Source organism: Pseudomonas sp. SA233, from assembly GCF_054792385.1.
Genome location: NZ_CP096449.1, coordinates 5,606,858 through 5,719,436, shown reverse-complemented (window position 1 = coordinate 5,719,436; position 112,579 = coordinate 5,606,858). Strand labels below are relative to the sequence as shown.

Below are 112,579 nucleotides of genomic sequence, written 5' to 3'. Positions count from 1 at the left end.
CTGATGGCGGTGGCGTTGGTCTCATGGGTCACCCAGTACACCTTGATGCAGTTGTCGGTCTTGGCTTGGGAGTAGACGTGCTCGATCAGTTGGCGGCCGATGCCCAGGCCGCGCTGCCCGCTGTCCACGTACAGGTCCTGCAGGTAGCAGGCGTTGCCAATGCTCCAGTTGGAACGATGGTAGATGAAGTTGACCATGCCCACCGCCTTGCCATCGACCCAGGCCAAGGCTGAATGGGTCGGTTCGTTCGGGTCGAGCAGACGTTGCCAGGTGCTGAGGCTGACCTCTTCGGCCAATTCGGATTCATAGAAGTGCAAGTAGGCCTGCCACAGGGCAAGCCAGGCAGCATGGTCTTGGGTGGTGACAGGACGCAGGGTGACGCTGGACATGGGCTATTCCTTCAGAGTTGGCGCATATGCGCCGCGAGTTGGTTATCCAGGTAATCGGGGCTGGCGCTAAGGCCTTCACGCACGCCGGCAATGTCTTGCTCAGAGCGGTTCTGGCTTAGCTTGCGCGCGCCTTGCAGGCGGGTGATGGGCAAGCGAACACCGACGATGGCGCGGAGCATGGCATCGAGGTAATCACGCGGGGCGTCGGTGACTTTCCACGGTTCGCCGCGGCCTTGTTCGTGGCGCTCGGTCAGTCGGCTGACAATGGCCAGCAAGGGTTCGGCTTCGTGGATCACTTCGGCTGGGCCATAGGCGTGCACGGCCAAGTAGTTCCAGGTTGGCACCACCTTGGGGTTGTCGGCCTTGCTCGGGTAGTAACCGGGGCTGACATAGGCATCGGCGCCGGGGAACACCAGCAGGGCTTCGCCACCTTGCCTCAGGTCGTGCCATTGGGGGTTGGCCCGCGCCAGGTGGGCATAGACGGTGCCGAATTCGCCTTCGGCAATATCGACCAGCACTGGCAGGTGCGTGGCCAGCAGGCCTTGTTCGCCCTGGCTGACCAGGATGGCCAGACGGGTGTCGAGCATGTGCTGGTGCAGGCGCCCGAGGTCGTGTTCCTGATGGGGTTTGCTGTTGTACATGCTCGGTTTCCTTGTGCGATGGCTCCATCCTAGGCAGGCTATTGGTTCATAGTAAGAGCCATTAACAGCTGTTTTTATAGGTCCAATGCCATGAGCGAGCGCCCCCTCTTGTTGCCTTTCGACCCTGCCGGGATCGACCTTGATCGCCGCCGCGGGCTCAGCCAGCAGCTGTACCAGGCGCTACGTGCGCGGGTGCTGGACGGGCGCCTGAGCAGTGGCACACGGCTACCGGCCACTCGTGATCTGGCCGCCATGCTTGCGCTGTCACGCAACAGTGTGGTGCGGGCCTATGACCAGCTATATGCCGAGGGCTACATCGAAAGCCGGGTAGGCGACGGCACCTATGTGAGCCAGTTACCGAAGCTCTCAAGTGCAAAACTATCCACAAAAGTATCCACAGGGTTATCCCGTGTGTTATCAACAGACTTATCCACAAATCCCTCAGAAAATACTGAGGATTTATCCAGCAAGCGCCGTTCCAGCGAGCCTTTGCAGCGCCTGAAAAGTAACCATCTGCCGCCCCCAAAAAGCGGTGCACCGCGTGCTTTTCGCGTCGGTATTCCGGCGTTCGACCTGTTCCCCTTCGACGTCTGGGCCAAGCTGCAGGCGGGTTTCTGGCGCAACCCGGCTCCGGCGCAGTTGGGTTATGGTGACCCGGCAGGCGAGCCGCTGCTGCGCGAACTGATCGCGGCCTACCTGCGTCGCTCGCGTGGGCTGAGTTGTACCGCTGAACAAATTGTGATCACCAGTGGTGCGCAGCAGGCAATCAGCCTTTGTGCACAGTTGCTGTTGCAGCCGGGCGACGGTGTGGCTGTGGAAAACCCGGGTTACCGCGCAGCCGGGCATGCCTTTGCGCTGGCCGGTGGCAGGTTGTGTGGCGTGCCGGTGGACGAGGATGGCATGGACTGTCGCCGGCTCGGGCAACTGACGGATTGCCGGCTGGCCTATGTCACGCCAGCCCACCAGTACCCGACCGGGGTGACCATGACTCTGGCGCGACGCCTGGAACTGCTGGCATGGGCCGAGCGCAGCGAAGGCTGGATCATCGAAGACGACTACGACGGCGAGTACCGGTACAGCGGTGCGCCCTTGGCCCCGCTAGCGGCGCTCGACCGGCACGGGCGGGTGCTGTACGTCGGTACCTTCGGCAAGATCGCCTTTCCGGCGTTGCGCCTGGGCTATCTGGTACTGCCACCACAACTGGCGCAGCCGTTCAGCCAGGGCAGGGCGCTGGCGGTGCGGCATTCGGAGGTCAGTAGCCAGTGCGTGATGGCCGAGTTCATGGCCCGGGGGCACTTCCAGCGGCATATTCGGCGCATGCGCAAGGCGGCGTTGAGCCGGCGCAATGTGCTGAAGGCTGGCTGGCCCGTGGATATTCCGGGTTTGAGCGGCATGCCGGAAGTGGCGGCCGGGCTGCATGTGAAGGTGGATGTGGATAACTTTGCGCGGGAGCAGGAGTTGGTGGCCAAGGCTGAAGCGGTGGGGGTTGAGGTGACGCCGCTTAGCAATTTCTGGCTGGCTGACAGCGAGGTGCCTGTGGATAAAAGGGCAGGGCTGGTGCTGGGTTTTGCAGCGGTGCCGGAGGGGGAGATTGCCGATGCGTTGATGCGCTTGCGCAAGGCCTGGAGAAAGTGAATGGGGCCGCCTAGCGGCCCCGGCTCTAAATCAGGTACCAGACTTGATCCGTGTCCAGGCCCTGGTCCGAGCTCGCTCGGCATCCCGCGCCAAGGGCTTGAGGGTATACAGCTTGGCCATCGCCTCCGCTGTAGGATACAGGTTGGGGTTGTTGCGAATCGCCGGGTCGACCTTGTCGGTCGCATCCTTGTTCGGGTTCGGGTACCCGACAAAGTCGCTGATAGGCGCAATCACCTCAGGCCGCAGTAAGTAGTTGATGAACGCGTGGGCATCTTCCGGGTTGGTCGCATTCTTCGGAATCGCCAGCATGTCGAACCAGATCGGTGCACCTTCCTTGGGCAGGCGCATGTCCACCACCACGCCATTCTTCGCCTCGCGGGCGCGGTTGGCTGCCTGAGAGAAGCTACCGCTGTAGCCCACTGCCACGCAGATATCGCCGTTGGCGATGTCAGCCATGTACTTCGAGGAATGGAAGTAGGTGATGTGCGGGCGAATCTTCAGCATCAGCGCTTCGGCTTTCTTGTAATCAGCCGGTTTGTCGCTGTTCGGTGGCAGGCCCAGGTACTGCAGGGCCAGCGGCATGATCTCCGACGGCGAGTCGAGCAGGGCCACGCCGCATTGCTTGAGCTTGGAGATGTTCTCTTCCTTGAAGATCAGGTCCCAACTGTCCACCGGGGCGTTGTCGCCGAGCGCAGCCTTGACCTTGGCCGGGTTGAAGCCGATCAGCACGGTGCCGTACATGTAGGGTACGGCAAATTTGTTGCCGGGGTCGTTGGCTTCGATCAGCTTCATCAGCGCCGGGTCCAGGTGCTGCCAGTTCGGCAGCTTGCTGCGGTCCAGCGGCTGGAACACACCCGCTTCGATCTGCTTGGCGAGGAACACGTTGGATGGCACTACCACGTCATATCCGGAGTTGCCGGTCAGCAGTTTCGCTTCCAGCGCCTCGTTGGTGTCGAAGATGTCGTAGATCAGCTTCACTCCGCTGTCTTTCTGAAACTCGGTGAGAGTTTGCGGAGTGATGTAGTCGAACCAGTTGAACACCCTCAGGGTGCGCTGTTCGGCCTGGGCCTGCAGGGCACCGGTGAACAGGGTAGCGGCGATGAACGGGGCGAGCAGACGCTTGAGTCGAACCATTATCGGGCTCCTGGCTGGGCCTGCTGGAAGCCTTCCAGCACATTGACCGCGTTGATACCGATTTCTTCCACAGCGTAGCCGCCTTCCATCACGAAAAGGGTCGGCTTGCCGAGCTGGGCGATGCGCTTGCCCATTTCCAGGTAGTCCGGGCTGTCCAGCTTGAACTGCGAGATCGGGTCGTCTTTGAAGGTATCCACACCCAGCGAGATCACCAGCACTTCAGCGTCATAGGCGGCGATGCGCTGGCAGGCGTCCTCCAGGGCGGCGTTCCAGGCGGCCCAGTCGCTGCCAGCCGGCAGTGGGTAGTTGATGTTGCAGCCTTCGCCGGCACCCTCGCCGGTTTCATCGGCATAGCCGAGGAAGAACGGGAACTCGTCGCGCGGGTCGCCATGGATCGAGGCGAAGAACACATCGTTGCGGCTGTAGAAGATGTCCTGGGTGCCGTTGCCGTGGTGATAGTCGACATCGAGGATTGCGACCTTGCGCCGGCCCTGGTCAAGGAAGGCCTGGGCGGCGATGGCGGCGTTGTTCAGGTAGCAATAGCCGCCCATGACTTCGCCAGCCGCATGGTGCCCTGGCGGGCGGCACAGGGCGAAGGCGGAATGGGCGCCTTGCTGGATCGCCGCCTGGGCGGTGAGGGCGACCTGGGCGGCGCTGTAGGCAGCCTGCCAGGTCCCGGCGGTGATCGGTGCGCCGGCGTCGAAGCTGTAGTAGCCCAGCTCACCGTGCAGGCCGGTGGGTTTTATCTGGCGCAGGGAGCGTGCGGGCCAGGTGAATGGCAGCAGGTCGCCTTCCTGGCCCAGTGCGGCCCAGCGCGCCCAGGCACCTTCGAAGAAATCCAGGTAGTCGGCACTGTGGATGCGCAGCAACGGTGCACGGCCATAGTCGGTGGGGCCCTGGATGTCGCCAAGGTTGCGCTTTTTCACCTGGTCGAGCACATGGTCGGCGCGTGACGGCATTTCGAAACAGGGCATCAGCTTGCCGTCGATCAGCTCGCAGCGGCCGTGGTGCAGGCGGTGGTCATCGGAATAGATCGTCAGCATTGTTGTTCTCCGGTGGGTACTGGCGTGGGCCCATTTTCATGGGCGGGCCAGTGGGGGAGAACGACGCAAGTGGCCAAAAGGGGATCGATGTGGCCAAGCTCATTGGCAGAATTTGTTGGTGGCCTGTACTGGCCCTTTCGCGGGTGAACCCGCTCCCACAGGTACGGTGTTGCACCTGAGTGGGTGCAATCCCTGTGGGAGCGGGTTCACCCGCGAAAGGGCCGGTACAGTTCAACCGCGAAAATGGCTTGGCGCTACACCACTCCAACGCTGGAAGGCATGCCGAAAACTGGCGGTCTCGCTGAACCCCAGGGACTCGGCAATCCGGTAGATCGGCATCTGCGCATCAGCCAGCAACTGTTTGGCCCGCTCGAACCTCAGTTCATCCAGCAGCTGTTGATAACTGCTGCCCAACGCCTGCAAATGCCGGCGCAGGGTGCGCGAGGAGCAGTTCATCTGCCGTGCCAGCCCTTCCAGCCCGGGCGCTGCATCCAGTTGCTGCGCCAGCAGTTGGCGAATCCGCCCCAGCCAGGCCTGGCGGCCGGTGAATTCCAGGTTCAGGCGCCGGCAGCGTTCGCTCATTGCCTTGTGGGTAATCGGGTCGGCCAGCGGCAGTGGCGTGTCCAGCCAGCGCCGTTCGAAGGCAAAGGCATTGTCCTCGGCCTCGAAACCGACCGGGCACTGGAATGCCTCGGCATAGAGTGCGTGGTAACCGGGCCGTGGGTGTTCGAAACGGGCTGCCAGCAGGGGCAGCGGGCGGCCGAGCAGGTCGTCGCAGATGACCTTCAGCGACACCAGGCAGAACTCTGCATTGAAGGCGGTCAGCGCCGGGCTGTCGTGGTAATCGCTGGCGCTGAACCAGACACGCTGGCCGTCATCGAGCAAACGCAGCTTGAAGATTGTTCCCAGCAGTGCCGGATACTGCAGTGCCAAGCGCAAGGCGTCACCCAAAGTGGCACTGGAGAGTAGGGCGTAACCGAGCATGCCGTAGCACGACACATGCATGCGCTGGCCCAGCTCCAGGCCTATATCTTCGCGTCGGGCAACGGCGTTGGCGCACACCTGCAGTTCCTGCTGGGTGGTGATACGCGCATCGGCATGGCCCAGGTCTGCCGGGCCGATGCCGCTGCCGGCCAGCAGCGCCGACGCCTCGCAACCGTCTGCCTGGAAGACGTTGAGGATCAGCGAAACCGCGTTGAGGGTGGTCAGGTGGCTGTGCAGCATGCTGGGTAATCCCGTTGGCCTGGGACGCATTATGGAGCAAGTTGTGTGCCGATGTTCGGGGGGCCGCAAAGCAGCCCCAAAATCCTTCAGGCAAAAAAAAGGCCCGAAGCATAGGCTCGGGCCTTTGAAAGGTTGAGAGGTGTCTAGTCCCTCGACCTGGTGAGACTGTTTACAGCAGCCTGGTTACGCCTTCAGCGGAACCAGACGGGGAGCGATCATGTTTTCCGGACGCAGGATGTCGTCGAGCATCGCGTCGTCCAGCAGCTTCTCTTCGCGCACCAGTTCCAGTACGCCGCGGCCGGTTTCCAGGGCAACGCGGGCGATACGGGTGGCGTTTTCGTAGCCGATGTACGGGTTCAGGGCGGTGACCAGGCCGATCGAGTGCTCGACCAGTTCACGGCAGCGCTGTTCGTTGGCGGTGATGCCGACGATGCAGTGCTCGCGCAGCATGTCCATGGCACGTTGCAGCAGGCGGATCGAGTCGAAGATCTTGTAGGCGATCAGCGGCTCCATCACGTTCAGCTGCAGCTGGCCACCTTCGGCGGCGACGGTCAGGGCCAGGTCGTTGCCCATGATGGCGAAGGCCACTTGGTTGACGGCTTCCGGGATAACCGGGTTGACCTTGCCTGGCATGATCGAGCTGCCTGGCTGACGCGCTGGCAGGTTGATTTCGTTGATGCCGGTGCGTGGGCCGCTGGACAGCAGGCGCAGGTCGTTGCAAATCTTCGACAGCTTGACTGCAGTACGCTTGAGCATGCCGGAGAACAGTACGAAGGCGCCCATGTCGGAGGTGGCTTCGATCAGGTCGGCAGCCGGTACCAGCGGTTGGCCGCTGATGGCAGCCAGGCGCTGTACGGCCAGGGCCTGGTAGCCAGGGTCGGCGTTGATGCCGGTACCGATGGCGGTACCGCCCAGGTTGATTTCGGTCAGCAGTTCCGGGGCCAGCGAGCGCAGGCGCTGCAGGTCTTCGGTCATGGTGGTGGCGAAGGCACGGAATTCCTGGCCCAGGGTCATCGGTACGGCGTCCTGCAGCTGGGTACGGCCCATCTTCAGTACGTGGTCGAACTCTTTACCCTTGGCAGCGAAGGCCTGGATCAGGCTGTCGAGGCTGGCCAGCAGCGCGTCGTGGCCCAGCAGCAGGCCCAGGCGGATAGCCGTCGGGTAGGCGTCGTTGGTCGACTGCGCCATGTTCACGTCGTTGTTCGGGTGCAGGTACTGGTACTCACCCTTCTGGTGGCCCATGGCCTCCAGCGCAACGTTGGCGATTACTTCGTTGGCGTTCATGTTGGTAGAAGTACCAGCACCGCCCTGGATCATGTCCACTACGAACTGGTCGTGGTAATCGCCTTTGATCAGGCGGGCGCAGGCTGCGGTGATTGCAGCGTGCTTGGCATCGCTCAGGTGGCCCAGCTCACGGTTGGCGTCAGCAGCAGCCTGCTTGACCATGGCCAGGGCCACGACCAGCTTCGGGTAGTGCGACAGCGGAACACCGGAGAGGTGGAAGTTGTTGGCAGCGCGCAGGGTCTGGATGCCGTAGTAGGCATCTGCAGGAACTTCAAGGGTACCCAACAAATCTTTTTCGACGCGGAACGATGCAGCGGAGGACATGATGTATATCATCTCGATTTTGACCCGGCACATGCCGGAATGGCGCCAATCCTAGGCCTGAAGGTGATTTTGCGGCCAATGCTGTTGCACGCTAACCTATGCACAAACGGCATAGTGTTTCATGTGACGCCAATTGAGATTCGAGCGTGTTCCATTTTGGTGCACGCCAGGAGATGTGCTTCGTGAACCTTGAAAGCAAATGGCTGGAAGACTTCAGCGCGCTGGCTGCGACCCGCAGTTTTTCCCAGGCGGCAGAGCGGCGTTTCGTTACCCAACCTGCCTTCAGCCGGCGTATACGCAGTCTGGAAGCAGCTTTGGGCCTGCAATTGGTGAATCGTTCCCGCACGCCGATCGAACTGACCGAGGCCGGGCAGCTGTTTCTCGTCACCGCGCGTACTGTTGTCGACCAATTGAGCGAAATTCTCCGCCATTTGCATCACCTGGAGGGCGGGCAGGGTGAAGTGGTACAGGTGGCCGCTGCACACTCGCTGGCGTCGGGCTTTTTCCCGCGTTGGGTGGCCCAGTTGCGCAACGATGGTTTGAACATCGCCACCCGCCTGGTTGCGACCAACGTCGGAGATGCCGTGCATGCATTGCGTGAAGGTGGCTGCGACCTGATGCTGGCCTTCTATGACCCGGATGCCGCCTTGCAGATGGATGCCGAAATCTTCCCGTCGCTGCACATGGGCACCACTGAAATGTTGCCGGTGTGCGCCGTGGATGCCGACGGCAAGCCGTTGTTCGACCTGGAAGGCGAGGGCAGTGTGCCGCTGCTGGCGTATACCGCCGGCGCTTTCCTCGGTCGGTCGGTCAATTTGCTGCTGCGCCAGCGAAACCTGCGCTATACCACCGTCTACGAAACCGCCATGGCCGACAGCCTCAAGAGCATGGCGTTGGAGGGCATGGGCATAGCCTGGGTGCCGCGCCTGTCGATGCGTGGCGAACTGGAGCGGGGCGAACTGGCGATCTGCGGCGGCAGCCAGTGGCATGTGCCACTGGAAATTCGTCTGTACCGCTGCGCACTGGTGCGCAAGGCCAACGTCCGCTTGTTGTGGCGCAAGCTTGAGTCGTCAGGCGCACAAGGTGAGGCTTCAGTTTGAGTTGTATTTCAAGTAGTCCGCGATATTCGCGCGATTCTTGTCGCTGTAGCGGTAGCAATTGGATCGGGCCGGTACACGGGGGTGGGTGTACGTTTCACACACCCAGCCATTGAATTTCAGCTCGGCATCTTCGTGGGTGGCGCCTAGCAAATGACCGATTTCATGGGCTGGAGCACCGTATGCACCTGCCGACGCAATAGCCGTGTTTTGCTTCTGATAGGCAAGGCCTGCATTGTAGTTCAGGCCGCTGTGATCATAGCTGTTGCGCGTCAGCAGCAGCTGTTTATCCATAAAGGAAAAGGATGGATGGCGCTGTTGTTCATGCAGTTGCCGGGCGAAGGCCTCGAGTAGTTGAGCGGACGGCATTCCTGCATAAGCAATATCGGTAATGTGTTCTACCTCGCGTTGAAATATGACCTCGATGGACTGTTGGCTGAAACTGCGCATCTCGTCCAGCCAATGCTGAAAGAAGTCTTTGTTCAATTGCTCATTGCTCATGTCGGCAAGGTCGTCGTGAACATAGACGGTGACGGTAAGCGAGCGGGCAGCAGAAACAACTGGCAGTTGCAAGCTGAGTACCAGGCCACACGAAAGCGCGAAGAGGCGTGAAACACTCATATGTACGTACCTGAATTTTCGAGATCGGGGATACAAGGGTCTGGTATTCGTCCACCCAGAGGCGGCAGGAAAAAGTTGTCCTGCGAGACAGCTTGCCCTTTGATCCGACATGTGCTTGCGGGGGTGGGCGCAGGGCCTTGAAATACGCTACAATCCCGCGCCTTCGGCCGACCTGGTCGATTTAGAATCCGTATGACAAGCCACGCCGGCCCACCTGCGTGGCTTGTTGCTTTTAGCGCGCCAGAAGGCGCTTGCAGGAGAGGCTCGACGATGAGTGCACTGGTTGGCGTGATCATGGGCTCCAAGTCCGATTGGTCCACCCTTAGCCACACCGCCGATATGCTGGAAAAACTCGGCATTCCCTACGAGGTGAAGGTGGTTTCCGCCCACCGTACCCCGGATCTGCTGTTCCAGTATGCCGAGGAGGCTGAGGGTCGTGGCATCGAGGTGATCATCGCCGGTGCCGGTGGCGCTGCCCACCTGCCAGGCATGTGCGCCGCCAAGACCCACCTGCCGGTGCTGGGTGTGCCCGTGCAATCGTCGATGCTGTCGGGTGTCGATTCGCTGCTGTCGATCGTGCAGATGCCAGCCGGCGTGCCGGTTGCCACCCTGGCCATCGGTCGTGCCGGTGCGGTCAACGCGGCGCTGCTGTCGGCCAGCATCCTCGGCGCCAAGTACCCGCAGTACCACGCGGCGCTCAAGCAGTTCCGCACGGAGCAGACAGACACCGTGCTGGACAACCCAGACCCGCGCCAGGCTTGAGGCTCAACCCATGAAGATCGGTGTAATCGGTGGCGGCCAGCTGGGTCGCATGCTGGCCCTGGCGGGTACCCCGCTGGGCATGAACTTCGCTTTCCTCGACCCGGCGCCGGACGCCTGCGCCGCGCCGCTGGGCGAGCACCTGCGTGCCGACTACGGCGACCAGGACCACCTGCGTCAGCTGGCCGACGAAGTCGACCTGGTCACCTTCGAGTTCGAAAGCGTCCCGGCCGAGACCGTGGCCTTCCTCTCGCAGTTCGTGCCGGTGTACCCCAGCGCCGAAGCGCTGCGCATCGCCCGTGACCGCCTGTTCGAAAAGAGCATGTTCCGTGACCTGGGTATCCCTACCCCGGCCTTCGCCGACATCCTCTCGCAGGCCGACCTGGACGCCGCGGTGGCCAGCATCGGCCTGCCGGCCGTGCTGAAAACCCGCACCCTGGGTTACGACGGCAAGGGCCAGAAGGTGCTGCGCACGCCTGAGGACGTGGTCGGTACCTTTGCCGAGCTGGGCAGCGTACCTTGCCTGCTGGAAGGCTTTGTGCCGTTCACCGGCGAAGTGTCGCTGGTAGCCGTGCGTGCCCGTGATGGTGAAACCCGCTTCTACCCGCTGGTGCACAACACCCACGAAAGCGGCATCCTGCGCCTGTCGGTCGCCAGCCAGGCGCATCCGCTGCAGGCCCTGGCCGAAGACTACGTCGGCCGTGTGCTGCAAAAGCTGGATTACGTAGGCGTCATGGCCTTCGAGTTCTTCGAAGTGGACGGTGGCCTGAAGGCCAACGAAATTGCCCCGCGCGTGCACAACTCAGGGCACTGGACCATCGAAGGCGCCGAATGCAGCCAGTTCGAGAACCACCTGCGCGCCGTCGCCGGCCTGCCGCTGGGCTCGACCGCCAAGGTCGGCGAGAGCGCGATGCTCAACTTCATCGGTGAAGTGCCGGCGGTGGAAAAGGTAGTTGCCATCGGTGACTGCCACCTGCATCACTATGGCAAGGCGTTCAAGGCCGGTCGCAAGGTTGGCCACGCCACCCTGCGCTGCCACGACATGGCCACCCTCGAGCGCAAGATTGCCGAAGTAGAAGCCCTGATCGGCAACTGATCGAACTTCTACCAGCGGCTTGCCCTCTGAAATGGCAACGAGCCAAAGCGCTGTCTAGGCTTTGGCTTGTTCCATCTTCACTGCAGAGGGATTGCCATGGGTATCATTGGAACCATCTTCATCGGCCTCATCGTTGGCCTGCTGGCCCGCTTCATCAAGCCGGGGGACGACAGCATGGGCTGGATCATGACCATCCTGCTGGGGATTGCCGGCTCCCTGCTGGCCACCTACGGCGGCCAGGCACTGGGCATCTATCAGGCCGGGCAGGCTGCGGGATTCCTTGGCGCGCTGGTCGGTGCCGTGATCCTTCTGGTGATTTACGGATTCATCAAGAAGCGCTGATTAGTGGTTAGAATGCCCGGCAATTCATTGGAGTTGCCGAGCATTTTCATGCGTGCCTTTTTCCTCGCCCCACTGTTGCTGGCCAGCGCCCTGGCCCATGCCGAACTGCCTGAAACCGACTGGCTGGAGCTGATGCCCGAGTCGGACCAGCAGGCCCTCGAGCAAATGCCCGAGATCGATCACAACTCGCCGGAAGCCATGGGTACCTTTACCGACAAGGGCGGCCTGAAGCAGAGCAAGGGCCTGCCGGCGGTGATGTACTCGACCAAGACGGTGGCGGCCATGAATGGCAAGGATATTCGCCTTGGGGGCTACCCGGTGCCGCTGGAGAGCGATGCCAAGGGCAACAGCACGCTGTTCTTCCTGGTGCCGTACCCAGGCGCGTGCATCCATGTGCCGCCGCCACCGCCGAACCAGCTGGTGCTGGTGCGCTACCCGAAGGGTCTGAAGATCGATGATATCTACACACCGCTCTGGGTCAGCGGCAAGCTGAAGGTGGAGAAGGTCAGCAATGACCTGGCCGATGCGGCCTATGCGCTGGATGCCGGGAAGGTGAGGGTGGTGGAGGACGCAGACCTCTGACGCCTGCACTGGCCTCTTCGCGGGCAAGCCCGCGAAGAGGCCCGCATAGGCACTGCAAGACTCAGATCATTTCACAGCCAATCCTGACCCCCAGCGAGCTGCTGCCCCCAGGCTTCAATTCCACCAGGTCATCCCACACATTCGCCGTCTCGATGCACAGCATCCGCTGCCACCCATCGTCGGCCATGTCTGGCAGTTCCCTGGCCCGTTCAGTCCAAGGGTTCCAGATCACCGCCGAGCGCGACCCACTGCTGGTCAAGGTAATGCGCCGCTTCCAGTGCGGGTCGACGATGCTCAGGGTTTGCGGGGTCGCCAGGTAGATCCGGTCAGTCTCCCCGGCAAACGCCAGCGGCCCCTTCTGCTGGCACTGCTCCCAGTCAGCCAGGGTCTCGATATAGCTCAGCCCCTCCACCCCTTCGACCCGCGCCTGGCGAACGTCACTGACCGCGAAGTAGCTGTGCAGGGCCTGGCTGATGGTCACGGGGGTATTGCCCATGTTGCGGCTGGTCAGGTTCAGCCGCAGGTCCTCGCCCAGCTCCACTACCAGCTTCAGCTCGACGTCATGAGGCCAGCCAGGCAGGTCACCCTGCGCTTCCGGCAGTTCGAATTCGATGCGCAGGCCTTCGCCCGCCTCCTCGATACCCAGCAATTGCCAGTCGCGCGCGCGCGCCAGGCCGTGGGCGGGTGCCTGTTCGCCGTGGTACATGGCCTGCACGGCCTGGGGGTTGCGCTGCAGGTTGCCGAACCACGGCCAGCACACCGGCACACCGGCGCGTACCGACTTGCCCTTACGGAAGATGGCCTGGTCGCTCAGCCACAGCAGCGGTGGCTGGCCAACGCGCTGGTAGCTGAGGATCTGCGCGCCCTGCTGGGCGATCAGTAGTTCGGCGTGGTCACTGCTGATACGCCAGCAGTTGAGTTCGCCATGTTGCTCGGTTACGACCTGGAAGGTAGCCATTGCATTCATCTCATTGATTGCCAGTGGGCCTTGGACCCGGGCACATGCAATGAGTTTACCGCCGGCGTGGCTCAGCGACGAGGTACGGAGCGGGTGCGGCCACTGCCGTCGATGGCGACGAAGACGAAGACTGCTTCGGTGACCTTGCGCCATTCGCTGGACAGCGGGTCGTCGCTCCACACTTCGACCATCATCTGGATCGAGCTGCGGCCGATTTCCAGGGTCTGGGTATAGAACGATAGCTGCGCGCCGACGGCGACCGGGACCAGAAAGGCCATGCGATCGATGGCCACGGTGGCCACGCGGCCGCCGGCGACACGACTGGCCATGGCGGTGCCGGCCAGATCCATCTGGGCGACAAGCCAGCCGCCGAAGATGTCGCCAAACCCGTTGGTTTCGCGCGGGAGTGCGGTGATCTGCAAGGCCAGGTCGCCTTGCGGGATTGGATCTTCTTGTTCGAGCTCAATCATGCGATGGGGCCTCTGACCCGTGACGCTTTTCGTTGGTGTGGCGCAAAGGCCGGGTAAACGATTCAGCTTGAAACATACTACGCCGATTTCGTTTCACTGGGCGGCCGTAGGGAAACTCTGCGAAACCGCCTGACAGTAATGACCGGCGTTTTCGCACAACATCCCACGTTAGGAGCAACCTTTTCCTACGAAGTGCCAGTATATAGAGCATAACGGCCAGCGACGACCGCGCATTCATGAATATGTGTAGGGATTTTGTATCGCTTTCGGCGCAGCTCAGCAATTTGCTATCTTCGCCTGTCTCCCAATCCAGAAGCCGCATGCCAAGCGGCCTGCATGCCCACAAAGAGAACAATGAGCGATGACTTCCGTGCCGAGCAGTATCGAGCAGCCTTCGCGGCCGCTGACCCGCAGTGACTACAAGACCCTCTCACTGTCCGCCCTGGGCGGCGCGCTGGAGTTCTACGACTTCATCATTTTCGTGTTCTTCGCCACAGTGGTCGGCAAGCTGTTCTTCCCGGCTGACATGCCCGAATGGCTGCGCCTGATGCAAACCTTTGGCATTTTCGCCGCCGGCTACCTGGCGCGGCCGCTGGGCGGCATCATCATGGCCCACTTCGGTGACCTGCTCGGGCGCAAGAAGATGTTCACCCTGAGCATCTTCATGATGGCCCTGCCGACGCTGATCATGGGCCTGCTGCCCACTTATGCACAGATCGGCATGTGGGCGCCGATCCTGTTGCTGCTGATGCGCGTGATCCAGGGCGCGGCCATCGGCGGCGAGGTACCGGGCGCCTGGGTGTTCGTGTCCGAGCACGTGCCAGAGCGCAACACCGGCTACGCCTGCGGCACCCTCACCGCAGGCCTGACCGCGGGCATCCTGCTTGGTTCGCTGGTGGCGACCCTGATCAACAGCGTCTACAGCGCACAGGAAGTGGCCGATTACGCCTGGCGTATCCCATTCCTGCTCGGCGGTGTATTCGGCCTGTTCTCGGTGTACCTGCGCCGTTGGCTGCACGAAACCCCGGTGTTCGCCGAGATGCAGCAGCGCAAGGCGCTGGCCGAGGAGCTGCCGTTGCGCGCGGTGCTGCGCGACCATCGCGGCGCGATCATCCTGTCGATGCTGCTGACCTGGATGCTGTCAGCCGCCATCGTGGTGCTCATCCTGATGACTCCGGCGCTGCTGCAGAGCATCTACCACATCAGCCCCACCGACTCGCTCAAGGCCAACAGCCTGGCCATCGTGCTGCTCAGCTTCGGCTGCATCGGCGCTGGCAGCCTGGCCGATCGCTTCGGCGCGGGCCGGGTGTTCGTGATCGGCAGCCTGCTGCTGCTGGCGACCTCCTGGACCTTCTACCACAGCCTGCCGACCCTGCCCGAACTGCTGTTCCCACTGTATGCAGTGACCGGCCTGTGCGTGGGCGTGATTGGCGCGGTGCCTTATGTGATGGTCAAGGCGTTCCCGGCGGTGGTGCGCTTCAGCGGGCTGTCGTTCTCGTACAACGTGGCCTACGCGATCTTTGGCGGGCTGACGCCGATGGTGGTGACTGCGCTGTTGAAAGTGAGCCCGATGGCGCCGGCCTACTATGTGGCGGGGCTGTGTGCCGTTGGTCTGGTTGTTGGCCTGTACCTCCTGGCCAACAAGCGTTAAGGCTGCTGGCCTCTTCGCGGCTAAAGCCGCTCCTACAGAAATCGCACCGGCTTCAAGGCAATGCCGCACCTGTGGGAGCGGCTTTAGCCGCGAAGAGGCCAGACCTGCTTTTGATGATGGCCTTTCATCCAATTGTCATATTCAAGTCATATCGTATTCATGCGGCCTGCAGATACTTGGGCCCGTTCCATCCAACACCCCAATATTCCTGCTAGGAGCAAGGCATGAAACTGAAGCGTTTGATGGCGGCCCTCACCTTTGCCGCCGCTGGCGTTGCAACCGCCAACGCGGTAGCCGCTGTCGATCCTGCGATCCCGACCTACACCAAGACCACTGGTGTTTCGGGCAACCTCTCCAGCGTCGGTTCGGACACCCTCGCCAACCTGATGACTCTGTGGGCCGAGGCCTACAAGAAGGAATATCCGAACGTAAACATCCAGATCCAGGCTGCCGGCTCCTCCACCGCGCCACCCGCGCTGACCGAAGGCACCGCCAACCTCGGCCCGATGAGCCGCAAGATGAAGGACGTCGAGCTGCAGGCCTTCGAGCAGAAATACGGCTACAAACCGACCGCCATCCCGGTCGCCGTAGACGCCCTGGCTGTGTTCGTGCACAAGGACAACCCGATCAAAGGCCTGACCATGGCCCAGGTCGACGCCATCTTCTCTTCCACCCGCCTGTGCGGTGGCAAAGCCGACGTCAAGACCTGGGGTGACCTGGGCGTGACCGGCGACCTGGCCAACAAGCCAGTACAGCTGTTCGGCCGTAACTCGGTATCGGGCACCTACGGCTACTTCAAGGAAGAAGCCCTGTGCAAAGGCGACTTCAAGCCTAACGTCAACGAACAGCCTGGCTCGGCTTCGGTCGTGCAATCGATCAGCTCCTCGCTGAACGGCATCGGCTACTCGGGCATCGGCTACAAGACCGCCAGCGTCAAGACCGTGGCCCTGGCCAAGAAGGAAGGCGGTGAGTTCATTGAGGACAACGAAGCCAATGCCTTGAACGGCACCTACCCGCTGTCGCGCTTCCTGTACGTCTACGTCAACAAGGCGCCGAACAAACCTCTGGCTCCGCTGGAAGCCGAGTTCGTCAAGCTGGTGCTGTCGCAAGCCGGCCAGCAGGTCGTGGTGAAGGATGGCTACATTCCGCTGCCGGCCAAAGTCGTCGACAAGACCTTGGCTGACCTGGGCCTGTCCCACGCCGGTAACGTTGCAAAGAAGTAAGTAACTGAGGGGGAGGCCGGCGCTGATGCCCGGCCTCTTCCACGAAATTTCAGTCCGAAGCCAGGTTTCCTGTGCGGCGGGCTTTCGTGCGTCACCACTTTGTAATGTTTTTGTCACACGGGACCGCTAGGGTGTGCGCATGAATGATCTGGCCAATTCCAACATGACCCAAAACTCCCAGCCCGTGCGGATTGATTTCAATACGCCGGAGTTGCAACGCAAGCGCCGCATGCGCGCGCTAAAGGACCGCCTGACCCGCTGGTATGTACTGGTGGGCGGGCTTGCCGTATTGGCGGCTATCACCCTGATCTTCTTCTATCTGGCCTATGTGGTGCTGCCGCTGTTCCAGGGCGCCGAGCTGACCAGCAAGAAAGCCCTGGAGCCGACCTGGCTGCAACAGGATGCCGGCAAGCCGCTGATGATCGCGCTTGAAGAGCAGAACCTGGTGGGCATGCGTGTTTCGGACAAGGGCCAGGCACTGTTCTTCGATACCAAGACCGGTAACGAGCTCAAGCGTGTCGACCTGCCACTGCCGGCAGGCACCCAGGTCACTTCGATCAGTGCCGACCAGCCGGGTAGCCCGCTGGTGGTGCTGGGCTTGTCCAATGGCCAGGCGCTGGTGTTTCACCACACCTACAAGATCACCTACCCGGACAACAAGAAAACCATCGACCCCGGCATCGACTACCCGTACGGCGAGCAGCCGTTCGTGCTCGACGAGCAGGGGCGTGCGCTGGATCATGTCAGCGTAAACGTCAATGGCGACACCTTGCTGCTGGCCGGTTCCACCGGCGCGCACCTGCAGGTGGTCGAGTTGACCCGCACCGAAAACATGATGACCGAAGAGGTCACCACCGAGCAGAACCGCATCGAGCTGCCGCAGATGACCGAAACGGTGAAGAACATCTTCATCGACCCGCGTCAGCAGTGGCTGTACGTGATCAACGGCCGTGCCACCGCGGACGTGTTCAACCTGCGCGACAAGAGCCTCAACGGCCGCTACAAGCTGTCTGAAAGCGCCGACACCGAAATTACCGCCACCGCCCAGCTGGTCGGCGGCATCTCGCTGATCATCGGCGACTCCAAGGGCGGCCTGGCCCAGTGGTTCATGGCCCGTGACCCGGATGGCGAATCGCGCTTCAAGCTGATCCGCACCTTCCAGATGGGCAAGGCCGCGGTCGTGCAGATCGACGCCGAAGAGCGCCGCAAGGGCTTCGTCGCCCTCGACGCCGCAGGCGAGCTGGGCGTGTTCCACAGCACCGCGCACCGTACCCTGCTGGTCGAACCGGCCGCCGAAGGCCCTGGCATCCTGGCCCTGTCGCCACGTGCCAACCGCATCATCATCGAAGAAGGCGGCAAGCTGCTGCCGCTGAGCCTGCGCAACCCGCATCCGGAAATTTCCTTCAGCGCGCTGTGGGGCAAAGTTTGGTACGAGAACTACGACGAGCCGAAATACGTCTGGCAATCGACCGCTTCGAACACCGACTTCGAGCCCAAACTGAGCCTGTCGCCGCTGACCTTCGGTACCCTCAAGGCCGCGTTCTACGCCATGATCCTGGCGGCCCCGCTGGCGATTGCCGCGGCCATCTACACCGCCTACTTCATGGCCCCGGGCATGCGCCGCAAGGTCAAGCCGGTGATCGAACTGATGGAAGCGATGCCGACGGTGATCCTCGGCTTCTTCGCCGGCCTGTTCCTCGCCCCGTACCTGGAAGGCCACCTGCCGGGCGTGTTCAGCCTGTTCCTGCTGATGCCGCTCGGTATCCTGCTGGCCGGCTTCGCCTGGACTCGCCTGCCCGAGTCGATTCGCCTGCGTATCCCGGATGGCTGGGAAGCGGCGATCCTGATCCCGGTCATCCTGTTCACCGGCTGGTTCGCCCTGACCATGAGCCCGCACCTCGAGAACTGGTTCTTTGGCGGTGACATGCGCCTGTGGATCACCAACGACCTGGGGATAACCTACGACCAGCGCAATGCCCTGGTCGTGGGTATCGCCATGGGCTTCGCGGTCATCCCGAACATCTACTCCATCGCCGAAGACGCCGTGTTCAGTGTGCCGCGCAGCCTGACCCTGGGCTCCCTGGCCCTGGGGGCGACGCCCTGGCAGACCCTGACCCGCGTGGTCATCCTCACCGCCAGCCCAGGTATCTTCTCGGCGCTGATGATCGGCATGGGCCGCGCGGTGGGCGAGACCATGATCGTGTTGATGGCCACTGGCAACACCCCGGTGATGGAGCTGAACCTGTTCGAGGGCATGCGCACCCTGGCCGCCAACGTGGCGGTGGAAATGCCGGAATCGGAAGTCGGCGGCAGCCACTACCGCGTGCTGTTCCTGGCCGCGCTGGTGCTGCTGATGTTCACCTTCATCATGAACACCTTGGCCGAGCTGATTCGCCAGCGTCTGCGCAAGAAATACTCGTCGCTTTGATAGAAAGGTAGCGATCCGTGAAAAAGGATTCCCTCAAAGGCTGGTTCAAGAGCGGCGCCCCAGGCGTCTGGATGAGCGGCGGCGCGGTGGCCATGGCAGTGATCATGACCGTTGGCCTGCTGGCGGTGATTGCCGTGCGCGGCCTGGGCCACTTCTGGCCGGCCGATCTTGTCCAGGCTACCTACAAGGTGCCGGGTCAGGCCGACCATGTCGTCATTGGCGAAGTGGTGCAAAAGGAAGAAGTACCCCGTGCCCGTCTGAAGGGCGCCGGCCTGCCAGTGCCTGACCAAGGCCCGGAGTTCATGACCCGTGAGCTGATCAAGGTGGGCAACCGCGACCTCAACGGCAGCGACTTCACCTGGGTGGTCGGCGACTGGCTGGTCGACGAAAGGCACCCGACCGACCTGATCGCCCTGGAGCGTCGCGAGTGGGGCAACTTCTACGGCTACCTGGTCAGCGTCAAGGAAGAAGGCCGCGTGGTCGCCGAAGGCGCTGCGGCCTGGGCCGAGCTGCAGGCCCGCCTCAAGCGCGCCAACCAGCTCAACAGCGAACTGCAAAGCCTCGAAAAGAAAGACATCGGTGCCATCAACCATGGCCTCGAGCGCCTGCGTCTGCAAGCGCGCAAGCTGGAGCTGGACGGCAAGCTGGACGCCGCCGCCCAGGCCGACATGGACGCCGAGCGCGCTGAGCTGAACAGTCGCTACAAGGCCATCGAAGACCGCCTGACCGGTCTGCACCAGGCCTTCGCCCGCGACAGCCTGGTGGCCCGTGATGGCAACGGCCGTGAAGTGGAAATCAACCTCAGCAAGGTGGTGCACGCCATCCAGCCTAACGCCATGTCGGGGTTCACCAAGCTGGGCACCTACTTCACCAAGGTCTGGGAGTTCCTCAGCGACGACCCGCGCGAAGCCAACACCGAGGGCGGTATTTTCCCGGCCATCTTCGGTACCGTGATGATGACCCTGATCATGGCCGTGATCGTCACCCCGTTCGGTGTGCTGGCTGCCGTGTACCTGCGCGAATACGCCAGACAGGGCCCGGTGACCCGCTTGATCCGCATCGCGGTGAACAACCTGGCTGGTGTGCCCGCGATCGTCTACGGCGTGTTCGGCCTGGGCTTCTTCGTCTACGTGCTGGGCGGCTCGATCGACCGCCTGTTCTTCCCCGAAGCACTGCCGGCGCCAACCCTGGGTACCCCAGGCCTGTTGTGGGCATCGCTGACCCTGGCGCTGCTGGCCGTGCCGGTGGTGATCGTGGCCACCGAGGAAGGCCTGGCGCGTATCCCGCGCACCGTGCGCGAAGGCTCGCTGGCCCTGGGCGCTACCAAGGCCGAGACCCTGTGGAAGATCGTCCTGCCGATGGCAAGCCCGGCGATGATGACCGGCATGATCCTCGCCGTGGCCCGCGCCGCCGGTGAAGTGGCGCCGCTGATGCTGGTGGGTGTGGTAAAGCTGGCTCCATCACTGCCGGTGGACGGGAACTACCCGTACCTGCACCTGGACCAGAAGATCATGCACCTGGGCTTCCATATCTATGACGTCGGCTTCCAGAGCCCCAACGTGGAAGCCGCGCGGCCGCTGGTATACGCCACGGCGTTGCTGCTGGTGCTGGTGATCGCGGCCCTCAACCTCTCGGCCGTGTGGATCCGTAACCACCTGCGCGAGAAGTACAAGGCCCTCGACAGCTGATCCTGATTGCAAGCGTGCCGCCCGTGAGCCGGGCGGCCCTTTGAAACGAATTGTTAGCGTATGGAGTTGACCATGCAGCAAGAATCCCATACCCACGGCATCGACATGTCTGCCCTGGGCCGCGACAAGCAGAGCCTGCGCCTGGCCGAAGAAACCGTAGCCATCGAAGTGCCGGGCCTGAGCCTGTTCTACGGTGACAAACAAGCGCTGTTCGATGTGCAGATGAACATTCCCAAGCAGCGCGTGACCGCCTTTATCGGCCCGTCCGGCTGCGGCAAGTCGACCCTGCTGCGCACCTTCAACCGCATGAACGATCTGGTTGATGGTTGCCGCGTGGAAGGCGCCATCAACCTGTATGGCAATAACATCTACCGCAAGGGCGAAGACGTGGCCGAGCTGCGCCGTCGTGTGGGCATGGTGTTCCAGAAGCCCAACCCGTTCCCAAAGACCATCTACGAAAACGTGGTCTACGGCCTGCGGATCCAGGGCATCAACAAGAAGCGCGTGCTGGACGAAGCGGTCGAATGGGCGCTGAAGGGCGCGGCACTGTGGGACGAGGTCAAGGACCGCCTGCACGATTCGGCACTGGGCCTGTCCGGTGGCCAGCAGCAGCGTCTGGTCATCGCCCGCACCATCGCCGTGGAGCCGGAAGTGCTGCTGCTCGACGAACCGTGCTCGGCACTGGACCCGATCTCGACCCTGAGAGTCGAGGAACTGATCTACGAATTGAAATCCAAGTACACCATCGTCATCGTGACCCACAACATGCAGCAGGCGGCCCGTGTTTCGGACTACACCGCGTTCATGTACATGGGCAAACTGGTCGAATTCGGGGATACCGACACCCTGTTCACCAACCCGGCGAAGAAACAGACCGAAGACTACATCACCGGTCGCTACGGCTGATCGCCGCTCCGGATAGGTGCCTGGCCCCTGTGGGAGCGGGTTTACCCGCGAAGCAGGCGCCGCGGTGTCTGGCACCGGCTTCGCCGGTGTTCGCGGGTAAACCCGCTCCTACAGGCCAGGGAACGAGACGAACAAATTGAAGCTTGCAGCTTCTTCGCGGAGCGAACGATGATCAACAAAGAAAGCCTTACGCATCACATTTCCCAGCAGTTCAACGCCGAGCTCGAAGAGGTGCGTAGCCACCTGCTGGCCATGGGCGGCCTGGTCGAAAAACAGGTCAACGACGCAGTCACTGCGCTGATCGAAGCCGACTCGGGCCTGGCCCAGCAAGTGCGCGAAGTCGACGAGCAGATCAACCAGATGGAGCGCAACATCGACGAGGAGTGCCTGCGCATCCTCGCCCGTCGTCAGCCGGCGGCCTCCGACCTGCGTCTGATCATCAGCATCTCCAAGTCGGTGATCGACCTGGAGCGCATCGGTGACGAGTCGACCAAGATCGCCCGCCGCGCCATCCAGCTGTGCGAGGAAGGCGAGTCACCGCGCGGCTATGTCGAGGTGCGCCACATCGGCGATCAGGTACGCAACATGGTCCGTGACGCGCTGGACGCCTTTGCCCGCTTCGACGCCGACCTGGCGCTGTCGGTGGCCCAATACGACAAGACCATCGACCGCGAATACAAGACCGCCCTGCGTGAGCTGGTGACCTACATGATGGAAGACCCGCGCTCGATCTCGCGGGTACTGAGCGTGATCTGGGTCCTGCGTTCGCTGGAGCGTATCGGCGACCATGCGCGCAATATCTCCGAGCTGGTGATCTATCTGGTGCGCGGCACCGACGTGCGTCACATGGGCCTCAAGCGCATGACGGCAGAAGTGCAAGGCACTGCTGTTTCCGACGGCGAAAACGCTAATGTTCCGGCTGAACCTGACGATAAGTAAGGTTGCTCCCGAGCATCGACGCCCGGCCTTGGCCGGGCGTTTTCGTTTGCGGTCGAGGAGCCGGCAGGCACCCGCGAACGATGTGAAGAAGTCCCGGCGTGACCAGGTTGTAGCAAGTGGCCATTATTCGGCGGTAGGCTAGTCGGGATTCAGAAGGAGTATCGATGAGTAAAGTGAATGTGCTGGTCGTGGATGACGCCCCGTTTATCCGTGATCTGGTCCGCAAATGCCTGCGCAATGCCTTCCCGGGCATGACCATCGACGACGCCGTCAACGGTCGCAAGGCAATGGCCATGCTGGGCAAGGAAGCGTTCGACCTGGTTCTGTGCGACTGGGAAATGCCGGAAATGTCCGGCCTGGAACTGCTCACCTGGTGCCGCCAGCAGCCTGAGTTGAAGAACCTGCAATTCATCATGGTGACCAGCCGTGGCGACAAGGAAAACGTCATCCAGGCGATTCAGGCGGGCGTTTCCGATTTTGTCGGCAAGCCGTTCACCAACGAGCAGTTGCTGACCAAGGTGAAAAAGGCCCTGACCAAGATCGGCAAGCTCGACAGCCTGATGTCCAGCGGCCCGGCACGGGTCAACTCGGCGTTCGCCAATGACTCGCTGAATGCGCTGACAGCCGGCAAGCCTGAAGCGGTGAAGGTCGCGGCGCCAGCTCCGGCACCTGCAACCGCATCCGCCAGGCCAGTGGCCAATACCCCCCGGCCCGCCACTCCCGCGCCGACCGGTCGTGGCCAGGGCCAGTTGCGCCTGGCCGGCGGCATGCAGCCGTGCGTGATCAAGGCGCTGAGCCTGAAAGAGGCGCTGCTGGTGGTGCGCCGTGGCGAAGCGCTTCCCCAAGTACTGGAAGGCGCAGTGTTGGACCTGGAACAGGGCGAGAACGCCGAAGTTGCGCGCCTGAACGGCTACCTGCATGCCGTCGCGGCACTGGAACCCAAGCCCGACAGTGACTGGTTGCAACTGACCTTCAAGTTCGTCGACCAGGATGCCCAGAAGCTCGACTACCTGTCGCGGCTGATTGCCCGCGGGACGGCGCAGAAGCATTTCACCCCGGGCGCCTGACCGCAGCCTCACACCGCACTTTTTGTAGGAGCAGCCTTGTGCTGCGAATGGGCTGCAAAGCAGCCCCCAGGTATCAATGCCGCCGCAAGCATTGCCGGGGCTGCTCCGCAGCCCATTCGCAGCACAAGGCTGCTCCTACAAAACGCTGCGCAACCCCGGGCCATCCGACCAACTGTCATACCCGTCGCAAAACCCCCTGCTAGGCTTCGACAAACCATAACTGTCAAAAAGCCACTATCATGCCCGCCCGCCTGCTGCTGTTCTGTGCATTGCTCATGGCCTCGGCGCCGAGCCTGGGCATGACCATTTACGAGATCACCGATGATGGCCGTGTGACCTCCTATTCCGACCGGCCCGGCCCCGGTGCCAAAACCTTTGTGCGGCGCGTACCTATGGTCGAGGTGCCCGAAGCCCAGGTTCTGCTGAACGCGATAACCTTCAACGGCGGCGTGAGCTTTTCGGCCCGCAACCAGCTACACGTGCCAGTGGAGGTGGAGTTGCGCCTGGACAACCTGGTGAACGCACAAGGTGGCAATGCCCCGCGTACCGTGCGCCGCGTACTGCCGCCGCGCACCACGCAAATGCTCAGCGTGCTCAGGGGGCGCCCCGGGATGCTGCTGAACTACCGCTCGACCCTGCTACAGGCCATGGGCGACCCGGGCAAGCGGCCCCAGGGCTTCCGCTATGCATTCCCCTGGATTGGCGGGCCGTTCCGCGTGACCCAGGGCCCCAATGGCCGGGTCAGTCATTTTGGGCCCAAGGGGCGTTACGCCATGGACATCGCCATGCCCGAAGGCACCACCATCATCGCGGCGCGGGAAGGGGTGGTGGTGAAGACGGAGAACAGTCAGAGCGGGCGCGGCCCCAACCCCTCGGGCAATTTCGTCAGGATCCTGCACCCGGACGGCACCATGGGCGTCTACCTGCACCTGATGCGCGGTTCGGTGGTGGTGGCAGAGGGGCAACGGGTGCGGCAGGGGCAGATGCTGGCCAAGTCGGGCAATACCGGCAACAGCACCGGGCCGCACCTGCATTTCGTGGTACAGCGCAATGTGGGGTTGGCGCTGGAGTCGATACCTTATCGGTTCGACAGGCCGATTGGTGGGTTGCCTGACTTTACCGCGGGTAACCCCTGAGATTTTTGGGGCCGCTTTGCGGCCCTATCGCGACACAAGGCCGCTCCTACAGGGATACGCGAACCCCTGTAGGAGCGGCCTTGCGTCGCGATGGGCTGCAAAGCAGCCCCCTGGCCCTCAATCCAGCTTGAGCACCTTGGCCAGCACGATCTTCGGCCCTTTCATCTTCTTGATGATGATGCGCAGCCCTTCGACCTCCAGCACTTCCTCTTCTTCAGGCACGCGCTTGAGCGTCTCGTAGACCAGACCGGCGAGGGTTTCCGCCTCGATATGGTCAAGGTCGACGCCCAGCAGGCGCTCGACCTTGAACAGCGGCGTGTCGCCACGCACCAGCAGCTTGCCCGGCTGGTAGGCGAGGATGCCGCGCTCGGTCTTGCGGTGCTCGTCCTGGATATCGCCCACTAGCACTTCCAGCACGTCTTCCATGGTCAGGTAGCCAATCACCTTGCCATCGGCTTCCTCCACCAGCACGAAGTGCGCGCCGCCCTTGCGGAACTGCTCCAGCAACTGCGCCAGCGGCATGTGCCGCGACACACGCTCCAGCGGCCTGGCCAGGTCGTCGAGGTCGATGGTTTCGGGCAGGTGCTCGAGTTCGGCCAGTTCCAGCAGCAGGTCCTTGATATGCAGCAGGCCGGTGAACTCCTCACGCTCGGCGTCGTACACCGGGTAGCGGCTGAACTTGTGGCGGCGTACCAGCGCCAGTATCTGCTTCAACGGCGCATGGGCGTCGATGCTGACCATGTCCTCGCGCGAGTTGGCCCAGTCGACCACCTCCAGCTCGCCCATTTCCACGGCAGAGGCCAGCACGCGCATGCCCTGGTCGCTCGGGTCCTGGCCACGGCTGGAGTGCAGGATCAGCTTGAGTTCTTCACGGCTGTAGTGGTGCTCGTGATGCGGGCCGGGCTCGCCCTGGCCAGCAATGCGCAGGATGGTGTTGGCGCTGGCATTGAGCAGGTAGATGGCCGGGTACATCACCCAGTAGAACAGGTACAGCGGCACGGCGGTCCACAGCGACAGCAGCTCTGGCTTGCGGATGGCCCAGGACTTGGGCGCCAGCTCACCGACCACGATGTGCAGGTACGAAATGACGAAGAAGGCGACGAAGAACGAGATCGCTTTGATCAGCTCGGGCGTGTCCACGCCAAGGTATGCCAGCAGCGGCTCGAGCAGGTGGGCGAACGCCGGTTCACCGACCCAGCCCAGGCCCAGCGAGGCGAGGGTGATCCCCAGCTGGCAGGCCGACAGATAGGCGTCGAGCTGGTTGTGTACCTTGCGCAGGATGCTGCCACGCCAGCCATGCAACTCGGCGATGGACTCGACGCGGGTAGCGCGCAGCTTGACCATGGCGAACTCGGCGGCAACGAAGAAGCCGTTGAGCAGCACCAGGAGCAAGGCAAAGATGATCATGCCGAAATCGGCGAATAACGAGGTGAGGCTGATACCAGGGGAAGGGTCCATGATGGAGTTTTTACGGGGTCCGTCTTCGAGATAGAGAGAAAAAAAGTGCCAGCTCTTGCTGGCACAGGGGGTCCAATGTAGCGGCTGGGACCGTAAAAGCAAAGGGCGATGGATTCTTTGGGGGCGCTTTGCGCCCCATCGCGACACAAGGCCGCTCCGCGATCCCGTGTAGGAGCGGCCTTGTGTCGCGATGGGCTGCCAAGCAGCCCCCGAGGCCCTCAAGCCTTGCCGTTGGCCAATTGTGCCGGCGCGAAGTGACAGGTAAACGTACTGCCATGCCCCGGCACGCTGCTGATCTCCAGTTTGCCGCGGTGGCGCATCAGCACATGCTTGACGATCGCCAGCCCCAGCCCGGTGCCCCCGGTATTCGACGCACGGCTGGAGTCGACCCGGTAGAAGCGCTCGGTCAGACGTGGCAGGTGCTTGGCATCGATGCCCACCCCCGAGTCCTGCACCGACAGGTGTGCGCCCTGGGCATCGGCCCACCAGCGAATCCGGATGCTGCCTTCGTCCTGGGTGTACTTGACCGCGTTGAACACCAGGTTGGAAAAAGCACTGCGCAGCTCGGACTCGCTGCCCTTCAACTGCACACCGGGCGCGGCTTCAAGGGTGATGCGCTGTTTGCGGGGCCCGGACAGAGCCTGGGCGTCGTTCTTGATCGCGCAGAGCAAGGCATCGACCGCCACCGGGTGGTTGTCCGACGGATAGTCGGTGGCCTCAAGCTTGGCCAGCAGCAACAGGTCGTTGAGCAGTGTCTGCATGCGTGAGCCTTGCTGGCTCATCTGTTGCAGGGCTCGGCTCCAGCGCGGGTTCACGTCCTCGACGTTGTCCAGCAGGGTTTCCAGGTAGCCGGTGATGACCGTCAGCGGCGTGCGCAGCTCGTGGGACACGTTGGCAACGAAGTCCTTGCGCATCTGCTCCAGCTGGTGGATGCGGGTAACGTCGCGCACCAGCATCAGGTGCTCGTTGTTGCCGTAGCGGGTGATGTGCAACTGCACGCGCATGCGGTCGTTGATCGGCGAAGGGATTTCCAGCGGCTCGAGGTAGTTTCCTGCCTCGAAGTACTCCTTGAAGCGCGGGTGGCGCACCAGGTTGGTCACCTGCTGGCCGCCGTCCTGTGGGGTCTTGAAGCCCAGCAGAGTCTCGGCGGCGCGGTTCCACCATTCCAGGTTGCCATCGCTGTCGAGCATGATCACTGCGTCTCGCAGTGCGGCAGTAGACTCCTGCACCCTGTCGATCACCGCCTGCAGGCGGCCGCGTACACGCTGGTCGCGGCGTTGCAGGTGGTAGATGCTGTCGAACACCTCGCCCCACAGCCCGTAGCCATCGGGCGGTGCTTCGTCGGGTTGGTGGTTGCGCAGCCAGTCATGCAGGCGCAGCAGTTGCTTGAGGGTCCAGCCCAGGTAGAGCGCCAGGCCGATGGCCAGGCTCCAGCCATAGTAGCCACTGACCAGCCCACCGATCAGGCAGACGGTAATCAGCAGCAGCAGGTGGCGAATCAGGGTCGCGTGCCAGTTCTGGTTCAATTGACGGTCCTTGTACAACGACGTGCAGCTTGGCGCCTTTCAGCTCGATCAGCTCTTGGTCGAGAAGCGGTAGCCGGTGCCCCGGACGGTTTGTACCAGATTTTCGTAGGCTTCACCCAGCGCCTTGCGCAGGCGGCGGATGTGTACGTCGACGGTGCGTTCCTCGACATAGACGTTACCGCCCCATACCTGGTCCAGCAGTTGGCCACGGGTGTAGGCGCGCTCCTGGTGGGTCATGAAGAACTGCAGCAGACGGTATTCGGTAGGGCCCATCTCGGCTGGCTTGCCGTCGATGGTCACGCGGTGGCTGATCGGGTCGAGCAGCAGGCCACCGACTTCGATCGGTGCCTCGCTGTCGCTCGGGCCGGTGCGGCGCAGCACGGCTTTCAGGCGGGCGACCAGCTCGCGTGGTGAGAACGGCTTGGTGATGTAGTCGTCGGCACCCACTTCCAGGCCTTGGATCTTGTTGTCCTCTTCACCCTTGGCGGTGAGCATGATGATCGGGATGTCGCCGGTCAGCTCGTCGCGCTTGAGGCGGCGGGCCAACTCAATACCGGAGGTGCCTGGCAGCATCCAGTCGAGCAGGATCAGGTCCGGTTTGCGGTCGACGATGATCGCGTGGGCCTGTTGGGAGTTTTCCGCTTCCAGGCAGTCATAGCCGGCCATTTCCAGGGCAACGGCGATCATCTCGCGAATTGGTGCTTCGTCGTCGACGATCAGAATGTTCCTGCCAACCATGCTCAAAACCTCTCCTGGATACGGTGTCTTGGCCCGCATTAGATAACGGAATTATTGCAGCTGTGTGACAGGGTGTTGGCCGTTCTGGCGACATTCCGTGACTGAACTAGGCTTGAAAGGGCCGTGGTTGCGGCAACTTGAACCCAATCCCCCCGAAACAATGGTGAATCCAATGACACGACAAACGCTGAGCTGGATGGCCCTTTTCACTGCGCTGGCGCTCCCGGGGGTGGCCTTGGCCGACCATGCGATGGAGAAGGGCGGGATGTTGGTCGATCATGCCGGCATGACCCTGTACACCTTCGACAAGGATGCGGACGGCAAGTCGATGTGCAATGGCGAATGCGCCACCAACTGGCCACCGCTGATGGTCAAGGCTGGTGAAAAAGCTGAGGGCAAGTGGACGCAGGTCAAGCGCGACGACGGCTCGATGCAGTGGGCCTATGACGGCAAGCCGCTGTACACCTTCGTCAAGGACAAGAAAACCGGCGATATGACCGGTGACGGCATGAAGGACGTCTGGCACGTTGCCAAGCCTTGAGATCCCGGGGCCGCTTTGCGGCCCATCGCGACACAAGGTCGCTCCTACAGGAATGCGCGATCCCCTGTAGGAGCGACCTTGTGTCGCGATGGGCTGCAAGGCAGCCCCAGAATTTTCAGCGCAATGCGTAATCCAGCACCACCCCGACGAACACCAGCATCCCCGCCCAGTGATTGTGCAGAAACGCCTTGAAGCACGACTCCCGGTCCAGCTTGCGCGTCGACCAGTACTCCCAGGCAAAGCACGCCGCCGCGCCCAGCAGCCCCAGGTGGAACCAGCCACCCAGCTCGAAGCGGCTGCCGGCCAGCAACAGGCAGCCCAGCGACAGCAGCTGCAAGGTCAGGATGATGGTGCGGTCGGCATCGCCGAACAGGATGGCGGTCGACTTCACGCCAATCTTCAGGTCGTCATCACGGTCGACCATGGCGTAGTAGGTGTCGTAGCCCACCGTCCACAGCAGGTTGGCGATGTACAGCAGCCAGGCGCTGGCCGGCAGCTCGCCACCCGCTGCGGTGAAGGCCATGGGAATGCCCCAGGAATACGCCGCCCCAAGCACCACCTGCGGGTAATAGGTGTAGCGCTTCATGAACGGGTAGCAGAACGCCAGAGCTACCGCACCGAACGACAGCCACACCGTGCGGCTGTTGGTGCACAGCACCAGCAGGAAGCTCACTCCGACCAGGATGGCGAACAGCGCCAGTGCTTCGCGCGGGCGGACCCGGCCGCTGGCCAGGGGGCGGTCGGCGGTGCGTTTGACGTGGCCGTCCACCTTGCGGTCGGCAAAGTCGTTGATGCAGCAACCTGCGGCGCGCATCAGCACCACACCGAGGCCAAAGATCAGCACGTTGGCCAGGGTTGGTGAACCGTTGCCAGCAATCCACACCGCCGACAAGGTCGGCCACAGCAGCAGGTAGATACCAATTGGCCGGTCCATGCGGCTGAGCTGGACAAAGTCCCAGGCACGCGGGTGCAGGCGGTTGAGCGACTTCAGCAGTTGCATGTACATCAGCGGTTTTCCTCCTTGGCCGCTTGCCACAATGCTGGCAGGAACACCTCTGCCACCAGCAGGTCCAGGCCGCCACGTTCGAAGCGCGACCGGCGGCCCCACAGCGCAGTATGGGCGGCTTCGCTCGGCAGCCAGGCCTGTGGATAACTGCACACCTCGATCGGGTGGCGGATGAATGCCTGATCGCAGAACAGCAACTCCCCCAGCGAACGGCTGCCCAAGGTTTCCAGGTCCAGCCCGCCGCGCTCCAGGGCGCTGCGGCTGGCGACGCTGCGAGCGAACACCCAGGGTTGGCCATGGCCGCGCAGGTACACCTCGCGCACCCAGCCTTCGGCACCGGCGGCGATGCCCAGTGCCTGGCATTCGTCATCGCGCAGCGGCTGCCAGCCCTCGAATAGCGGCGTGACGGAGAAGTGATCGTTGGACAGGCGGGTCAGGCGGCGGGTCAGCGAGCCCTCGTCGAACAGCCAGTCAAGGGTGGGCTGGTCGATGTCTGTCGCCAGCCGTGAATACGGCAGCCACGCGACAGCGGCTGCTTGCGGGGATTCGTACGACACGTCGGTCTGCTTGTTACAACCAGAGAGGCGGCGAGCTTAGCATGATTGCCCCAACTGCTTGCATACTGCCGACAGGGCCGCTACAAAGCCCCACGAATTGCGCGCAGGCTTCGTCGCGGGTAAACCCGGTCCCACAGGCTACGCGGTCGCTGTAGGAGCGGGTTCACCCGCGAAGAGGCCATCAGCAGCAACACAAAGCTCCAGCTTGAACCGAGGAAAAAGACCTGATGAAGAAGTGGCAATGTATTGTCTGTGGCCTGATCTACGACGAAGCCGAAGGCTGGCCCGACGACGGCATCGCCCCCGGCACACGCTGGGAAGACGTGCCTGAAGACTGGCTGTGCCCCGATTGCGGCGTGGGCAAGAGCGACTTTGAAATGATCTCCATCGGCTAATCGAGGAAAGCACGACATGACGTCTCCTGTGGTAATCATCGGTACCGGCCTTGCGGGCTACAACCTGGCCCGTGAATTTCGCAAGCTCGATGCGCAGACGCCGCTGCTGCTGATCACCGCCGATGACGGTCGTTCCTACTCCAAGCCCATGCTGTCCACCGGCTTTGCCAAGCAGAAGGACGCCGACGGCCTGAGCATGGCCGAGCCGGGCGCCATGGCCGAGCAACTGAATGCCGAGATTCGCACCCATACCCGCATCAGCGGCATCGACCCGGGTCACAAGCGTTTGTGGATAGGTGAAGAGGCGGTGGAATACCGCGATCTGGTGCTGGCCTGGGGCGCGCAGACGGTGCAGGTGCCGATCGAAGGTGATGGCGGCGATCGAGTGTTCCCGATCAACGACCTGGAAGACTACGCGCGCTTCCGTGCAGCCGCCGTCGGCAAACAGCGTGTGTTGATCCTCGGTGCCGGCCTGATCGGCTGCGAATTCGCCAACGACATGAGCCTGGGCGGCTTCCAGGTCGATGTGGTGGCGCCGTGCGAGCAAGTCATGCCGACCCTGCTGCACCCGGCCGCTGCCACTGCCGTGCAGGCCGGGCTGGAAGGCCTGGGCGTACGCTTTCACCTCGGCCCGGTACTGACCCGCCTGCAGCAGGTGGCGCAGGGCCTGGAGGCGCACTTGTCCGACGGCAGCGTGATCGCCTGCGATCTGGTGGTTTCGGCCATCGGCCTGCGCCCGCGCACCGACCTGGCTGCCGCTGCTGGCCTGCAGACCAACCGCGGCGTTTGCGTGGACCGCCAGTTGCGCACGTCCCACGCCAATATCTTTGCCCTTGGCGACTGTGCCGAAGTCGATGGCATCAACCTGCTTTATGTGATGCCGCTGATGAGCTGTGCCCGGGCCCTGGCGCAAACCCTGGCCGGCAAGCCGACAACGGTCGCCTACGGGCCGATGCCGATCACCGTGAAAACCCCGGCCTGCCCGCTGGTGGTCTCGCCGCCGCCCCAGGGCCACGAAGGCACCTGGCAGGTAGAGGGGCAGGGCAGTGACCTCAAGGTGCTCTGCCTTGATGCAGAGGGCAAGCTGCTGGGCTACGCCCTCACCGGGGCGGCCGTGATGGAAAAGCTGGCCCTGAATCGCCAGCTGCCGGCCCTGATGGCGTAAATAGCTGGCGTTCTGTCGGATTTATCCTGTTGTTGCTTGCACAATGGCCGCCCAGATACTGGCGCGGCCCCTGTGCACGTGCCATCCTCACTTCCGTCTGCCGCAGATTAGAGCCTGCGGTGCCTTGAGCGCTGCTCCCAGGGCAGCACGGCATAACAACAAGAATTCCGTCAAAGAGGCTTCACTATGCGCAAACCAGAACTCGCCGCCGTCATCGCCGAAAAGGCCGATCTGACCAAGGAAAAGGCCAATCAGGTTTTGAACGCGATTCTCGACAGCATCACGGGTGCCCTGGACAAGGACACCGTGACCCTGGTCGGTTTCGGCACCTTCGAAAAACGTCATCGCGGTGCGCGTACCGGCAAGAACCCGCAAACCGGTGAACCGGTCAAGATCAAGGCCAGCAATACCGTGGCTTTCAAGCCAGGCAAGAATTTGCGCGACAGCGTCAACACCCCCGTCAAGTCGGCCAAGAAAGGCAAGTGATCGCTCCCTGACAACCCCAGTGTCAGCCAAGCGGGCGCCTCAGGGCGCCCGTTGTGCTTTCTGCAGGCAAAATGTTTCGAACTTGCATAAATAGTTCTGGAAAAGGATAGACTGCGCGCCTTAGTCACTTTTAATTCGAGGCGCGTTGATGAAGTTCCGCTTTCTTCTCTGGGCCATGGGGCTTTTGATGGCCAGGGCCAGCCGCAATAACCCGGCGTTCCAGCAGCAGCTCAAGGGCAAGGATCTGGTGTTCCAGATGCAGACCCTGGACGGCAAGGTCGCCCGGCACTTCATAGTCAACAACGAACGCGTCAGCAGCAAGGGCGGCGCGCACCCGCAGCCAGCGTTCGCCATCGCCTTCAAGGACGCTGCCTATGGTTTCACCACCATGCAGGCAGGTAACAAGCAATTGGCGTTCATGCAGGGGATTCAGGACAAGCACATCCAGATCAAGGGCAACCCGGCGCTGGTGATGTGGTTCCAGGGGTTGATGAAGTACCTGAAGCCGAAGAAGAAGGGCTGAAACTCAATAGGCCTGCTGACTCATACCCTGTGGGAGCGGGTTTACCCGCGAACACCGGCAACGCCGGTGCCATGCACCGCGTCGCGATCTTCGCGGGTAAACCCGCTCCCACAGGGGCCAATCATGTCAGTGAGGTGCGTGGAACTGCGAAGCCAGCTCACGCAGCAGGCTCTCTGCCTCGAGCACCTTGTTCACCACATCCTCGGCCTTGTCCCGGGTAATCCCCAGCCGCTCCAGCAATTCGTCTGGAATCTCCTGCTGTGGCCCCGAGCCAATCCCCCGCGAGCGCAGCAATCGTGTAGCCAGGCACACCAGGTTGGGGAACGCCGAAAACTCGCCGTCATAGGCCGGGTCGTGCTGGAAGCGCAGTGCGGCGGACAGTTCTTCCGGCATGTCCCACAGCTTCATCAACCAGGCACCGATCTGCTCGCGGCTGATGCCCAGCAGGTGTTGTTCCACATAGGTGTGGCACAGGTGCGGGTTGACCTCCAGGTGGCGGCAGATCAGTGAGAAGTGCGGCGGGAATACGTGCGCCAACAGCAAATAGCCAAAGTTGTGCAGCAGCCCGGCCAGGTAGGTCAGGCCGGCCTCGGGGCGCTCGGCCCGTGGCATGGCGCGGGTCAGGCCTTCGATGATCGCGGCGGTGTAGATCGACTGCTGCCAGTACGGCGTGGCCTGCTGGGGGTGGTCTTTCGGCAGGCTCAGGGTCTTGCCCAGCGCCAGGCCCAGGGCCAGGTTGATCACCAGGTCGAAGCCCAGCACACGCACGATGGCGTCTTCCACCGAGCGGATCTTGCCAGGTGAGGCGTAGTAGGGCGATGCCGCCCAGCTCACCACCTGTGCCGCCAGCGCCGGGTCGGTTTCGACCACGCCGGTGATATCGTCGATGCTGGCGTTGGGGTCTACCCGTAGCTTGATGATCTTTTGCGCGGTGTCGGCCAGCGGCGGGATTTCGATGGTTTCTTCCAGGCGCTTCTGGATGCGCCGGGCAGTGAAGGCCTGGACGGCGTTGGTGATTTCCCGGGTGTCATCATCGGGGCGGTCGAGGTTGGGGCTGATTGCCTCGACTTCCTGGCCGAAGCTGCTGGCGCTGGCCTTGACCAGCATGCGCTTGAAGTGCGCGCGTTCGATTTCCAGCAGCAGGCCGGCTTCGCCAGACTGGATAAACACGGTTTCAGCGTCGAGCAGGCTCTTTTCGTACTGGCACGGCGAGCTGGTCAGCGCCGGGATGCCCGGCAGGGCCTTGAGCTGGTGCTTGTCCAGCATCTGCTTCAGGCGAGGCACCGACACCGCAGTGAGCTTGCGCCCGGTCAGTTCGGCCAGGCGGTTGAGGTCCAGCAGCTGGCTCTGCGGGAACAGCACCATCAGGGCGCCGACCTCGTCGTCGAGCAGCACGGCCTGTACCCGCGACGCTGCCGGCAGGTGCGGATGTTCGACCACCTCGCGGTAGGCCACGCCGAGTTTGTCGAGCAGCAGCCGGATGACCGAGGGAGCGTGTGGGGTTGCGGTGTCCAGGGCAACTTCAGTCATGGTCCGTATCCACTGATTCCTTTAAACGCGAAGTATAACCAGCCTCTGGGCAAATCTGGATCCATTATGGGACCAGCGTCACACTTGGCCATATTGCTGGCCATGACGCAGCCAGCGATCGAGCAGCGGGCTGACGTGCTCCGGCCAGCGTGCGATCAGGGCCTGGGCGGCGTCGCGCACGGCCGGCAGCAGGTCGGCGTCACGCATCAGGTCGGCGACCTTGAACTGTAACAGGCCTGTCTGGCGGGTGCCGAGCATCTCGCCCGGGCCACGCAGCTCCAGGTCCTTTTCGGCGATGATGAAGCCGTCGTTGGTTTCCCGCATGATCCCTAGCCGCTCGCGGCCGATCTGCGACAGTGGCGGGTGGTACAGCAGCACGCAATGGCTGACGGCGCTGCCCCGGCCAACCCGGCCACGCAACTGGTGCAGCTGTGCCAGGCCTAGGCGCTCTGGGTTCTCGATGATCATCAGGCTGGCGTTGGGCACATCCACGCCCACCTCGATGACCGTGGTGGCGACCAGCAACTGCAGGTTGCCGGCCTTGAACTCAGCCATGATCTCAGCCTTTTCCGCCGGTTTCATGCGCCCGTGGATCAGCCCTACCCGCAGCTCGCCCAGGGCGCTGCCCAGCTCCTCGTAGGTGCTTTCGGCGGCCTGGCAGGTAAGCTCTTCGGATTCTTCGATCAGGGTGCACACCCAGTAGGCCTGGCGCCCTTCGGCGCAGGCGGCGCGCACCCGCTCGACCACTTCGAAGCGGCGGCTATCGGCCACCAGCACGGTGTTCACCGGGGTACGCCCGGGTGGCAGTTCGTCGAGCACCGAGGTGTCCAGGTCGGCGTAGGCGCTCATGGCCAAGGTGCGCGGAATGGGTGTGGCGGTCATGATCAGCTGGTGCGGGCACAATTCCCCGGCCACGCCCTTCTTGCGCAGGGCCAGGCGTTGCTGCACGCCAAAACGGTGCTGTTCATCGATGATCGCCAGGGCCAGGTGCTTGAACTTCACCTCTTCCTGGAACAGCGCATGGGTGCCGACCACCATTGGCGCGCCATTGGCGATCTGCTCCAGGGCGGCTGCCCGGGCTTTGCCCTTTAGCTTGCCGGCCAGCCACGCGACTTCGATGCCCAGCGGTTCGAGCCAGCGCTTGAAGGTGATGAAGTGCTGTTCGGCGAGGATCTCGGTGGGCGCCATCAGGGCCACCTGGTAGCCGGCTTCCAGGGCCTGCAGCGCGGCCAGGGCGGCGACCACGGTCTTGCCGGCACCCACATCGCCCTGCACCAGGCGCATCATTGGCTCATGCTGGCTGAGGTCGTAAGCAATTTCGTTGGCCACCCGCTGCTGCGCGCCGGTCGGCTGGAAACCCAGGTTGGCCAGGTACTGTGCCTGCAGGCGCTGGGCCTTGGGCAGCACTGGCGCGCGCAGGCTACGCAGGCTTTCACGCAGGCGTTGCTGCGACAACTGGTGGGTCAGCAGCTCTTCGAAGGCCAGGCGGTGCTGGGCCCAGTGCTGGCCTTCGGCAAGCTCGTCGAGGTCGGCGTCGGCCGGCGGGTTGTGCAGGTAGCGGATGGCATCGTCCAGCGGCGCCAGCTGGTAGTCCCGCGCCAGTTCGTCGGGCAGCCAGTCCGGCAGGCTGCGCGGGCCCAGTAGGCCCAGGCTCTGCTGACAAAGCAGCCGCAGGCGTTGCTGGGTAAGGCCTTCGGTGGACGGATAGATCGGCGTCAGGGTCTGCTCGACCGGTGGCGCCGGTTCGTCGCCGTTCAGCGCCCGGTATTCCGGGTGGTAGATTTCCAGGCCCGAAGCGCCGGGGCGTGCTTCGCCGTAGCAGCGCAGGTGGGTGCCACGCTTGAGGCCTTCCTTCTGCGCGTTGCTGAAGTGGTAGAAGCGCAGGCTCAGCACACCGCTGCCGTCACCCAGGCGCACCACCAGGCTGCGGCGCTTGCCCATGGTCACGTCGGCGCCGCTGACCACGCCCTCGATCACCGCGTCCTGGCCAGGGCGCAGTTGACCGATCGGCACCACGCGGGTGCGGTCCTGGTAGCGCAGGGGCAGGTGGAACAGCACGTCCTGCAGGTTCTCCAGGCCGACCTTGGCGAGCTTCTCCGCCATGGCCTCGCCAACCCCCTTGAGTACCGTCACCGGGACCTTCGACAGCTCACTCATGACTCAGGCCGGTTGTTCCGCAGGGGCTTTGGCGACCGAGCACAGGCGGATCGAGTCGGCGAGGATCTCGATGGCTTTCGGCCGCGGGAAGCTGGCGCGCCAGGCGATGGCTACGGTGCGGAATGGTGCCGGTGCGGTCAGTGGGCGAACCTCGATGACACCGGGGGCGTAGTGGTGGCTGTGCACCGCCGACAGCGGCAGGATCGACACGCCAAGGCCTGAGGCCACCATGTGACGGATGGTTTCCAGCGAGCTGGACTCCACCGTGGTGTGCTTGGAGCCTTCACCGCCCTTGTTCAGCGTTGGACAAGCCTCCAGTACCTGGTCGCGGAAGCAGTGGCCTTCACCGAGCAGCAACAGGCTCTTGTCGTTGAGCATGGCGGTGTCGATAGTCTTTTTCGCTGTCCACGGGTGGTCAGCCGGCATCAGGGCGCAGAACGGCTCATCGTACAGCGGCAGGGTCAGCACGTCGGCTTCGTTGAACGGCAGGGCGATGATCACCGCGTCCAGTTCGCCGTTGCGCAGCTTTTCGCGCAGTACGTGGGTGAAGTTCTCTTCGATGTAGAGCGGCATCTGCGGTGCCACGCGGTGCAGCTGCGGAATCAGGTGCGGGAACAGGTACGGGCCGACGGTATAGATGGCACCGACCTTGAGCGGGGCGGTCAGCTGGTTCTTGCCGGCCTGGGCCAGCTCGCGAATGCCCTGGGCCTGCTCCAGTACCTTTTGCGCCTGGGCGACGATGCTTTCGCCGACCGGGGTCAGGCGGACCGCGCTCTTGCTGCGCTCGAAGATCAACACGCCAAGCTCATCCTCGAGCTTCTTCACACCGACCGACAGGGTCGGCTGGCTCACGTGGCAGCGTTCGGCGGCATGGCCGAAATGCTGTTCCTGGGCGAGTGTGACGATGTAGCGTAATTCTGTGAGGGTCATAACGTGCGTCCATGAAGTTGCGAGCCCAGCATAGCGGCTGCAATCGATAGACGCACGTTATCAGACTTGCCGATTTGTGACAGAAACAAAAGTCTCAGCGGCGGTCCAGCGAGTAGACGAACGGGGCCACGACTTCGATCGTGCCATTGTTCAGCAACTCGGGTGGCGGCTTGGGTACCGTGCCGGCCCGACGGATCATTTCCAGGGTCGCCCGGTCCAGAGCGGCACTACCCGAACCTCCGGCCATGGAGTACGACACCACCTTGCCTTCGGCGTCGACCACGAAACGTAAGCGGTTTATGCCCTGCAGCCCGCGACGGCGCGCGTCTTCCGGGTAACGCTTGTACTTGGCCAGGTGACGCAGCAGGTCGCTCTGCCAGGTAGGCAGGGCTTTGCTGTTGGACGCAATGCTCGGTGCCGGTGCCGCGGACTTCTGCGGTGGCGTGTTGCTGGGCGGTGCGTCTACCGTTTGTTCGGTCGGCGGTGCTTCCTTCGGCGGCTCAGGCTTTTTCTCGGGCTTGGGCGGCTGTGGCTTGGCCTTTGGCTTGGGCGGCTTGGGAATGGCGATCTTGGGCTTGGGTGCCTCGGCCAGCTTCGGCAGTGGCGGTTCCTCGACCGGTGCCGGTGGCTGCGGCGCCGCTTTCGGGGGCGGTGGTGGCGCAGGCTCCGGCAACGGCGCCAGCTCGACCATCATGGCTGCCGGTGGCAGTTCGATGGCCTGGGGCACCGACCAGTTGAGCGTCAGCAGCACGGCGACCACGTGCACGCCCAGCACGATCGCCAGGCTGCCACCGTAGCGCGCCATGTTCGAGCGCGTTCTTGTCATTTCTTGGCTGCCGTCTCTAGACCTACCAGACCGACTTTCAGGTAGCCGGCCGCGCGCATGTTGTTCATCACTTCCATCAGGTCACCGTAATCCACGCCTTTGTCAGCCTGGAAGAAGATGGTGGTTTCCTTGTCGCCCTTGGTCTTGGCATCGAGCATCGGGCCAAGCTGGTCGGGGGCAGGGACCTGATCGTCACCGACGTACAGCTTCTGGTCGGCCTTGACGCTGACGAACACCGGTTTCTCGGGCCTCGGCGCCGGCTTGGCGGTCGAGGCCGGCAGGTCGACCTTGATGTCGACCGTGGCCAAGGGGGCTGCGACCATGAAGATGATCAGCAGCACCAGCATCACGTCGATGAACGGCGTAACGTTGATTTCGTGGTTTTCGGCGAGGTCGTCGCCACCTTCGTTGAGATGCAGGCCCATGGCTTACCCCACTTTCACCATGTGCGGGGCAACACGCTCGCTGCCCTGATGGTCCAGATCACGGCTGACCAGCAGCAGCACCTGGGCGGAGGCGTCGGAAACCTGGGCCTTGTAGCCGGCGATGGAGCGGGCGAAGACGTTGTAGATGACCACAGCCGGAATTGCGGCGACCAGACCCAGGGCGGTGGCCAACAGGGCCTCGGCGATACCTGGGGCAACCACGGCCAGGTTGGTGGTCTGGGTCTTGGCGATGCCGATGAAGCTGTTCATGATGCCCCATACGGTACCGAACAGGCCAACGAATGGCGCAGTGGAGCCGATGGTGGCGAGTACGCCGGTGCCGCTGCTCATGGTGCGACCGCTGGCGTGTACCAGGCGCTCCAGGCGGAAGCTGACGCGCTCCTTGATGCCCTCTTTTTCGCGGGCGTTGGCCGATAGGCGCATCTCTTCGAGTGCGTCGTGGACCAGGGTGTGGGCCAGGGTGCCTTCCTTGTTGGAAACGTCGCTGGCTTCCTTGAGGCTGGCGGATTTCTTCAGCAGGGCGATTTCACCACGCAGGCGACGCTTGGCGCCCATCAGCTCGAAGCCTTTGGCAATCCAGATGGTCCAGGTGATGATGGAGGCGATGGCAAGGCCGATCATCACCGCCTTCACCACCACGTCGGCATTCTTGTACATGCCCCAAGGGGACAGGTCGTGGGCCATGCCCAGCGAGGTGTCTTCAACCAGAGCCTCGACGCTCGGGTCTGCAGCGACCGGGGCATCAACCGGGGTGGCGGCAACTGCACCGCCAGCCGGTGCTGCGGCTGGAGCAACTGCCGGAGCAGCCGGTGCGGTAGCGGCAGCAGGCGCAGCAGCATTGGCGGTTGGCTCATCGGCCATGGCCACCGGGGCCAGCACCAGGCTGAGTGTCAGCGCGGCGATGGCGCGCCAGGCGCGCGACGGGGTTGGCGAAGCGGAAGGTTGAGTACGTGTCATGCTGGCCGGACCTGATGAAGAATGAAGTTAACGTTCTCCAAGGCCTCGAGGTAGGCCGAGAACAATTTGGCGGCCATTATTGCAAGTAATTCTTGTTAACAAAAGTAATCTTGTTGCTTTTTTCGCCTATGGTCTAGCCATCCATCGTGTAGCGTGGTCGGGCTGATCAATTGGTCTAGGGAGTTTAGAGATGTCAGACCTTTCCGTGATGGTGGTGGGATGTGGTGATGTAGGCGGGCGTCTTGCCCGGCAGATGCTTGCGCGCGGCTGGCAGGTGAGCGGCCTGCGTCGCTCGGTCGGGCAGTTGCCTGCGGGGGTCGTGCCGGTGGCAGCGGACTTGTCCGAGCCATCGATTCCCGACACCTGGCCGCAGCGCGCGCCGGACTACCTGGTGTATTGCGTGGCGGCCAGCCAGCACGACGAAGCGGGTTACCAGGCAGCCTATGTCGACGGTTTGCGCCATGTGCTGGGTTGGCTGGCCGAGCGCGGGCAATGCCCACGACGGCTGCTGTTCGTGTCCAGCAGCAGCGTGTATGCACAGAAGGACGGCGAATGGATCGAAGAAGGCGCGGCCACCGAGCCTGAAGGTTATTCCGGGCGGTTGATGCTGGAGGCTGAGCGGCTGGCGCTGGCCAGCGGCATCCCGGCCAGCGTGGTGCGCCTGACCGGCATCTATGGCCCCGGCCGCGAGTGGCTGCTCAGTCAGGTGCGCCAGGGCTATCGCGTGGCCGAGGAGCCACCGCTGTATGGCAACCGCATCCATGCTGAGGATGCTGCCAGCCTGTTGGCGTTCCTGTTGCAGGCCGATGCCGACGGCAAGGTGCTCGACGACTGCTACATCGGCGTCGACGATGACCCGGCGCCGCTGGCCGATGTGGTGGCCTGGCTGCGGGCGTACATGGGGGTAACCGAGTGGTCGGATGAGCAGCGGGTGCGGCGGACCGGCAGCAAGCGCTGCAGTAATGCCCGGGCGCGGGCATTGGGCTGGGCGCCGGTGTATCCGAGTTACAGGGAAGGCTATGCCGCAATCCTGAAAGGCGTGCGCTGAGTCTACCGGCCTCTTCGCGGGTAAACCCGCTCCCACAGGCACACCGCTGGTTTCAAGCCTGGCGGTGTATCTGTGGGAGCGGGTTTACCCGCGAAGAGGCCGGTGAGTTCGACCACGATTTCAGCAGGCTTCAGTCCAGCTCCAGCACCCACTGGCGCTTGCCGGCCGCCAACACTGGCATTTCATCCGGCTGCGCACGGTTCACCGCCTGGAAGATCTCCAGCTTGTCGCCATCGCGCTTGAGGATGAACGGCGCGCCACGCTGGTTGCGCTCCAACCACAGGCTGTCATTGCTGCCACCCATGGTCGCGCAATCACCCGCCAGGCACAGGGCGAAACGGTCTGGCCCTGGCAGGCCGGTGACGTTACCGGTGTCGCCGAAGCGCACGCTGGCACCTTTGCCCTGGCCTTCGACGATCTTCCAGTTGCCGCCCAGATAGGCCTGGTACAGGGCCTTCTCGAAGCTGCCGCCCAATGGCGCATCGCCGGGCTGCTTGGTGCGCACGAAGGTTTGCTCAGCGCCGGACCGATCGGTTGTTTTCAGTTCATTGCCATCAAGCGCCAGTTTTTCGACGAGGTCGCCCTGGAAATTGGCCTGCATCTGCTTTTCGTTGATGGCCATTTGGCCGTCAACGGCTTCGTAGCCGTTACTGAAGCTCGCTTGCTGAGTGGCGACATCGAGTTTCCACTCTAGCACCGGCCCATGCTCATTCAGTGCCTGGCGCAAGCTGCCGCCTTTGACCGCAGCGGTGATGGCGTCCTGATTGATCCAGGTGCCGTTGAAATCTTCGGGTTTGTGGCTGGCGCAGCCGCCCAGAAGCAGGGCTGCCAGCGCGAGGGGCAGTGCTTGACGCATGAGGGGATAACCTTGCAAAGGAGGGAAGGTGACGGGCGGGGTGCCCGTCACCGAGGGCATCATTCGATGACCAGAATGGCGTCCATTTCGACCTGGGCGCCTTTCGGCAGCGCGGCAACGCCGATGGCGGCGCGGGCCGGGTAAGGCTGCTCGAAGTAGCGGCCCATCACCTCGTTGACCTTGGCGAAGTGGCTCAGGTCGGTGAGGAAGATGTTCAGCTTGACGATGTCCTTGAACGAACCGCCAGCGGCTTCAGCCACGGCCTTGAGGTTCTCGAACACCTGTACGGTCTGGGCTTCGAAGCCTTCGACCAGCTCCATGGTCTTCGGGTCCAGCGGGATCTGGCCCGACATGTACACGGTGTTGCCGGCCTTGATCGCCTGCGAGTAGGTGCCGATGGCGGCAGGGGCCTTGTCGCTGTTGATGACGGTCTTGCTCATGATGACTCCTTGCGGTTGGCGGACTACGTACGCATGCGGGTGATGCGGACCACACCGGTCAGGGTACGCAGCTTCTTGATCACACGCGCCAGGTGCACGCGGTCGTGCACGCTGACCACCAGTTGGACCACGCTGATACGGCCGTCGCGTTCGTCCATGCTGATCTTCTCGATGTTGCCGTCGGCGGCGTTGACACTGCTGGCCAGCAGGGCAATCAGGCCGCGCTGGTGCTCCAGTTCGACACGCAACTCGACATTGAACTCACCGGTGATGTCCTTGGCCCAGGAGAGTTGTACGCACTTTTCCGGGTTGTGGCGGATTTCACTGATGTTGCGGCAGTTTTCCAGGTGCACGACCATGCCCTTGCCGGCTGACAGGTGGCCGACGATCGGGTCGCCCGGGATCGGTGTGCAGCACTTGGCGTAGCTCAGCACCAGCCCTTCGGTACCACGAATCGCCAGCGGACCTTCCGGTGCCGGCAGCTGCTCGCCTTCGGCCGACAGCAGGCGGCGCGCGACCACGTAGGCCATGCGGTTGCCCAGGCCGATGTCTTCGAGCAGGTCTTCGATCAGCTCCAGGCGGTACTCGGCGAGAATGGCCTGGATGCGCTCCTGGGGGATCATTTCCAGGCTGCTGTCGAAGCCGGTGAGCACCTTGTTCAGCAGGCGTTCGCCCAGGCTGATGGACTCGGAGCGACGCTGCTGCTTGAGCGCGTGGCGGATGTGCGTGCGCGCCTTGCCGGTAACCACGAAGTTGAGCCAGGCCGGGTTCGGCCGCGCGCCCGGGGCGCTGACGATTTCCACCGTCGAGCCGCTTTGCAGCGGTTCGGACAGCGGCGCCAGGCGGCGGTTGATGCGGCAGGCGATGCAGCTGTTGCCGACGTCGGTGTGCACCGCGTAGGCGAAGTCGACGGCCGTGGAGCCTTTGGGCAGCTCCATGATGCGGCCTTTGGGCGTGAACACGTAGACCTCGTCAGGGAACAGGTCGATCTTCACGCTCTCGATGAATTCCAGCGAGTTGCCGGCACGTTGCTGCAGCTCGAGGATGCCCTTGACCCACTGGCGGGCGCGGGCGTGGCTGCCCTTGGGTTGCTCGTCGTCGTTGGACTTGTACAGCCAGTGCGCGGCAATGCCGTTGTTGGCCATCTCTTCCATCTCGCGGGTGCGGATCTGGATTTCGATGGGCACGCCGTGCATGCCGAACAGCGTGGTGTGCAACGACTGGTAGCCGTTGGCCTTGGGGATCGCGATGTAATCCTTGAAGCGACCGGGCAGCGGCTTGTACAGGTTGTGCACCGCACCGAGTACGCGGTAGCAGGTGTCGACCTTGTCGACGACGATGCGGAAGGCGTATACGTCCATGATCTCGTTGAAGGCGCGGCGCTTGCCACGCATCTTCTTGTAGATGCCATAGAGGTGTTTCTGCCGGCCGCTGACCTCGCCCTCGATGCCGTCGGCGGCCAGGCAGTTGGCCAGCGAATGCTCGATCTTGGCGACGATTTCCTTGCGGTTGCCGCGTGCGCTTTTCACCGCGCGGTGGATCAGCGACGAACGCATCGGGTGCATGGCCTTGAAGCCGAGGTCCTCGAACTCAACGCGCACGGTGTGCATGCCCAGGCGGTTGGCAATGGGGGCGTAGATCTCGAGGGTTTCCTTGGCGATGCGCCGGCGTTTTTCGCCGGACAGCACCTCCAGGGTGCGCATGTTGTGCAGGCGGTCGGCCAGCTTGACCAGGATCACGCGGATATCGCGGGCCATGGCCATGGCCATCTTCTGGAAGTTTTCGGCCTGCGCCTCGGCCTTGGTCTCGAAGTTCATCTGGGTCAGCTTGCTGACCCCATCGACCAGCTCGGCCACGGTCTCGCCAAACTGCTGGCTGAGGGCTTCCTTGGCGATGCCGGTATCTTCGATAACGTCGTGCAGCATGGCCGCCATCAGGCTCTGATGGTCCATGTGCATGTCGGCGAGGATGCTGGCCACGGCCAGCGGGTGGGTCACGTAGGGCTCGCCACTGCGGCGGCGCTGCCCATCGTGGGCCTGTTCGGCGTAGAAATAGGCACGCCGGACCAGGTTGACCTGTTCGGGGCCAAGGTAGGTCGACAGCCGTTCGGCCAAGGCTTCTATACCCGGCATGGGTTCACCTCCTGCCGAGGAAGGGGGCCTTGCGCCGTGCGACGTCGACCTGGCATCAATCAGACAGCCTCGTTGTTCTCGTCCTCGAACGCGGCGAATACCGGATCCTCGGTGACGATCTCTTCTGCGGCGATGAACTCGTTGGTGACGATGCCTTCGGCGATTTCACGCAGGGCAACAACGGTCGGCTTGTCGTTTTCCCACGCAACGCGTGGCTCTTTGCCGCCGGTCGCCAGCTGGCGAGCGCGCTTGGTCGAGAGCATGACCAGCTCAAAGCGGTTATCCACGTGTTCCAGGCAGTCTTCAACAGTTACGCGGGCCATGGTCTTCCTCAGTAGCAATTGCGGTGGGCGTGCAGCCCGATAATGGGCAGGCGGACTCGATAGTTTAAAAAATCACCAGCCAATAGGGAAGCGCTGTTTTGTCGGGTGGTTACCTTCAAGCCCTGTGTTGCCTTCTTCGCGGCTTCAGCCGCGAAAGGGCCGGAACAGACACCCTATCGTTTGAGCCTGACGATAACCTCAGAGCATCGCGTCACGCAACCGCGGGGTCAGCTCCTCGAACAAGGTCTGCACCGAGCGCAACGCCCGGCAGTCCGGCCGGGTCAGCAGCCACAGCTGGGTGTCGCAACCCGGCAGCGGCCCGCTCAGCGCATCCACCCCGGGCAGAGCATGCACCATGTAGTCCGGCAGCGCTGCCACGCCGAGCCCGGCCGTGACCAGTTGAGCGATGGTCGACATGCCGCTGCACTGATAGCGCGGGCTCAACCCCGGGTGCTGCTGGTTGCGCCAGACCACCGTAGGGTGGTCCTGCATCGAGTCGTCGGGGGCGATCCACGGCACGCTGGCAGGCGACTCGGCCAGACGTTCGCGCCACTGCGGCTGGCCGCAGACCACGTAGGAAGTGGACCCCAGGTTGCGGCCCACCAGGTGCTCCGGTGGCGTGTTGGTCAGGCGCAGGGCAATGTCGGCATCGCGCCGGCTGAGGTTGGCGAAGGTGTTGGAAGTGCCCATCTCCAGCGACAAGGCCGGGTAGTTGGGCATGAACTCAGCCAGCGCCGGCAGCAGCAGGCTGTGCATCACCGCTTCGGTACAGGTCAGTCGTACCGTGCCGCTTACAACCTGCTCGCCACTGGTCATGGCGATGCGCGCCGCCTCCAGCGCCTGCTCGGCGCGCTCGGCCTGCTCGGCCAGGGCCTGGGCGGTGTCGGTCGGCAGGTAGCCCTTGCGGCTCTTGACGAACAAGGCGGTGCCCAGCGCCGACTCCAGCCGGCGGATCGAGCGGAACACCGTCGAAACATCGACCTTGAGCAACTCGGCAGCCTTGGCCAGCGAGCGGCCACGTTCCAGGGCCAGGACCAGGGAGAGGTCGGCATGGGTAATCTGATATTGCATTGGTGCACGCTCTGCTTGCCGAATTGCCAATGTCTGTTGCGTTTTGGCCATTTTATAGTGAAACGGCCCCCGGGAATCAATGCGCCCGGTCGGGTAACCAATCCCCACGATGGGAAAGTGAAAAGAACAACAGCTGCAACCATCGTCGCCCGTGAGGCGCCAGCCGTATCCCCCACATCGCCGCAGCAAATCAAAGGATGTACAGCCATGACGTCGGTAACCCCGTGCGCCAGTTCTTCCAGCGAGATGAATGACTTCCTCCAGGCCCATCCGGACACGCAGTACGTCGACCTGCTGATCTCCGACATGAACGGCGTGGTACGTGGCAAGCGCATCGAGCGGGCCAGCCTGCACAAGGTGTACGAGAAGGGCATCAACCTGCCGGCATCGCTGTTCGCCCTGGACATCAACGGGTCCACCGTCGAGAGCACCGGCCTTGGCCTGGACATCGGCGATGCCGACCGCATCTGCTTCCCGATCCCCGGCACGCTGTCGGACGAGCCGTGGCAGAAGCGCCCCACCGCCCAGCTGCTGATGACCATGCACGAACTGGATGGCCAGCCGTTCTTCGCCGACCCGCGCGAAGTACTGCGCCAGGTGGTGAGCAAGTTCGATGACCTGGGCCTGGATATCTGCGCCGCGTTCGAGCTGGAGTTCTACCTGATCGACCAGGACAACCTCAACGGTCGCCCGCAGCCGCCGCGCTCGCCGATTTCCGGCAAGCGCCCGCAGTCGACCCAGGTGTACCTGATCGACGACCTCGATGAATATGCCGACTGCCTGCAGGACATGCTCGAAGCGGCCAAGGAGCAAGGCCTGCCCGCCGACGCCATCGTCAAGGAAAGCGCCCCGGCACAGTTCGAGGTCAACCTGCATCATGTTGCCGACCCGCTGAAGGCCTGCGACTACGCGATCCTGCTCAAGCGCCTGATCAAGAACGTTGCCTACGACCATGAAATGGATACCACCTTCATGGCCAAGCCCTACCCGGGCCAGGCAGGCAATGGCCTGCACGTGCACATTTCGTTGCTGGACAAGAAAACCGGCAAGAACATCTTCGCCAGTGACGACCCGCTGCAAAGCGACGCGCTGCGCCATGCCATCGGTGGTGTGTTGGAGACCATGCCGGCGTCGATGGCCTTCCTCTGCCCGAATATCAACTCCTACCGCCGCTTCGGCGCGCAGTTCTACGTGCCCAATGCGCCAAGCTGGGGCCTGGACAACCGCACCGTGGCCGTGCGCGTGCCCACCGACAGCAGCGATAACGTGCGCCTCGAGCACCGCGTGGCCGGTGCCGACGCCAACCCCTACCTGATGCTCGCGGCGATCCTCGCCGGTGTTCACCACGGCCTGACCAACCAGGTCGAGCCGCAGGCACCGATCGAAGGCAACTCCTACGAACAGCTGGAGCAGAGCCTGCCGAACAACCTGCGCGATGCCCTGCGCGCGCTGGACGACAGCGAAGTCCTCAACCAATACATCAGCCCGGATTACATCGATATCTTCGTGGCCTGCAAGGAAAGCGAACTGGCCGAGTTCGAAGTGTCGATTTCCGATCTCGAGTACAACTGGTACCTGCACACGGTGTAAGCCCATGAGCGCAAATGCGGTCCCCTTGATCGGTGTCAGCGCCTGCCGCCAGCAGGTGGGGAAGAACTCGTCGCATACGGTAGGCGACAAGTATGTCGAGGCAGCCGGCTTTGCCGGCTTGCCGCTGATCTTGCCGGCCCGTGACGGGGGCAGCGACACGCAGGCGCTGCTGGCCCGTCTGCACGGCATTGTTTTTACCGGCTCACCTTCAAATATCGAACCGCATCATTACAATGGCGCCCCCAGCGCGGCGGGTACCCGGCACGATCTGGCACGCGATCGTCTGACCCTGCCACTGTTGCAGGCGGCCATTGCCGCCGGTGTGCCGGTGTTCTGTATTTGCCGTGGCTACCAGGAATTGAACGTGGCCCTGGGCGGCAGCCTGCACCAGCGCGTGCAGGAACTGCCCGGCTACCTGGACCACCGTGAACCAGAGGACGCACCTCTGGAGGTGCAATACGGCCCTCGTCACCTTGTGGGCATCGAGCCTGGCGGGTTGTTCGAGCGCCTGGGCCTGGCGGCGCAGTTCGAGGTCAACTCGCTGCACAGCCAGGGCATCGACCGTCTGGCCCCAGGCCTGCGCGTCGAGGCACGGGCCCCGGATGGCCTGATCGAAGCGGTGTCCATGCCTGCCGCGCCGGGCTTTGTGCTCGGCGTGCAGTGGCACCCGGAGTGGCGATTTACCGAAAACCCGGTCTCGTTACGTCTGTTCCAGGCGTTTCGCGAGGCCTGTTTTGCTTATGCAACACGGGAGGGCGCACGGCAGGAGGCACTCTGACGTCACCCGAAGGTCTCGGATGACTTGTTCCCGGCAGCAAGCTTTCAATGAGTGAAAGCGGGCCTTGTACGCAAGGCCTGTAAAACAATTCCAAAATTTACGGCAAATACTCATGAGCAATTACACAGAAGCCGGCCGCCCACCCGATGTGGCGGCCGACGCGGGCAACACCCAGCGCAGCAAGGGGCTGGCCACCGGCCGGCTGGGCTTGCTGGCCAGCGTGGTGCTGGGCATTTCCACCATCGCCCCGGTCTACACCCTGACCGGCGCCCTTGGCCCGACCGTGCGTGAAGTGGGCGCGCACCTGCCAGCGGTATTCATCGTCGGCTTCCTGCCGATGCTGCTGGTGGCCTTGGGCTACCGCGAACTGAACTCGGCGGAGCCGGACAGTGGTACTTCGTTTACCTGGTCGGCGCGTGCCTTCGGTCCGATGATCGGCTGGATCGGTGGCTGGGGCCTGGTGGTCGCCACCACCATCGTGTTGTCGAACCTGGCAGGGGTGGCGGTCGACTTCTTCTACCTGTTCCTTGGTCAGATCACCGGCAAGCATGAACTGGCGGCATTGGCCGACAACCTGCTCATCAACATAACCACCTGTTGCGTGTTCATCGCCCTGGCGGTGTGGATCTGCTGCCGCGGCATGACCACCACCATGACGGTGCAATACGGCCTGGTGGCCCTGCAGTTGCTGGTGCTGATCGGCTTTGCCTTTGCCGCTTTCGGCGAAACCACGGCGCCGCCACCGCTGGAATTCGATTTCGCCTGGTTCAACCCGTTCGGCGTCGAATCGTTCTCGGCCTTTGCCGCCGGGCTGTCGCTGTCGATCTTCATCTTCTGGGGCTGGGACGTGTGCCTGACTGTCAGCGAGGAGTCGGTCGGCAGTGACGAGGTGCCGGGCAAGGCGGCCACCTGGACCGTGCTGCTGATCCTCGGCCTGTACCTGTTCACCGCCATTGCCACCCTGCAGTTTGCTGGTATCAGCGAACAGGGCCTGGGCCTGAACAACCCGCGCATCCAGGAAAACGTCTTCGCTCACCTGGCCGGCCCGGTCATGGGGCCGCTGGCGATCTTGATGTCCATCGCCGTGCTGGCCAGTACCGCGGCGTCGCTGCAGTCGACCTTCGTGTCGCCGGCGCGCACACTGTTGGCCATGGGTTACTACGGTGCGGTGCCGCAGAAGTTCGCCAGCGTCTGCCCACGTTCGCAGACCCCGCGTTACGCCACCATCTGCGCCGGCGTGGCCGCGGGCCTGTTCTACGTGACCATGCGCACCCTGAGCGAGAACGTGTTGGCGGATACCATCACTGCACTGGGCATGATGATCTGCTTCTACTATTCGCTGACGGCCTTCGCCTGTGTCTGGTACTTCCGCGACAGCCTGTTCGACAGCCTGCGCCACTTCCTGATGCGCGGCTTGTGCCCGCTGGTGGGTGGGGTGATCTTGTCGGTTATCTTCGTGCGTACCGCCATCGACAGCGCCTCGCCGGACTTCGGCAGCGGCTCGCATGTGGGCGGGCTGGGGCTGGTGTTCGTGATCGCCGCGATCATCTCGGTGCTGGGGATCGTGCTGATGATGCTGTCGCGGCTGCGCGCGCCGGCGTACTTCCTGGGGGCTACCCTGCGTCAGCAGGCTACCTTGCCATTGCAGGAATAAGGCTGGGGGCGCTTTGCGCCCCTTTCACGACACAAGGCCGCTCCTACATCGATGGCGTACATTGCGCCATTGTAGGAGCAGCCTTGTGCTGCGAATGGGCTGCAAAGCAGCCCCATGCGGTCTTTCAGGAGAGCAGTTCTTTCAGAAGCCCGCTGTTGCGCTGTTGCTGCTTTTTCAGCAGCAGGCGGTTCGAGCGGAACACTGCCTTCAAGTCCTCCAGCGCCTCGTCGAAGTCATCGTTGATGATCACGTAGTCATACTCGTCGTAGTGCACCATCTCGCTGACCGCTTCCTTCATGCGCCCGGCGATGATTTCTTCGCTGTCCTGCCCGCGGCCGTCCAGGCGCTCGCGCAGCGCCTGCTGGCTTGGTGGCAGGATGAACACCGACAAAGCCTGCGGCATCAGCTTGCGTACCTGCTGGGCGCCTTGCCAGTCGATTTCCAGGATCAGGTCGTAACCCTGGTTCAGGGTCTGCTGCATGGCGCTGCGCGAAGTGCCGTAGAAGTTGCCGAACACCTCGGCATGCTCCAGGAAGTCGCCTTGTTCGATCAGAGCCTTGAATTCCTCGTGGACGACGAAGTGGTAGTTCACCCCGTGCTGCTCACCCGGGCGCATGGCGCGGGTGGTGTGCGAGACCGAGACGCGGATTTGCGAGTCGTCCTGGGTCAGGGCAGTGACCAGGCTGGTCTTGCCGGCGCCCGAAGGGGCCGAAACGATGTAGAGAGTGCCGCTGCTGTGCTTCATGGTCGGGGTGGCCTTACTCGATGTTCTGTACTTGTTCACGCATCTGTTCGATCAATACCTTCAGGTTGACCGCCGCTTGCGTGCTGCGTGGGTCGAAGGCTTTGGAGCCGAGGGTGTTGGCCTCGCGGTTGAGTTCCTGCATCAGGAAGTCGAGGCGCCGCCCGGCAGCACCGCCACCCTTGAGCACGCGGCGCACTTCGGTGACGTGGGTGCTGAGGCGGTCGAGCTCCTCGGCCACGTCGCTCTTCTGGGCCAGTAGCACCATCTCCTGCTCCAGACGTTGCGGGTCGAGTTCGGCCTGCATATCGCCGAAGCGGTCGAGGATCTTCTGCCGCTGTGCTGCCAGCATCTGCGGCACCAGGGCGCGCAGGGTGGTGACTTCGCTGGCCATGTTGTCCAGGCGTTCGTTGATCAGCCGGGCCAGTTCCAGGCCTTCACGCTGACGCCCGGCCTTGAGCTCGGCCAGCGCCTCATCGAACAACGCCATGGCTTCGGTATTCAGTGCCTGCGGATCGTTGGCGTCGGCCACCAACACGCCTGGCCAGGACAGCACCTCCAGCGGGTTCAGTGGTGCCGGCTGCTTGATCAGGCCGGCCACTTCCTCGGCGGCGGCAACCAGCTGCGCGGCGCGCTCGCGGTCCACCTTCAGCGGTTTGCCGTTGCTGTCTTCGTTGAGGCGCAAGGTGCATTCTACCTTGCCCCGCGACAGGCCTTGGCGCAGCCCTTCACGCACGGCGCCTTCGAGGTCGCGCAGGGCCTCGGGCAGGCGCAGGTGCGGCTCCAGGTAACGGTGGTTGACCGAACGCAGCTCCCAGACCAGGGTGCCTTGGCTGCCGGCGCGCTCGACACGAGCAAAAGCGGTCATGCTGTGCACCATGGGGAGTACCTCGCGTATATGAATGAACGGTGGGAGCCTCTCGGCTGCAAGGCGCAGGATTGTAGCGCAGTGGGGCCTCGGCGCCCAATCCACCCATGTTACCGACGGGTGGCCTGGCCGGTAGGAAAAGGCGACGGGCTGTGCCGGGCGCGACAATAGGCATGTCTTCCCCGGGCCATGGGCTCTATAATGCTCGGCAGATTCAAAGTCCCAGTACAGGTATCCCAGATGAAACGTCCAAGTGGTCGCGCCGCCGATCAGCTCCGCTCGATCCGCATTACCCGCAACTACACCAAGCACGCCGAAGGGTCGGTACTGGTCGAGTTCGGTGACACCAAGGTCATCTGCACGGTCAGCGTGGAAAACGGTGTGCCGCGCTTTCTCAAAGGCCAGGGCCAAGGCTGGCTGACTGCCGAGTACGGCATGCTGCCGCGCTCCACCGGCGAGCGTAACCAGCGTGAAGCCAGCCGTGGCAAGCAGGGTGGCCGCACCCTGGAAATCCAGCGTCTGATCGGCCGTTCGCTGCGCGCCGCGCTGGACATGAGCAAGCTCGGTGATATCACCCTGTACATCGACTGCGACGTGATCCAGGCCGATGGTGGCACCCGTACCGCGTCCATCACCGGTGCCATGGTCGCTCTGTGCGATGCCCTGGCAGTGATCAAGAAGCGCGGTGGTCTGAAAGCCGGCAACCCGCTCAAGCACATGATCGCCGCAGTGTCGGTGGGCATGTATCAGGGCGAAGCGGTGCTCGACCTGGACTACCTGGAAGACTCCGCCGCCGAAACCGACCTGAACGTGGTCATGACCAGCGCCGGTGGTTTCATCGAAGTGCAGGGTACTGCTGAAGGTGCGCCGTTCCAGCCTGAAGACTTCAACGCCATGCTCGCCCTGGCGCAGAAGGGCATGAGCGAGATCTTCGAACTGCAGCAGGCGGCACTGGCCGACTGAACCCAGCCAGGGAGGTGCGGGGCATGAGCGAATCTAACCTGTCGATCACCCCGCCCAATGCCGAAATCCGGCAGTGGGCGATGTTCTGCCACCTCTCCGCGCTGCTGGGCCTGGTGGTGCCGCTCGGGCACCTGCTGGGCCCGCTGGTGCTTTGGCACCTCAAGCGCGAGCAAGACCCTTTCATCGACGCCCAAGGCAAAGAGGCGCTGAATTTTCAGATCAGCGTAACCATTGCCGGGTTCATCTGCTTCCTGCTGATGTTCGTGTTCATCGGGCTGGTGCTGTTCGCCATGCTGATGGTCGCGGTGATGATCCTGATCATCATTGCGGCTGTGCGGGCGAATGAGGGCAAGCCGTATCGCTATCCGATGATCTGGCGGCCGATCAAATAATGCTGGGGCTGCTTTGCAGCCCTATCGCGACACAAGGCCGCTCCTACAAGGGATATGCATTCCCCTGTAGGAGCGGCCTTGTGTCGCGATAGGGCCGCAAAGCGGCCCCATACCTTCAGATGGTCAACGTCCAGTCATAGTCGACAATCAGCGGCGCATGCTGGGAGAAGCGCGGCTGACGCGGCAGGCGGGCATTGCGCACGAAGCGGCGCAGCCCCGGGGTGAGGATCTGGTAGTCGAACCGGTAGCCCAGGTTGAGCATCTCGGCCTGCTCGTTGTCCGGCCACCAGCTGTACTGGTCGCCTTCACGGCTGACTTCGCGCAGGGCGTCGACGTAACCCATCTCGCCGGTGATCGCATCCATCCAGGCACGCTCCGGCGCCAGGAAACCCGGCGACTGCTGGCTGTCACGCCAGTTCTTGATATCGAGCTTCTGCTGCGCCACGTAGAACGAGCCGCAGTAGATGTATTCGCGACGCTTGCGACGCTGTTTGTCCAGGTACTTGGCGAAGTCGTCCATCAACTTGAACTTCTGGTTCAAGTCTTCGTCGCCGTTCATACCCGAAGGCAGCAGCAGGCTGGCAATACTGACTTTGTCGAAATCTGCTTGCAGGTAACGCCCGTAGCGGTCGGCTGTCTCGAAGCCCAGGCCGGTGATGACTGCCTTGGGCTGCATGCGCGAATACAGGGCCACACCACCTTGGGCAGGCACCTCCGCGTCGCAGGCATAAAGGAAATAGCCATCGAGCTGGAAAGCTGGGTCATCGAGTTCAAAGGCCGAGGCGCGGGTATCCTGAAGGCAGATGACGTCGGCATTCTGGGCTTGCAGCCAGCTGAGCAAACCACGCTCGGCCGCAGCCTGAATGCCATTTACGTTCACACTGATGATCCGCATAAATGGCCCCAAAAATCTCGTGCGTGTATGATACCCGAGCTCAACCCATTTAGCTAAATCCGTGGTGTCCGGGACTATCCATGCAGCCGTATCAGCGCGACTTCATCCGTTTTGCCATCGATCGCGGGGTACTGCGTTTCGGTGAATTCACCCTGAAATCGGGGCGTACCAGCCCGTATTTCTTCAATGCCGGCCTGTTCAACACCGGTTCCGCCCTGGCCGAACTGGGCCGTTGCTATGCCGCAGCCATCGTCGACAGCAAGATCCCGTTCGATGTGCTGTTCGGCCCGGCCTACAAGGGCATCCCGCTGGCAGCGACAACTGCCGTGGCCCTTGCCGATCAGCATCAGCTCGATGTGCCATGGTGCTTCAACCGTAAGGAAGCCAAGGACCACGGTGAAGGTGGCAGCCTGGTCGGTGCACCGCTGGCCGGTGACGTGCTGATCATCGACGACGTGATCACCGCCGGTACCGCCATTCGTGAGGTCATGCAAATCATCAATGCCCAGCAGGCCAAGGCCGCTGGCGTGTTGATCGCGCTGAACCGCGAAGAGCGTGGCAATGGCGAGCTGTCGGCGATCCAGGAAGTGGAACGCGACTTCGGTATTCCGGTGGTCAGCATCGTTTCGCTGACCCAGGTGCTGGAGTTCCTGGCCGATGATCCACAGCTGAAGCAGCATCTGCCGGCGGTCGAGGCTTACCGGGCGCAGTACGGTATCTGATCCGGGCCTGGAAATGAAAAAGGCGACCTTCTTGTGAAGGTCGCCTTTTTTTGTGTCGCCTGTTCCGGCCTCTTCGCGGGTAAACCCGCTCCCACAGGATCTCCACAGCCCTCAAAGGCGGTGCTGTACCTGTGGGAGCGGGTTTACCCGCGAAAAGGCCGGGACAGGTTAACGATCAGCGCTGCTTGCGGTTGGTAATCAGGGTACCCACGCCGCTGTCGGTGAAGATCTCCAGCAGCACCGCGTTCGGCACGCGGCCGTCGATGATGTGGGAGCTATTCACACCGCCCTGCACGGCATCCAGCGCGCACTTGATCTTCGGCAGCATGCCGCCGTAGATGGTGCCGTCGGCGATCAGTTCATTGACCTGCTCGGTGGTCAGGCCGGTCAGTACCTCGCCCTGCTTGTCCATCAGGCCGGCAATATTGGTCAGCAGCATCAGCTTCTCGGCCTTCAGCGCCTCGGCTACCTTGCCCGCCACCAGGTCGGCGTTGATGTTGTACGACTCACCGTTGGCACCCACGCCGATCGGCGCGATCACCGGGATGAAGTCGCCCTTCACCAGCATGTTCAGCAGGTCGGTGTTCACACTCACCACTTCGCCCACGTGGCCGATGTCGATGATTTCCGGGGTGGTCATCTCGGGCGTCTGGCGGCTGACGGTCAGCTTGCGGGCGCGGATCAGCTCCGCGTCCTTGCCGGTCAGGCCGATGGCGCTGCCGCCGTGGCGGTTGATCAGGTTGACGATGTCCTTGTTGACCTGGCCACCCAGCACCATCTCCACCACGTCCATGGTCGCCGAGTCGGTGACGCGCATGCCGTCGATGAAGTGGCTTTCGATCGACAGGCGCTTGAGCAGGTCGCCGATCTGCGGGCCACCACCGTGGACCACCACCGGGTTGATGCCCACAGCCTTCATCAGCACGATGTCACGGGCGAAGCCGGTCTTGAGCTCCTCGCTCTCCATCGCGTTGCCGCCGTACTTGATCACCAGGGTCTTGCCGACAAAGCGGCGGATGTAAGGCAGTGCTTCGGACAAAACCTCGGCTACATGGGAAGCGGCATCGCGATCGAGGGTCATGCAGGGCTCCTGTAAGGAACAGATAGTCGGTCAGAACGGCAGTTGCAGCTCAGGCTCAACCCGCAGCAACTGGGTACGGAAAACATCCTTGATACGTTGCAATTCGGCGTTGCTGTCAGCCTCGAAGCGCAGCACCAGCACCGGGGTGGTGTTGGAGGCGCGAACCAGGCCCCAGCCGTGGGCGTAGTCCACCCGCACACCGTCGATGGTGGTCAGGTTGGCTTCGCCCCAGTCGGCGTCTCGTTGCAGTGCATCAATGATGCTGAATTTACCCTCGTCGGTCACATCAATATTGATTTCCGGCGTGGAAATATCGTTCGGGAACGCGGCGAACAGGTTTTCGGCACTCTTCCCGGCCTTGCTGAGGATCTCCAGCAGGCGCGCGGCGCTGTAGATGCCGTCGTCGAAACCGTACCAGCGTTCCTTGATGAAGATGTGACCGCTCATCTCGCCGGCCAGCAGCGAGCCGGTCTGTTTCATCTTCTTCTTGATCAGCGAGTGGCCGGTCTTCCACATCAGTGCGCGGCCGCCGTGCTGCTCGATCAGCGGGGTCAGGCGACGGGTGCATTTCACGTCGAAAATGATCTCGGCACCCGGGTTGCGCGACAGTACGTCCTGGGCAAACAGCATCAGCAGGCGATCGGGGTAGACGATGCTGCCGGTGTTGGTCACCACGCCGACGCGGTCGCCGTCACCGTCGAAGGCCAGGCCGATGTCGGCACCGGTTTCCTTGACCTTGGCGATCAGGTCTTCGAGGTTTTCCGGCTTGCCCGGGTCCGGGTGGTGGTTGGGGAAGTTGCCGTCGACTTCGCAGAACAGCGGGATCACTTCGCAGCCCAGGGCTTCGATCAGTTGCGGCGCGACCACGCCGGCGGCACCGTTGCCGCAGTCCACGACCACCTTGAGCTTCTTGGCCAGCTTCACGTCCTCGACGATCTGCTGGAAGTAGCGGTCAAGGATTTCGACCTTTTCCACGCGGCCTTCGGCGAGGGTCAGGTCGTTGGTTTTCAATCGGGTCAGCAGGGCCTGGATCTGTTCGTTGGCCAGGGTATCGCCAGCGATGACGATCTTGAAGCCGTTGTAGTCAGACGGGTTGTGGCTACCGGTCAGCATCACGCCGGACTTGCCGGCCAGCACGTTGGCTGCGTAATACAGGGCGGGGGTGGGCACCAGACCGACGTCGCTGACCTGGCAGCCGGCATCGACCAGGCCCTTGATCAGCTGTTCGACCAGCATCGGGCCGGAAAGGCGGCCATCGCGGCCGACCGAAACCTGCGGTTCGCCCTGGGCCAGGCTCTGCGCGCCGATGGCGCGGCCGATCCAATAGGCGGTTTCGGCGTGAAGGGTTTTGCCGACCACGCCGCGAATGTCATACGCGCGGAAAATGCTGTCTGGCAGTGCGGCGGGGACCAGGTGGGCCATGTCGTTCATCTCTGGAAGCTCCATTAGTCAAAGGCTTTCTGGGCAGGCGCAAACTGAACGCTTGGACGGTGGTTTCGCCAGAGAGTTCGCCATCCTTGGCCTGAACGGTCATTTCTCGGCTCAGTGGCTGCCGGAATGGCCGAAGCCGCCAGCGCCGCGCTGGCTTTCATCGAACGCTTCGACGATGTCGAAATGGGCCTGTACCACCGGTACCAGCACCAGCTGGGCAATGCGCTCGCCAACGGCGATGGTGAACGGTGTGTTGCCGCGGTTCCAGCACGACACCATCAACTCGCCCTGGTAGTCCGAGTCGATCAGCCCGACCAGGTTACCAAGCACGATGCCGTGCTTATGGCCCAGGCCCGAGCGCGGCAAGATCACCGCCGCCAGGCCCGGGTCGCCGATGTAGATCGACAGGCCGGTGGGGATCAGCAGGGTCTGGCCTGGCTCGAGGACGGTGTCTTCCTTGAGCAGGGCGCGCAGGTCCAGGCCGGCGGAGCCGGGGGTGGCATACTGCGGCAGGGGGAATTCGGTGCCCAGGCGTGGGTCGAGGATCTTGGCTTGAAGAGCGTGCATGTAACTTATTGAACCTGATTGAGCCGTTCGGAGATGAAGGCGACCAGTTGCCGGGCAATCTTGCCCTTGCTGGTCTGCGCGAAGAGGGTCTGGTGCTGCTGGCGGTCGATCACGGTCAAGGCGTTTTCCTCGCTGTTGAAGCCGATGCTGGGGTTGGCCACATCATTGGCGACGATCAGGTCGAGGTTCTTGTCCTTGAGCTTGCGCGTGGCGTAATCGAGCAAGTGTTCGGTCTCGGCGGCGAAACCGACGCTGAACGGGCGGTCGGCGCGGCCAGCGATGGTGGCAAGGATATCGGGATTGCGCACCATCTGCAGCAGCATGCCGTCGCCGGTCGTAGGATCTTTCTTCAATTTTTGCGTGGCAACGACTTCCGGGCGGTAGTCCGCAACCGCCGCAGAGGCGATGAACAGGTCGCATGGCATGGCCGCTTCACAGGCCGCGAGCATGTCCCGCGCGCTGACCACGTCGATACGGCTGACCCGGTCGGGGGTCGGCAGGTGCACCGGGCCAGTGACGAGGGTGACCCGAGCCCCGGCTTCGGCGGCCGCTTCGGCCAGGGCGAAGCCCATCTTGCCGGAGCTATGATTGGTGATGTAGCGCACCGGGTCGATGTTTTCCTGGGTCGGGCCGGCGGTGATCAGTACGTGCTTGCCGGTAAGTGCCTGGCGCTTGAAGCTTTCCGCGGCACACCAGGCCAGGTCGGTGGCTTCGAGCATGCGGCCCAGGCCAACGTCACCACAGGCCTGGCTGCCGGACGCTGGGCCGAACACCTGGATGCCCCGGCTCTTGAGCAGTTCGAGGTTGGCCTGGGTGGCCGGGTCGCGCCACATGGCCTGGTTCATGGCCGGGGCCACGGCGACAGTGGCATCGGTAGCCAGTACCAAGGTGGTCAGCAGGTCGTCGGCCATGCCTTGGGCCATGCGCGCCATGAGGTCGGCGGTGGCCGGGGCGATCAGCACCAGGTCGGCCCACTTGGCCAGTTCGATGTGGCCCATGGCCGCTTCGGCGGCAGGGTCGAGCAGGTCCATGTGCACCGGGTGGCCCGACAGCGCTTGCAGGGTTAGCGGGGTGATGAACTCTGCACCACCACGGGTCATGACGACGCGCACCTGCGCGCCGTGCTCCAGGAGTCGGCGAATCAGTTCGGCGCTTTTGTAGGCGGCAATGCCACCACCCACGCCGAGAACGATGCGCTTGCGATACAGCCGCTGCATAGGCTTGCCTTTTTCCAGTGAGAGCGGGCGACGACGTTTGAAAATGCCTGCGGCGGAACGTCGCATGTACGAGGCGAAATAGATTAACACAGGGCCGAAATGGGCCGCAGCAAGGGCAGAGGAGCGGGATGAATATCAGGGAGTGGCCGGCTGAAGAGCGGCCGAGGGAGAAGTTGCTGCAGCGTGGGGCCGGAAGCCTGACGGACGCGGAATTGCTGGCTGTATTTCTCGGTTCAGGTGTGCGAGGGCGCAATGTCGTGGAGCTGGCGCGAGGTCTGCTCGTGAAGTTCGGGGGGTTGCGCCAGTTGCTGGAGGCCGACCGAGAGGCCTTCGTCGGCGAGCTTGGGTTGGGCCCGGTGAGGTACAGCCAGCTGCAGGCGCTGCTGGAGATCGGGCGCAGGCACCTTGCAACTTCGATTGAGCGTGAATCCGCGATGGACAGCCCGGCAACGGTGAGGCGCTATTTGAAAGCGATGCTGCGACATGAAGTCAGCGAGGTGTTCGGGTGCCTCTTTCTCGATACCAAGCACAGGCCGTTGGCGTTTGAAATCCTCTTCCGAGGCACGATAGATCGGGCCAGCGTCTACCCGCGGGAAGTGGTGCGGCGGGCATTGCTGCATAACGCAGCGGCCTTGATCCTTCGCGGTTATGGTGTCAACTCTAGTGTTTCACTCGGCTGAAGTGCCCGAGATAGAAGCATTCCTTGATGCTTATTCAGATTTTGATGTTCCATATTCAGTGTTGCAGAGCAAATTTGATTTTAGGCCCAGGCGGGCCACCACAGCAGTCAGCTTCACCAACAATTGTGATGCTAGGTCCCGGATGACTGGGGCTCAGGCTGTTGCTTGCGGTTCACAGAAAAGCTGGGAATTCCTACCCATCTTCCCGAAAAAGCTGAACATTACGGCAAAATCTGATGGAACCTACTCCACGTGGCCAAGGGATCCTACATCGCTGATGGCATTTTGACCTTCTCCACTCATTGTGTACCGCTGGATAAAAAGGCGAGAATGCGCGCGCAATGGAAGGCATGATGCGCGCAGGTCGGCGCTCTCGTGGCAGGATGTCACCGGCTTCATGCCTCCACAGCCAAGGCTCGCACGAGCCTTTAAGCTTAATGCCAATTTGTGGAGAGTGATGTGCTGAGTGACGACGACCAAAAGCTAGCCAAGATCCTTTTTGGCCTTCTGAAAAATGCGACTAGCCAAGCCGTCGTCAAGGAATTCCTCCGGACGAAGGGCATCCCCGTTTCTGCGCAAAACTGGGACGATCTCTATGAGAAGCGGATCGAGCCTGCCCTCAAGGATAAAAAACTTGCCCTGAAAGACCTCCGTGATCTACTGCAGCAGGTGGAGGAGTTTGGCAAGCAGCACTCGTTCCTTTTCCAGTGCACTGAAGAGCGGGCAATCGGCCTGCTGTCTCCTACGCGCATCGCTTCAATCGCAGCAGCTGAGGGCCTTTCGGGGCTGTTTACTCACCCGCTGGATCTTGAGATGCCCGACGAGGCCACAATCGTCGACATCCGCCTGTACCGTCCGGACCCGCAGAAGACACCGGTTTCGCTTACGATCAAAGTCGTCGAAAGCCGTGACATCAATCGTCTCAGCGCTGTGGAGACGGATCCAGCAACTGGCGAACTGATTCGACGCTATGCGACCACAAAAAAACGTGCGGTGAATATTGTTCACCTGGACCACACTGGTTTATTGGAGTTTCGTATTGCCTCTCAAGATAATCAGGCAAAGAAATATTCCGAGCTCTTGTGGGTGTTGAAAAACAAAGTAAGGAAATTTCTACCGGACGATGGGTTCGCTGAAGTTTCGCTTAGCCCCGCTAAGAATAAGATTCTGCGCGAGCGCGATAACCTCTCCCAAGAAATCAGATATAGCAATTCAACGGCTCGAAATGAATTCGGGGCCCAAATGCAGATTACCTCCGCATCGGTTGATGAAAACCTTTCATCGGATGAGGGTTCGATGTCTGCGTTGGATCGCTTCTTGGAGCGTGATGGCGAAGTGACGGGAGCCAATATTTACGTTAAACTACCAGACAGTGATCCTCCCCGTGAACTGAGGCTTTTGATTTCGGGTGAGAGAAACGAGTTTGCGGTGACCGTAGCGTGCTCCGCCGGAGAATACGAATATGTTCGCGGAAAAGTTATCGCCTTTAATACTTAACCATCCAGACGAGGCTGAAGGCCTCCGAAGATTGGCTAGTTTTATCCAGGGCTATGAATCCCAGGGTGGCGAAGCTTTGCCTAGAATTCGGCTAAACCCGAATCGCATGTTCGATATTATGCAAGCCGGTACTTCCGCGCACCTTGCAATCTTGATTAATATCTTGGTAACGGGCCGGATTATCAAGAGATTCCTTATTGTTAGGTGCCCCAGCGGCGAAGGTCTCTCATTCCAATCTTACGGCGATATCCCAGAGATTGTTCGTGATCCTGGGATGGATACCGAATTTGAAGTACTTGCCGCCAACGTGGAACCAACCTATAGATTGGTGCTCGATTGAAGCCTGTTGATATTGTTACCCTTGTTCGATCGACTTGGGAAAATACGATTGAGACCAAACGACTGGCCCAGCTGCAGGCAATTAGGGCAACTCTGGATGCCGAGCATCTGGAGCTGTTTGACTCGTTAGTCGATATGCAGATTTCTAATGTCAAAGATGATGCTCAGGCCATCACGCTCATGCTTGTCCATGGTATTCAAACTGATGGTTCCTGGCACGAGCTGGTAAAAGCAGCCTTCCGAGATGTTGCTCATGTCAGAGTCAAAGGTCTTGGCTACCATTGTGTGACCGCGCTGCAGCTTGCGTGTCCGTTTCGATCTACGCCAATCAATAAGATCGCAAATGACTTCCGAGACGCACGGCTTATGGAACCGACTGCTCGCATTATGGTCATTGCCCACAGCTTCGGCACCTATATCATTAGTCGGATCCTCGCCAAATACACTGACATCAACATTGAGAGAATTGTTCTCTGCGGCTCCATAATAAAAGGCAATTATGCCTGGGAGAAGCATGCTCGGCACATGGCTGCAGGCAACATCGTCAACGATGTCGGGACGCGAGATTTTTACCCCGTCCTAGCTACCTTTTCGACTATAGGCTACGGCGGGACTGGTCGAAACGGATTTAAAAATACACGTGTAGCTGACCGTTACTTTGATTACGGCCATAGCGATTTTTTTGAGCCCGACAAGGACCATATCGTCAAATATTGGAAGCCTTATATTCTAGATGGGACCATCGTCGAGTCTGAGTGGGATAGCATAAAGCCGAAGACCCATCTGGGAATCATGCTGGCTTGTCACCCTTGGATCGGCAGACCTGCCTTCTATGCAACCGTTGGGTTAATTACAGCTGCCGTAGCGGGTTTGGCTTGGTGGCTACTCACCTGATCTTCCACTGCTCTGTTTCAGGGTCCCTTACCAAATGCTGCTCTGAGACGACATCCAAGCCTACGGACCTAAAAATACTGAGCATTAGCGTCATAGAATAGTAATAGAGTCGCTGGTGTCGTCCCTTGTCTGAGGCCACAAACACCCCGTCAATCCGTCCATCCTCACTAGTCGCGAATTCGAATACGTACGAGTGGATTACCTGGTTCGCGACAAAAGTCATATCCCGCAGTTCTTTGTAAACTTTAGTAGTTTCGTAGTTTTCCATTATGTTGTGCCGATTGAAGTAGTCTACTGTCTTGCCACTGGTGATCGGGTAGTACGGTAGATGGAGCTTAATTTTCTTCGTTGATTCAGAGATTTTGTAGGTCTCGATTAGCTTGCGTACCGTATAAAAACTGACAAAAATTTCACGTTCTGCTTTCGCATAAATGCGCCCTTCAGAACACTCTTTTACACGAGCCTTCTCAAGCCAACGAGCTGAACGAAGAAGTGACTTCCTCCAATCATCAGACTCGTAAATCATCAGGATTCTCCTTGACTGAGAAATAAATAAAGCGTCAGTCTATTACTGCTGCATCAATACAATATTATCACCTCGGCTAGCATAGGACGCAATAGGTCAATGACCCAGGCTCTAAAGCAATATATCGCGAAAAGCATTAACTCAGTTATAATGATGGCCCCGCTTAAACGGGAGGTGATACGCCTCATCATATGCTGCTCTATAGCAATTATCCTGAATGCCATCCTATTCTTTGGTGTAGAAAACGACGGTACCATCAAGCCATGGGCAGAGATACCACTGAAACTGTTCGCCTCAACAACTTTATTTGCCTTTATGGTGAAGATTTTCCTTCCGCTTTTCGGTTGGACCATATTGAAGGCAGTGTTATTGAGCGCCAATAATGCCTTTAGTGGGGTGCTAAGCTTTCTAGGGAATCAATTTACAGGTGCTTTGTATTGTTCGGCCTTTATCCTGGCTTCTCTTACACTTAAGCAGTATGTAATTTCAGGGTTTATGGATCCTCAATTGGCTCTGATGGCGCCTACTGTTCTCTTTGCGGGCTTCTTGTACTTCTATATTTTTCAGTGCGCTATTCAAAAAACAATGACGCCTGCTCTGTGTGCTCCGCCTCTCCCGCGCTCTAGCAGGGTGCCGTGACTACCTGTTCTTGTAGGGGCAGGTTCGAATAGCAAGAGTCACTTGATGGCGTGATTTGATCTCTATCCTGGTGCCATAGCATGGCGCCAAAATTCCGCCGGCATAAAAATCTCCTGCCTGACACAATCAGAATAATAAATGCTACGAAAGTAGGCTGCGTACTGAGCGATTATGGAAAACTTCGCTGGAATCTATTCGTCATTACGTGATAAAAATTATTCTGTGCCCCGGTAAAGTGGCACAAAAATATAGAGCAACAGTTCAAGGGAATAGATATGGCTCAGTATAAGCACGGCAATTTTCTGCACAAAAGTGATCATTCGGAGTACGATAAAAAGTATTCGCCTGGTACCGAAGCGCCAAATCCAGGCATTTACCGATGCGTCTCCTGCGGGGATGAGATCGGTATTGCCAAAGGGCATGTTCTTCCTCCACAGAACCATCACCAGCATGCACCTGGCGCGGGCAAGATTGAGTGGCAGTTAGTGGTTTTTGCACAGCAGCGGAAATAAGGTTTTTGGGCTCAGTAGAGCTCTGCAACGTGGGTTCTACTGAGCACTCAATAAAAGGACGGAATCCGTATTGACTATTCAAACCACTATGAGGAGGGTGATCGTGAGCGTGCCTGGTTACGCATATATTCGGATATTAGATTGCCGAAATTGATGTCGGCCTCTTCAACAAAAATATTGACGTGGCAGTAAAACTCTTCAGGCCCCCTGAGATAATTGAAAATTCTTGATCTGACGACGCCACAAACCCCCGCTTTGACGGCCGTAGAGGGTAGGTTGACTACATCGCCAACACATGGGATAAGAGCTAAGCCATGCTCACTGTTAAAGACAATATCAGCTGAGCGGTCATCAGGCCTGACAAACTCTTGATCCTCCGAGACCTGCTGATAATCAATGCTATACCTCATGCACAGCCTACCTCATTTGCGGGGTAAGGAATCAGCGCCGCGGGTCGTAAATAGTAAAATCCAGTTCAGTAGGCACGTTTGCGACGGAATTAGTTAGCCGATCTCGATACTATATAGTTTGGCAATTAACGCTTTTCAAGTACATACCCTACGCCTCTAAGTGTGTGTATCAGCTTGGTTTCGAAGGGGTCATCTATCTTGGCTCTGAGTCTTCGAATCGACACCTCTACAACGTTCGTGTCGCAATCAAAATTCATATCCCAAACCTGAGAGATAATCTGCGTACGGCTCAGTACCACCCCGGTGTTACGCATCAAGTAGTGCAGCAACGCGAATTCTTTGGTGGTCAAATCAATACGCTGACCGTCCCTGAATGCCCTGTGCCGGCTTTGATCAAGTTCCAGATCGGCCACGCGAATGACCTCCACAGATGCGGGGTGATCTGACCTGCGCATCAAGGCGCGAACCCGGGCTAGCAGCTCTGGGAACTCAAATGGTTTGATCAGATAGTCATCTGCGCCGTTCTCCAGCCCCCGGACCTTATCCGCCAATCGGCTTCTCGCCGTCAGCATCATGATGCGGGACGGGCAGTTTTTACGGCGCAACAACTCAAGGACCTGCCAACCGTCCATCTCTGGTAGGTTTATATCGAGGATAATCAGCTCGTACTCATGCTGCTTGGCCAAGAATAATCCATCTGATCCGGTGTGGACGCAATCTACGACATAGCCACACTCTGTAAGGCCTTGACGCACATACTCCGCAGTTTTTACTTCATCCTCAATTACCAGAATTCGCATGGGATTATGTCTCGATATCACTGAGCAATTAACCGCGCACGCGCGCCGGCATTATTGAAATGGATGGTAAATCAAAATGAGCGTGTTGGGGTTCAAATGACGGATTTGTAATTTCTAGGTAATACAGTTGATAGTCTGGAGGTATATCTTGTCGCGGCTTGGGTTTGACAGTTGCGGGCCCTCTCTCCAGCGGATGATTTGACCATATGAAATACTGGGTTATTTTCTTCTTTGTGCTAGCTTCGTTCCGTTCGGATGACGGCGAGGTCGCTCATGTTGAGGAGACTGGTCATTGGTGTAGTCATGAACTTCACCGGCATGCAATGCGTACAATCGAACGCTTACTTGAATTTTAGGCAAAAAAAAGGCGCCCAATGGGCGCCAAATATCCACCTTTTACCAAAGGAGCAATTAAGCCACTCAAGGTGAATTCGTAATGCTCGTTTTACTAATCGGACCAGCCGTCGAAAGACTGGCCCGCTCAGCGAATTACAGAATCGAAAGCGGGTACTCGATGATTACACGAGTTTCATCCAGATCCGATTCGAAAGCAGTGGCACGCGTGGTTGCCTGGCGCAACCGGAAGGACAAGTCTTTTGCCGGACCGGTTTGCACAACGTATTTGACTTCGACGTCACGCTCCCAACGCTTCTGATTGTCGAGCGGGTTGCCGTTGTCGTCGGTGCGCATGTAGAACTGGTTAGCGTTCGAGTAATCCGCGCCCGAGCCTCTGGCGTAGCGGGTCATGAACGTCAGGCCTGGAATGCCGTAGCTGGTGAAGTTCAGGTCATAGCGCAGCATCCAGGAACGCTCTTTCGGCGAGTTGAAGTCGCTGTACTGGATGGAGTTGTCGACGAAAATCGAGTCCGACTGACGCAGGTAGTCGAAATCGTCGTCGCCGTTGTTGCGCTGATGCGACAGGGCCAGGGTGTGGGCACCGTAACGCACACCGACCTTGGCACTCCAGATGTTGTTGTCGAATTCACCCAGGCGCTTCTTACCTTCATCTACGGCTTTGTAGTAGTTGAAGCCACCGATCAGCGCCAGATCGTCGCTCAGCGGGTAAACCACGCTTGTGCCGGCGTAGTACTGATTCCAGACGTCTTTCAGCTGGCTGGCGTAGACGCTCACAGTCCAGTTGTCGTTGATCGAGTAGTCACCGCCACCGTAACCGATCCATGGCGAGTTGACCGGGCCGCCGTAGAACGTCACGAAGTTGTCGTTCAGGTTGCTTGAGACCGGCTGGCTCATCGCATGCAGACGACCACCCTGGAGGGTAAGGCCCTGGATGCTGGTGTTCTCAACGGTCACACCGCGGAAACTCTCTGGCAGCAGGCGAGAGTCACCCGATGCGACGACCGGGGTCGATGGGAAGACATCACCCACTTTCACGATGGTATCGAACAAGCGGACTTTGGCTGCGCCGCCGACCTTGGTGTATTCGTCGCGAGCTTCACCCTTGTTATCAACGGGCAGCACGTCGAAGGAGCTACGGCCGCCGTTGCGCCCATCACCGGTGTCGAGCTTGAGGCCGATCATGGCAAAGGCATCAACGCCAAAGCCAACGGTACCTTGGGTAAACCCGGAGTTGAATTTGCTGATGATCGCGTGCGCCCAGGCTTCGGAGTAGCCGTTCGTATTGCCCTTGCCACTGTTGTAAGTGGGGGCGGTGCTGTCGCGGTTATCACGGTTGAAGTAGAAGTTACGGTTCAACACTGTAAGGCTGCTGCCTTCAATGAAGCCTTCTGGCTTGTCTTCAGCTTGTGCCGAAATAGCATAGCTTCCAGACAGCGCAGAAACTGCCGCCAAATACAGTGGTACTTTGATTTTCATCCGATGCTCCTTTGATTCACGGCAGTTTTTATTATGTTTACCGGCGCGGGTGTCGTTAGTTGTTCTGACCCGGCGGCGCGCCTAGCGTAGCGCGAGCTCATATTTGCAGGCCGAAGATAACGGGAGGGTGATAGGACAATTACAATTTCGTCATCTACCTGTTATTCGGCACCTTCGCACCGCGTGTTTGCCATCTCTGTTGCTTGTATCGAAATCATCGTGTCGGGTTGGGTTTCCCAGTATTTACGGGCATTACAAAGCTTTCTTACGAAATTGTAATTTTCTAGCCACCCCTCTGATAGCTACCGCTCATTAGAGTGCCATCACCTAATCAAGTGGGGCTTGGCAGCTGTTTCGGCGTTCTCGCCAAGCTTTATCGAAGTTTGTGCACGAGGACCATCAAAGTGCCCCGGTATAACCGCAATGTCTTACCCAAGACCCCCGTCTCGCCCTGGAAGATCGCTGCACTCTGTGCAGTCATCTCTGGGTTGATGGCGCCTGCAGCCCTTGCCCAAAGCATCAGCTTGCCCCAGGCGCTTTCGACGGCCATGGATGCCAACCCAGACCTGGCCGCGGCCAGGCAAGAAATTGGGATCGCTGATGGTGCTCGCAAGCAGGCCGGGCTTATCCCCAACCCCACAATCTCGTATGACGTGGAAGACACCCGTCGTAACACCAGCCAGACGACTGTCTCTCTCAGCCAGACCCTTGAGCTGGGCGGTAAGCGGGGGGCTCGTGTTGACGTCGCCACATACGGGCAGACCGCCGCACAGCTTGAGTTAGACCGTCGCGTTAACGGCCTGCGTGCAGATGTCGTCCAAGCCTTTTACGCCGCGTTGCGGGCCCAGACAGGTCTCGACCTGGCCAAGCAATCTCTCGAACTGACTGAGCGCGGTCTTCGCATCGTCGATGGCCGTGTTCGCGCAGGTAAGTCGTCCCCAGTGGAGGCGACCCGCGCTCAAGTGCAACTGGCCGAAGCCCAGCTGCAAGTTCGACGTGCAGAAACGGAAAAAGCGACCGCTTACCAACAGCTCGCTCAAATTACCGGGAGCTCAGTCACCGTGTTTGATCGACTCGAATCGCCAACCCTCTCCCCGGGCTTGCCACCTCGCACTGAAGATCTGCTGGCTAAGCTCGACCAAACAGCAGAAATGCGTCAGGCCGTGGTGCAGATAGACAAGAGCGATGCCTCGCTCGGCTCAGAGAAAGCTCAGCGTATCCCGAACCTTACTGTCAGTGTAGGTAGCCAGTACGACCGCTCTGTGCGCGAGCGGGTCAACACTGTGGGCCTGTCTATGCCTTTGCCGCTGTTCGATCGTAACCAGGGCAACATTCTTTCCGCTTCTCGTCGTGCAGATCAGGCCCGGGACCAGCGCAATGCTGTTGAGCTGCGCCTGCGCACCGAAACCCAAACCGCGTTGAACCAATGGTCCACCGCCATGCAGGAGGTCGAGTCCTACGACAAGACCATTCTGCCTTCAGCCCAACAAGCCGTAGAGACCGCAACCCGCGGCTTCGAGATGGGCAAATTCGGTTTCATCGAAGTGCTGGATGCCCAGCGCACCTTGATCGTCGCTCGTGGCCAATACCTCGAATCGTTGGCAGCGGCGACCAATGCGCGTGCGCAGGTGGAAAGGGTTTATGGCGAAGTCGGCTCAACCGCCGGCACTCGCTGAACGGGCCAAACATTTTCTTCGGCACACAGCCTTGAACAAGCCGGTGCCTACGATCAGCAGGAGTAGCAATGGATAACAAACGCAAGATCGCCCTCGCGGTAGCCGCTGTGGCAGCCCTCGGATTTGGCAGCCTTGCCTGGAACAACAGTTCCGGACAGCAGGCCGCCAGTACTGCCGAGCATGGCGCTAACGATGGCCATGGCGACGAAAAGAAAGCCGCATCTGCCGCCAAAGAGGAAGGTGATGAGGGCCATGGTGAAGAAGGCCACAGCGAAGAGGGCGGTGAAGAAGAGGGCAAGCTGACGCTCAGCGCTGAACAGATCAAGGCCGCTGGTGTTGCCCTGGAAGCTGCAGCGCCTCGTGACCTCGGTACCGTCGTGAGCTTCCCTGGCGAAATTCGCTTCGACGAAGATCGTACTGCCCACGTGGTTCCTCGTGTTCCTGGCGTTGTTGAGGCTGTCCAGGCCAACCTGGGCGAGACGGTCAAGAAAGGGCAAGTCCTCGCGGTAATCGCCAGCCAGCAGATCTCTGACCTGCGCAGCGAACAACAGGCCGCACAGCGTCGCGTCGAACTGGCGCGAGTGACCTTCGAGCGTGAGAAGCAGCTGTGGCAGGACAAGATTTCCGCGGAGCAAGACTACCTCCAAGCACGCCAAGCGCTGCAAGAAGCGGAGATCTCCTTGGCCAACGCCAAGCAGAAGGTCGGTGCGATCGGTGCTTCGGTTAACTCCGTTGGCGGTAATCGTTACGAACTCCGAGCTCCTTTCGACGCCGTGGTGGTGGAGAAACACCTGACCGTTGGCGAAGTCGTCAGCGAGGCGACCAACGCCTTCATCCTTTCTGACCTGAATCAGGTCTGGGCAACCTTCGCCGTCCCGCCTACAGATCTGGGCAAGGTCACGACTGGTCGTGCGGTGAAAGTCTCTTCGCCTGACATGAATGTCGAGGTCGAAGGGAAGGTGGGTTATGTCGGGAGCCTGCTGGGCGAGCAAAACCGCGCAGCCACTGTCCGCGTCACCTTGACCAACCCCAACGGTGCCTGGCGTCCAGGCCTGTTCGTGAACATTGCGGTCACTTCCCAGACTGATCGAGTTGCCGTAGCGGTCCCTGAGCACGCAGTCCAGACCGTTGAAGACAAACCCTCGGTATTCGTACGCACCCCAGATGGGTTTGACACCCGCCCGGTAAAACTGGGTCGTCGCGACAATGGGTACGTGGAAGTCATCGACGGTATTGAAGCCGGCGCCCAGGTAGCAACCAGTGGCAGCTTCACACTCAAGTCCGAGCTCGGCAAAGCTTCTGCCGAACACGGTCACTGATGCGAACTGACAGGATGATTTCTCATGTTTGAACGTATCATCAGATTCGCCATCGAGCAGCGCATCGTAGTAATGATCGCTGTTCTGATCATGGCGGGTATCGGTATCTACAGCTATCAAAAGCTGCCCATCGATGCGGTACCCGATATCACCAACGTCCAGGTGCAGATCAACACTGCAGCGCCTGGTTATTCGCCTTTGGAAACCGAACAACGGATCACGTTTCCAGTTGAAACGGCCATGGCCGGTCTCCCGGGCCTTCAGCAGACCCGTTCCCTGTCTCGCTCTGGCTTGTCTCAGGTCACCGTGATCTTCAAGGATGGCACTGACATCTTCTTTGCCCGCCAGTTGATCAACGAGCGGCTGCAGGTTGCGAAGGAACAGCTGCCAGAAGGCGTAGAGGCCGTTATGGGCCCGGTATCTACCGGCCTCGGCGAGATCTTCCTGTGGACCGTTGAAGCCGAAGATGGCGCGGTCAAAGAGGACGGTACGCCTTACACCCCGACCGACCTGCGCGTGATCCAAGACTGGATCATCAAGCCTCAGCTGCGCAACGTCCCGGGTGTAGCCGAGATCAATACCATCGGCGGCTATGCCAAGCAGTTCCTGGTTGCGCCAGATCCTAAGCGCCTGGCTACCTACAAGCTTACCCTCAATGACCTGGTCGCAGCGTTGGAAAGTAACAATGCCAACGTCGGCGCCGGCTACATCGAACGTAATGGTGAGCAGTTGCTCATCCGTGCGCCCGGCCAGGTAGGCAACATCGAAGACATCGCCAACATCGTGATCACCAGCGTGGATGGTGCACCGATTCGCATCAGCAGCGTTGCTGACGTCAGCATCGGTAAAGAACTCCGCACAGGTGCTGCTACTGAGAACGGCCGCGAAGTCGTGCTCGGTACCGTGTTCATGCTGATTGGTGAAAACAGCCGTACTGTGTCTCAAGCTGTCGCCGCCAAACTGGCGGACATCAACCGCACCCTGCCAAAGGGCGTGGTGGCTGTGACCGTTTACGACCGTACCAACCTGGTTGAAAAAGCCATCGCGACGGTGAAGAAGAACCTGGTAGAAGGCGCGATCTTGGTAATCGCGATTCTGTTCCTGTTCCTCGGCAACATCCGTGCAGCCCTGATCACCGCGATGGTGATTCCGCTGTCCATGCTTTTCACCTTCACAGGCATGTTCAACAACAAGGTCAGTGCCAACTTAATGAGTTTGGGGGCACTCGACTTCGGCATCATCGTCGACGGTGCCGTGGTTATTGTAGAAAACGCGATCCGTCGACTGGCTCATGCGCAGCATAAGCATGGCCGCATGCTCACCAAAACCGAACGCTTCCACGAGGTCTTTGCCGCGGCGCGAGAAGCTCGCCGGCCGCTGATCTTCGGTCAGCTGATCATCATGGTGGTGTACCTGCCGATCTTCGCCCTCACCGGCGTCGAAGGCAAAATGTTCCACCCTATGGCGTTCACCGTTGTGATGGCTCTGCTGGGCGCAATGATCCTGTCCGTTACCTTTGTTCCTGCAGCTATTGCCATGTTCGTCACTGGCAAGGTGAAGGAAGAGGAAGGCGTGGTCATGCGCACAGCTCGACTGCGCTATGAGCCGGTTCTGCAATGGGTGCTGGGACATCGGAACATCGCTTTCTCGGCCGCAGTAGCCTTGGTCGTGCTCAGTGGTGTGCTGGCAAGTCGTATGGGTAGCGAGTTCATCCCAAGCCTCAGTGAGGGTGACTTTGCGATGCAGGCCATGCGTGTGCCTGGAACGAGCCTCACTCAGTCCGTCGAGATGCAGCAGCGTCTGGAGAAAGCGGTAATAGCGCAGGTGCCTGAAGTCGAGCGGATGTTCGCACGCTCGGGTACCGCGGAAATTGCATCTGACCCGATGCCACCGAACGCCTCCGACGCCTACATCATGCTCAAGCCTCAGGATCAGTGGCCTAACCCCAAGAAGCCTCGCGATGAGCTGATTGCTGAGGTGCAGAAGGCCGCAGCGGGTGTTCCAGGAAGCAACTACGAGTTGTCGCAGCCAATCCAACTGCGTTTCAACGAGCTGATTTCGGGCGTGCGTAGTGATGTCGCTGTGAAGGTCTTCGGCGATGACATGGACGTGCTCAACAACACCGCCAACAAGATCGCGGCAGCGCTCAAAGCGGTACCGGGCTCGTCGGAAGTGAAAGTTGAGCAGACATCCGGCCTGCCGGTGCTGACAATCAACATCGACCGCGAGAAAGCAGCACGCTACGGCCTGAACATCGCGGATGTTCAGAACTCGATCGCTATCGCCGTGGGTGGTCGCCAGGCCGGCACGCTGTATGAGGGCGACCGTCGGTTCGACATGGTAGTGCGCCTGCCTGAGACCGTTCGCACCGACGTAGCGGGGATGTCCAGTTTGCTGATTCCGGTGCCTGCCAATGCGGCTCAGGGTGCCAACCAGATCGTTTTCATCCCGCTGTCGCAGGTCGCTAATCTGGACCTGCAACTGGGCCCGAACCAAATCAGCCGCGAGAACGGCAAGCGTCTGGTAATCGTCAGTGCCAACGTTCGAGGCCGTGACCTGGGATCCTTCGTTGAGGAGGCGACCGCTTCGCTGGATCAGAAGGTGCAAATCCCTGCGGGCTACTGGACGACTTGGGGTGGCCAGTTCGAGCAGCTGCAGTCGGCTGCCAAACGGCTGCAGATCGTTGTTCCAGTCGCCTTGCTGCTGGTCATGACCTTGTTGTTCCTGATGTTCAACAACCTGAAGGACGGCATGCTGGTCTTCACCGGTATTCCATTCGCACTCACCGGTGGTGTTGTGGCGTTGTGGTTGCGGGACATCCCACTGTCGATCTCGGCAGGTGTCGGCTTCATTGCACTGTCCGGCGTTGCAGTACTGAACGGCCTGGTGATGATTGCCTTCATCCGCGGGCTAAGGGAGGAAGGGCGAACGCTCAGGCAGGCAGTCGATGAAGGTGCATTAACCCGTCTGCGACCTGTTCTGATGACTGCCTTGGTAGCTTCCCTGGGCTTCATCCCGATGGCTTTGGCCACCGGTACCGGTGCAGAAGTTCAGCGGCCACTGGCGACTGTGGTGATTGGCGGGATCCTGTCCTCCACCGCATTGACCTTGTTGGTACTGCCTGCCCTGTATTACTGGGCACACCGCAAGGATGAAGACGGCGACGAGGCCGAAGTGGTTAGCTAACAGGCTCCGCTAAAGAGAAGCCCACAACACGTGTTGTGGGCTTTTTTGTTTAAAGTGAAGTAGATGCACTTACCTTTCAAAATTGTAAGTTTCTCGTCATGCCGGTGATGCCTATGCATTGCTAAGGTTACGCCCGAGAAGTTTTGAAATTGAGAGGGTTTTATGAAAAAGCTAATTATCGCTGCTGCACTTGTTGTTTTCTCGGTGGCTTCGCAGGCCAACACTTTTTCCGAGAGCAAGCAGCTGCAATACACCAAGGAGCACCAGACCGCAGTGGCCAAGTACGCGGAGAAAAATGGCAAGCCAATGCCAGAGATTCAGGATTACAAATATGGCATGAAGATAGACGTTGCTAAGTTCGTACGTCAGTCGCAGGACCCACGTACCTGCCAGGTCTACCCACGGTTGATGACCTTCGAGGACTCCCAGGGCACGCTCAAGACTGTTCGTTACTCGATGTATTCGCAATGCATCAACAACAAGTAGTAAACGATTTGAACAGAACAATTAGAGAATTCATAAATGCCAGGCAGTGCCTGGCATTTTTTATTACGCCCGATGCCCCATGGTTTTGACATGTTAACGCCTGGGCCGGGGCAAACCGTGCAATAGGTCTTAGCTAACCAACCGCGACGGCTCCCAACTGCAGAGGGCAATTGGAAGCCTTGACCCCAGAAGGGACGAGTTATGAAGAGTTTGCTTGAACGCCCTGATGACCAAGCTGGGCATGAAGGTCATAGCCATGAGCATGGCGGCATTTTTGGCATGAACACGGAGCTGATTTTCGCGCTGATCTGTGGTGCCCTCCTGGGTGCCGGAGCTCTCGCAGGACAACTTGACCTGATTGATCGACTGCCCCTGATTCTGTACGTGTCGGCCTATGTGTTCGGTGGATGGTTCACCACCAAGGAAGCGATCAGCAACATCCGCCAGAAACGCTTCGAGATCGATTCGCTGATGCTTCTCGCCGCAGCCGGTGCCGCGAGCATTGGCGCCTGGGCGGAGGGGGCTCTGCTGCTGTTCCTGTTCAGTCTGGGGCATTCCCTTGAAAGCTACGCGATGGGGCGGGCCAAGAAAGCGATTGAGGCACTGTCCAAGCTCGCACCAGCCACCGCGATCGTACGCAGAGCAAATGGCACGTTGGAAATGCCTGTGGAGCTGCTGGTTCCCGGTGACGTTGTCATCGTGCGCCCCAATGACCGCCTACCGGCCGATGGTTTTGTTGTAGTGGGCTCCTCAAGTATCAACCAGGCGCCAGTAACCGGTGAGAGCGTCCCCGTGGACAAGCAACCTGTCCCTGATGCCGAACTCGCACGCAGCAAGCCAGATGCAGTGGATGCAGCCTCGAAAGTCTTCGCCGGTACCATCAATGGCGAAACGCTCATCGAGGTTGAGGTAACACGGCGCTCTACGGAAAGTACCCTGGCGCGGGTCATCAAGATGGTCAGTGAAGCCGAAGTCAGGAAGTCACCGACCCAGCGATTCACGGACCGCTTCCAACGCATATTCGTCCCGTTGGTTTTGCTGCTGGTAGTCGGGCTGCTATTTGCCGGCATTTTCCTTGATGAGCCGTTCCGTGACTCGTTCTACCGGGCGATGGCCGTACTGGTTGCAGCCAGCCCCTGCGCGCTGGCGATCGCAACACCAAGCGCCATTCTATCTGGCATCGCCAGGGCAGCCCGAGGTGGCGTGCTGATCAAGGGCGGTGCACCGCTTGAAGAGCTCGGCTCCTTGAATGCCATGGCATTCGACAAGACCGGTACCCTGACCGAAGGGCGCCCACGCATCACCGATGTAATACCGGTAGGCGGCACGCAGATCGAGGATCTACTAAACGTCGCCATCGCTGTGGAGTCGATGAGCGACCATCCGCTGGCTGCGGCAATTGTGCGTGACGGTGAAGAGATGATTGGCACACGGCGCCGATTGCAAGCCAAGAACATGAGCAACATGATTGGCCGCGGCGTACGTGCCGAGCTTGATGGGCAGTTCGTCTGGATTGGCAAGGTCGAGATGTTCGGTACCAATGGTATTCCCGCACTGAGCAAGGCAGCCTTGGAGGCTGCGGAGCGTCTGCGTCAGTCGGGCCGCACAACCATGGTGGTACGTCGCGCTGACAAGGATCTGGGCGCTATCGGGCTATTGGACACACCCCGAGAGGGTGCCAAAGAGGCACTCCAGAAACTCAGAGAGATGGGCATCGACCGCATGGTCATGATTTCTGGGGACCACAACCGCGTTGCAGAGGCGGTAGCCAAACAAGTTGGCTTAGATGAGGCGTGGGGAGACCTAATGCCGGAAGACAAGGTCAAGGCCATCAAGAACCTGCGCCTCAGCGCCAGGGTGGCCATGGTGGGTGACGGCGTGAATGATGCCCCTGCCATGGCCAATTCGAGCGTTGGCATCGCAATGGGGGCTGCCGGATCTGATGTCGCCCTGGAAACGGCTGATATCGCGCTTATGGCTGACGACATCAGGCAACTCCCATTTGCGGTGGGGCTGAGCCGTCACACGCGATCGATCATCCGCCAGAACCTGTTCGTCAGCTTGGGGATTGTGGCCATCTTGGTTCCGTCTACCATCATGGGCTTGAGCATTGGTGCCGCCGTTGCGATCCATGAGGGCTCCACACTGCTGGTCGTCTTCAACGCCTTGCGGTTGTTGGCCTACCGCAGAAGCTCCTGATCCCTGAGCTTCAATCATGAAGCTAAGCAGGGAAATGACTTGAAGTAGAAGTACGGGTCGTGCGCGATCAGCGCACGACCCGTACTTTTCTCACTCGTCGATCCCGATGCGCTTGAGGCTTTCAAGGGCCTTCCCACACTCAGGTGAGCCGTGCCTTAAGCCGCAGGCCAACGCAGCTTTGAGACTCATGACACCGGCTACGAAACCGACTTGATTGCCGACCCCTTGTCCGTTCGCAAATCCCTGATCATACGCAATCTCCACAAGTGCATTGATCGCCGCCAGGGTGTCTTGTTTGTTGGTACTGTTCTGCATATCTACTCCGCGAGCATTCAGCTCATATCGCTCGGTTAGATGGCGGCGCCTTCAGGTTTGGGGTGAGCGAATCCCGCTCCCATAGCCAATCCCTAACGGGGGGCATAGCCCGCCACCGTAAGGAAAATCAGCTATTGAGAGCAGGTGACTCGTTTTGGTCACGCGTGCTGCTCGCCTCACCGCATTGGCACTGAGTGGGTACATCCGGATAGCCGCTGTGTTTCTCGACGAACAGCGTTTGGCAGGTGGTGCACCCATAAATCCGCGGCAGAGACTTCAGACCACCTGGCAGCACATCGCTCAAGGGCTCGTTATGCCAAGGAGCCCCGTCAAGGATCTTGGAGCGCAGGATGTTTCCCAGCCGCCAGGTGTTACTTTGTGCGCGCCAGAACCACATCGGCGCCGAAAGTGAATACTGGATGAAGGTCTCTTCCGGCTGTTTGGAGAGCATCGGAAATTTAGGGCGGGTCGATCCGGAATCGATGATAGTGAACCCCATGCCCATCTCAGCGCTCGGATGGGTCTGTTCACCGAAATAGCGGTCGTGACTCGCCGAAGCCGTAGCTTGATGATCAGTCGGCGGAAATACCCACAGATAGCACTCGCTTCGAGTCACCATTTCGACGAGCTGGCTCTGTCCCCGTATAGGGAAATCTGCAGCCAGTGCGAAGCGATCTTTCCACGTGATTTTCGGAGGCGGTGCCATACCCGCCGCAATGGCCAGCGTCGCCGTTTTCGGGACGAATCGATCGCCGAGCTCGTTCAGATCCAGATTCTTGCAAAGGGCTTTGAATGCCTTTTTACGAGTCTTCGAGGTGAAGTAGGGGTCGAGGAGCAGGCGAACCTGGTTCACGCCTATCCCTGCAGCTCGTAGTACTTCGATGACTTCTTCAGCCACGCCGACTGCTTGAAGATCGGTCAATCCCAAGCACTTTTTCGCCCGCTCAATCGTCTCGTAGAGGTTGTACTGCCTGTCGCTGTCACGGCATACCTGGATTGGCAGATTGTCTTGGGAGTCAACTTCTGGGGAGACGGAGCCAATGGCAGCGTGGAGCAACTGGTGAATGTGCTGGTGAGCGTACGGGCGACCGGAAGCCGAGAATGAGGCGTGCAGCTGAGCAGCGAGAGGTTGAAGCAGCTTTTTGGCAGACATGACTATCCCCTAATGAGCGACGTTGGGGTAGCTGCGCTTGTAGGGCCGTTAGACGCGAAGCTGGACGTCGAATCAGGTTCAATCATGAGTAGGAGTCAGGTTTGGTTTGCTTGCACGGCCACCATGCAAAACCCGACGCGGCAATCACACCAGATTCGCCGAGTTTTGGCAAGAGAGGTCATCAGGTGAGCGAGAGCAGGTAGGAGGAGGACGCTCCAAGCTCGATCACGTCAGAAACAGGGAAGCCGGAAGCACATTGAGCGCTTCCGGCTTTCTCACGTCAGACTGATGAGAGGGATCAGAAGACGTATTGCAGGCGGGTCACGATTGCATTGCCGCTGTCGTCGCCCACGGTGTTCTCGTTATTGTCAGTACGCACGTTGATGTAGTTGGCACTGAGTTTCACTGCCTCGTTGACATACCAGTTCACACCCACAGTGTGGCTCTTGGCCTTGCGCTCGTTCGATTGATCCGCTGCGGTGACCAGGTTGCCGTCTTCGACCTTGATATCGTCAAAGCGGTAGAAAACTTCCCAGGCCCCCAGTTCCTTGTTCTCTGGTTTGATAGTGTCGAACTTGGCACCGTCGAGCTTGTAGATACGCGGCTCGCCGGTCAGGGTGTAAGCCATCTGGGCGTAGTAACCAGAGGCCTTCATGTCGCTGTTGGCCTGGTCAGCTTTCAGCTTGCGGCGAAGGTATTCCGCTTGCACCGAGAACGGGCCGGTGGCCCAGGCACCTTCGAGACCCCAGACCGAATCGTCCTTCCACAGGCCATCTTGTGCGGCGGCACCGCCAAACAGCATGCGGTTGCCGTTGGTGCCGGCATCGCCGCCGCCATTGGTATCTACACCGCGAACGCCAAGACGCGAACGAATCCGGGTATCGACCGCACTGTTTTTGAGGTCGCGGTAAGCGTACTGAGCACCGACGTGCAGGACGTTGCCATCACTGTGCAGCGGTGCGAACACGGCACGTGCGTTGTAGCGCTTGGTGCTGTCGCCATCCGAGTTGTTGTTGGTTTCGCTGAAAACGCTACCGGAGACATAAGCCATGTCAGCGATGGTGCTGGTGGCTTGAACACCCATGCCGGCGTTGTCGTTGATCCAGTCCGCCAGGTCGTACGAGAGGTTCCGCTCCATGGCAGTGGTCCACTTCGAACTGGTGGCTTTCTCAAGACCGAAGTCGGTGTAGAAACGACCGAATCGCAGTTGGACGGGCTTGAAACCGGTGTAGGTCAGGCTGGCCTCGTCGAAGTAACCGTCGGAGTCGTTGCCCGTGTTGCGGGAAAGGTCGTAGTTGAGCTGATACTTCCAGTCGCGGTACAGAACGCCGCCGAGCTCAAGGTAGGCGCGACGGAAGTAGCCGGCGTCAGCGGTATCGCCATTCTTGGTGAAGACACCATCGAAACGGCCGTAGTCGGCCTGAACGCGACCGCCCAGTTTGAAACTGAATTCCTTGTCAGAAGTCGATACTTCAAGACCGCCCTTGGTCTTCAGAACGATGTCAGCTCCGTCAGTGGTTACTGTTCCGGAGAATGCTTGCGAGGAAAATGTGCCTATTATTGCGGCAGCCAACAGCTTTTCCCGCATGTTCGAAGAACGGATCATTGCTTGCCTCTCGTATGTTAAGTGCTTAGCTACCGACGTTGTATTTCGCCCTTCGTCGGCCTAAATTTATCTTGCAGATGGGAGCAGGCCACGGTTGTCACCTGCTGTAACAAGATGCCTTTGTTCTAAGCACTCTGACTAGATTGCAAGCGAATATGACAGTTGTGTTTCTGTAGTGTTAACAGGAGAGTTTGAAACCTAACAAAACTGTTACCGAACAAGCCAGTCCTTCTTATCAAAGAAGCTCTTCTTGATCAATCTACGGATTTCCAGAACGTGCGGGTTGCGGGCAAGCTTGGTTTTGATAACAAGATAGACATCTTTCTCCTCCAGATCGTCCAAAAAACCCGGCATCGGCAGAATATTCCTCTCCATCTTTCGACTATAGTCGGGCAGCACACCGATACACGCGCCTCCTACGACAAGGCCACGGGATAAGTTATAGTTCTTTACCCGAGTGGTACCGCCCTGATGCTCAGCCATTATCGATGCCCACTTTCGTGAGCCCGCCAAAATCTCTTCATCCCAAGGGATAACGAGCATGAAGTTGTGCAAATCCAGGCTCTGCACTGGAAGGGTGACGCTTCTTGAGTAGCGGCTGGAAATGAACAGCGAGTGCCCAATCCGGCCAAGCCGTTCAAACCTATACGTAGGATGGCGATCAAACGCGCCCTCATCATCTGGGCTCACGAAAGCGATACCCACATCGACTTCACACTCAGAGAGCATCTGCGTTGTGCACTCTGAATGGATTTCAAGCTGCATTTCGGCATGATCGCGCACGTAGGCGACTAGATCGCGGTTTACGATGTCGCTCAACACTGGCTCCGTGATCGCGATGGTAAGCCTGGGGACTTCCTTTTCACCGGACTTGCCAAGGCCGTCTGGGCCGAAGAGCTGGCACAGGTAATGGCTGACCCTCTCGCCAGTGCGGGTCAGGGCAAGCTTGTTGTGTTTGTATACAAACACGGGAGCACCAATGTGCTCTTCCAGTTTCTCCAAGCGTTTCCGAAGGCCTACCACTGGCACATTGAGCCCCCGGGCAGCCTGTTTGAAACTGGCACAACGTGCTGTTGCGAAAAACTCTACGGCCAGCTGATCATCAATTGGCAGATCATCCAATATGTCAGGACTGTAAGGAACAACGCTGCTTGTAAATGTTTCATTTTGTGTAACCATTGGGTCCCCCTTAATTCGGGGAATCTATCTCAATGCCACCCAGCATTTCCTTATCTTGTCAGCATTGTAATCCGCAGGTCATGCATGCGTTATCGGAAGGTTTTATTTCGAAAGCGTAATTTTCGAGCAATCTTGCTGATATTGTAGCGTGCTAGCCTAGCGCGCCAATTTCATTACTTGGCAGATCTAAATTTAGCCAATTACGCATTTACATTTGGTTCACTTTTTTTTCACCTTTGCCTCCATAGGCTTTGGGCATGGAAAATCAAACCCTACCTCTTACTACCTTACTGATTCGTTATCTGGGGATCGGCTTCATAGCAACGGGAATCCATTATGCGGTGTTCCTAGTGCTGGTTACGACAGAATTATCTACTCCATTGCTAGCCAGTATCTGTGGAGGCATGGTTGGCGCTATCGCAAGCTTTATTGGAAATAGGGCGCTCTGCTTTGTGTCAGATGGCTCTCGTAAGTTTCAGCCTGTCAGGTTTGCACTGGTCGCGTTAGCCACAAACTTCGGCAATGGCGTGGGTATGTGGTTCCTCATCAAGTCGAATCTGTCACCGCTCATCTCCCAACTTGTAGTGACCTTAAGCCTCACTGCACTTGGATTCATTGCACATCGTTTTTGGACATTCAATCATGCAGACATTACATCGCTTTCCCGAGCGCCCTGATCCCTTGTTAACCATCGTCGTCCCTTGCTTCCAGGAAGAGGAAACCATCCCCGAGTTCCACCAGCGGATCACCCGCGTCGTGAAGCGCTTACCCGTCTCCTGCGAAATCCTCTATATCGACGATGGCAGTAACGACCGAACGGCCGACATTCTTCGCCACTATCAGGATGGGTCATCTGTACGTTGTCTGTCCCTGAGTCGCAACTTCGGCAAAGAGGCTGCACTCAGCGCCGGGATAGACCATGCCCGTGGCAGTGCGCTGATCTTCATCGATGTCGACCTGCAGGACCCACCAGAGCTCATCTCGGCCATGGTGGACCACTGGCAACGCGGTTACGACGTGGTGAACATGCAACGCAACCTGAGAGTCGGTGATTCGTGGTTTAAGCGCATGAGTGCCCGGGCTTACTACTGGGTCATGCAGCGCCTGGTGGAGAAGGTGGACATGCCGGCCGATGTCAGCGATTTCCGATTGATTGGGCCTGCGCCGCTGGCAGCACTGCGGGCGCTGGACGAACGCTCCAGGATTCTCAAAGGCATGATCGGCTGGGTAGGCTTCCGTACCATCGAGCTGCCCTACAATCGCACCGTTCGCCATGCCGGCAGCACCAAGTGGAATGCAGCTGGCCTGTTCAATCTGGCCATCGAAAGCATCGTCAGCTTCTCTCGCAAACCGCTGCGCATTTTCAGCCTCATCAGTTTCGGTCTTTTCGTCTCCAGCATCTGCTACATGCTTGCGTCGCTTGTGGCAGGAAGTTTCGACATCCATCACCTGATCGTCGGAATGGCTTCATTCATGTGCGTCGGTGTCGCCATGGTGGGGGAGTACCTGGGCGTGACACTCGCGGAAGTGAAGCGCCGGCCTCTCTATTTCCTGAAGCACAGCAGCAAGGCGGATCCCGTGTCACTCCACCCTTCGATGGCCTCGATCGAGGGTAAGAAATGCTGAGCCTGAAAAACGAGCGGACGCTGTGGTGGATCCTGGGTTCGATTTTGCTCTTGCGTTTGGTGGGGCTGGGCATCTATCCACTGATGGACACATCGGAGGCTCGCTACGCTGAAATGGCTCGCAAGATGGTCGAGTTGAATGACTGGATCACGCCCATGTTCGACTACGGGGTACCGTTCTGGGGCAAGCCACCGTTGTCCTTCTGGACCCAGGCCGCAAGCATGACGGTCTTCGGCGTTAACGAGTTCGCTGCGCGTTTCCCGGCGTGGCTGCTGCACCTGGCAAGCTGTTTCATCATCATCAAACTCGGCACGCAGCAGATTTCCCGTAACGCCGGCATCTGGGCCGCCATTATCTTTTCCAGCACCACCCTTGGCCTAGTCTCCAGCGGTGTCGTGCTGACCGACCCTGTTTTGTCGTTCTCGATTCTGCTGGCCAGCTACGGTTTCTGGCGTTGGATGAAGTGCGCCAGCAAGGCGGATGCCTACCTGATGTTCGCAGGTCTCGGGCTGGGCTTGCTTGCCAAAGGCCCTCTGACCCTAGTGCTTATGGGGGCGCCGGCATTCGCCTGGTTCGTTATCTACAAGGAATGGGGACGGGTACTGAGGCTTCCCTGGATCAGCGGCCTTGTACTCATGTTCGGTATATCCGTGCCTTGGTATGTCGCGGCCGAGATGAAAACGCCCGGCTTCATGGAGTACTTCTTCGTTGGTGAGCACTGGAGCCGCTACGTCGTCAGTAACTGGGCGGGCGACCTATACGGCAGTGCTCATGCCAAGCCATATGGCACCATCTGGATCCAGCTCGGACTGTCGCTACTGCCGTGGGCCTTTTTCTTACCATTACTGATCCGCAAGCGTGAATCAATGCAGCGCTTCGAGGCTTACCTCTGGCTGTGGGCCTTGGCGACACCGGTCTTCTTCACATTTGCAGGCAACATTCTGTGGACCTACCTGCTACCTGCGCTGCCAGCCTGGGCATTGCTGCTATCCGGACGGATCAGCGATGTTGGCCCGAAGACTACATGGGCTGCCGCGGCGAGTGCATTGGTGTTACCAATCATCGGTGCGGGCATCATCTACGCCGGGGTACTTGAGGAGCGACCTCAGAATCAGCGAGATGTGGTTCAAGCCTGGCTCAATGTGCAGTCTGCTCATTCCGCTCCCCTGATCTATCCTGGCCGCCGCTCATACTCGTCGGAGTTTTACAGCAGCGGAAAGTCCGAGAACATCAAGGATCCTGCCAAGTGGCCGCAGGATGGCTCGTTCTATCTGTCCAGGCGCTTGCGAGACAGCAAGGATGGTCTGCCCGCTGATCTAGCATGTACAGCGATCACCGAAGCGAACGCCAGCCAGCTCATGCTGTGCCATTGGAAACGTACCGTACAAGGTGCCGAGGGTCTGGCTGGAGAAAGCAATGCGGAAACGCCTCGCAAGAACGAAGGCTAAATTCCAAGCACAAAAAAGCCAGGTTTTATCCTGGCTTTTTTGTCGATTTCTTTCGTCATTTGAAGTCCTATTTAACCGCCGATTAATTGTCGGCTTGTTCCTTACCATCCTTGCTTTCTTTCTTTTGCTCTTGAGCGACTTGTTGTTTGTTCTGGTCCGAAGAGTCATCGCTCCATAGGCGAGCCTGTTCGGTTCGGAAGTTTTCATTGAACTGTTTCGCTCGCTCGAAGCCACCTTCAGCGTAAGCGGTACCCATGAGACCCAGCAGCAGGCTGCCAATAGCGATAGATTTGACAAATTTCATTGTGAACCTCGGTTCATACTAGGCCTGCCTGATTAGCGGCCTTTGTTGGTTTGTAGTTTAGGAACGCGAAGCTAACGACAAGGTGAGTCAATAATTACAATTCCGTAATTTTGGCGGCAGGCAGGATGCGTTAAATCCTCAAATCTGGAAGGATCATGTCTATCTCGGCACTGTCGAGGGCGACTAAGAATTTTCTCTTAAATTACAATTTTGATATCTAGCGCGTTAATTCAGCGCGGCGTTGTTGGCCGCCCTAGGAGATAGCCATGAATGACATAGAGCCCTGGGCAGTTGCTATCGGTGACTTTCGCCGCTGCACTGAAAAACTCACTGTCCAGCTCGATGAGCTGACCTCGCAGACGCGGACCTCCAGCGCTGTTCTGGAGAGGTCGAACGAACTGGTGGAGCAGGTGGACGCTGTCGGCCGGCAGATTCAGGAGGAGGTGCGAAAGGCGGAGAAGGCTTGGTCGAACGCGGAGGAGGTTGCCTTGCGCGCCGCTGCATCAGCGTATTCAGCTGCATGCCGCGGAGTCGACACCGCCATCCAGCCACTGATCTCGGAGCTTACAGCAGCGACAAAGGCGGCGGACGCCTCTATCCAGGAGCTCAAGCGGGCACCGGTGCTGGCCAAGCGTTATGTGATGGTGGTCGCCACGTCGTTCTTCATTCTGGCGCTGATCTGTGTCTACTCGACCATGCGCCTGATCGATGCCGCCGGCAGCGTAAGTGCTCAAGAGAAAGTGAATGCTCAGTACTTCTCACACCTGTGGAAGAACGCCAATCCTGACGAGCAGAAGATCATCAAGTCGGTGATTCTGCGGTCGCCTATGGACCCTGTGGTCCTCCGGCACTGATGCATTGAGCAAACAAAAAGGCCCGTCGATGGACGGGCCTAATCATGTCTGCGCGGTTTAAGCGGCGGTCATTGCTGGCTGCAGTTGCTGGGCTGCGGGAAAGTGAAGGTGGAACCAGGTGAAGTTTTCTTCGGTCACCTCCACGCTCGCCGACCCTTGGTGCAGGCTCATGATCGACTGCACAATGGCCAAGCCAAGACCGGTACCGCCTTCGCTCCGTGCTCGGCTCTTGTCCACACGGTAGAACCGCTCAAATAAGTGCGCATGGTGTTCCTTGGCAATACCGCGGCCGGGGTTGCCGACACTCAAGGTCGTACCGCTCGCACTATGCTGCACCTTCACGTAGACCGTGCGGCCGCGAGGGCAGTAGCGGATCGCGTTCGACACGAGGTTTGAGACGGCCCGTTGAACCATCAGGCGGTTCCCGCGTACCACATCATCACTCCCAGAAATCTGCAGCTGGATCTCGCCTTCCTCTGCCGAAATGCTGAAGAGGTCGCATACGCGCTGAACCTCGTCGACCAGGGACACCGGTTCGAACTCCACCATGGACGCAGGGTGACTGACCTGGGCCAAGAACAGCATGTCGGAAACCATGCGGCTCATGCGGTCCAACTCTTCTGTGCACGACTCTAGAACCTCCCGGTACTCGGAAAGCGATCTTTCTCTGGTCAAGGCAACCTGGGCCTTGCCCATCAGGTTGGAAAGCGGTGCTCGAAGTTCGTGGGCAAGGTCGTCAGAGAACTGCGAGAGCTGCTGAACGCCATCATCCAGGCGAGCCAGCATGATGTTGATGCCGTCGGCGAGCTTCTTGAGTTCTGCCGGCATCCCATCAGTCGGAAGACGATGGTCGAGGCTCTCCGTTGAGATCTTTGACGCCACCTTGAGGAATTTGGTCAGCGGCAGCAGGCCTCTGCGCACGGTCCACCAGCCAATGGCCAAGATCAGTGCGAGGATGACGGGGGACATCATCAAGGCCCAAGTCAGCAACGCATCAAGCAGTGCCTCACTGGATGACTGGTCCATGGTCATATAGACGCTGACCTCTGTTCCATCGCCCAAGCGCATGATCCGAGAAGCACTCAGCAGAGGACGGTCCTGCGTATCACGCCATTCATGCTCTTTAGGCTGGGCCGCCGGCTGAAACTTGTGCACCTCCAGATTGACCTGTTTCGAGCCAATCGAGAGCAGAGGAGTCTGATTCTGTGAGGTATCGAATATGCTCACATACAGGTTGTTGTGGCCCATGACCAAATCGACAAGCTGATGTGCATCTGCGTTGACGCCGGAGATATCCGGGATGGTGGACAGGTTGTGAGCCATCCCCGCCATCTTTACTTCCAGGTCCGCTCGGGCATTTCTTTCCAGAGCCTTACCTACCATCAGATAGCCAAAGGTGGCGAACAGAAGCAGCAACGCTGCGCTCATCAACCCAACTTTTAACCCCAGCTTTGCAGCCAGGCTGAATGGCCTCATGCGCGTTCCTCAAAAACGTACCCAACGCCACGAAGCGTGTGAATGAGCTTGGTTTCAAACGGGTCATCGATCTTCGAGCGCAAGCGCCGGATGGCTACATCGATGACATTGGTGTCGCAATCGAAATTCATATCCCAGACCAACGAGATGATCTGGGAACGAGTCAGCGCTTCGCCCGTTCGGCTCATGAGCAGGTGCAGAAGCGCAAATTCCTTGGTGGTGAGATCGATGCGTGTGCCACCGCGGAAGACGCGATGGCGGACGGAGTCGAGTTCCAGATCCGCAATTTTCAGCGAGCTCTTCTCGACCAACTCATCACCACGGCGTTGCAGCGAACGGATGCGAGCAAGCAGTTCAGGGAATTCGAATGGCTTCACAAGGTAGTCATCCGCGCCGCCGTCCAAGCCCTTGAGCTTGTCATTGATGCGTCCGCGGGCGGTCAGCATGATGATGCGGACCCGGCTGGTCTTACGGATGGTTTCCAGCAGGTCCCAGCCGTCGATACCGGGGAGGTTCACGTCCAGAAGGACCAACGAATAGACATTAGTGTTGAACAAGTGCAGGGCATCTACACCGTTGTGCACGATATCTACGACATACCCGCTTTCGGATAGGCCCTGCTGAAGATATTCGGCAGTTTTAATTTCGTCTTCCACAACTAGAACGCGCATAACTTATCTCAAGGTGTGAGGAAGGAGTTGGCCTAATCCGCCAAGATTATGGTTGCAGGCTGTTCGAAAGATAGGCTGAGGGTATGGCATGTGGTAGTCGCTACCTCTGTCCATACGCCGGGTCACCTGAGGACGCTTGAATCTTAACGCGAAGAAGCTGGCCGCGGCGAAATCCTACAAATTTGTAATGTAGCCGCAAGATTTCTGACAGTCATGCAGGCTCCAGCTCTGAGCTTAGCGGATTCTGGGGTCTGCGACGGTGTATGACAGCTTCGCCTGACAGGCGGAATCGGCCATGACAGGCAGTATTTCGGTCGCCAGCTTGCAGAGACTGGCGCTGGCCTTGCATCGAGTGCGCCACGCAGGCAGTCCCCATGCACGGCCGCGAACTGCTACGCCTTTCTGCGAATTAGTTCACTTGGTGGCTCAGTAGTCTCCCGAATAATTACCTTACAATCTATTACATGTCCAAATTGTAATTGCGCGATCATCTTGGTGTTAGCCTCCTTTGCTAGTTTAAGGGCAGCGGAAGAGGCATCGCTGCTTTGGAAATTGTCTCATTTCAAAGCAGCTTGGCAAGAGCAGCGGGCAGTTGTTCTCGTCAATGCATTCACCTGTAAACCATACGCTCCTTTGGTAGGTGAATTTTAGCGCCCCCCTACGGGCGCTTTTTTATTAAGGGACTTCTTATGAACACTACTGTATCAGCGATCGCCGTGTTTATGCTCTTCACATCACTAACAGCCAATGCACAAAGCGGTATGGAAATAAACCAACGCATTGAGCGTTCTGCTAGAGAGGCTACTGCGGATTATGCTCAGCGCGTAAAAAAGCCCATGCCTCAACTTGAAGACTATGCCTACGGTATGGACCTTGACGTTGGTAAGTTGGTGTATGTATCACCCAGCGTGCGGTACTGCGGTAATGTAAGAAGTATGATGACCTACGAAGACTCGAAAGGCGAGCTGCACATGGTTCGCTACCTGGTGAAGGGCGAGTGTATTAACAGCCGTTAAGGCTCATCAAGATGATGTCTGCGGTCGCCGGATCATAGAAGCTCAATGCCGAACCGGCGCAGCAGTACGGCGAAACATCCGAAACTGGCCATTGTGATGAGGATGCTGCTGATAAGGGTCGGCCAGAAGCCGAGCTTAGGTAGCAGCAACGGGAACGCGATAAACATCGGCAGTGTAGGAAGCACGTACCAGAACGTGTACCAAGCATGATTGGAGATCTTCTCCATGCTCTGGTTCTCCAAATAGAGCCAGACCAGCGTCAAGACAGTGACCAGGGGTAGGGCGGCGACCAGGCCGCCCAGCTTGTCACTGCGTTTCGCCAGCTCTGATACGAGAATCACTATTCCGGCAGTGAGTAGGTACTTCGTGATGATCCAAGCCATCGCTGAACCTTCTGGGGATTGTGGACGGGGGAGGTGAAGCCATTCTCCAACCCCTCTCGAAGTGCTCCTGCCGTTTACGCCATCCCTCATCGCATTTCTTCTACAACATCCCCCTCAGCCAGGAAGGGGATGTGTCTGCATGGTGTTTACCGATCGATCAGTGCGAGGGCGAGGGAACGCTCTCGTGGAAAGCTGCCCGCTCGATCTGGATGGTGCAGTGATGGATTTCAAATCCATCGCTGACAGCATCCACGACGGCCGCCAACACAGCATCCCCATCTGCAGAATCCCGTACCACTACGTGCGACGTCATCACGTTGCTGCCACTGCTGACGGCCCAGACGTGCAAGTCATGAACGTCCGTGACCCCATCTACGCCGCGGATGGTGGCCTCGATTGCCGTAACGTCGAGCCCCCTCGGCACACCCTCCATGAGAATCCCCAGGCTTTCGCGAAGCAACTGCCACGTCCGCGGCAGTACCCAAAGTCCGATTGCCACAGCGACAATCGTGTCGACCCAGGTCCAGCCCGTGAAGCGGATGATGAGTGCTGCAATGATTACGCCTAGCGAGCCGAGCATGTCGCTCCAAACTTCGAGGTAGGCGCCTTTGACGTTAAGGCTCTCGTTGCTCGCAGATGCCAGAAGGCGCATCGAGATTAGGTTGATGATCAGGCCGGCGATTGCGATCCACATCATCGCCCCGGTAGCGATCTCCGCCGGCATGAAAAAGCGCTGGTAGGCCTCGTACAAGATGTACATCGCCACCAGGAAGAGCAGCACGGCGTTGAACGTCGAAGCCAGAATCTCCAGGCGCGCATAGCCGAAGGTTCTTTTCTGATCCGCCGGGCGCTTGGCTATCTGAAGTGCAATCAGTGAGATCGCCAAGGCGGCAGTATCTGTGAACATGTGGGATGCGTCAGACAGCAGCGCCAGGCTGCCGGTAATCCACGCACCGATCACTTCTGCAATCATGAAGCTGCCAGTCAAGGCGAGCGCCATGATTAGCTTCTTCTGATGCCCCTCGCGTACTGCAGCGCTGCCATGGTCATGATTTGAACCCACGTATTTCTCCTTGCGCAGGGTTGTGGTCTCGTTGGCCTTCCTGTCTGCCTATCGTTAGAGCGTCGCTTGGCCACACTGACTGCAGAATTTTGCTCCTGCGCTCAGCAACGAGCCACAGGCGGTGCAACCACTCGATAGTGGTGTTCCGCAGTTTAGACAAAAGCGTGCTGACGGATCGTTGGCCGTCCGGCACTGCCTGCAGCCCTGCAGATCTTTAATGGGGGCTGGAGTGGCATGGCGCCCGCCGTCATACACCTGGTTGCCGCCGTCGCAGCCCTGCTGCCGGCCATGGCGATCGTATTGCTCGGCCCCATGTCCCCCGCTGTGGTGCTTGCCTCCACCGTGGTTTCCACGGCCATGGTGCCCGCCCAGGATATTTTTGAAAAAGCTCATGGTATTCGCCCCTCATTGATGGGTGACATATTAACGAGCAAAAGTTGAAAAGAATGTTCTGCTCGCGAGAAAGACTTGTAAGTTAAAGTGAAAGTTCAAAATTAGCCTACGTCAAAACGAAGCCGTTTTGTTTGTGAAATTAAATTTATCTAGCTGAGCGGTGCTCTGCGTTTAATAGATGGTGTCGCCCTAATTTTTATCATAGCCTGGTCGATGGCAATTAAAACAGCAGTTATTGCATTTCTGTCAGCATTGTAATCACGAGGTCATCGTGTCGTTATCAGGCGCCGGAAATAATGCGCTCAGCGAGATTTATTTCTCTTTTGTCCCTATGCCTCACACATTCTAAGCGTCTCCAACGCCTAGGCCCTAAGGCCTCTGGCGCTCCGCACATTGCGCAATCGCTCAGCATCTGTCGATGGTTTGCCAAGCAGCTCCCGCTAACTCCACAGCTAACGCATGGATAAGCAGCCTCTCAGAGTTTGATAATGACACCTTCAAAATCCATTGTTCACACCCTGTTAAGTAAATGGATCTTTGCTATTCGCACTGCCCGACAGGAAGGCATCAGCACTAATCTGCTCATTGGGCTGGTAACTCTTTGGTTGCTGCTATTCGCGAATGCTGAGCTCTGGAGCGTGCTCTGGAAGCTGGTATTCAAAACCGATGAAGTGAACTGGCTGCTAGCAGCTAGCCTCCCAGTCATAGTATTCGCATGGGTGTTTACGGTTCTGAGCTTGCTGTCATGGGCGCGGCTGACCAAACCTTTTCTATGTCTCGTACTGATCAGCGCGGCTTTTGCGAGTTACTTCATGAATGCCTATGGCATCGTGATCGATTACACAATGTTCACCAACGTTGTGGAGACAGACGTCGCTGAGGCAACCGAGCTGCTGAATTGGAAGCTCGGTCTGTGGGTCGCAATGGTTGGGGTGTTGCCCGTCTACCTGATCTCCCGGGTTCCCCTCCGGCGCAAGCCTTGGGCCAGAGCTTTGGTCAGCAGGGTCATTGCTCTGTCGCTCGCTCTGTTGACCTTGTCTGGCATCGTGCTGAGTCAATACCAGTCATATGCCTCCTTGCTGCGCAACAATCGGGAGATCCGACTGATCCTGGTACCCACCAACTTGTTTGCGGCTGGCCATGGTTACCTGAAGCGCCAGCTGGCCACACCTAAAACGCTGACGGCCATTGGAACTGATGCGGTAGTTAATCGACAGGGGGCGGCCCGTAAACCTAGGCTGCTGGTACTGGCTGTAGGAGAGACCGCCCGCTCCGCCAACTTCTCCCTCAATGGCTACACCCGTGAAACGAACCCGGAGCTGGAAAAACGCAACGTCATCAGCTTCTCCAACGTCAGCTCCTGCGGCACCGCCACCGCAGTTTCGTTGCCATGCATGTTCCTGGATGTGGGTAAGGCCGAGTACAAAGATGGCTTGGCCAAGAGCCGAGAAGGGCTGCTCGACGTGCTTCAACGCGCAGGCATTAGTGTCATGTGGACTGACAACAACTCGGGGTGCAAAGGGGCCTGCGACAGGGTTCCCAACCACAAGGCTGCCTCTCACGCGGATCCCCAACTTTGCACCAGCGAGGAGTGTAAGGACGGGGTGCTGCTCTCGGAGATGCAAGACTTCATCAAGCGTCAAGAAGGCGATGCTGTCCTGGTGCTCCACTACAAAGGTAGCCATGGCCCGGCCTACTACAAGCGCTACCCCGCGCAATTCAAGAAATTCGCGCCGGTGTGCGAGACCAACGAGCTCGACAAATGTAAGCAGCAGGAAGTGCTCAATGCCTACGATAACTCGATCCTTTACACCGACTACGTTACAGCCGGGCTGATCGACATCCTGGCAGCGAACACCAAATTCGACACTGGGCTCCTGTACGTTTCTGACCACGGAGAATCACTGGGTGAGGGTGGGCTCTACCTGCATGGGCTGCCTTATGCGATGGCTCCTGAAGAGCAAACCAAGGTGCCATTGGTGCTTTGGATGTCCGATTCTCTTGCGAAGAGTGAAAGGCTCAACGTCGGCTGTTTGAAAGCTCAAGCAAGCTCACCTCTTAGCCACGACAACCTGTTTCACACAGTGCTCGGGATGATGAATGTCCAGACGTCCTCGTACCGCTCAGCCTTGGATTTCACTGCCCCGTGCAAGCCCTTGCCAGGAGGCTCTTACTCAGGCCTCTAAGACACGAAGTAGGATGGCCCCTCTGGGATGCCAAGTGCTTCTGCTCCCGTCCGCTTTGACAGCTATAAGAAGCTGGACTAACTACATAGCAGCACCCACCAACCCAAGCGATAAAGGAAATCTCGCATGAGCATCAAGCCAGGCCCTAAACGAACTAACGAAGATGGCACTCCGGATAAAAGGCAGCGAGTCACGCCTGAGAAGCAGAAGGACCATCCGGACCTGAAACCCCACAAGCACAAAAAGGGGGAGTAGGTTAACAAGGCAGCTCCCGACTGCGGGAGCTGCCTTTAGATGACGGCTTCAAGGGGAACTTGAAGCTATCACCACAATGCAATGTCGTACGTCAGATACAAGCGGTAGTTATCCCGGTCGCTGCTGTACGTGCTCCTGGCCACTGCATATCGAAACTCAGCCCCCACACCTTTGAAGAGCCCGTCCTGGATCACATATTTCAGGTTCGTATTGGACTCGTGCTCCCGGGCTTCCTGACCACGATAGACCCCATCCTCGCCCTTGTAGTAGCGGGTCATGAAGCTCAGTCCAGGAATTCCCATGCTAGTAAAATCGTAGTCGTACCTCGCCATCCAGGTCCGCTCTCCGGGCTGAATGAATTTGCCAACGCTAGCATTGCTGAACGAGTAGACCGTGCTTACGCTCACGTACGGAAGTGCGGTGCTGCCATCAACCTTTTGATATCCAGCACTGAACGTGTGGCCACCCAGACGATAACTGAGTAAACCGCTAAACATATCGCTATCAACTACACCATTACGGGCTGCGCCAGCATCATCACTGATAAAGTAACGTAGATCGCTAGTTAGCTTGCCTGGGCCAAGCGGCAGTGTGTAAACCAACCCGAAAAATTGTTGGCGGTAGAAATCCCGAAGTTCCCCGTAGTAGCTGCTAAAACTGAGCTGTTTGGTGAGGTCGTAGCGCATCCCCGCAAAATCAAAGTCCGTACCGCCACCTCCGGAATATCCCTGAGGAAATATATCGACGCTATCGGTAGAGTTTCGGGCTTTGAATTTGTCTAGATGCCCAGCTTGAAGGTACAACCGATCAACACCGGTGTACTCCGCTTGGGTACCTCGGAACGTTTGAGGTAGTAGTCGACCATCGTTGTAAACCAGGACGGGGATTTTGGGGAGGAGAGTGCCACCACTGACCAAAAGGTCATTCCATTTGGCCTTAGCGGTAATGCCAAGACTCGAATATTCGCTAGCTGCCCGACCATCGTCGTGGACCGGCAGAAGGCCTGTCCCCGCATGCTTAGCGCTTGAGTCGAGCCGGATTCCTGAAAGTCCCAGTGCCTCCAAACCAAAGCCTACAGGTCCTTCGGTGTAACCTGACTGTAGCTTGAGCAGAAAACCCTGCGCCCACTCTTTGCGATCTTCGCCCCCATCACGAAATCCATCATTGAAATAGTAATTTCGCAGAGCCAGCCGGCCCTCGGAGTCTTTGAAGAAGTCTGCTTCAGCAAAATTGGGGAACAAGCTAGCAATGACGCTTGCACACGCGAGTGTGCGCGATGTTGTGAGGGTGTTCATCGGAAATCTCTGCTGTGTATTGTGATTTTTGGCAGCATCAAAATGGAGCGACCCAGTACTATCCATCGCAGATTACGCAGCGTCATGCTGGACGGGATTCACTCATGCGGCGGACACTAACCCGTCGTGGAATCGGCAACAACGTTATGAGTAATACGCATGAGGCTATGCGTTTAGTTGGTAAGAAACCTCGGAGTATCTTGTGAACCTCAAACAACTCGAAGCTTTTCAAGCCATCATGACAACGGGCTCTACCATCGGAGCTGCTACCCGTATGGGCTTGTCCCAATCGGCCGTCAGCCGCTTGTTAACTCAGCTCGAAGATCACTTAGGCCTCGCGCTCTTCCTTCGACGTAAGGGCAGATTGATGGCGACTCCTGAGGCGGAAGAACTCCTTGGACAGGTGGCGGAGCTCGTAGACAACCTCCAGCGCGTACAACGCATGGCAGATGAGCTGAGACTGGGTCATTCGCGCCGGAGTCTGCTCAAGGTTGCAGTACCGACCAGCATGTCTCAACACTTGCTACCGAGGATCGTTGCCGAATTCATGCAGGGCCGTGAGGACGTCGTCGTAGAGGTCATCACCGGCGGATACGATGCGCTGGAAAGGGCCGTACTCGACAAAAGCGCTGACTTCGCTTTCGTGCGTTTGCCTACGGAACTTCAGCATTTTGAAGTGCTACCGGTACTGGAGACCGAAGGGATGTGCGTCATGCACCAAAGCCATCCACTGGCGGAGCTATCGGAGGTCAGTCTCGAAGCATTGCGGTATGAACCCCTCGTGCTTCTGGGGCGGCAAAGGAGCCTTCGATCTGAACTCGACCTGCGTTTCCGAGAGGCTGAAATTACCCCTCAAGTTCGCGTAGAGGTCCACTCGGTCAGTGCTGCTTGCGCATTCGTTGCAGAGGGTATGGGGGTCTCAATTATCAATGGTCTTTTGGCCAAAGAGTTTGGTGGCCTTCCTTTGATCGCCAAGCCGCTGAGACCTGCGCTTTGCTATCGTTTTGGCCTGATTTTCCGCAAAGACCAGCCACGCTCTTTGCTGGTTGAGAGTTTCGCGGAGCACATGCGTAACAGGCTCACAGAGGTGAATGGTTCTACGCCAACGCAATAAATTGCATAGCCCAACCCGATTTACTCATAACGTTGAGTGACTGCATCCGATTGAACTAGTGTGCGCCCTGTAGCCCTGGGCCCCTACAAAACAATAATCGAGATCGCGCACCATGAACCTACCTCATGCACCGGCGGCGCAAGCCGCGCCTGCTGGAAAAGCAGACATCCCTCGCCCGGCCAAGCAGCTCAATCCTGCGTTGATCCTGTTGAGCATTGTTTTCATGGCTCTGGCCTTCACCTACTTCGTCGATTCAGGCCAGTTCCAGCGCAAAGACATCGCTGTTGTCCCCGGTTCGTACCAGACCTTGGAAAAGGACGCCTCTCTAAGCCAGCTATTTTCCACAGAGCCGCGTGCCACAACCGATTCTGCTGCACGTCCGGTCTCCTTGGTTGAGGCTTTCATGGCCATTCCACAGGGCATCGAGAAGCGAGCCGGCCTGATCTTCATGGTTTTGTTCATCGGCGGAATGTTTGGCGTGCTGAACAAGGCCGGGGCAATCGATGCTGGTCTTGAGCGGATACTTGGCCTTACCCGGGGCAACATCTACGTGCTGGTACCCTGCTTGATGCTGGTGTTCTCGGCCGGTAGCACGTTCATGGGACTGGCCAAAGAGTTCATCCTGATCGTCCCGCTAATGGTAGCGATGGCCAATCGCCTGGGGCTGCCCAACATTGTTGGTCTGGCGATCGTGGTGATCTCGGTGAAAATCGGCTATCTGGGTTCGATTACCAACCCCGTGGCATTGGCGGTTGCCCAGCCGCTAGTGGGCGTTCCAATGTTCAGCGGGCTGAATATGCGTGTGGCAGCCTACTTGGTGTTTCTGCTGGTCGGCATTGGCTTCGTGTTAATGACTGTACGCCGACTGGGTTACGACGCCAGTGCTGAGTTTACTTTTAAGCGCACACCGCTAGCGCCACGCCACAGTCTCAACCTTCTACTGCTGGGAGCGGGCGTCGCCTTCCTGGTTTATGCCTCCAATCGCTGGCACTGGAAGTACCCAGAGTTGTCTGCGTACTACTTGGCGATGAGCATGGTGTTCAGTGTGGTGGCTGGCATCGGTGCCAGCGAGGCTGCCGGCGCATTCGTCGACGGAATGAAGAAGGTGCTAATGGCCGGCGTGCTGATCGGTCTCGCCACTGCGGTGGAGATCATCCTCAGCACTGGCCAGGTGCTCGACACTATCGTCAACAACCTTTCCAACCTGGTCAGCGATCACGGCCCTCTAGTTTCGGCGTACGGCATGTTCTTCGCACAACTCGGGCTGGATGTCCTGATCCCGTCCACGTCGGGGCAAGCAGCAGTGACCATGCCAATCTTCGGACCGTTGGGGCAATTGTCAGGTGTGAGCGCTCAGACCACTGTGTATGCCTTTTTGCTGGGCAATGGTCTAACAAACCTGATCACTCCTACCTCAAGTGGCCTACTAGTGCTGCTTGCGACCGCTCAAGTCGGATGGGGTCAATGGGCGCGATTCATCTGGCCGTTGTGCCTGGTATTCGCGGCCATCGCCATGTGCCTCCTCTCCATTGCCGTTCTGACCGGCTACTGAAATCTCGGGCCGCGTATGCGGCCCTACTGCTTTGAGTGTCAAACATGCAAATCCTCAGAAACCTGATGGTCCCGATGCGCGATGGCGTTCGGTTGGCCACCGATGTCTACCTGCCTGATGAAAGTACCGGCGTGTGGCCAGTGGTGATCGAACGCACTCCATACGACAAGAGCAAGCCCTCACGCTCGGAGAAATGCCTGAATGGTCATCACTTAGGGCGTGAAGAGATGGCCCAAGCCTTTGCCGAACATGGCTTCGTCACTGTGTTTCAGGACTGCCGCGGTCGCTACGCCTCCGAAGGCGAATTCATCAAGTACGTCAACGAAGCAGAAGACGGCTACGACACTTTGGCCTGGTTGGTCGAGCAGCCTTGGTGCAATGGGAAGGTCGGAAGCATGGGTCTTTCTTATGCAGCCCATACTCAGCTCGCTATGGCCTGCTTAAATCCTCCAGGGCTGAAGACGATGGTGCTGGACTCTGGAGGCTTCGCCAACGCTTATCAATGTGGCATCCGCCAAGGAGGCGCATTCGAGCTCAAACAGGCCACATGGGCATACAAGCAGGCCAAGGAAAGTCCGGCAGCCAAAGCCGATCCACTATTGCGCGAAGCATTGGAGCAGGAAGACATCCGGCATTGGTTCGCCCATATGCCGTGGCGTCCAGGATTTTCACCGCTGCGTCATGCGCCAGCGTATGAGGACTACCTGTTCGACCAATGGGGCCGCGGCTGTTTCGATGCCTATTGGCAACAGTTGGGCATTTGCGCCGATCACTATCGCAGCAACATTCCCGATATTCCGGTGCTGCACATGTCGAGCTGGTATGACGCCTATGTCAGCTCAACCCTGGATAACTTTGCTGCCTTCGTCGCGAACGGTAAGGCACCACAACGACTCGTGATGGGCCCTTGGCTGCATGGCGACCGCAACATTAGCCACAGCGGCGATGCCGAGTTTGGCCCAGCCGCCGCTTTCGATGGGCAAGTGGCGCAGGATTGGCTGTCCTGTCGTATTGAGTGGTTTGTAAACCATCTGCAGCTACAGATCACTGCACCAGCCCAACAGGTGCAGGTATTCATGATGGGCGGTGGTAGTGGTCGCAAGCTTCAGGACACGCGAATAGATCATGGTGGTCAGTGGCTTGATGCACAGCAGTGGCCATTACCTGGCAGCCAGCGGTTGGATCTTTATCTTCATCCTGACGGTCAGTTGAGCAAAGGGGGGCCAGCGGCAACCGATGCTGCTTGCCACTTCCTCGCCGATCCATCTAATCCAGTACCGACCATCGGCGGCGCGCTGACTTCCGGCGCTCCTGTCTTCGAAGGCGGAGCGTTTGATCAGCGAGAAACACCACGCTTCTTCGGCGCGCGCGGAGATGGCAGTGCCATCTGCCAGCGCAGCGATGTGCTGTGTTTCGAAACTGAGCCGCTTGAAGCTGACCTTGCTGTCGCCGGTCCGGTAACGATCCAGCTGTGGGTCGAGACCGACGGCTTAGACACTGACTTTACCGCTAAGGTGGTCGACGTCTATCCGCCAAGCGATGACTTCCCAGAGGGGTATGCCATGAACATTACAGACGGCATCATTCGTTGCCGATACCGGGACAGCTGGAACGATCCGAAGCCGACGGTACCTGGGGAATGTTTCAAGGTGCAGATCGAACCGTTTGCAACCTGCAACCTGTTCAAGCGCGGTCACAGCTTGCGCCTTGAGATTGCCGGCAGCAATTTCCCACGGTTCGACGTAAACCCCAACAGCGGTGAGCCGGAAGGCTGCGCGAACAAAAAAAGGACTGCTCGAAATACCGTACATATGGGGGCTAAGCGGCCCTCCAGGATTCAGCTAACGGTCGTCCAAGCACCAGCTGGTAGCTGATAGCGGTATAGAGCTATCGCTTGGCAGCAGTTCTGGACAGCTGCCGAGCGCTGTCCCTGTAAACCAGTTTTTTTACCTGTTAACCACTGTAGTTAACAGGTAAAAAAATAGGTTTACACGATGCTCACCTCTACCCGTTCGACACCAGCAAATCGCCTAGCTCTTCACGGGCCATATCCACTCGGTCCATCCTGCGATAGGGATGATCAACAGGCATTCGGATGAGGCTCTCGAACCAAGCCGGATCGAATTTGAGCACCTGCTTGTGAATGTGCTCAAGCTCACCTTTGCGAAGCTGGGACACTACAAACTCCATGCTCTCAACCAGGCCGGATTCCTCGTTATCCTTAGAGATCCGGTGGCGGATGAAACTCATCTTGAGATCGAAGTAGGGGCCTTTCATCCCAGGAAGGCTCTTCGCCTCCAGCCGGCCTTTGGTGCTGATTTCCGCCCCTGGCACTTGAGACTCTATCGCTTTCACAAGCTCAGCATTCCCACCTATCTTCTGGCCAAAGAGCCGAGTGGCGTCCGACATATAGGCGAAGATCCATGGCACGTTGCGTAGCGTCGCACCGGTATAGAGGTAGCCGCGCTCCCCTTTGTAACGCTGCAGCATGCCTCGCAAGGCTTTCTCCGAGAGCACCACCTGGGTTTCCTTCTCCAGGATGTAAACCACGCGGTCAAACTGTTCTATCAAAAGCCTGAGAATCTTCCGCGGTACGCCGTCAAAACCGGTTTTTCGGTCGGTCTTCTTGTGCTGACGGGGCTGGAAGTATGGGCAATCGTTACGGGCCTCTCCATCAAATGGAGCGATACCGCGAATGCTCTTCGTCGCGTGCTTTCCGAAGGGATTTTTTACGTTTGGGGGTAACTCATACAGCCCTACCAGCTGGACAGGGTTGTCGCATGCCGGGCACACCGCGAACTGAGCCAGCTTGCCCGCGCTTCCGGGCTGATACCACGGCTCCCTGCGGAAGGTCTCAGACTCGAACCGATCCTTGTCTATGGTTTTGCTTTCAGTGTCTTCAATGCGGAGCTTGTACACATCCATCTTTGCCAAAACCGTATCAATAGAGGGTTTATTGATCGTACCCAGCGAAGTTCGGTAGCAGGAAGGCCTATCTGCCCCTTAGGTGGTCACCCTCCGGTGGCAGGCCTTGCCAGAAGCATGGGATTACCCCGTAAGGAGTCTGTGAGCCCCAGAAACAACTAACCCCCTGGTGCGCAGTGCAGGTCTGGGACCCGCCCGAGGCGTGGAGGCTATTCTTGTAGAGAAAATAACACCTGCCACGGAACGGATCAGTTGGTAGGCAGACCAGCCGTCAGCTATGGCCCAGCACCGTCGATCAAGGCCGCTCAATCAGCAAATCGTCGTCTTCTATGGCGTCTCCAAAACTGAACCAGTCGTGCAGGCTGTAATGCACGAAGTCTTCATCCTCCGCATCGAGCATAGTGAAATTCTGCAATACCGTGACATCCGCCCCCGAAGTACAGCCCCTCGTTGAGGTTTACGAAATGCTCCAGCAATTCGTTCAGCTGATCATGCAACTGACTTGTAAGCCTGGCGTGCTCTCGCTTGGTCTAAAAACGGAACATCACTTCATGCGCTTCGGGCGGGGCGCGAACTGGTCCCCAAGTTCTGCTTTTTTGAGGCATCCACTGGGTAAGCCGGCCACATGATTCGGAGGTGCAGATGTCAAGGCTCGGTAACCGACTTAGACGGTGAGACAGGCGTCGCGATCCCGGATCGAATGGCTTCGGCAGTAGGAGGGGGGGTGATCCAGTGGAGCATGAGACCAGCCAGGATGCTTGCGAGGGTGTTTACTGAGATTGTGACGAGAGCATTGCGCATTTTGGAGCGTCCGTTTCTGAAGTGGACCTCTATTTAATGCGCATAAATGGTGTGTCATTACCACCTACCAAAAAAATCGTCGCGCCCCAGAATGGGAATTCGCATTTGGCGACGATTCACGTTTATGCTCCTGCCACAGGTCGACTACAGCACAGTCAGTTGGCTAACCAGGACTCAACCACCTCGGCACCGTACTCTGCCTTCCAGGCCTTCAGAGTGCGCTGATTGCCCCCCTTCGTCTCAACGACTTCTCCGCTATGCGGGTTCTTGTAGGTTTTCACTACTCGTGGTTTCCGTGCAGGTTTTTGTGCAATAGATCCGGAATCTACGGGCTGCGGATCAATGATCTGGATCACGTGACGCAGGCTGTAGCCGTAATCGTTGAGCAGGTTGCGGAGCTTCGTTTCGAATTCCATTTCCTGCTTCAGGGCGGAATCATTCTTCAGTGCTTCCAGTTCGGCGAGCTGCGCGGCGAGCTGTTGTTCGAGAAGGCGAAATTCAGCGAGACGGGACATGAGATTCTCCAAGAAGTGGCCTGAGATTTTATCAGGCTAGACAGAAAGCGTGCTAAGTATCTTGTGGCCTAAACAGCCCTGCAATAGAGCAAAATCCAGTCCCCCCATTGGCGCTTGGGCAATCGCTTCGCGGCATTAGCAGGTGGTGATCAGCTCTGGTGTGAGGTTTTGCTTGAGTCCGGGAAGGCCGTTGCAAGGTCCATGCGTTCAGCTTCTTGAGTGATTTGAGCGAGTAACTCTGCCACTGCTCGGTTCTCTTTGAGGGCATAGCTCCCAACCAGTAATGTGATCGGATGAACTCCCAGCACTGGTGCGATGGTGTCCAGTTTCTCGATGGTCGGGACGTATCGTCCCCTTTCCAGCGTGCTGATGTAGGTACGACTGCTCACCGTCGCGAAGTCTTCTTGGGTCAGCTTTTGCTGGACTCGCATCCACTTCAGAACCCGACCGAATGCCTGTCTCAATTCCACTTTGCATCTTCCGCAAAAGGAAAGATGAGGCACCCGTGAACAGTATATGACTACAATGTATGCTGTTCATTTGAGAGGGGGTCATGATGTTTATCACCAACCGATGGGCAGAGGTGGATCGCTCCTTCGCCTGGCTGGCTGAGGATCAGCAGGCTTGGCATTTCGTGGAGCAACGGCTGTCATCGCCATGGATTCACATCACGGTGACGAGGGAGCGGGGAGAGGACACGTGTGTGGAGGTCTTCTTTCTGGAGGACATGCGTGGGCTGGAGCAGTTCACGCGTTTAACCCTGAATGGTGCCGTTGAGTTATCCCTTCAGATTGTTACTCCCGGGTGGATGAACGGTAGTAGCGGGTGGGCGATGGAGCATCTGGAGGTCATTCATGAAAGCGAGGATCGTTTGTACAGGTGTTACACCGTTCAAGGCGGTCGTCGGTATTACCAGCCTAACAGCTCCGAGTGCCGTGAGTATGGCTTCTTCAAGGAACTTTACAGACGAGGATAGCTGGTGAGTCAGCTCGTGGTATCTTCGAAGTATCGTCTTGGGTCAATTGCATCCTCGGTCATTAGCTGAGCGGCTTTGACGATTGTCTGAATTAATCGATTGTTCTCCATGCGTGCTTTTTGTAGCTGTGCTTCGAGAGCATAAATTCTCGCATCACTATTTTTACGCCCGACCTTTTTGAAGTCTTTAAGATGGGTCTGAGTGGCCGTATATAAAGATCGTATTTCCTCATCTCTCCAGAGCGTTTGACGACTAACACCCGCCTGCTGGGCAAGGCCACTTTGGGTGAGCGGTTCCTGAACCCGTCCGGCCTCATATTCGGCGAGAATGGACCGCACGTGGTCCTTCCATTTTTTTTCCTGCTTCATGATGAAGCCTTCTTAGGTTTTGAGTAAGCTTCTAAGGCCGTTTTGCAGCTCGTAACCATATCCATCACAAACAGAACGTGCTGATCGAAAGCGTGAGTATTATCGAGCTCAGCCTCAATACTAGACGTGATGTCAGTTTGGTTGTCAAAAATTGCCCTCAAAATTTTCTCGTACTCGCTGAGTAAGCTCTCGATAGCGGCCTTTGCTTCCAGATCATCAGGGTTCAGGTGAAAGGATTTACATCCAGAATCTGTACCGAAGCCTCTGATACACATGAGGCCCCTGTCGCACGGACTGATATAGAGCTCACGTGTACACCCGCCCCAAGGCGTTAGGTTGAGAATGCTGAGTTTCTCGATGATCATCTCTTCGATTTGTTCGTCAGCGATTGACTCCTCCCGCCATCGGATTACTAGCCTGCCCAAAAAGTCTGGGGGAGGGTCAACGGCCAAGTATAAAGATCTCACATATTCTGCTCGCTCTTTGGCAGTACGGTAGTCATATTGACGGCTTTGGCGTGGGGTTCGCCCCATCCATAGGTCCACAGCTGTTTCAGAGGGACCAGAACGAAGAATTGCCGTGGTAACCCAACGACGGATTTGATGAGGAGTGATGGAAAAGATTTCACCGTCTTGCCCTCGTAGGTCAAGGCGCTGAAAGATTGTTTTTTTTGAGGAGTTCGAAGAGAGATAGTTGTAGAGATCGGCTCTAAATAGGGGGCGGGGGATGATCCCTAGCTCAGATATCGAGTCAAACTGGTTTTCCCAGATTACAAGTAAGTTGTCACTCAGCTTGCTAGGATAACCTTTGGCAGTGTGCTTCGCATGATAAGGTGCTTCACTTCCATCACCAGGCATTGAAAATTGTTCTTCAAAATGGCGTCGCAGGTGAAATCTGTATTTATCTTCTAAAAGGCGCTTGAGCAGTCTGATATCTATGACCAGGGATGGTACTCCCGCCCCGAATCCTCTTTGAGATAACATAAGTTCTCTGATGCTTGCCCACTCATTCCGGATGTCGAAGAGTTGCGCATGTGAAGGATTGTTTCCAGGCTTGAAAAGCCCGTCGTGAACCATTCCCTTGAGAAAGGTGCGCAGGTGATCTACAAACCATTTGCTCTTTTTTACTGACGCCTCGGAGGATTTTGTGTGTTTTGCAATGTCAATGACGGATACGCTATAACAGTTCTTTTTGTACTCATTGAGAAAATTAGACCAATCCCAATTATGCATTCGTTCATCTATCCAAATTGCGATTCGAGCGGCCGTTATTCTAGGGAGTTCAACGCTGCTGCTGTAAAATCGCCCACCACTGTAGAGCTCTTTTGGAGATACGGGGAAGCACTTACATATCTCCTCAACAAAGTAGTGATGTTCTACGGGCAGATCCAACGATGAGAGTTGATCCACCGCGCCGGGATCTAACGGATGGTTAGCGCGATAGGCTGCGAGTGCTTTATCTATAAATGAGAAACCATTGGTTTCAATGTCAAGAGCACGCTCTCTAGCATCCTGAGTGACAGCCAGCAAGTACTCGTACGCTTCGGTGAGTGGTGCGCTCCATAGGTCTGCGACGGGTACGGCGTTGGGGATGCAGTTTTTTTCTACAGGCACTCGTACGAACGTCGTGTGAGTGTTGGGATCTTGGAAAAGGCAACTCTTTGGAAGATTCGCGATCTCACCAACTCTCAAACCGAGCGCCATTCCAAAGCAGGTCGCCTCAAGTCGAATTCTATCGAAGCCCGCAGTTGGCTCCAAATGTGGGTTCTGCTTGATCAACCACCTGGCTTGTGCAATCCCTTTGTGCAAGTCAGAAGAGTATAGATTTTCTTCTCTTTGCTGAAACTCTCGTGATGTGAGTTCAAGCGCACTATGAGTCGGGTTGGGTATCCCAGTTTGCCATTTGATAAACCTATCGACGAATCGCAGCAGTACTCCATCGACCATTACGCTAAGTTGGTTGAGGAAATCAACAAATGCCTTGAGGGCATTTGCTCTATGGTAAATGGTAGAGTCTGAACGTCCATGCCTGATCGAGTCTACGGTGCGGTCGAAGACTTTGCGCGTTATGTCGCTCCACTCAATGTTTTCGCTATCCATTACTGCGGATAGATGCCTAATCGAGGCCATTCTGCCGATAATCAGCTCTGCTGACGGATGTGCCAGAATTTCTTTAACTATAAAGCAGCGCGCAAGCTTGCCAATCACTAGCGGGAGAGGGGGTTGGTCTTGATTTCGCCTGTTGAGAGGATCGAGTGATGTGAAGGGAATATTACTCGATCGATACTGCCATACCTTGCCCTCGAAATCTCCTGCTACTAATCCGTTGGCCTTGAGGTCATTAAATTGTTGCTCTGCATGTTTGTATCGGTCGTCTAAGACCATCATTGATATGCTCATTCTTTCAACTCCTTCACAGCAATGATTACTGACTTAGCGCCGTGAATTGCTGCTTCGACCTGTTGGGCCATAGCGCCAGTGGAATTGCTCCCGAGCATCTGCTGGAATTTAGTGATGTCTGCTAAAGCCCCTTCATGATTAGCATGACGGCTAGGTCTGAATTTAGGGCATGCATAGCAAGTGACCGTCGGGTGGTAAGGACATGGCTCTTCAGAATTGCATGATCCTAAGCCACTTATTGGCCTTAGCGCGGATCTGTCAGGGATTTCTTCCATGAATTTGCCGCACCACATCTGCACGGCTGCATTGATCTCCGGGCTTGCCATGTGGGTCGTATTTATGAACTCTTGCAGCTCAAGGTTGTAATGGAAGTAGTGCTTTATAGAGTTCAGATTTGAATGATCTAAAGCTTCAGCGACCTCTTCAGGGGATGCACCGGAAAGAACCATTGAAGTAGCCTTGGTCCTGCGCAGTCGGTACGCGGTGATCCGCATGAAGGGCTCTGTTTTTTGTATGGGTCGATGAGGGTCTGGTAACTGGAGTATCCAAGTGAGAGATGTTAGCGCATAACTTATTCTATGGTTGTCGAGATGTAATGTGAATGGTGTCAGCTTGGGGTTGGTGAGGAAGCGTAAAAGGCGGTTTTCGGTTGTGTACGCCGAGGGAAACAACGGCGTAGGAAGTACTGGAGTGCTTATTCCATGCCTGGCACATATCGCGTTGATTTCCTTCGATGCGGCATTGCATTGGGTCTCAGCTAAAGTGCACTGAAGTTCTACTGCCTCTGCAGTATCGTTAGCGATGTAACGTTTTACCAGGTTGCTCGGATGCCTCCTGAGCCTTGAACGTCTAATTCCTTTAACACTCGGCACCTTTACAAAGGGGCCGCCCTCATCGATCCCGAAGTCAGTAACCTGCATTAGGGCCAACTGTATAGGGCGAAGAGCCCAGTCGCGACAGAGCAAAAAAAGCGTGCGTTGGGCATGAGTGATGAGCGGATTGTTGGCAAGCTTCATCTCAATGTTCGCGAGTTGTACGCGAGTGAAAGGGCCAAAGTCATCATCTCGCATCGTGACTAAATGCCTGTTATCATGCGCCTTTACTGTAAGCTGTGATAGTTCAAGGCTGTCATGTTCGTTGAAGCCTGGGACTTCTTCATCCAAGCACCATCGATAAAATACTCGAAGAGCAACTAGCTCCTCATACCAGCTTGATGCTTTTAATCGAGTGCATTCACGTACAGCAAATGTCGATAACCTATTGCCAATAGTATCCGCGTCATTTCCCGAAAATTTATGCTGGGCCAGAAGCCGCTGGACGACAATCAGAGGCCTAAGGTCGATGTGGGTTTGGAGTCTGTCGATGAACCACCCTCTGAGTAGCCACTCAACTAACAAGTTAGAATGTAGGGGCTTGCTCCACGCAATATTCATCGGAGCACACCCGACAATCTCTACCGTTATTCTCTCAACCCACGCATCATTGTTGTGAATTGTTATAGCCTGACCGAAGGTGGATTTGACTGTGGAAGGAAAGGCATCGGCCTCGATGCCGAAGCGACATTCAATCTCGGCTACGAGTTCGGCAGGCGAAATTTTAATCATCTTCATTGCCTCGAAAATTTGAGCTGTCTGAGCTTCTGATTATTTCGCCGAGCCGATCAGATATGGCCTGTCGAGAGTAGCGCTGAACACTTTCGCTGCTGGGGCTCCATCCGCCCAGATACGCCAGAGCATCTTTTACATTAATGCTGTTGGCGCCACTTTTTTCAAACTTTTTGCGAGCTATATTTGCCCCTGTCGCCCTCAAGCCGTGCGGATGAATTCGTGTTGAAAAGTTTGGCAAGCCGAGGCTGGCTGCAACGGTACGAAGAATGGTGTTTACGGTTCGCGCAGATAGCCGTCTCCCGTCACGGGAACTCACGAATAGGGCTGTACAAGGTCTTTTTGGTTTGATCAGTTTAGGGCGATGATCGGAAATGTATTCGTTCAGAACCGCGGCTACCGATGCGGTTATGGGGACTATCCGACCGCGCGTCTTGAGACTAGCCCCGTCCAGTCTCCGCTCCCTGTTGATATCGCTTGGGCGCTTGATGCGTATTGTAGGTGAGGGACCAAGGTCAACGTCGTCGAGTTCTATGAGAACCACTTCGCCACGCCTGGCAAGTGTTTCAAGCATTACTAAGAACAGACAGTAATTGCGTGCCTGTATCTGTTTACTTTGGAATGGGTTCCTAAAGTCATCAGGACTGAGCACCCCTTTGAATAAGGCTTGTCCGCCGGAGTCAAGTGGCGTTGCTGGTAGCGGCGGTTCTGATTGATATGCAATCTTGGTGATTTTTTTTTGAAGATTTCGCAGATTCTTGGCTTTGTTTTTTTCCGCTTGGCTTTGCTCAAGTAGACCTAGTCGATTGAGCTCAACGTAGTGCTCGAAGGAGAAATCTATGAATGATTTGACAGCTTCGAGTCGTCGGGTGCATGTCGATTGGCTCGCACCCGCACCGCGTTTGGTGGAGCAGAGGCGTTCGGCCAGCGATGTCAGTTCCGCTGAGCTGAACACCGCTAGGCGCTCAAGCTTCGCTTCCAGTGGAGAACCTCGGCTGAGAGCCCACTCGTACGCGATAGCGATGTCACGTAGGTAATTTTCGACGGTATTGAGACGCGATCTGTGGAGCAAATCCTCCGCCCAGAGGTTTGCTAGGATCACTGGAACCCCCTGCACCAGCAGGTATGGCCTGAGGCCGCTGGAGGCAGTACGAATCATTCGGATCTCGCAGAAAGGGACGTCTGGCATCGGTAGCTCCAGATCTGCAACGTTTCCGAACATATACCATAAGTGCCACAACCACCCCTCGGGCAACAGTGAGCCCAGCCAGGACGATGTGCATTTGACCCTGTCGTTGAAGCGGGGGCTGGCGTTGATCGATGTGCGGGTGCTGGATCACATCATCATCGGTGACGGGGAGCCGCTGTCGATGGTCGAGCATGGGTGGATTGTGGCCTGATGGAAAACTGGAGCTTTGTGCTGCCAGTACCGGCCCTTTCGCGGGTAAACCCGCTCCCACAGGGATAGCGCCATGTTGAAAGTTGGCGCGGTCCCTGTGGGAGCGGGTTTACCCGCGAAGAGGCCGGTGCAGGCTTACTTGTTCACAGACACCTTGCTGAAATCCAACCGCCCGAACGGGCTCACCTGATACCCCTCGACCCCTTGGCGCAGCAGGGCCGCCGCCGTCGGGTGCGCCAGCGGCACCCACAGCGCCTGTTGCTGAATCAAGGTTTGCGCCTGCTGGTAAAGCCGGCTGCGCACACTCTGGTCGTTGGTGGTGCGCCCGGCGCTGATCAACTGGTCCAGGCGGCTGTCGCAGAAGCGTGCGAAGTTGGTCCCCGACTTCACCGCGGCGCAGGAAAACTGCGGGCTGAGGAAGTTGTCCGGGTCGCCGTTGTCGCCCGCCCAGCCCATGAACAGCAGGTCATGCTCGCCCGCCTTGGCGCGGCGGATCAGCTCGCCCCACTCGATCACGCGGATCTCTGCCTTGATGCCGATCTTGGCCAGGTCGGCCTGCAGCATCTGCGCACCGAGGCTGGGGTTGGGATTGAGCAGGCTGCCCGACGGGCGGGTCCAGATCGTGGTGCTGAAGCCCTCGGCCAGGCCGGCCTTTGTCAGCAGGGCCTTGGCTTTCTTCAGATCCAGCGGGTAGCCGGGCAGGTCCTTGGCGTAGCTCCAGGTATTGGGCGGGTAGGGGCCGTTGGCGGCCACCGCGGAGTCTTCGAACACGGCCTTGAGGTAGGCCTGCTTGTCGAAGGCCAGGTTGATGGCCTGGCGCACCTCCGGCTTGTCCAGCGGCGGGTGCTGGCTGTTGATGGCGACGAAGGCGGTCATGAACGCCGGGGTGGTGGCCACCTTGAGGTTGCCGTCCTTGCCAGCTTCGGCAATGTCCAGCGGTTTGGGCGACAACGCGACCTGGCACTCGCCGCGCTTGAGCTTCTGCAGGCGCACGTTGGCATCGGTGGTGATGGCGAAGATCAGCGGGTCGACCGCCGGCTTGCCGGCGAAGTAGTCAGGGTTGGCGCGATAGCGTACTACGGCGTCCTTCTGGAAGCGCTGGAAGATGAACGGCCCGGTGCCGATCGGCTGGCTGTTGAGCTTCTCCGGCGTGCCGGCCTTGAGAAGTTTGTCCGCGTACTCGGCGGAGTAGATCGATGCGAAGCCCATGCTCAACGTGGCCAGGAACGTGGCGTCCGGGTGGTTGAGGGTGAAGCGCACGGTGTTTGGCGCGGGTGCCTCGATCGCCTTGATCAGGCTGCCTAGTTGCAGCGACTGGGCATGCGGGTAGCCGCCCGGCGCGGTCTTGTGCCAGGCATGGGCGGGGTAGAGCATGCGCTGGAAGCTGAACAGCACATCGTCGGCGTTCAGTGGGCGGCTTGGCTTGAAGTAGGCGGTGGTGTGGAAGTTCACATCATCGCGCAGGGTGAAGTCGTAGATCAGGCCGTCGGCCGATACCGTCCAGCTGGCCGCCAGGCTCGGCACCACCTTGCCTTGCGCCGCGTCGAACTCCACCAGGCGGTTCATCAGCACATCGGCTGTGGCGTTGGTGGTGGTCAGTGAGTTGTACTGCACCACGTCGAAGCCTTCGGGGCTGGCCTCGCTGCAGACGCTCAGCGGGGCGGCCTGGGCAACGCTGGCGGCGATCAGGGCGCCTGCGGCGAACAAGGAGTTGAACAATAAGGAAAGGGCGGCGGCACGCATAGTGGCTCCTTGGCTGTCAGTGGCCCATCTGCCAGTGCAGTCTGGAAAAGGCCTACCCTAGTGTGCCCGTCGGGAAATGACCACACCCTTTTTTACAAAATTGGCGACGAGCGGTCGACGGCTGGCGGGGCCTGCCGCTATGCTGGCCCGGCGCGTCGGGGCTCGTGTCAATATTCATCTAATGTTGTTGCGGCCGAGTCTTTCTGGTATAAAGCAGCGCTCTTTTCTAGGGGCTCGGCCTGTCGCATCAGCGAATGCGGCCGATAAGACCTCCAGAATCACGGCGCCCAGGCGCCAAAGACTGAGAGATTAAGCGGCCAACCCATGCCGGGTTGGGCATGTGGTTTTAGAGGGCTGAGTCATGTCGAGAGTCTGTCAAGTTACTGGTAAGGGTCCAGTAACCGGGAACAACATTTCCCACGCAAACAACAAAACCCGTCGTCGTTTCCTGCCGAACCTGCAGCACCACCGTTTCTGGGTTGAATCCGAGAAGCGTTTCGTGCGTCTGCGCGTATCTGCCAAAGGCATGCGCGTTATTGACAAGCGTGGTATCGACGTAGTGCTGGCCGAGCTGCGCGCTCGCGGCGAAAAGTTCTAAGGAGAACGTCATGCGTGAATTGATCCGTCTGGTTTCGAGTGCTGGCACTGGCCACTTCTACACCACCGACAAGAACAAGCGCACCACTCCGGACAAAATCGAGATCAAGAAATACGATCCGGTTGTTCGCAAGCACGTGGTGTACAAGGAAGCCAAGATCAAGTAATTGATCGGCGACCTGAAAAAACCCGCCTCCGAAAGGATGCGGGTTTTTTTATGCCTGCAAGAAAGCCTGGGCTGCAAAGCAGCCCCAGAGGCTTACTTCTGCTCGAACATCACATAGATCTTGCGGCAAGGCTCGAGCACCTCCCAGGTGCCCTTGAAGCCAGCCGGGATGACAAACCGGTCACCGGCACGCAGGGTCTTGGCTCCGCCATCCTGGTCACGCAGCACCGAGACGCCCTGGACGATCTCGCAGTACTCATGCTCCGTGTAGTTCACCGTCCACTGCCCGACCTCGCCTTCCCACACGCCCGCGGCAAACTGCCCGCACGGGCTGGAATAATGGTTGTAGACAGCCTGGTCTGGCTCGCCCTTGAGGATTTTTTCCGCCGCCGGGCGGTAGCGTTCGGCCTCGGTAATGACCTGCGCGAAGTCGATTATGCTGTCGATGCTCATGGTTCGGCTCCTGTTGTTGTTTAATAAAATGCACATGAGTAGGCTTTTGAGCCTTTCGTGTCAAATATATTGATAGTTTACACCGGCTGGTTTAGGGTGTCGGTAGCCAAAATGCCCTCGACGCTGGGGCAGAATTCTGACAACGCCTGTGAGTCCTCAGTGCGGCGTTGCACCTAAACAAGAGGAGGAGTTTCGTATGACCACCCTGACTCGTGCGGACTGGGAACAACGTGCCCAGCAACTGAAGATCGAAGGCCGTGCCTTCATCAACGGCGAATACACCGATGCCGCATCTGGTGAAACCTTCGAGTGCCTGAGCCCGGTCGACGGACGCTTCCTGGCCAAGGTTGCCAGCTGCGATCTGGCCGATGCCAACCGCGCTGTGGAAAACGCCCGTGCCACCTTCAATTCCGGCGTGTGGTCGCAGCTGGCCCCGGCCAAGCGCAAGGCCAAGCTGATCCGTTTCGCCGACCTGCTGCGCAAGAACGTCGAAGAGCTGGCGCTGCTGGAAACCCTGGACATGGGCAAGCCGATCGGCGACTCCTCCAGCATCGACGTACCTGGCGCGGCCAATGCCATCCACTGGACTGCCGAAGCCATCGACAAGGTCTACGACGAAGTCGCCCCGACCCCGCATGACCAGCTCGGCCTCGTCACCCGCGAAGCGGTGGGTGTGGTCGGTGCCATCGTACCGTGGAACTTCCCGCTGCTGATGGCCTGCTGGAAGCTCGGCCCGGCCCTGGCCACCGGTAACTCGGTAGTGCTCAAGCCGTCCGAAAAGTCGCCGCTGACGGCCATTCGCATCGCCCAGCTGGCCATCGAAGCCGGTATCCCGGCTGGCGTGCTGAACGTGCTGCCAGGCTACGGCCACACCGTGGGCAAGGCCTTGGCCCTGCACATGGACGTCGACACCCTGGTATTCACCGGTTCGACCAAGATCGCCAAGCAGCTGATGGTTTACGCGGGCGAATCGAACATGAAGCGCATCTGGCTGGAAGCCGGCGGCAAGAGCCCGAACATCGTCTTCGCTGACGCTCCGGACCTGCAAGCTGCCGCCGAAGCTGCCGCCAGCGCCATCGCCTTCAACCAGGGCGAAGTGTGCACCGCCGGCTCGCGCCTGCTGGTCGAGCGTTCGATCAAGGACAAGTTCCTGCCGATGGTGGTCGAGGCCCTGAAAGGCTGGAAGCCAGGCAACCCGCTGGACCCACAGACCACTGTCGGTGCCCTGGTCGACACCCAGCAGATGAACACCGTGCTGTCGTACATCGAGGCTGGCCACAAGGACGGCGCCAAGCTGCTGGCCGGCGGCAAGCGCACCCTGGAAGAAACCGGTGGCACTTATGTCGAGCCGACCATCTTCGACGGCGTGACCAACGCCATGAAGATCGCCCAGGAAGAAATCTTCGGCCCGGTGCTGTCGGTGATCGCCTTCGATACCGCCGAAGAAGCCATCGCCATTGCCAACGACACGCCGTATGGCCTGGCCGCTGGCATCTGGACCTCGGACATCTCCAAGGCCCACAAGACCGCCCGCGCCGTGCGCGCTGGCAGCGTCTGGGTCAACCAGTACGACGGCGGCGACATGACCGCGCCGTTCGGTGGCTTCAAGCAGTCGGGCAACGGCCGTGACAAGTCGCTGCATGCGCTGGAGAAGTACACCGAGCTGAAGGCGACCTGGATCAAGCTGTAATCCCGTGGGGCCGCTTCGCGGCCCATTCGCGGCACAAGGCCGCTCCTACAGGGGTATGCGTTTCCCTGTAGGAGCGGCCTTGTGCCGCGAATGGGCTGCAAAGCAGCCCCAAGAACTCAAGAGGTCAAGGATGCGTTGGGGTACCTACTTCGCCGTACTGGCATCGGTGCTAAGCGTCGGGCTGGCACTCGGCGTGAGCATGCCGCTGGTATCCCTGCGGCTGGAGGCCTGGGGCTACGGCAGCTTCGCCATCGGTGTAATGGCCGCGATGCCGGCGCTGGGCGTGCTGGTAGGTGCCAGTCTGGCCAGTCGCCTGGCCGGCTGGGTCGGTGTGCCCTCGGCCATGCGCCTGTGCCTGTGGGGCGGGGCGCTGTCGATTGGCCTGGTCGCACTGCTGCCCAGTTACCCGCTGTGGCTGCTGCTGCGGTTGCTGATCGGTATGTCGCTGACCGTGGTGTTCATCCTCGGCGAAAGCTGGATCAATCAGCTGGTGGTCGAGCAATGGCGCGGCCGCCTGGTGGCGTTGTACGGCAGCAGCTATGCTCTCAGCCAGCTCGCCGGGCCGCTGCTGCTGGGCTTTCTCGGCTCGGATGACGATTTCGGCTTCTGGGCCGCTACCGGCCTGCTGCTGGTGGCGCCGCTGATTCTCCTGGGCCGTGGCGGGGCACCCAGCACAGAGGCCTGCAGCGTCACCTTCGGCGACCTGTTCGCCTTCTGCCGGCGCTTGCCGGTGATCGCCTGGGCCATTGCCCTGTTTGCCTCGTTCGAGGCGATGATCCTGACCTTGTTGCCGGTGTATTGCCTGCAACAGGGCTTCAGCACCGAAATCGCCCTTTTCATGGTCAGTACCGTGGTGGTGGGCGACGCGGTGCTGCAGCTGCCCATCGGTGCGCTGGCCGATCATATGTCGCGGCGCGCTCTGTTCACTGGCTGTGCGGTGACTCTTCTGGTATCCAGCCTGGCGATCCCGGTGCTGCTGCATACACCAGCGATCTGGCCGCTGTGGGTGCTGTTCGGGGCCAGTGCGGGGGGCTTGTTCACCTTGTCGCTGGTGCTGATTGGTGAGCGCTACCGGGATGATGCGCTGGTGCGGGCCAACGCCCATGTGGCGCAGCTGTGGGGTATCGGCTGCCTGCTCGGGCCGTTGCTGGCTGGGGCAGGGAGCCAGTGGATCAGCGGGCATGCATTGCCGTTGCTGATGGCGGCGGGGGCTGCGGGGTTGGTGGTGTTGACCCGGCGGCGCGGAGCGTTTGAGCCGGCTTCTGCCTGATTGTTTTTTGGGGCCGCTTTGCGGCCCATCGCGGCGCAAGGCCGCTCCTACAGGAGATACGCGATCCCATGTAGGAACGGCCTTGTGTCGCGATGGGCTGCAAAGCAGCCCCAAAATCGCCGCTACAACATCTTCTCCAG

General features: G+C 59.1%; 106 protein-coding genes and 3 pseudogenes (2 of these 109 cut by a window edge). 53 read left to right on the top strand and 56 right to left on the bottom strand.

Annotation, left to right across the window (positions count from 1 at the left end; genetic code table 11):
• Together M1D87_RS26205 and M1D87_RS26200 are read right to left on the bottom strand one after the other, a co-directional pair.
• Positions 1–389, bottom strand: the 5' portion of a protein-coding gene (locus tag M1D87_RS26205) for a GNAT family N-acetyltransferase (protein WP_123083670.1). 58 nt of this gene lie to the left of the window's left edge; only the first 389 of its 447 coding nucleotides appear in the window; the start codon lies at positions 387–389; its stop codon lies beyond the left edge, outside the window.
• Positions 390–400: 11 nt separating this feature from the next.
• Entirely contained in the window at positions 401–1,030 is a 630-nt protein-coding gene (locus M1D87_RS26200) for an FMN-binding negative transcriptional regulator (RefSeq protein WP_123083669.1), read from the bottom strand.
• 90 nt (positions 1,031–1,120) lie between these two features.
• Here M1D87_RS26200 and pdxR point away from each other — a divergent pair, with 90 nt between their 5' ends.
• The gene (gene pdxR, locus M1D87_RS26195; protein WP_123083668.1) at positions 1,121–2,665 is read left to right on the top strand and encodes a MocR-like pyridoxine biosynthesis transcription factor PdxR; all 1,545 of its coding nucleotides are present in this window, start codon (positions 1,121–1,123) and stop codon (positions 2,663–2,665) included.
• Positions 2,666–2,695: 30 nt separating this feature from the next.
• On the opposite strand, the gene M1D87_RS26190 is transcribed toward pdxR, so the two are convergent.
• From M1D87_RS26190 to aspA, 4 genes are all read right to left on the bottom strand, one after another.
• Complete coding sequence (locus M1D87_RS26190) at positions 2,696–3,799, bottom strand: polyamine ABC transporter substrate-binding protein (RefSeq protein ID WP_039612352.1); 1,104 nt, start codon at positions 3,797–3,799, stop codon at positions 2,696–2,698.
• Positions 3,799–4,842 (bottom strand): histone deacetylase family protein, encoded by a 1,044-nt coding sequence (locus M1D87_RS26185; protein ID WP_013974831.1) that lies wholly within the window; start codon positions 4,840–4,842, stop codon positions 3,799–3,801. Before M1D87_RS26185 ends, M1D87_RS26190 begins: the two co-directional genes overlap by 1 nt.
• A gap of 231 nt (positions 4,843–5,073) precedes the next feature.
• Entirely contained in the window at positions 5,074–6,066 is a 993-nt protein-coding gene (locus M1D87_RS26180) for an AraC family transcriptional regulator (protein ID WP_123083667.1), read from the bottom strand.
• Positions 6,067–6,249: 183 nt separating this feature from the next.
• Complete coding sequence (gene aspA / locus M1D87_RS26175) at positions 6,250–7,674, bottom strand: aspartate ammonia-lyase (protein ID WP_003260072.1); 1,425 nt, start codon at positions 7,672–7,674, stop codon at positions 6,250–6,252.
• 182 nt (positions 7,675–7,856) lie between these two features.
• Here aspA and M1D87_RS26170 point away from each other — a divergent pair, with 182 nt between their 5' ends.
• The gene (locus M1D87_RS26170) at positions 7,857–8,774 is read left to right on the top strand and encodes a LysR substrate-binding domain-containing protein (protein WP_013974829.1); all 918 of its coding nucleotides are present in this window, start codon (positions 7,857–7,859) and stop codon (positions 8,772–8,774) included.
• Here the strand turns inward: M1D87_RS26170 and M1D87_RS26165 are convergent.
• A complete protein-coding gene (locus M1D87_RS26165) occupies positions 8,766–9,392 on the bottom strand; it encodes a zinc metalloprotease (RefSeq protein WP_085721307.1) in 627 nt (208 codons plus the stop codon). The two genes, M1D87_RS26170 and M1D87_RS26165, sit on opposite strands and share 9 nt — an antisense overlap.
• A gap of 270 nt (positions 9,393–9,662) precedes the next feature.
• Between M1D87_RS26165 and purE the strand changes: the two genes are divergently transcribed.
• The 4 genes from purE to M1D87_RS26145 all read left to right on the top strand — a co-directional run bounded on the left by purE (position 9,663) and on the right by M1D87_RS26145 (position 12,171).
• Positions 9,663–10,154 (top strand): 5-(carboxyamino)imidazole ribonucleotide mutase, encoded by a 492-nt coding sequence (gene purE / locus M1D87_RS26160; protein ID WP_003253304.1) that lies wholly within the window; start codon positions 9,663–9,665, stop codon positions 10,152–10,154.
• Positions 10,155–10,164: 10 nt separating this feature from the next.
• Positions 10,165–11,247, top strand: coding sequence for a 5-(carboxyamino)imidazole ribonucleotide synthase (locus tag M1D87_RS26155; RefSeq protein ID WP_013974827.1), 1,083 nt, complete (start codon positions 10,165–10,167; stop codon positions 11,245–11,247).
• Between the two features lie 96 nt (positions 11,248–11,343).
• Positions 11,344–11,589, top strand: a complete 246-nt coding sequence (locus M1D87_RS26150) for a GlsB/YeaQ/YmgE family stress response membrane protein (protein WP_003260079.1) — start codon at positions 11,344–11,346, stop codon at positions 11,587–11,589.
• Positions 11,590–11,637: 48 nt separating this feature from the next.
• Positions 11,638–12,171, top strand: coding sequence for a DUF3299 domain-containing protein (locus M1D87_RS26145; RefSeq protein WP_371033897.1), 534 nt, complete (start codon positions 11,638–11,640; stop codon positions 12,169–12,171).
• Positions 12,172–12,232: 61 nt separating this feature from the next.
• On the opposite strand, the gene M1D87_RS26140 is transcribed toward M1D87_RS26145, so the two are convergent.
• Positions 12,233–13,129 carry a D-hexose-6-phosphate mutarotase gene (locus M1D87_RS26140; RefSeq protein WP_123083666.1) on the bottom strand — a complete coding sequence of 299 codons (897 nt, stop codon included), beginning with the start codon at positions 13,127–13,129 and terminating at the stop codon, positions 12,233–12,235.
• 71 nt (positions 13,130–13,200) lie between these two features.
• Positions 13,201–13,599, bottom strand: a complete 399-nt coding sequence (locus M1D87_RS26135) for an acyl-CoA thioesterase (RefSeq protein WP_003253317.1) — start codon at positions 13,597–13,599, stop codon at positions 13,201–13,203.
• Positions 13,600–13,960: 361 nt separating this feature from the next.
• Between M1D87_RS26135 and M1D87_RS26130 the strand changes: the two genes are divergently transcribed.
• From M1D87_RS26130 to M1D87_RS26095, 8 genes are all read left to right on the top strand, one after another.
• The gene (locus M1D87_RS26130) at positions 13,961–15,250 is read left to right on the top strand and encodes an MFS transporter (protein WP_123083665.1); all 1,290 of its coding nucleotides are present in this window, start codon (positions 13,961–13,963) and stop codon (positions 15,248–15,250) included.
• Between the two features lie 224 nt (positions 15,251–15,474).
• On the top strand, positions 15,475–16,473 hold the full coding sequence (locus M1D87_RS26125; RefSeq protein WP_003258169.1) for a phosphate ABC transporter substrate-binding protein PstS: 999 nt from the start codon (positions 15,475–15,477) through the stop codon (positions 16,471–16,473).
• Positions 16,474–16,612: 139 nt separating this feature from the next.
• Positions 16,613–18,901, top strand: a complete 2,289-nt coding sequence (locus tag M1D87_RS26120; RefSeq protein WP_123083664.1) for an ABC transporter permease subunit — start codon at positions 16,613–16,615, stop codon at positions 18,899–18,901.
• A gap of 71 nt (positions 18,902–18,972) precedes the next feature.
• Positions 18,973–20,589 (top strand): phosphate ABC transporter permease PstA, encoded by a 1,617-nt coding sequence (pstA, locus tag M1D87_RS26115; protein ID WP_183596495.1) that lies wholly within the window; start codon positions 18,973–18,975, stop codon positions 20,587–20,589.
• Positions 20,590–20,661: 72 nt separating this feature from the next.
• Positions 20,662–21,495: a phosphate ABC transporter ATP-binding protein PstB gene (pstB, locus tag M1D87_RS26110; protein ID WP_421091517.1), complete on the top strand. Its 834-nt coding sequence runs from the start codon at positions 20,662–20,664 to the stop codon at positions 21,493–21,495.
• Between the two features lie 168 nt (positions 21,496–21,663).
• On the top strand, positions 21,664–22,434 hold the full coding sequence (phoU, locus tag M1D87_RS26105; protein ID WP_013974818.1) for a phosphate signaling complex protein PhoU: 771 nt from the start codon (positions 21,664–21,666) through the stop codon (positions 22,432–22,434).
• 164 nt (positions 22,435–22,598) lie between these two features.
• Entirely contained in the window at positions 22,599–23,501 is a 903-nt protein-coding gene (locus tag M1D87_RS26100; protein WP_123083662.1) for a response regulator, read from the top strand.
• A 239-nt stretch (positions 23,502–23,740) separates the two neighbouring features.
• A complete protein-coding gene (locus M1D87_RS26095) occupies positions 23,741–24,637 on the top strand; it encodes a M23 family metallopeptidase (protein ID WP_123085937.1) in 897 nt (298 codons plus the stop codon).
• 117 nt (positions 24,638–24,754) lie between these two features.
• Here the strand turns inward: M1D87_RS26095 and M1D87_RS26090 are convergent, their stop codons facing one another.
• The 3 genes from M1D87_RS26090 to phoB form a co-directional block, all read right to left on the bottom strand.
• Positions 24,755–26,095, bottom strand: coding sequence for a hemolysin family protein (locus M1D87_RS26090; protein WP_013974815.1), 1,341 nt, complete (start codon positions 26,093–26,095; stop codon positions 24,755–24,757).
• A 218-nt stretch (positions 26,096–26,313) separates the two neighbouring features.
• Positions 26,314–27,621 carry a phosphate regulon sensor histidine kinase PhoR gene (phoR, locus tag M1D87_RS26085; protein ID WP_023661986.1) on the bottom strand — a complete coding sequence of 436 codons (1,308 nt, stop codon included), beginning with the start codon at positions 27,619–27,621 and terminating at the stop codon, positions 26,314–26,316.
• 48 nt (positions 27,622–27,669) lie between these two features.
• A complete protein-coding gene (phoB, locus tag M1D87_RS26080) occupies positions 27,670–28,359 on the bottom strand; it encodes a phosphate regulon transcriptional regulator PhoB (protein ID WP_003253341.1) in 690 nt (229 codons plus the stop codon).
• A gap of 172 nt (positions 28,360–28,531) precedes the next feature.
• On the opposite strand from phoB, the gene M1D87_RS26075 reads away from it, so the two are divergent.
• Entirely contained in the window at positions 28,532–28,900 is a 369-nt protein-coding gene (locus M1D87_RS26075) for a COG4315 family predicted lipoprotein (protein ID WP_123084291.1), read from the top strand.
• 115 nt (positions 28,901–29,015) lie between these two features.
• Here the strand turns inward: M1D87_RS26075 and ubiA are convergent, their stop codons facing one another.
• Entirely contained in the window at positions 29,016–29,906 is an 891-nt protein-coding gene (gene ubiA, locus M1D87_RS26070; RefSeq protein WP_123084292.1) for a 4-hydroxybenzoate octaprenyltransferase, read from the bottom strand.
• Positions 29,906–30,463, bottom strand: a complete 558-nt coding sequence (locus M1D87_RS26065) for a chorismate--pyruvate lyase family protein (protein WP_015272344.1) — start codon at positions 30,461–30,463, stop codon at positions 29,906–29,908. Before M1D87_RS26065 ends, ubiA begins: the two co-directional genes overlap by 1 nt.
• Before the next feature lie 227 nt (positions 30,464–30,690).
• Between M1D87_RS26065 and M1D87_RS26060 the strand changes: the two genes are divergently transcribed.
• From M1D87_RS26060 to M1D87_RS26045, 4 genes are all read left to right on the top strand, one after another.
• Complete coding sequence (locus M1D87_RS26060; protein WP_003253349.1) at positions 30,691–30,858, top strand: rubredoxin; 168 nt, start codon at positions 30,691–30,693, stop codon at positions 30,856–30,858.
• 16 nt (positions 30,859–30,874) lie between these two features.
• Positions 30,875–32,023 carry an NAD(P)/FAD-dependent oxidoreductase gene (locus tag M1D87_RS26055; protein WP_123084293.1) on the top strand — a complete coding sequence of 383 codons (1,149 nt, stop codon included), beginning with the start codon at positions 30,875–30,877 and terminating at the stop codon, positions 32,021–32,023.
• Positions 32,024–32,209: 186 nt separating this feature from the next.
• Entirely contained in the window at positions 32,210–32,509 is a 300-nt protein-coding gene (locus tag M1D87_RS26050; protein ID WP_123084294.1) for an HU family DNA-binding protein, read from the top strand.
• A gap of 148 nt (positions 32,510–32,657) precedes the next feature.
• A complete protein-coding gene (locus M1D87_RS26045) occupies positions 32,658–33,032 on the top strand; it encodes a helicase (RefSeq protein ID WP_123084295.1) in 375 nt (124 codons plus the stop codon).
• 126 nt (positions 33,033–33,158) lie between these two features.
• Here M1D87_RS26045 and M1D87_RS26040 read toward each other — a convergent pair whose 3' ends face one another.
• The 6 genes from M1D87_RS26040 to exbB form a co-directional block, all read right to left on the bottom strand.
• Complete coding sequence (locus M1D87_RS26040) at positions 33,159–34,562, bottom strand: aminoacyl-tRNA deacylase and HDOD domain-containing protein (protein WP_023661961.1); 1,404 nt, start codon at positions 34,560–34,562, stop codon at positions 33,159–33,161.
• Positions 34,563–34,640: 78 nt separating this feature from the next.
• The gene (gene recG, locus M1D87_RS26035) at positions 34,641–36,719 is read right to left on the bottom strand and encodes an ATP-dependent DNA helicase RecG (RefSeq protein WP_024087919.1); all 2,079 of its coding nucleotides are present in this window, start codon (positions 36,717–36,719) and stop codon (positions 34,641–34,643) included.
• 3 nt (positions 36,720–36,722) lie between these two features.
• Positions 36,723–37,649: a hydrogen peroxide-inducible genes activator gene (locus M1D87_RS26030; protein WP_013974805.1), complete on the bottom strand. Its 927-nt coding sequence runs from the start codon at positions 37,647–37,649 to the stop codon at positions 36,723–36,725.
• 94 nt (positions 37,650–37,743) lie between these two features.
• Entirely contained in the window at positions 37,744–38,475 is a 732-nt protein-coding gene (locus M1D87_RS26025) for an energy transducer TonB (protein ID WP_015272339.1), read from the bottom strand.
• Positions 38,472–38,900 (bottom strand): TonB system transport protein ExbD, encoded by a 429-nt coding sequence (gene exbD / locus M1D87_RS26020; protein ID WP_013974803.1) that lies wholly within the window; start codon positions 38,898–38,900, stop codon positions 38,472–38,474. The genes M1D87_RS26025 and exbD overlap by 4 nt, the downstream gene beginning before the upstream one ends.
• 3 nt (positions 38,901–38,903) lie before the next feature.
• A complete protein-coding gene (gene exbB / locus M1D87_RS26015) occupies positions 38,904–39,878 on the bottom strand; it encodes a tonB-system energizer ExbB (protein WP_013974802.1) in 975 nt (324 codons plus the stop codon).
• Between the two features lie 190 nt (positions 39,879–40,068).
• Between exbB and M1D87_RS26010 the strand changes: the two genes are divergently transcribed.
• Positions 40,069–40,926, top strand: a complete 858-nt coding sequence (locus M1D87_RS26010) for an SDR family oxidoreductase (protein ID WP_023663581.1) — start codon at positions 40,069–40,071, stop codon at positions 40,924–40,926.
• 130 nt (positions 40,927–41,056) lie between these two features.
• Here the strand turns inward: M1D87_RS26010 and M1D87_RS26005 are convergent, their stop codons facing one another.
• From M1D87_RS26005 to M1D87_RS25985, 5 genes are all read right to left on the bottom strand, one after another.
• Positions 41,057–41,782 carry a hypothetical protein gene (locus M1D87_RS26005; protein ID WP_123084296.1) on the bottom strand — a complete coding sequence of 242 codons (726 nt, stop codon included), beginning with the start codon at positions 41,780–41,782 and terminating at the stop codon, positions 41,057–41,059.
• A gap of 59 nt (positions 41,783–41,841) precedes the next feature.
• A complete protein-coding gene (locus M1D87_RS26000; RefSeq protein ID WP_009684531.1) occupies positions 41,842–42,222 on the bottom strand; it encodes a RidA family protein in 381 nt (126 codons plus the stop codon).
• Between the two features lie 23 nt (positions 42,223–42,245).
• Positions 42,246–44,354, bottom strand: coding sequence for a bifunctional GTP diphosphokinase/guanosine-3',5'-bis pyrophosphate 3'-pyrophosphohydrolase (spoT, locus tag M1D87_RS25995; protein WP_013974799.1), 2,109 nt, complete (start codon positions 44,352–44,354; stop codon positions 42,246–42,248).
• A 59-nt stretch (positions 44,355–44,413) separates the two neighbouring features.
• On the bottom strand, positions 44,414–44,677 hold the full coding sequence (rpoZ, locus tag M1D87_RS25990) for a DNA-directed RNA polymerase subunit omega (protein WP_003253383.1): 264 nt from the start codon (positions 44,675–44,677) through the stop codon (positions 44,414–44,416).
• Positions 44,678–44,875: 198 nt separating this feature from the next.
• On the bottom strand, positions 44,876–45,748 hold the full coding sequence (locus M1D87_RS25985) for a LysR family transcriptional regulator (RefSeq protein WP_013974798.1): 873 nt from the start codon (positions 45,746–45,748) through the stop codon (positions 44,876–44,878).
• A gap of 207 nt (positions 45,749–45,955) precedes the next feature.
• Between M1D87_RS25985 and M1D87_RS25980 the strand changes: the two genes are divergently transcribed.
• The 3 genes from M1D87_RS25980 to M1D87_RS25970 all read left to right on the top strand — a co-directional run bounded on the left by M1D87_RS25980 (position 45,956) and on the right by M1D87_RS25970 (position 49,770).
• Positions 45,956–47,338, top strand: a complete 1,383-nt coding sequence (locus M1D87_RS25980) for a glutamine synthetase family protein (protein WP_015272334.1) — start codon at positions 45,956–45,958, stop codon at positions 47,336–47,338.
• A 4-nt stretch (positions 47,339–47,342) separates the two neighbouring features.
• Positions 47,343–48,116, top strand: a complete 774-nt coding sequence (locus tag M1D87_RS25975) for a gamma-glutamyl-gamma-aminobutyrate hydrolase family protein (protein ID WP_015272333.1) — start codon at positions 47,343–47,345, stop codon at positions 48,114–48,116.
• Positions 48,117–48,228: 112 nt separating this feature from the next.
• Positions 48,229–49,770 (top strand): APC family permease, encoded by a 1,542-nt coding sequence (locus M1D87_RS25970; protein ID WP_232881306.1) that lies wholly within the window; start codon positions 48,229–48,231, stop codon positions 49,768–49,770.
• Between the two features lie 124 nt (positions 49,771–49,894).
• Here the strand turns inward: M1D87_RS25970 and gmk are convergent, their stop codons facing one another.
• The gene (gmk, locus tag M1D87_RS25965) at positions 49,895–50,515 is read right to left on the bottom strand and encodes a guanylate kinase (RefSeq protein WP_039612338.1); all 621 of its coding nucleotides are present in this window, start codon (positions 50,513–50,515) and stop codon (positions 49,895–49,897) included.
• A 13-nt stretch (positions 50,516–50,528) separates the two neighbouring features.
• On the bottom strand, positions 50,529–51,392 hold the full coding sequence (locus M1D87_RS25960; protein WP_015272331.1) for a YicC/YloC family endoribonuclease: 864 nt from the start codon (positions 51,390–51,392) through the stop codon (positions 50,529–50,531).
• Positions 51,393–51,620: 228 nt separating this feature from the next.
• Between M1D87_RS25960 and rph the strand changes: the two genes are divergently transcribed.
• Both rph and M1D87_RS25950 read left to right on the top strand, forming a co-directional pair.
• Positions 51,621–52,343 carry a ribonuclease PH gene (rph, locus tag M1D87_RS25955; RefSeq protein WP_039612336.1) on the top strand — a complete coding sequence of 241 codons (723 nt, stop codon included), beginning with the start codon at positions 51,621–51,623 and terminating at the stop codon, positions 52,341–52,343.
• A 23-nt stretch (positions 52,344–52,366) separates the two neighbouring features.
• Complete coding sequence (locus M1D87_RS25950) at positions 52,367–52,735, top strand: DUF4870 domain-containing protein (RefSeq protein ID WP_003258195.1); 369 nt, start codon at positions 52,367–52,369, stop codon at positions 52,733–52,735.
• A 115-nt stretch (positions 52,736–52,850) separates the two neighbouring features.
• On the opposite strand, the gene M1D87_RS25945 is transcribed toward M1D87_RS25950, so the two are convergent.
• Positions 52,851–53,630 (bottom strand): exodeoxyribonuclease III, encoded by a 780-nt coding sequence (locus M1D87_RS25945; protein WP_003253401.1) that lies wholly within the window; start codon positions 53,628–53,630, stop codon positions 52,851–52,853.
• 80 nt (positions 53,631–53,710) lie between these two features.
• Here M1D87_RS25945 and pyrE point away from each other — a divergent pair, with 80 nt between their 5' ends.
• Entirely contained in the window at positions 53,711–54,352 is a 642-nt protein-coding gene (gene pyrE, locus M1D87_RS25940) for an orotate phosphoribosyltransferase (protein WP_003253405.1), read from the top strand.
• Positions 54,353–54,527: 175 nt separating this feature from the next.
• Here the strand turns inward: pyrE and argB are convergent, their stop codons facing one another.
• The 4 genes and pseudogenes from argB to coaBC all read right to left on the bottom strand — a co-directional run bounded on the left by argB (position 54,528) and on the right by coaBC (position 58,648).
• The gene (gene argB / locus M1D87_RS25935) at positions 54,528–55,433 is read right to left on the bottom strand and encodes an acetylglutamate kinase (protein WP_003258198.1); all 906 of its coding nucleotides are present in this window, start codon (positions 55,431–55,433) and stop codon (positions 54,528–54,530) included.
• 30 nt (positions 55,434–55,463) lie between these two features.
• Positions 55,464–56,831 (bottom strand): annotated as a pseudogene (locus M1D87_RS25930) (phosphomannomutase/phosphoglucomutase); the annotation flags it as partial.
• Between the two features lie 144 nt (positions 56,832–56,975).
• A complete protein-coding gene (gene dut, locus M1D87_RS25925; protein WP_015272329.1) occupies positions 56,976–57,431 on the bottom strand; it encodes a dUTP diphosphatase in 456 nt (151 codons plus the stop codon).
• 5 nt (positions 57,432–57,436) lie between these two features.
• Entirely contained in the window at positions 57,437–58,648 is a 1,212-nt protein-coding gene (gene coaBC / locus M1D87_RS25920) for a bifunctional phosphopantothenoylcysteine decarboxylase/phosphopantothenate--cysteine ligase CoaBC (RefSeq protein ID WP_123084299.1), read from the bottom strand.
• A 128-nt stretch (positions 58,649–58,776) separates the two neighbouring features.
• On the opposite strand from coaBC, the pseudogene M1D87_RS25915 reads away from it, so the two are divergent.
• The 4 genes and pseudogenes from M1D87_RS25915 to M1D87_RS25900 form a co-directional block, all read left to right on the top strand.
• Positions 58,777–59,289: pseudogene (locus M1D87_RS25915) on the top strand (JAB domain-containing protein); the annotation flags it as partial.
• 498 nt (positions 59,290–59,787) lie between these two features.
• Positions 59,788–60,825, top strand: coding sequence for a hypothetical protein (locus tag M1D87_RS25910; protein ID WP_003253411.1), 1,038 nt, complete (start codon positions 59,788–59,790; stop codon positions 60,823–60,825).
• A complete protein-coding gene (locus tag M1D87_RS25905) occupies positions 60,791–61,165 on the top strand; it encodes a hypothetical protein (protein WP_223255136.1) in 375 nt (124 codons plus the stop codon). Before M1D87_RS25910 ends, M1D87_RS25905 begins: the two co-directional genes overlap by 35 nt.
• Positions 61,162–62,058: an alpha/beta fold hydrolase gene (locus M1D87_RS25900; protein WP_014754857.1), complete on the top strand. Its 897-nt coding sequence runs from the start codon at positions 61,162–61,164 to the stop codon at positions 62,056–62,058. The genes M1D87_RS25905 and M1D87_RS25900 overlap by 4 nt, the downstream gene beginning before the upstream one ends.
• Here the strand turns inward: M1D87_RS25900 and M1D87_RS25895 are convergent.
• Positions 62,051–62,584: a hypothetical protein gene (locus M1D87_RS25895; protein ID WP_009682000.1), complete on the bottom strand. Its 534-nt coding sequence runs from the start codon at positions 62,582–62,584 to the stop codon at positions 62,051–62,053. The two genes, M1D87_RS25900 and M1D87_RS25895, sit on opposite strands and share 8 nt — an antisense overlap.
• 99 nt (positions 62,585–62,683) lie before the next feature.
• Between M1D87_RS25895 and M1D87_RS25890 the strand changes: the two genes are divergently transcribed.
• Both M1D87_RS25890 and M1D87_RS25885 read left to right on the top strand, forming a co-directional pair.
• The gene (locus M1D87_RS25890) at positions 62,684–63,223 is read left to right on the top strand and encodes a hypothetical protein (protein ID WP_003253418.1); all 540 of its coding nucleotides are present in this window, start codon (positions 62,684–62,686) and stop codon (positions 63,221–63,223) included.
• Positions 63,224–63,498: 275 nt separating this feature from the next.
• A complete protein-coding gene (locus M1D87_RS25885) occupies positions 63,499–63,735 on the top strand; it encodes a hypothetical protein (protein WP_074059229.1) in 237 nt (78 codons plus the stop codon).
• A 535-nt stretch (positions 63,736–64,270) separates the two neighbouring features.
• Here M1D87_RS25885 and M1D87_RS25880 read toward each other — a convergent pair.
• Both M1D87_RS25880 and M1D87_RS25875 read right to left on the bottom strand, forming a co-directional pair.
• The gene (locus M1D87_RS25880; RefSeq protein ID WP_003253420.1) at positions 64,271–64,945 is read right to left on the bottom strand and encodes a heavy metal response regulator transcription factor; all 675 of its coding nucleotides are present in this window, start codon (positions 64,943–64,945) and stop codon (positions 64,271–64,273) included.
• Between the two features lie 489 nt (positions 64,946–65,434).
• Entirely contained in the window at positions 65,435–66,778 is a 1,344-nt protein-coding gene (locus M1D87_RS25875) for an OprD family porin (protein ID WP_003253422.1), read from the bottom strand.
• A 404-nt stretch (positions 66,779–67,182) separates the two neighbouring features.
• Here M1D87_RS25875 and M1D87_RS25870 point away from each other — a divergent pair, with 404 nt between their 5' ends.
• From M1D87_RS25870 to M1D87_RS25850, 5 genes are all read left to right on the top strand, one after another.
• A complete protein-coding gene (locus M1D87_RS25870) occupies positions 67,183–68,454 on the top strand; it encodes a TolC family protein (protein WP_010951456.1) in 1,272 nt (423 codons plus the stop codon).
• A 68-nt stretch (positions 68,455–68,522) separates the two neighbouring features.
• The gene (locus M1D87_RS25865) at positions 68,523–69,773 is read left to right on the top strand and encodes an efflux RND transporter periplasmic adaptor subunit (RefSeq protein WP_421091516.1); all 1,251 of its coding nucleotides are present in this window, start codon (positions 68,523–68,525) and stop codon (positions 69,771–69,773) included.
• Positions 69,774–69,797: 24 nt separating this feature from the next.
• Positions 69,798–72,959 (top strand): CusA/CzcA family heavy metal efflux RND transporter, encoded by a 3,162-nt coding sequence (locus tag M1D87_RS25860; RefSeq protein ID WP_421091515.1) that lies wholly within the window; start codon positions 69,798–69,800, stop codon positions 72,957–72,959.
• Between the two features lie 162 nt (positions 72,960–73,121).
• Positions 73,122–73,445: a DUF2790 domain-containing protein gene (locus M1D87_RS25855; RefSeq protein ID WP_003253432.1), complete on the top strand. Its 324-nt coding sequence runs from the start codon at positions 73,122–73,124 to the stop codon at positions 73,443–73,445.
• Positions 73,446–73,646: 201 nt separating this feature from the next.
• On the top strand, positions 73,647–75,644 hold the full coding sequence (locus M1D87_RS25850; protein WP_009682002.1) for a heavy metal translocating P-type ATPase: 1,998 nt from the start codon (positions 73,647–73,649) through the stop codon (positions 75,642–75,644).
• 90 nt (positions 75,645–75,734) lie between these two features.
• Here M1D87_RS25850 and M1D87_RS25845 read toward each other — a convergent pair whose 3' ends face one another.
• The 4 genes from M1D87_RS25845 to M1D87_RS25830 form a co-directional block, all read right to left on the bottom strand.
• Positions 75,735–75,959, bottom strand: coding sequence for a hypothetical protein (locus M1D87_RS25845; RefSeq protein WP_003253436.1), 225 nt, complete (start codon positions 75,957–75,959; stop codon positions 75,735–75,737).
• Between the two features lie 127 nt (positions 75,960–76,086).
• Positions 76,087–77,112: a hypothetical protein gene (locus tag M1D87_RS25840; protein ID WP_421091514.1), complete on the bottom strand. Its 1,026-nt coding sequence runs from the start codon at positions 77,110–77,112 to the stop codon at positions 76,087–76,089.
• Positions 77,113–77,410: 298 nt separating this feature from the next.
• Entirely contained in the window at positions 77,411–78,718 is a 1,308-nt protein-coding gene (locus M1D87_RS25835) for an OprO/OprP family phosphate-selective porin (RefSeq protein ID WP_003253440.1), read from the bottom strand.
• Positions 78,719–78,928: 210 nt separating this feature from the next.
• Positions 78,929–79,897, bottom strand: a complete 969-nt coding sequence (locus tag M1D87_RS25830) for a LysR family transcriptional regulator (RefSeq protein WP_003253442.1) — start codon at positions 79,895–79,897, stop codon at positions 78,929–78,931.
• Between the two features lie 257 nt (positions 79,898–80,154).
• On the opposite strand from M1D87_RS25830, the gene M1D87_RS25825 reads away from it, so the two are divergent.
• From M1D87_RS25825 to M1D87_RS25815, 3 genes are read left to right on the top strand one after another with little or no spacing between them, the layout of a single operon-like run.
• Positions 80,155–80,574, top strand: coding sequence for a GtrA family protein (locus M1D87_RS25825; protein ID WP_003253444.1), 420 nt, complete (start codon positions 80,155–80,157; stop codon positions 80,572–80,574).
• The gene (locus M1D87_RS25820; RefSeq protein ID WP_003253446.1) at positions 80,540–81,523 is read left to right on the top strand and encodes a glycosyltransferase family 2 protein; all 984 of its coding nucleotides are present in this window, start codon (positions 80,540–80,542) and stop codon (positions 81,521–81,523) included. Before M1D87_RS25825 ends, M1D87_RS25820 begins: the two co-directional genes overlap by 35 nt.
• The gene (locus M1D87_RS25815) at positions 81,517–82,971 is read left to right on the top strand and encodes an ArnT family glycosyltransferase (RefSeq protein ID WP_003253448.1); all 1,455 of its coding nucleotides are present in this window, start codon (positions 81,517–81,519) and stop codon (positions 82,969–82,971) included. Before M1D87_RS25820 ends, M1D87_RS25815 begins: the two co-directional genes overlap by 7 nt.
• Before the next feature lie 82 nt (positions 82,972–83,053).
• On the opposite strand, the gene M1D87_RS25810 is transcribed toward M1D87_RS25815, so the two are convergent.
• Positions 83,054–83,275 carry a hypothetical protein gene (locus tag M1D87_RS25810; RefSeq protein ID WP_003253450.1) on the bottom strand — a complete coding sequence of 74 codons (222 nt, stop codon included), beginning with the start codon at positions 83,273–83,275 and terminating at the stop codon, positions 83,054–83,056.
• 266 nt (positions 83,276–83,541) lie between these two features.
• Between M1D87_RS25810 and M1D87_RS25805 the strand changes: the two genes are divergently transcribed.
• On the top strand, positions 83,542–84,129 hold the full coding sequence (locus M1D87_RS25805) for a hypothetical protein (protein ID WP_003253452.1): 588 nt from the start codon (positions 83,542–83,544) through the stop codon (positions 84,127–84,129).
• 57 nt (positions 84,130–84,186) lie between these two features.
• Here the strand turns inward: M1D87_RS25805 and M1D87_RS25800 are convergent, their stop codons facing one another.
• Both M1D87_RS25800 and M1D87_RS25795 read right to left on the bottom strand, forming a co-directional pair.
• Positions 84,187–85,605, bottom strand: a complete 1,419-nt coding sequence (locus M1D87_RS25800) for a heavy metal sensor histidine kinase (RefSeq protein ID WP_009682005.1) — start codon at positions 85,603–85,605, stop codon at positions 84,187–84,189.
• The gene (locus tag M1D87_RS25795; protein ID WP_003253457.1) at positions 85,602–86,276 is read right to left on the bottom strand and encodes a heavy metal response regulator transcription factor; all 675 of its coding nucleotides are present in this window, start codon (positions 86,274–86,276) and stop codon (positions 85,602–85,604) included. Before M1D87_RS25795 ends, M1D87_RS25800 begins: the two co-directional genes overlap by 4 nt.
• Before the next feature lie 689 nt (positions 86,277–86,965).
• Here M1D87_RS25795 and M1D87_RS25790 point away from each other — a divergent pair.
• Positions 86,966–87,292, top strand: coding sequence for a DUF2790 domain-containing protein (locus tag M1D87_RS25790; RefSeq protein WP_003253458.1), 327 nt, complete (start codon positions 86,966–86,968; stop codon positions 87,290–87,292).
• Positions 87,293–87,324: 32 nt separating this feature from the next.
• On the opposite strand, the gene M1D87_RS25785 is transcribed toward M1D87_RS25790, so the two are convergent.
• The 3 genes from M1D87_RS25785 to M1D87_RS25775 form a co-directional block, all read right to left on the bottom strand.
• The gene (locus M1D87_RS25785; RefSeq protein ID WP_003253461.1) at positions 87,325–87,675 is read right to left on the bottom strand and encodes a DUF3147 family protein; all 351 of its coding nucleotides are present in this window, start codon (positions 87,673–87,675) and stop codon (positions 87,325–87,327) included.
• A 157-nt stretch (positions 87,676–87,832) separates the two neighbouring features.
• A complete protein-coding gene (locus M1D87_RS25780) occupies positions 87,833–88,738 on the bottom strand; it encodes a cation diffusion facilitator family transporter (protein ID WP_003253462.1) in 906 nt (301 codons plus the stop codon).
• A 54-nt stretch (positions 88,739–88,792) separates the two neighbouring features.
• Positions 88,793–88,993 (bottom strand): zinc ribbon domain-containing protein, encoded by a 201-nt coding sequence (locus M1D87_RS25775; RefSeq protein ID WP_223255137.1) that lies wholly within the window; start codon positions 88,991–88,993, stop codon positions 88,793–88,795.
• On the opposite strand from M1D87_RS25775, the gene M1D87_RS25770 reads away from it, so the two are divergent.
• Positions 88,973–89,179: a hypothetical protein gene (locus tag M1D87_RS25770; RefSeq protein ID WP_003253464.1), complete on the top strand. Its 207-nt coding sequence runs from the start codon at positions 88,973–88,975 to the stop codon at positions 89,177–89,179. The genes M1D87_RS25775 and M1D87_RS25770 overlap by 21 nt on opposite strands.
• A gap of 440 nt (positions 89,180–89,619) precedes the next feature.
• On the top strand, positions 89,620–91,317 hold the full coding sequence (locus tag M1D87_RS25765; RefSeq protein WP_003253466.1) for a phosphoethanolamine transferase: 1,698 nt from the start codon (positions 89,620–89,622) through the stop codon (positions 91,315–91,317).
• A 323-nt stretch (positions 91,318–91,640) separates the two neighbouring features.
• Here M1D87_RS25765 and M1D87_RS25760 read toward each other — a convergent pair whose 3' ends face one another.
• Positions 91,641–92,867 (bottom strand): OprD family porin, encoded by a 1,227-nt coding sequence (locus M1D87_RS25760; protein ID WP_009682006.1) that lies wholly within the window; start codon positions 92,865–92,867, stop codon positions 91,641–91,643.
• Between the two features lie 202 nt (positions 92,868–93,069).
• Here M1D87_RS25760 and M1D87_RS25755 point away from each other — a divergent pair, with 202 nt between their 5' ends.
• From M1D87_RS25755 to M1D87_RS25745, 3 genes are all read left to right on the top strand, one after another.
• A complete protein-coding gene (locus tag M1D87_RS25755; RefSeq protein ID WP_003253472.1) occupies positions 93,070–93,981 on the top strand; it encodes a LysR family transcriptional regulator in 912 nt (303 codons plus the stop codon).
• 112 nt (positions 93,982–94,093) lie between these two features.
• Positions 94,094–95,533, top strand: coding sequence for a YfcC family protein (locus tag M1D87_RS25750; RefSeq protein WP_003253475.1), 1,440 nt, complete (start codon positions 94,094–94,096; stop codon positions 95,531–95,533).
• Between the two features lie 44 nt (positions 95,534–95,577).
• Entirely contained in the window at positions 95,578–97,407 is a 1,830-nt protein-coding gene (locus M1D87_RS25745) for a CocE/NonD family hydrolase (RefSeq protein ID WP_003253477.1), read from the top strand.
• A gap of 130 nt (positions 97,408–97,537) precedes the next feature.
• Here the strand turns inward: M1D87_RS25745 and M1D87_RS25740 are convergent, their stop codons facing one another.
• The 3 genes from M1D87_RS25740 to M1D87_RS25730 form a co-directional block, all read right to left on the bottom strand.
• Positions 97,538–98,458, bottom strand: a complete 921-nt coding sequence (locus tag M1D87_RS25740) for a hypothetical protein (RefSeq protein ID WP_003253479.1) — start codon at positions 98,456–98,458, stop codon at positions 97,538–97,540.
• A gap of 956 nt (positions 98,459–99,414) precedes the next feature.
• Positions 99,415–99,774, bottom strand: a complete 360-nt coding sequence (locus M1D87_RS25735) for a histone-like nucleoid-structuring protein, MvaT/MvaU family (protein WP_003253484.1) — start codon at positions 99,772–99,774, stop codon at positions 99,415–99,417.
• 149 nt (positions 99,775–99,923) lie between these two features.
• Positions 99,924–100,244, bottom strand: coding sequence for a helix-turn-helix domain-containing protein (locus M1D87_RS25730; RefSeq protein WP_003253486.1), 321 nt, complete (start codon positions 100,242–100,244; stop codon positions 99,924–99,926).
• Positions 100,245–100,327: 83 nt separating this feature from the next.
• On the opposite strand from M1D87_RS25730, the gene M1D87_RS25725 reads away from it, so the two are divergent.
• Complete coding sequence (locus M1D87_RS25725) at positions 100,328–100,750, top strand: hypothetical protein (protein WP_003253488.1); 423 nt, start codon at positions 100,328–100,330, stop codon at positions 100,748–100,750.
• Between the two features lie 8 nt (positions 100,751–100,758).
• On the opposite strand, the gene M1D87_RS25720 is transcribed toward M1D87_RS25725, so the two are convergent.
• The 4 genes from M1D87_RS25720 to M1D87_RS25705 are packed head-to-tail and all read right to left on the bottom strand — an operon-like array spanning position 100,759 to position 106,280.
• Positions 100,759–101,118, bottom strand: coding sequence for a hypothetical protein (locus M1D87_RS25720; RefSeq protein ID WP_003253491.1), 360 nt, complete (start codon positions 101,116–101,118; stop codon positions 100,759–100,761).
• Positions 101,115–103,517 (bottom strand): hypothetical protein, encoded by a 2,403-nt coding sequence (locus tag M1D87_RS25715; RefSeq protein ID WP_003253492.1) that lies wholly within the window; start codon positions 103,515–103,517, stop codon positions 101,115–101,117. Before M1D87_RS25715 ends, M1D87_RS25720 begins: the two co-directional genes overlap by 4 nt.
• Positions 103,514–105,121 carry a site-specific integrase gene (locus M1D87_RS25710; RefSeq protein ID WP_003253494.1) on the bottom strand — a complete coding sequence of 536 codons (1,608 nt, stop codon included), beginning with the start codon at positions 105,119–105,121 and terminating at the stop codon, positions 103,514–103,516. Before M1D87_RS25710 ends, M1D87_RS25715 begins: the two co-directional genes overlap by 4 nt.
• The gene (locus tag M1D87_RS25705; protein ID WP_223817826.1) at positions 105,114–106,280 is read right to left on the bottom strand and encodes a tyrosine-type recombinase/integrase; all 1,167 of its coding nucleotides are present in this window, start codon (positions 106,278–106,280) and stop codon (positions 105,114–105,116) included. Before M1D87_RS25705 ends, M1D87_RS25710 begins: the two co-directional genes overlap by 8 nt.
• A 73-nt stretch (positions 106,281–106,353) precedes the next feature.
• Between M1D87_RS25705 and M1D87_RS25700 the strand changes: the two are divergent.
• Positions 106,354–106,521, top strand: a pseudogene (locus tag M1D87_RS25700) (JAB domain-containing protein); the annotation flags it as partial.
• Positions 106,522–106,655: 134 nt separating this feature from the next.
• Here the strand turns inward: M1D87_RS25700 and M1D87_RS25695 are convergent.
• On the bottom strand, positions 106,656–108,263 hold the full coding sequence (locus tag M1D87_RS25695) for an ABC transporter substrate-binding protein (protein WP_024087914.1): 1,608 nt from the start codon (positions 108,261–108,263) through the stop codon (positions 106,656–106,658).
• Between the two features lie 361 nt (positions 108,264–108,624).
• On the opposite strand from M1D87_RS25695, the gene rpmB reads away from it, so the two are divergent.
• Complete coding sequence (gene rpmB / locus M1D87_RS25690) at positions 108,625–108,861, top strand: 50S ribosomal protein L28 (RefSeq protein ID WP_003258972.1); 237 nt, start codon at positions 108,625–108,627, stop codon at positions 108,859–108,861.
• 10 nt (positions 108,862–108,871) lie between these two features.
• Positions 108,872–109,027 (top strand): 50S ribosomal protein L33, encoded by a 156-nt coding sequence (gene rpmG, locus M1D87_RS25685; RefSeq protein ID WP_003253507.1) that lies wholly within the window; start codon positions 108,872–108,874, stop codon positions 109,025–109,027.
• Between the two features lie 92 nt (positions 109,028–109,119).
• Here rpmG and M1D87_RS25680 read toward each other — a convergent pair whose 3' ends face one another.
• Positions 109,120–109,479, bottom strand: coding sequence for a cupin domain-containing protein (locus M1D87_RS25680; protein ID WP_003258971.1), 360 nt, complete (start codon positions 109,477–109,479; stop codon positions 109,120–109,122).
• A gap of 196 nt (positions 109,480–109,675) precedes the next feature.
• On the opposite strand from M1D87_RS25680, the gene M1D87_RS25675 reads away from it, so the two are divergent.
• Both M1D87_RS25675 and M1D87_RS25670 read left to right on the top strand, forming a co-directional pair.
• The gene (locus M1D87_RS25675; RefSeq protein ID WP_039612332.1) at positions 109,676–111,169 is read left to right on the top strand and encodes an aldehyde dehydrogenase; all 1,494 of its coding nucleotides are present in this window, start codon (positions 109,676–109,678) and stop codon (positions 111,167–111,169) included.
• A gap of 130 nt (positions 111,170–111,299) precedes the next feature.
• Positions 111,300–112,439: an MFS transporter gene (locus M1D87_RS25670; RefSeq protein WP_232881307.1), complete on the top strand. Its 1,140-nt coding sequence runs from the start codon at positions 111,300–111,302 to the stop codon at positions 112,437–112,439.
• A 122-nt stretch (positions 112,440–112,561) separates the two neighbouring features.
• On the opposite strand, the gene M1D87_RS25665 is transcribed toward M1D87_RS25670, so the two are convergent.
• On the bottom strand, positions 112,562–112,579 hold the final stretch of the coding sequence (locus tag M1D87_RS25665; RefSeq protein WP_123085528.1) for a phospholipase D family protein. The gene runs 1,539 nt beyond the window's last position; the window shows 18 of its 1,557 coding nt (coding positions 1,540–1,557); its start codon lies beyond the right edge, outside the window; it ends in the stop codon at positions 112,562–112,564.

Excerpts from the sequence above, each read along its gene's own strand:
- M1D87_RS26025 (WP_015272339.1), bottom strand. The coding sequence starts at position 38,475 with ATGACAAGAACGCGCTCGAACATGGCGCGCTACGGTGGCAGCCTGGCG.
- M1D87_RS25850 (WP_009682002.1), top strand. The coding sequence starts at position 73,647 with ATGAAGAGTTTGCTTGAACGCCCTGATGACCAAGCTGGGCATGAAGGT.
- M1D87_RS26125 (WP_003258169.1), top strand. The coding sequence starts at position 15,475 with ATGAAACTGAAGCGTTTGATGGCGGCCCTCACCTTTGCCGCCGCTGGC.
- M1D87_RS25785 (WP_003253461.1), bottom strand. The coding sequence starts at position 87,675 with ATGGCTTGGATCATCACGAAGTACCTACTCACTGCCGGAATAGTGATT.
- pstA (WP_183596495.1), top strand. The coding sequence starts at position 18,973 with ATGAGCGGCGGCGCGGTGGCCATGGCAGTGATCATGACCGTTGGCCTG.
- pyrE (WP_003253405.1), top strand. The coding sequence starts at position 53,711 with ATGCAGCCGTATCAGCGCGACTTCATCCGTTTTGCCATCGATCGCGGG.
- M1D87_RS25735 (WP_003253484.1), bottom strand. The coding sequence starts at position 99,774 with ATGTCCCGTCTCGCTGAATTTCGCCTTCTCGAACAACAGCTCGCCGCG.
- M1D87_RS25825 (WP_003253444.1), top strand. The coding sequence starts at position 80,155 with ATGGAAAATCAAACCCTACCTCTTACTACCTTACTGATTCGTTATCTG.
- M1D87_RS25865 (WP_421091516.1), top strand. The coding sequence starts at position 68,523 with ATGGATAACAAACGCAAGATCGCCCTCGCGGTAGCCGCTGTGGCAGCC.
- M1D87_RS25765 (WP_003253466.1), top strand. The coding sequence starts at position 89,620 with ATGACACCTTCAAAATCCATTGTTCACACCCTGTTAAGTAAATGGATC.
- rpoZ (WP_003253383.1), bottom strand. The coding sequence starts at position 44,677 with ATGGCCCGCGTAACTGTTGAAGACTGCCTGGAACACGTGGATAACCGC.
- M1D87_RS25885 (WP_074059229.1), top strand. The coding sequence starts at position 63,499 with ATGGCTCAGTATAAGCACGGCAATTTTCTGCACAAAAGTGATCATTCG.
- M1D87_RS25720 (WP_003253491.1), bottom strand. The coding sequence starts at position 101,118 with ATGAAGCAGGAAAAAAAATGGAAGGACCACGTGCGGTCCATTCTCGCC.
- M1D87_RS26055 (WP_123084293.1), top strand. The coding sequence starts at position 30,875 with ATGACGTCTCCTGTGGTAATCATCGGTACCGGCCTTGCGGGCTACAAC.
- M1D87_RS25970 (WP_232881306.1), top strand. The coding sequence starts at position 48,229 with ATGAGCAATTACACAGAAGCCGGCCGCCCACCCGATGTGGCGGCCGAC.
- M1D87_RS26005 (WP_123084296.1), bottom strand. The coding sequence starts at position 41,782 with ATGCGTCAAGCACTGCCCCTCGCGCTGGCAGCCCTGCTTCTGGGCGGC.
- M1D87_RS25680 (WP_003258971.1), bottom strand. The coding sequence starts at position 109,479 with ATGAGCATCGACAGCATAATCGACTTCGCGCAGGTCATTACCGAGGCC.
- M1D87_RS26150 (WP_003260079.1), top strand. The coding sequence starts at position 11,344 with ATGGGTATCATTGGAACCATCTTCATCGGCCTCATCGTTGGCCTGCTG.
- M1D87_RS26145 (WP_371033897.1), top strand. The coding sequence starts at position 11,638 with ATGCGTGCCTTTTTCCTCGCCCCACTGTTGCTGGCCAGCGCCCTGGCC.
- pstB (WP_421091517.1), top strand. The coding sequence starts at position 20,662 with ATGCAGCAAGAATCCCATACCCACGGCATCGACATGTCTGCCCTGGGC.
- M1D87_RS25790 (WP_003253458.1), top strand. The coding sequence starts at position 86,966 with ATGAACACTACTGTATCAGCGATCGCCGTGTTTATGCTCTTCACATCA.
- M1D87_RS25745 (WP_003253477.1), top strand. The coding sequence starts at position 95,578 with ATGCAAATCCTCAGAAACCTGATGGTCCCGATGCGCGATGGCGTTCGG.
- M1D87_RS25835 (WP_003253440.1), bottom strand. The coding sequence starts at position 78,718 with ATGATCCGTTCTTCGAACATGCGGGAAAAGCTGTTGGCTGCCGCAATA.
- M1D87_RS25740 (WP_003253479.1), bottom strand. The coding sequence starts at position 98,458 with ATGGATGTGTACAAGCTCCGCATTGAAGACACTGAAAGCAAAACCATA.
- M1D87_RS25890 (WP_003253418.1), top strand. The coding sequence starts at position 62,684 with ATGACCCAGGCTCTAAAGCAATATATCGCGAAAAGCATTAACTCAGTT.
- M1D87_RS26030 (WP_013974805.1), bottom strand. The coding sequence starts at position 37,649 with ATGACCCTCACAGAATTACGCTACATCGTCACACTCGCCCAGGAACAG.
- exbB (WP_013974802.1), bottom strand. The coding sequence starts at position 39,878 with ATGACACGTACTCAACCTTCCGCTTCGCCAACCCCGTCGCGCGCCTGG.
- M1D87_RS25880 (WP_003253420.1), bottom strand. The coding sequence starts at position 64,945 with ATGCGAATTCTGGTAATTGAGGATGAAGTAAAAACTGCGGAGTATGTG.
- exbD (WP_013974803.1), bottom strand. The coding sequence starts at position 38,900 with ATGGGCCTGCATCTCAACGAAGGTGGCGACGACCTCGCCGAAAACCAC.
- M1D87_RS25770 (WP_003253464.1), top strand. The coding sequence starts at position 88,973 with ATGGCGCCCGCCGTCATACACCTGGTTGCCGCCGTCGCAGCCCTGCTG.
- rph (WP_039612336.1), top strand. The coding sequence starts at position 51,621 with ATGAAACGTCCAAGTGGTCGCGCCGCCGATCAGCTCCGCTCGATCCGC.
- M1D87_RS25860 (WP_421091515.1), top strand. The coding sequence starts at position 69,798 with ATGTTTGAACGTATCATCAGATTCGCCATCGAGCAGCGCATCGTAGTA.
- M1D87_RS25845 (WP_003253436.1), bottom strand. The coding sequence starts at position 75,959 with ATGCAGAACAGTACCAACAAACAAGACACCCTGGCGGCGATCAATGCA.
- M1D87_RS25855 (WP_003253432.1), top strand. The coding sequence starts at position 73,122 with ATGAAAAAGCTAATTATCGCTGCTGCACTTGTTGTTTTCTCGGTGGCT.
- M1D87_RS26185 (WP_013974831.1), bottom strand. The coding sequence starts at position 4,842 with ATGCTGACGATCTATTCCGATGACCACCGCCTGCACCACGGCCGCTGC.
- M1D87_RS26200 (WP_123083669.1), bottom strand. The coding sequence starts at position 1,030 with ATGTACAACAGCAAACCCCATCAGGAACACGACCTCGGGCGCCTGCAC.
- gmk (WP_039612338.1), bottom strand. The coding sequence starts at position 50,515 with ATGAAGCACAGCAGCGGCACTCTCTACATCGTTTCGGCCCCTTCGGGC.
- M1D87_RS25750 (WP_003253475.1), top strand. The coding sequence starts at position 94,094 with ATGAACCTACCTCATGCACCGGCGGCGCAAGCCGCGCCTGCTGGAAAA.
- M1D87_RS26120 (WP_123083664.1), top strand. The coding sequence starts at position 16,613 with ATGAATGATCTGGCCAATTCCAACATGACCCAAAACTCCCAGCCCGTG.
- M1D87_RS26090 (WP_013974815.1), bottom strand. The coding sequence starts at position 26,095 with ATGGACCCTTCCCCTGGTATCAGCCTCACCTCGTTATTCGCCGATTTC.
- phoU (WP_013974818.1), top strand. The coding sequence starts at position 21,664 with ATGATCAACAAAGAAAGCCTTACGCATCACATTTCCCAGCAGTTCAAC.
- M1D87_RS25830 (WP_003253442.1), bottom strand. The coding sequence starts at position 79,897 with ATGGTTACACAAAATGAAACATTTACAAGCAGCGTTGTTCCTTACAGT.
- M1D87_RS26040 (WP_023661961.1), bottom strand. The coding sequence starts at position 34,562 with ATGACTGAAGTTGCCCTGGACACCGCAACCCCACACGCTCCCTCGGTC.
- ubiA (WP_123084292.1), bottom strand. The coding sequence starts at position 29,906 with ATGTACATGCAACTGCTGAAGTCGCTCAACCGCCTGCACCCGCGTGCC.
- M1D87_RS25675 (WP_039612332.1), top strand. The coding sequence starts at position 109,676 with ATGACCACCCTGACTCGTGCGGACTGGGAACAACGTGCCCAGCAACTG.
- rpmG (WP_003253507.1), top strand. The coding sequence starts at position 108,872 with ATGCGTGAATTGATCCGTCTGGTTTCGAGTGCTGGCACTGGCCACTTC.
- M1D87_RS25800 (WP_009682005.1), bottom strand. The coding sequence starts at position 85,605 with ATGAGGCCATTCAGCCTGGCTGCAAAGCTGGGGTTAAAAGTTGGGTTG.
- M1D87_RS25875 (WP_003253422.1), bottom strand. The coding sequence starts at position 66,778 with ATGAAAATCAAAGTACCACTGTATTTGGCGGCAGTTTCTGCGCTGTCT.
- aspA (WP_003260072.1), bottom strand. The coding sequence starts at position 7,674 with ATGTCCTCCGCTGCATCGTTCCGCGTCGAAAAAGATTTGTTGGGTACC.
- M1D87_RS25810 (WP_003253450.1), bottom strand. The coding sequence starts at position 83,275 with ATGAAATTTGTCAAATCTATCGCTATTGGCAGCCTGCTGCTGGGTCTC.
- M1D87_RS25715 (WP_003253492.1), bottom strand. The coding sequence starts at position 103,517 with ATGAGCATATCAATGATGGTCTTAGACGACCGATACAAACATGCAGAG.
- M1D87_RS26050 (WP_123084294.1), top strand. The coding sequence starts at position 32,210 with ATGCGCAAACCAGAACTCGCCGCCGTCATCGCCGAAAAGGCCGATCTG.
- M1D87_RS26155 (WP_013974827.1), top strand. The coding sequence starts at position 10,165 with ATGAAGATCGGTGTAATCGGTGGCGGCCAGCTGGGTCGCATGCTGGCC.
- M1D87_RS25820 (WP_003253446.1), top strand. The coding sequence starts at position 80,540 with ATGCAGACATTACATCGCTTTCCCGAGCGCCCTGATCCCTTGTTAACC.
- M1D87_RS26100 (WP_123083662.1), top strand. The coding sequence starts at position 22,599 with ATGAGTAAAGTGAATGTGCTGGTCGTGGATGACGCCCCGTTTATCCGT.
- M1D87_RS25895 (WP_009682000.1), bottom strand. The coding sequence starts at position 62,584 with ATGATTTACGAGTCTGATGATTGGAGGAAGTCACTTCTTCGTTCAGCT.
- M1D87_RS25960 (WP_015272331.1), bottom strand. The coding sequence starts at position 51,392 with ATGGTGCACAGCATGACCGCTTTTGCTCGTGTCGAGCGCGCCGGCAGC.
- purE (WP_003253304.1), top strand. The coding sequence starts at position 9,663 with ATGAGTGCACTGGTTGGCGTGATCATGGGCTCCAAGTCCGATTGGTCC.
- coaBC (WP_123084299.1), bottom strand. The coding sequence starts at position 58,648 with ATGCAGCGGCTGTATCGCAAGCGCATCGTTCTCGGCGTGGGTGGTGGC.
- M1D87_RS25905 (WP_223255136.1), top strand. The coding sequence starts at position 60,791 with ATGTTCGCGGAAAAGTTATCGCCTTTAATACTTAACCATCCAGACGAG.
- argB (WP_003258198.1), bottom strand. The coding sequence starts at position 55,433 with ATGACCCTCGATCGCGATGCCGCTTCCCATGTAGCCGAGGTTTTGTCC.
- M1D87_RS25710 (WP_003253494.1), bottom strand. The coding sequence starts at position 105,121 with ATGATTAAAATTTCGCCTGCCGAACTCGTAGCCGAGATTGAATGTCGC.
- M1D87_RS25670 (WP_232881307.1), top strand. The coding sequence starts at position 111,300 with ATGCGTTGGGGTACCTACTTCGCCGTACTGGCATCGGTGCTAAGCGTC.
- M1D87_RS25695 (WP_024087914.1), bottom strand. The coding sequence starts at position 108,263 with ATGCGTGCCGCCGCCCTTTCCTTATTGTTCAACTCCTTGTTCGCCGCA.
- M1D87_RS25805 (WP_003253452.1), top strand. The coding sequence starts at position 83,542 with ATGAATGACATAGAGCCCTGGGCAGTTGCTATCGGTGACTTTCGCCGC.
- M1D87_RS26190 (WP_039612352.1), bottom strand. The coding sequence starts at position 3,799 with ATGGTTCGACTCAAGCGTCTGCTCGCCCCGTTCATCGCCGCTACCCTG.
- M1D87_RS25815 (WP_003253448.1), top strand. The coding sequence starts at position 81,517 with ATGCTGAGCCTGAAAAACGAGCGGACGCTGTGGTGGATCCTGGGTTCG.
- M1D87_RS25840 (WP_421091514.1), bottom strand. The coding sequence starts at position 77,112 with ATGTCTGCCAAAAAGCTGCTTCAACCTCTCGCTGCTCAGCTGCACGCC.
- M1D87_RS25980 (WP_015272334.1), top strand. The coding sequence starts at position 45,956 with ATGACGTCGGTAACCCCGTGCGCCAGTTCTTCCAGCGAGATGAATGAC.
- spoT (WP_013974799.1), bottom strand. The coding sequence starts at position 44,354 with ATGCCGGGTATAGAAGCCTTGGCCGAACGGCTGTCGACCTACCTTGGC.
- M1D87_RS26060 (WP_003253349.1), top strand. The coding sequence starts at position 30,691 with ATGAAGAAGTGGCAATGTATTGTCTGTGGCCTGATCTACGACGAAGCC.
- M1D87_RS26140 (WP_123083666.1), bottom strand. The coding sequence starts at position 13,129 with ATGGCTACCTTCCAGGTCGTAACCGAGCAACATGGCGAACTCAACTGC.
- M1D87_RS26045 (WP_123084295.1), top strand. The coding sequence starts at position 32,658 with ATGAAGTTCCGCTTTCTTCTCTGGGCCATGGGGCTTTTGATGGCCAGG.
- M1D87_RS25705 (WP_223817826.1), bottom strand. The coding sequence starts at position 106,280 with ATGATTCGTACTGCCTCCAGCGGCCTCAGGCCATACCTGCTGGTGCAG.
- M1D87_RS25795 (WP_003253457.1), bottom strand. The coding sequence starts at position 86,276 with ATGCGCGTTCTAGTTGTGGAAGACGAAATTAAAACTGCCGAATATCTT.
- dut (WP_015272329.1), bottom strand. The coding sequence starts at position 57,431 with ATGCACGCTCTTCAAGCCAAGATCCTCGACCCACGCCTGGGCACCGAA.
- recG (WP_024087919.1), bottom strand. The coding sequence starts at position 36,719 with ATGAGTGAGCTGTCGAAGGTCCCGGTGACGGTACTCAAGGGGGTTGGC.
- M1D87_RS25760 (WP_009682006.1), bottom strand. The coding sequence starts at position 92,867 with ATGAACACCCTCACAACATCGCGCACACTCGCGTGTGCAAGCGTCATT.
- M1D87_RS26010 (WP_023663581.1), top strand. The coding sequence starts at position 40,069 with ATGTCAGACCTTTCCGTGATGGTGGTGGGATGTGGTGATGTAGGCGGG.
- M1D87_RS26165 (WP_085721307.1), bottom strand. The coding sequence starts at position 9,392 with ATGAGTGTTTCACGCCTCTTCGCGCTTTCGTGTGGCCTGGTACTCAGC.
- pdxR (WP_123083668.1), top strand. The coding sequence starts at position 1,121 with ATGAGCGAGCGCCCCCTCTTGTTGCCTTTCGACCCTGCCGGGATCGAC.
- M1D87_RS26095 (WP_123085937.1), top strand. The coding sequence starts at position 23,741 with ATGCCCGCCCGCCTGCTGCTGTTCTGTGCATTGCTCATGGCCTCGGCG.
- M1D87_RS25950 (WP_003258195.1), top strand. The coding sequence starts at position 52,367 with ATGAGCGAATCTAACCTGTCGATCACCCCGCCCAATGCCGAAATCCGG.
- M1D87_RS25985 (WP_013974798.1), bottom strand. The coding sequence starts at position 45,748 with ATGCAATATCAGATTACCCATGCCGACCTCTCCCTGGTCCTGGCCCTG.
- M1D87_RS26000 (WP_009684531.1), bottom strand. The coding sequence starts at position 42,222 with ATGAGCAAGACCGTCATCAACAGCGACAAGGCCCCTGCCGCCATCGGC.
- M1D87_RS25945 (WP_003253401.1), bottom strand. The coding sequence starts at position 53,630 with ATGCGGATCATCAGTGTGAACGTAAATGGCATTCAGGCTGCGGCCGAG.
- M1D87_RS26135 (WP_003253317.1), bottom strand. The coding sequence starts at position 13,599 with ATGATTGAGCTCGAACAAGAAGATCCAATCCCGCAAGGCGACCTGGCC.
- M1D87_RS26130 (WP_123083665.1), top strand. The coding sequence starts at position 13,961 with ATGACTTCCGTGCCGAGCAGTATCGAGCAGCCTTCGCGGCCGCTGACC.
- M1D87_RS25975 (WP_015272333.1), top strand. The coding sequence starts at position 47,343 with ATGAGCGCAAATGCGGTCCCCTTGATCGGTGTCAGCGCCTGCCGCCAG.
- phoB (WP_003253341.1), bottom strand. The coding sequence starts at position 28,359 with ATGGTTGGCAGGAACATTCTGATCGTCGACGACGAAGCACCAATTCGC.
- M1D87_RS26180 (WP_123083667.1), bottom strand. The coding sequence starts at position 6,066 with ATGCTGCACAGCCACCTGACCACCCTCAACGCGGTTTCGCTGATCCTC.
- rpmB (WP_003258972.1), top strand. The coding sequence starts at position 108,625 with ATGTCGAGAGTCTGTCAAGTTACTGGTAAGGGTCCAGTAACCGGGAAC.
- M1D87_RS26075 (WP_123084291.1), top strand. The coding sequence starts at position 28,532 with ATGACACGACAAACGCTGAGCTGGATGGCCCTTTTCACTGCGCTGGCG.
- M1D87_RS25725 (WP_003253488.1), top strand. The coding sequence starts at position 100,328 with ATGATGTTTATCACCAACCGATGGGCAGAGGTGGATCGCTCCTTCGCC.